This window comes from Scandinavium sp. UTDF21-P1B (assembly GCF_040750395.1).
Classification (GTDB): Bacteria; Pseudomonadota; Gammaproteobacteria; order Enterobacterales; family Enterobacteriaceae; genus Scandinavium.
Genome location: NZ_JBFLVD010000006.1, coordinates 114,294 through 201,031 on the forward strand (window position 1 = coordinate 114,294; position 86,738 = coordinate 201,031).

At 57.2% G+C, this 86,738-nt stretch carries 76 protein-coding genes, 1 tRNA gene and 1 pseudogene (1 of these 78 only partly in view); 55 read left to right on the forward strand and 23 right to left on the reverse strand.

Annotated elements, in window-relative coordinates; translation table 11 throughout:
• The 6 genes from rlmD to queE all read left to right on the forward strand — a co-directional run.
• Window positions 1–849: the 3' portion of a 23S rRNA (uracil(1939)-C(5))-methyltransferase RlmD gene (gene rlmD / locus AB1287_RS03355; RefSeq protein ID WP_435616931.1), read on the forward strand. The gene continues 450 nt to the left of window position 1, outside the view; the window shows 849 of its 1,299 coding nt (coding positions 451–1,299); its start codon lies beyond the left edge, outside the window; the stop codon is at window positions 847–849.
• Between the two features lie 50 nt (window positions 850–899).
• Window positions 900–3,134 (forward strand): GTP diphosphokinase, encoded by a 2,235-nt coding sequence (relA, locus tag AB1287_RS03360; protein ID WP_312629810.1) that lies wholly within the window; start codon window positions 900–902, stop codon window positions 3,132–3,134.
• A 105-nt stretch (window positions 3,135–3,239) separates the two neighbouring features.
• Complete coding sequence (gene mazG, locus AB1287_RS03365) at window positions 3,240–4,031, forward strand: nucleoside triphosphate pyrophosphohydrolase (protein WP_435616932.1); 792 nt, start codon at window positions 3,240–3,242, stop codon at window positions 4,029–4,031.
• Between the two features lie 223 nt (window positions 4,032–4,254).
• Window positions 4,255–5,892, forward strand: a complete 1,638-nt coding sequence (gene pyrG / locus AB1287_RS03370; RefSeq protein ID WP_435616933.1) for a glutamine hydrolyzing CTP synthase — start codon at window positions 4,255–4,257, stop codon at window positions 5,890–5,892.
• A gap of 79 nt (window positions 5,893–5,971) precedes the next feature.
• Window positions 5,972–7,267: a phosphopyruvate hydratase gene (gene eno, locus AB1287_RS03375; protein WP_435616934.1), complete on the forward strand. Its 1,296-nt coding sequence runs from the start codon at window positions 5,972–5,974 to the stop codon at window positions 7,265–7,267.
• Window positions 7,268–7,397: 130 nt separating this feature from the next.
• Window positions 7,398–8,069 (forward strand): 7-carboxy-7-deazaguanine synthase QueE, encoded by a 672-nt coding sequence (gene queE, locus AB1287_RS03380; protein ID WP_435616935.1) that lies wholly within the window; start codon window positions 7,398–7,400, stop codon window positions 8,067–8,069.
• Window positions 8,070–8,174: 105 nt separating this feature from the next.
• On the opposite strand, the gene AB1287_RS03385 is transcribed toward queE, so the two are convergent.
• Complete coding sequence (locus AB1287_RS03385; protein ID WP_435616936.1) at window positions 8,175–9,653, reverse strand: FGGY-family carbohydrate kinase; 1,479 nt, start codon at window positions 9,651–9,653, stop codon at window positions 8,175–8,177.
• A gap of 26 nt (window positions 9,654–9,679) precedes the next feature.
• Window positions 9,680–10,981, reverse strand: a complete 1,302-nt coding sequence (locus tag AB1287_RS03390) for a nitrate/nitrite transporter (protein ID WP_435616937.1) — start codon at window positions 10,979–10,981, stop codon at window positions 9,680–9,682.
• Window positions 10,982–11,313: 332 nt separating this feature from the next.
• On the opposite strand from AB1287_RS03390, the gene AB1287_RS03395 reads away from it, so the two are divergent.
• The 5 genes and pseudogenes from AB1287_RS03395 (at window position 11,314) to AB1287_RS03415 (ending at window position 16,634) form a co-directional block, all read left to right on the forward strand.
• Entirely contained in the window at window positions 11,314–12,099 is a 786-nt protein-coding gene (locus AB1287_RS03395; protein ID WP_159758298.1) for an SDR family oxidoreductase, read from the forward strand.
• 80 nt (window positions 12,100–12,179) lie between these two features.
• The gene (locus tag AB1287_RS03400; RefSeq protein ID WP_435616938.1) at window positions 12,180–13,634 is read left to right on the forward strand and encodes an FAD-binding oxidoreductase; all 1,455 of its coding nucleotides are present in this window, start codon (window positions 12,180–12,182) and stop codon (window positions 13,632–13,634) included.
• A gap of 45 nt (window positions 13,635–13,679) precedes the next feature.
• Window positions 13,680–15,044, forward strand: a pseudogene (locus AB1287_RS03405) (MFS transporter); the annotation flags it as partial.
• Entirely contained in the window at window positions 15,022–15,801 is a 780-nt protein-coding gene (locus tag AB1287_RS03410) for an electron transfer flavoprotein subunit beta/FixA family protein (protein ID WP_435616940.1), read from the forward strand. The pseudogene AB1287_RS03405 and the gene AB1287_RS03410, both read left to right, overlap by 23 nt.
• The gene (locus AB1287_RS03415; protein ID WP_435616941.1) at window positions 15,798–16,634 is read left to right on the forward strand and encodes an electron transfer flavoprotein subunit alpha/FixB family protein; all 837 of its coding nucleotides are present in this window, start codon (window positions 15,798–15,800) and stop codon (window positions 16,632–16,634) included. Before AB1287_RS03410 ends, AB1287_RS03415 begins: the two co-directional genes overlap by 4 nt.
• Here the strand turns inward: AB1287_RS03415 and AB1287_RS03420 are convergent.
• From AB1287_RS03420 to AB1287_RS03445, 6 genes are all read right to left on the reverse strand, one after another.
• The gene (locus AB1287_RS03420; protein ID WP_312628716.1) at window positions 16,618–17,193 is read right to left on the reverse strand and encodes a glycerol-3-phosphate responsive antiterminator; all 576 of its coding nucleotides are present in this window, start codon (window positions 17,191–17,193) and stop codon (window positions 16,618–16,620) included. The genes AB1287_RS03415 and AB1287_RS03420 overlap by 17 nt on opposite strands.
• A gap of 18 nt (window positions 17,194–17,211) precedes the next feature.
• Entirely contained in the window at window positions 17,212–17,484 is a 273-nt protein-coding gene (locus AB1287_RS03425) for a ferredoxin family protein (RefSeq protein WP_435616942.1), read from the reverse strand.
• Window positions 17,475–18,743, reverse strand: a complete 1,269-nt coding sequence (locus AB1287_RS03430) for an FAD-dependent oxidoreductase (protein ID WP_435616943.1) — start codon at window positions 18,741–18,743, stop codon at window positions 17,475–17,477. Before AB1287_RS03430 ends, AB1287_RS03425 begins: the two co-directional genes overlap by 10 nt.
• Before the next feature lie 80 nt (window positions 18,744–18,823).
• On the reverse strand, window positions 18,824–19,186 hold the full coding sequence (gene queD, locus AB1287_RS03435) for a 6-carboxytetrahydropterin synthase QueD (RefSeq protein WP_435616944.1): 363 nt from the start codon (window positions 19,184–19,186) through the stop codon (window positions 18,824–18,826).
• A 153-nt stretch (window positions 19,187–19,339) separates the two neighbouring features.
• Window positions 19,340–20,005, reverse strand: a complete 666-nt coding sequence (locus AB1287_RS03440; RefSeq protein ID WP_435616981.1) for an IS6 family transposase — start codon at window positions 20,003–20,005, stop codon at window positions 19,340–19,342.
• A 388-nt stretch (window positions 20,006–20,393) separates the two neighbouring features.
• Complete coding sequence (locus AB1287_RS03445; protein WP_435616945.1) at window positions 20,394–20,897, reverse strand: hypothetical protein; 504 nt, start codon at window positions 20,895–20,897, stop codon at window positions 20,394–20,396.
• Between the two features lie 707 nt (window positions 20,898–21,604).
• Here AB1287_RS03445 and cysJ point away from each other — a divergent pair.
• From cysJ to cysH, 3 genes are all read left to right on the forward strand, one after another.
• Window positions 21,605–23,410: an NADPH-dependent assimilatory sulfite reductase flavoprotein subunit gene (gene cysJ / locus AB1287_RS03450; protein WP_435616946.1), complete on the forward strand. Its 1,806-nt coding sequence runs from the start codon at window positions 21,605–21,607 to the stop codon at window positions 23,408–23,410.
• The gene (cysI, locus tag AB1287_RS03455; protein WP_435616947.1) at window positions 23,410–25,122 is read left to right on the forward strand and encodes an assimilatory sulfite reductase (NADPH) hemoprotein subunit; all 1,713 of its coding nucleotides are present in this window, start codon (window positions 23,410–23,412) and stop codon (window positions 25,120–25,122) included. Before cysJ ends, cysI begins: the two co-directional genes overlap by 1 nt.
• Window positions 25,123–25,219: 97 nt before the next feature.
• Window positions 25,220–25,954 (forward strand): phosphoadenosine phosphosulfate reductase, encoded by a 735-nt coding sequence (cysH, locus tag AB1287_RS03460; protein WP_312628709.1) that lies wholly within the window; start codon window positions 25,220–25,222, stop codon window positions 25,952–25,954.
• Between the two features lie 98 nt (window positions 25,955–26,052).
• Here the strand turns inward: cysH and AB1287_RS03465 are convergent, their stop codons facing one another.
• Window positions 26,053–27,096 carry an aminopeptidase gene (locus tag AB1287_RS03465; RefSeq protein ID WP_312628708.1) on the reverse strand — a complete coding sequence of 348 codons (1,044 nt, stop codon included), beginning with the start codon at window positions 27,094–27,096 and terminating at the stop codon, window positions 26,053–26,055.
• A 237-nt stretch (window positions 27,097–27,333) separates the two neighbouring features.
• On the opposite strand from AB1287_RS03465, the gene cysG reads away from it, so the two are divergent.
• The 13 genes from cysG (at window position 27,334) to rpoS (ending at window position 38,486) form a co-directional block, all read left to right on the forward strand.
• Entirely contained in the window at window positions 27,334–28,749 is a 1,416-nt protein-coding gene (cysG, locus tag AB1287_RS03470) for a siroheme synthase CysG (protein ID WP_435616948.1), read from the forward strand.
• A 9-nt stretch (window positions 28,750–28,758) separates the two neighbouring features.
• Complete coding sequence (gene cysD, locus AB1287_RS03475; RefSeq protein WP_312628706.1) at window positions 28,759–29,667, forward strand: sulfate adenylyltransferase subunit CysD; 909 nt, start codon at window positions 28,759–28,761, stop codon at window positions 29,665–29,667.
• Window positions 29,668–29,676: 9 nt separating this feature from the next.
• On the forward strand, window positions 29,677–31,107 hold the full coding sequence (gene cysN, locus AB1287_RS03480; RefSeq protein ID WP_312628705.1) for a sulfate adenylyltransferase subunit CysN: 1,431 nt from the start codon (window positions 29,677–29,679) through the stop codon (window positions 31,105–31,107).
• Window positions 31,107–31,712: an adenylyl-sulfate kinase gene (cysC, locus tag AB1287_RS03485; protein WP_312628704.1), complete on the forward strand. Its 606-nt coding sequence runs from the start codon at window positions 31,107–31,109 to the stop codon at window positions 31,710–31,712. The genes cysN and cysC overlap by 1 nt, the downstream gene beginning before the upstream one ends.
• A gap of 42 nt (window positions 31,713–31,754) precedes the next feature.
• The gene (locus AB1287_RS03490; protein WP_312628702.1) at window positions 31,755–32,081 is read left to right on the forward strand and encodes a DUF3561 family protein; all 327 of its coding nucleotides are present in this window, start codon (window positions 31,755–31,757) and stop codon (window positions 32,079–32,081) included.
• Between the two features lie 150 nt (window positions 32,082–32,231).
• Window positions 32,232–32,549 carry a cell division protein FtsB gene (gene ftsB / locus AB1287_RS03495; protein WP_312628700.1) on the forward strand — a complete coding sequence of 106 codons (318 nt, stop codon included), beginning with the start codon at window positions 32,232–32,234 and terminating at the stop codon, window positions 32,547–32,549.
• Between the two features lie 20 nt (window positions 32,550–32,569).
• Window positions 32,570–33,280 carry a 2-C-methyl-D-erythritol 4-phosphate cytidylyltransferase gene (gene ispD / locus AB1287_RS03500; RefSeq protein ID WP_435616949.1) on the forward strand — a complete coding sequence of 237 codons (711 nt, stop codon included), beginning with the start codon at window positions 32,570–32,572 and terminating at the stop codon, window positions 33,278–33,280.
• Window positions 33,280–33,759 (forward strand): 2-C-methyl-D-erythritol 2,4-cyclodiphosphate synthase, encoded by a 480-nt coding sequence (ispF, locus tag AB1287_RS03505; RefSeq protein ID WP_435616950.1) that lies wholly within the window; start codon window positions 33,280–33,282, stop codon window positions 33,757–33,759. The genes ispD and ispF overlap by 1 nt, the downstream gene beginning before the upstream one ends.
• The gene (gene truD / locus AB1287_RS03510; protein ID WP_435616951.1) at window positions 33,756–34,805 is read left to right on the forward strand and encodes a tRNA pseudouridine(13) synthase TruD; all 1,050 of its coding nucleotides are present in this window, start codon (window positions 33,756–33,758) and stop codon (window positions 34,803–34,805) included. The genes ispF and truD overlap by 4 nt, the downstream gene beginning before the upstream one ends.
• Window positions 34,786–35,547, forward strand: coding sequence for a 5'/3'-nucleotidase SurE (gene surE, locus AB1287_RS03515; RefSeq protein WP_435616952.1), 762 nt, complete (start codon window positions 34,786–34,788; stop codon window positions 35,545–35,547). The genes truD and surE overlap by 20 nt, the downstream gene beginning before the upstream one ends.
• Complete coding sequence (locus AB1287_RS03520) at window positions 35,541–36,167, forward strand: protein-L-isoaspartate(D-aspartate) O-methyltransferase (RefSeq protein WP_312628694.1); 627 nt, start codon at window positions 35,541–35,543, stop codon at window positions 36,165–36,167. The genes surE and AB1287_RS03520 overlap by 7 nt, the downstream gene beginning before the upstream one ends.
• Window positions 36,168–36,343: 176 nt before the next feature.
• Entirely contained in the window at window positions 36,344–37,435 is a 1,092-nt protein-coding gene (nlpD, locus tag AB1287_RS03525) for a murein hydrolase activator NlpD (RefSeq protein WP_312628737.1), read from the forward strand.
• A 58-nt stretch (window positions 37,436–37,493) separates the two neighbouring features.
• Window positions 37,494–38,486, forward strand: a complete 993-nt coding sequence (rpoS, locus tag AB1287_RS03530) for an RNA polymerase sigma factor RpoS (RefSeq protein ID WP_435616953.1) — start codon at window positions 37,494–37,496, stop codon at window positions 38,484–38,486.
• 121 nt (window positions 38,487–38,607) lie between these two features.
• On the opposite strand, the gene mutS is transcribed toward rpoS, so the two are convergent.
• Both mutS and AB1287_RS03540 read right to left on the reverse strand, forming a co-directional pair.
• Window positions 38,608–41,169 (reverse strand): DNA mismatch repair protein MutS, encoded by a 2,562-nt coding sequence (gene mutS / locus AB1287_RS03535; protein WP_435616954.1) that lies wholly within the window; start codon window positions 41,167–41,169, stop codon window positions 38,608–38,610.
• 157 nt (window positions 41,170–41,326) lie between these two features.
• Window positions 41,327–41,581: a SymE family type I addiction module toxin gene (locus tag AB1287_RS03540; RefSeq protein ID WP_312628692.1), complete on the reverse strand. Its 255-nt coding sequence runs from the start codon at window positions 41,579–41,581 to the stop codon at window positions 41,327–41,329.
• A gap of 531 nt (window positions 41,582–42,112) precedes the next feature.
• Here AB1287_RS03540 and AB1287_RS03545 point away from each other — a divergent pair.
• Window positions 42,113–42,472 carry a nitrous oxide-stimulated promoter family protein gene (locus tag AB1287_RS03545; protein WP_435616955.1) on the forward strand — a complete coding sequence of 120 codons (360 nt, stop codon included), beginning with the start codon at window positions 42,113–42,115 and terminating at the stop codon, window positions 42,470–42,472.
• 21 nt (window positions 42,473–42,493) lie between these two features.
• On the opposite strand, the gene AB1287_RS03550 is transcribed toward AB1287_RS03545, so the two are convergent.
• Genes AB1287_RS03550 through hypA form a run of 7 tightly spaced genes read right to left on the reverse strand, consistent with a single transcriptional unit; the run spans window position 42,494 to window position 48,674 of the window.
• A complete protein-coding gene (locus AB1287_RS03550) occupies window positions 42,494–42,922 on the reverse strand; it encodes a molybdopterin-binding protein (RefSeq protein WP_435616956.1) in 429 nt (142 codons plus the stop codon).
• 49 nt (window positions 42,923–42,971) lie between these two features.
• Window positions 42,972–45,038, reverse strand: coding sequence for a formate hydrogenlyase transcriptional activator FlhA (gene flhA / locus AB1287_RS03555; protein ID WP_435616957.1), 2,067 nt, complete (start codon window positions 45,036–45,038; stop codon window positions 42,972–42,974).
• Window positions 45,039–45,059: 21 nt separating this feature from the next.
• Window positions 45,060–46,070 carry a hydrogenase expression/formation protein HypE gene (hypE, locus tag AB1287_RS03560; protein ID WP_435616958.1) on the reverse strand — a complete coding sequence of 337 codons (1,011 nt, stop codon included), beginning with the start codon at window positions 46,068–46,070 and terminating at the stop codon, window positions 45,060–45,062.
• Window positions 46,067–47,188: a hydrogenase formation protein HypD gene (hypD, locus tag AB1287_RS03565; RefSeq protein WP_435616959.1), complete on the reverse strand. Its 1,122-nt coding sequence runs from the start codon at window positions 47,186–47,188 to the stop codon at window positions 46,067–46,069. Before hypD ends, hypE begins: the two co-directional genes overlap by 4 nt.
• Complete coding sequence (locus tag AB1287_RS03570) at window positions 47,188–47,460, reverse strand: HypC/HybG/HupF family hydrogenase formation chaperone (protein WP_312628686.1); 273 nt, start codon at window positions 47,458–47,460, stop codon at window positions 47,188–47,190. Before AB1287_RS03570 ends, hypD begins: the two co-directional genes overlap by 1 nt.
• Window positions 47,451–48,320: a hydrogenase nickel incorporation protein HypB gene (hypB, locus tag AB1287_RS03575; RefSeq protein ID WP_435616960.1), complete on the reverse strand. Its 870-nt coding sequence runs from the start codon at window positions 48,318–48,320 to the stop codon at window positions 47,451–47,453. Before hypB ends, AB1287_RS03570 begins: the two co-directional genes overlap by 10 nt.
• 3 nt (window positions 48,321–48,323) lie before the next feature.
• A complete protein-coding gene (gene hypA / locus AB1287_RS03580) occupies window positions 48,324–48,674 on the reverse strand; it encodes a hydrogenase maturation nickel metallochaperone HypA (protein WP_312628683.1) in 351 nt (116 codons plus the stop codon).
• Window positions 48,675–48,983: 309 nt separating this feature from the next.
• Between hypA and AB1287_RS03585 the strand changes: the two genes are divergently transcribed.
• From AB1287_RS03585 to AB1287_RS03630, 10 genes are read left to right on the forward strand one after another with little or no spacing between them, the layout of a single operon-like run.
• The gene (locus AB1287_RS03585; protein ID WP_435616961.1) at window positions 48,984–49,601 is read left to right on the forward strand and encodes a 4Fe-4S dicluster domain-containing protein; all 618 of its coding nucleotides are present in this window, start codon (window positions 48,984–48,986) and stop codon (window positions 49,599–49,601) included.
• Complete coding sequence (hyfB, locus tag AB1287_RS03590; RefSeq protein ID WP_435616962.1) at window positions 49,601–51,616, forward strand: hydrogenase 4 subunit B; 2,016 nt, start codon at window positions 49,601–49,603, stop codon at window positions 51,614–51,616. The genes AB1287_RS03585 and hyfB overlap by 1 nt, the downstream gene beginning before the upstream one ends.
• A 10-nt stretch (window positions 51,617–51,626) precedes the next feature.
• Window positions 51,627–52,577, forward strand: coding sequence for a respiratory chain complex I subunit 1 family protein (locus tag AB1287_RS03595; protein ID WP_435616963.1), 951 nt, complete (start codon window positions 51,627–51,629; stop codon window positions 52,575–52,577).
• Between the two features lie 16 nt (window positions 52,578–52,593).
• On the forward strand, window positions 52,594–54,033 hold the full coding sequence (locus AB1287_RS03600) for a hydrogenase 4 subunit D (RefSeq protein WP_435616982.1): 1,440 nt from the start codon (window positions 52,594–52,596) through the stop codon (window positions 54,031–54,033).
• A gap of 10 nt (window positions 54,034–54,043) precedes the next feature.
• Window positions 54,044–54,694: a hydrogenase 4 membrane subunit gene (gene hyfE / locus AB1287_RS03605; RefSeq protein ID WP_312628678.1), complete on the forward strand. Its 651-nt coding sequence runs from the start codon at window positions 54,044–54,046 to the stop codon at window positions 54,692–54,694.
• A gap of 4 nt (window positions 54,695–54,698) precedes the next feature.
• Complete coding sequence (locus tag AB1287_RS03610; RefSeq protein WP_312628677.1) at window positions 54,699–56,285, forward strand: hydrogenase 4 subunit F; 1,587 nt, start codon at window positions 54,699–54,701, stop codon at window positions 56,283–56,285.
• Window positions 56,282–58,018: an NADH-quinone oxidoreductase subunit C gene (locus AB1287_RS03615; RefSeq protein ID WP_435616964.1), complete on the forward strand. Its 1,737-nt coding sequence runs from the start codon at window positions 56,282–56,284 to the stop codon at window positions 58,016–58,018. The genes AB1287_RS03610 and AB1287_RS03615 overlap by 4 nt, the downstream gene beginning before the upstream one ends.
• 10 nt (window positions 58,019–58,028) lie before the next feature.
• Entirely contained in the window at window positions 58,029–58,589 is a 561-nt protein-coding gene (gene hyfH, locus AB1287_RS03620; RefSeq protein WP_312628674.1) for a hydrogenase 4 subunit H, read from the forward strand.
• Window positions 58,576–59,343 carry an NADH-quinone oxidoreductase subunit B family protein gene (locus tag AB1287_RS03625; RefSeq protein WP_435616965.1) on the forward strand — a complete coding sequence of 256 codons (768 nt, stop codon included), beginning with the start codon at window positions 58,576–58,578 and terminating at the stop codon, window positions 59,341–59,343. The genes hyfH and AB1287_RS03625 overlap by 14 nt, the downstream gene beginning before the upstream one ends.
• Window positions 59,340–59,753 (forward strand): formate hydrogenlyase maturation HycH family protein, encoded by a 414-nt coding sequence (locus AB1287_RS03630; RefSeq protein WP_312628670.1) that lies wholly within the window; start codon window positions 59,340–59,342, stop codon window positions 59,751–59,753. The genes AB1287_RS03625 and AB1287_RS03630 overlap by 4 nt, the downstream gene beginning before the upstream one ends.
• Before the next feature lie 89 nt (window positions 59,754–59,842).
• Here AB1287_RS03630 and AB1287_RS03635 read toward each other — a convergent pair whose 3' ends face one another.
• Complete coding sequence (locus AB1287_RS03635; RefSeq protein ID WP_435616966.1) at window positions 59,843–61,456, reverse strand: sigma 54-interacting transcriptional regulator; 1,614 nt, start codon at window positions 61,454–61,456, stop codon at window positions 59,843–59,845.
• Window positions 61,457–61,706: 250 nt separating this feature from the next.
• Between AB1287_RS03635 and hycI the strand changes: the two genes are divergently transcribed.
• On the forward strand, window positions 61,707–62,162 hold the full coding sequence (gene hycI / locus AB1287_RS03640) for a hydrogenase maturation peptidase HycI (RefSeq protein ID WP_435616967.1): 456 nt from the start codon (window positions 61,707–61,709) through the stop codon (window positions 62,160–62,162).
• Between the two features lie 104 nt (window positions 62,163–62,266).
• On the opposite strand, the gene AB1287_RS03645 is transcribed toward hycI, so the two are convergent.
• Window positions 62,267–63,685, reverse strand: coding sequence for a 6-phospho-beta-glucosidase (locus AB1287_RS03645; protein WP_312628664.1), 1,419 nt, complete (start codon window positions 63,683–63,685; stop codon window positions 62,267–62,269).
• A 3-nt stretch (window positions 63,686–63,688) separates the two neighbouring features.
• Entirely contained in the window at window positions 63,689–65,143 is a 1,455-nt protein-coding gene (gene ascF / locus AB1287_RS03650; RefSeq protein ID WP_435616968.1) for a PTS cellobiose/arbutin/salicin transporter subunit IIBC, read from the reverse strand.
• A gap of 200 nt (window positions 65,144–65,343) precedes the next feature.
• Here ascF and AB1287_RS03655 point away from each other — a divergent pair, with 200 nt between their 5' ends.
• The 5 genes from AB1287_RS03655 to AB1287_RS03675 all read left to right on the forward strand — a co-directional run bounded on the left by AB1287_RS03655 (window position 65,344) and on the right by AB1287_RS03675 (window position 72,463).
• Complete coding sequence (locus AB1287_RS03655; protein WP_312628662.1) at window positions 65,344–66,357, forward strand: LacI family DNA-binding transcriptional regulator; 1,014 nt, start codon at window positions 65,344–65,346, stop codon at window positions 66,355–66,357.
• A gap of 133 nt (window positions 66,358–66,490) precedes the next feature.
• Entirely contained in the window at window positions 66,491–67,036 is a 546-nt protein-coding gene (gene hydN / locus AB1287_RS03660; protein WP_312628661.1) for an electron transport protein HydN, read from the forward strand.
• A 35-nt stretch (window positions 67,037–67,071) separates the two neighbouring features.
• Entirely contained in the window at window positions 67,072–69,222 is a 2,151-nt protein-coding gene (gene fdhF, locus AB1287_RS03665) for a formate dehydrogenase subunit alpha (protein ID WP_435616969.1), read from the forward strand.
• The gene (gene hypF / locus AB1287_RS03670) at window positions 69,222–71,450 is read left to right on the forward strand and encodes a carbamoyltransferase HypF (RefSeq protein ID WP_435616970.1); all 2,229 of its coding nucleotides are present in this window, start codon (window positions 69,222–69,224) and stop codon (window positions 71,448–71,450) included. Before fdhF ends, hypF begins: the two co-directional genes overlap by 1 nt.
• Entirely contained in the window at window positions 71,447–72,463 is a 1,017-nt protein-coding gene (locus AB1287_RS03675) for a HoxN/HupN/NixA family nickel/cobalt transporter (RefSeq protein ID WP_435616971.1), read from the forward strand. Before hypF ends, AB1287_RS03675 begins: the two co-directional genes overlap by 4 nt.
• A 169-nt stretch (window positions 72,464–72,632) precedes the next feature.
• Here the strand turns inward: AB1287_RS03675 and norW are convergent, their stop codons facing one another.
• Entirely contained in the window at window positions 72,633–73,766 is a 1,134-nt protein-coding gene (gene norW / locus AB1287_RS03680; RefSeq protein ID WP_435616972.1) for an NADH:flavorubredoxin reductase NorW, read from the reverse strand.
• A complete protein-coding gene (gene norV, locus AB1287_RS03685) occupies window positions 73,763–75,211 on the reverse strand; it encodes an anaerobic nitric oxide reductase flavorubredoxin (protein WP_435616973.1) in 1,449 nt (482 codons plus the stop codon). Before norV ends, norW begins: the two co-directional genes overlap by 4 nt.
• A 183-nt stretch (window positions 75,212–75,394) precedes the next feature.
• On the opposite strand from norV, the gene norR reads away from it, so the two are divergent.
• The 11 genes from norR to AB1287_RS03740 all read left to right on the forward strand — a co-directional run bounded on the left by norR (window position 75,395) and on the right by AB1287_RS03740 (window position 86,714).
• Complete coding sequence (gene norR, locus AB1287_RS03690) at window positions 75,395–76,915, forward strand: nitric oxide reductase transcriptional regulator NorR (RefSeq protein ID WP_435616974.1); 1,521 nt, start codon at window positions 75,395–75,397, stop codon at window positions 76,913–76,915.
• Between the two features lie 95 nt (window positions 76,916–77,010).
• Window positions 77,011–78,093: a lytic murein transglycosylase B gene (gene mltB / locus AB1287_RS03695; protein WP_435616975.1), complete on the forward strand. Its 1,083-nt coding sequence runs from the start codon at window positions 77,011–77,013 to the stop codon at window positions 78,091–78,093.
• Between the two features lie 230 nt (window positions 78,094–78,323).
• Window positions 78,324–79,001: a metal ABC transporter ATP-binding protein gene (locus AB1287_RS03700; protein ID WP_435616976.1), complete on the forward strand. Its 678-nt coding sequence runs from the start codon at window positions 78,324–78,326 to the stop codon at window positions 78,999–79,001.
• Window positions 78,998–79,858, forward strand: a complete 861-nt coding sequence (locus AB1287_RS03705) for a metal ABC transporter permease (protein ID WP_312628650.1) — start codon at window positions 78,998–79,000, stop codon at window positions 79,856–79,858. Before AB1287_RS03700 ends, AB1287_RS03705 begins: the two co-directional genes overlap by 4 nt.
• 14 nt (window positions 79,859–79,872) lie before the next feature.
• Window positions 79,873–80,751 (forward strand): metal ABC transporter substrate-binding protein, encoded by an 879-nt coding sequence (locus AB1287_RS03710; protein WP_435616977.1) that lies wholly within the window; start codon window positions 79,873–79,875, stop codon window positions 80,749–80,751.
• 137 nt (window positions 80,752–80,888) lie between these two features.
• Entirely contained in the window at window positions 80,889–81,386 is a 498-nt protein-coding gene (gene pncC / locus AB1287_RS03715) for a nicotinamide-nucleotide amidase (protein ID WP_435616983.1), read from the forward strand.
• Window positions 81,387–81,459: 73 nt separating this feature from the next.
• Complete coding sequence (recA, locus tag AB1287_RS03720) at window positions 81,460–82,518, forward strand: recombinase RecA (protein WP_312628648.1); 1,059 nt, start codon at window positions 81,460–81,462, stop codon at window positions 82,516–82,518.
• An 84-nt stretch (window positions 82,519–82,602) separates the two neighbouring features.
• Window positions 82,603–83,103 carry a recombination regulator RecX gene (gene recX / locus AB1287_RS03725; RefSeq protein ID WP_312628647.1) on the forward strand — a complete coding sequence of 167 codons (501 nt, stop codon included), beginning with the start codon at window positions 82,603–82,605 and terminating at the stop codon, window positions 83,101–83,103.
• 133 nt (window positions 83,104–83,236) lie between these two features.
• Entirely contained in the window at window positions 83,237–85,864 is a 2,628-nt protein-coding gene (alaS, locus tag AB1287_RS03730; protein WP_435616978.1) for an alanine--tRNA ligase, read from the forward strand.
• A gap of 238 nt (window positions 85,865–86,102) precedes the next feature.
• Complete coding sequence (csrA, locus tag AB1287_RS03735; RefSeq protein ID WP_000906486.1) at window positions 86,103–86,288, forward strand: carbon storage regulator CsrA; 186 nt, start codon at window positions 86,103–86,105, stop codon at window positions 86,286–86,288.
• A 333-nt stretch (window positions 86,289–86,621) separates the two neighbouring features.
• Window positions 86,622–86,714 (forward strand) — tRNA-Ser (locus AB1287_RS03740).
• The last annotated feature ends 24 nt before the right edge of the window (window positions 86,715–86,738 follow it).

An 86,738-nucleotide genomic window follows, 5' to 3' on the forward strand; every position in this document is an offset into this window, starting at 1 on the left:
GCCGGGTCGAACGATATCGTAGATGTGACGCAGTGCCCCGTTTTGGTGCCCGCTCTTGAGGCATTATTGCCCGCCGTACGCGAATGCCTGAGCGGACTTGCCGGCGGACGCCATCTCGGCCATGTGGAGCTGGTGCAGGCCGACAACGGCCCGCTGATGGTGCTGCGCCATACCGCACCGCTAAGCGCTGCGGATAAAGCAAAACTGGAACAGTTTTCGCATTCACACCAGCTTGCGCTGTGGCTGGCACCACAAAGCGATAGCATTGAACAGGTTAGCGGAGAACAGCCCTGGTACACTTCAGACGGGCTACGCTTAACGTTCAGCCCGCGCGACTTTATTCAGGTAAATGACGGCGTGAACCAGAAAATGGTGACGACCGCGCTGGCCTGGCTGGACGTTCAGCCGGAAGATCGCGTGCTGGATCTGTTCTGCGGAATGGGCAACTTTACGCTGCCGCTGGCGAAACGCGCCGCAAGCGTGGTTGGCGTGGAAGGCGTGCCTGCCCTGGTCGAAAAAGGCCAGCAGAATGCACAGCATAACGCGTTACACAATGTGACGTTCTTTCACGAAAACCTCGAGGAAGATGTCACCCTGCAGGCCTGGGCGAAAAACGGGTTTGACAAAATTTTACTCGATCCTGCGCGGGCGGGCGCACCGGGCGTGATGCAGCATATCGTAAAATTGGCCCCCAGACGGGTGGTCTATGTCTCCTGCAACCCGGCGACGCTGGCGCGAGACAGCGAGGTGCTGCTGGCGGCGGGCTATCAAATTCAGCGTCTGGCAATGCTGGACATGTTCCCGCACACTGGGCACCTGGAGTCGATGGTGCTGTTTGAGCACAAATAATGAATCAAGGCTTGTCGAATCCGACAGGCCCGGCCCTAAAGGAGAGGACAATGGTTGCGGTACGCAGTGCACATCTTAATAAAGCTGGGGAGTTCGATCCGGTTAAATGGATAGCAAGCCTGGGCATTTCCAGCCAGCAGTCGTGTGAACGCTTAGCCGAAACATGGACCTATTGTCGCGAACAAACCCTCAATCACCCTGACGCGGAGCTGCTGCTGTGGCGCGGCGTCGAGATGGTCGAAATCCTCTCTATGCTGAACATGGATATCGATTCCCTGCGGGCTGCGTTGTTGTTCCCGCTCGTGGTCGGCGATGTGGTCAGCGAAGAGACGCTGGAAGCGAGCGCCGGCAAATCCATCGTCACGCTGATTCACGGCGTGCGCGACATGGCTGCTATTCGCCAGCTGAAAGCGACCCACAATGATTCTGTCTCTTCGGAGCAGGTCGATAACGTGCGCCGCATGCTGCTGGCGATGGTCGACGATTTCCGCTGCGTGGTCATCAAGCTTGCCGAGCGCATTGCGCATCTACGTGAAGTGAAGGACGCGCCTGAAGACGAGCGCGTGCTGGCGGCAAAAGAATGTACCAACATCTACGCGCCGCTGGCGAACCGTCTCGGTATCGGTCAGCTGAAGTGGGAGCTCGAGGATTACTGCTTCCGCTACCTGCACCCGGCGGAGTACAAGCGCATCGCCAAACTGCTGCACGAGCGCCGTATCGACCGCGAGCACTACATCGACGAGTTCGTCGGCACGCTGCGCGCCTCCATCAAAGAAGAGGGCGTGAAGGCCGAGGTCTACGGGCGACCGAAACACATCTACAGCATCTGGCGCAAAATGCAGAAGAAGCATTTGCAGTTCGATGAGCTGTTTGACGTGCGTGCGGTACGCATCGTTGCTGAGCGTTTGCAGGACTGCTATGCGGCGCTGGGTATTGTGCATACCCATTTCCGCCATCTGCCGGACGAGTTCGACGATTACGTCGCTAACCCAAAACCGAACGGCTACCAGTCGATTCACACCGTTGTGTTAGGGCCGGGTGGTAAAACGGTCGAAATTCAGATCCGTACCCGTCAGATGCACGAAGAGTCTGAGCTTGGCGTGGCGGCGCACTGGAAATACAAAGAGGGCGCGGCTTCCAGCGGCGCTCGCGGTCACGAAGATCGTATCGCGTGGCTGCGTAAGCTGATTGCCTGGCAGGAAGAGATGGCGGATTCGGGCGAAATGCTCGACGAAGTGCGCAGCCAGGTATTCGACGATCGGGTGTACGTCTTTACCCCGAAAGGCGACGTAGTGGACTTGCCTGCGGGCTCCACGCCGCTCGATTTTGCCTACCATATCCACAGCGATGTCGGTCACCGTTGTATTGGAGCGAAAATCAGCGGGCGTATCGTGCCGTTCACCTACCAGCTGCAGATGGGCGATCAGATTGAAATCATCACCCAGAAGCAGCCGAACCCAAGCCGCGACTGGCTGAATCCGAACCTTGGCTACGTTACCACCAGCCGCGGGCGCTCGAAAATTCACGCCTGGTTCCGCAAACAGGATCGCGATAAAAACATTCTCGCCGGCCGCCAGATCCTTGACGACGAGCTGGAACGCCTCGGCATCAACCTGAAGGAAGCCGAGAAGCACCTGCTGCCGCGCTACAACTTCAATGAACTGGACGAGCTGCTGGCGGCGATTGGCGGCGGCGATATTCGCCTCAATCAGATGGTGAACTTCCTGCAGGGCCAGTTCAACAAGCCGAGCGCGGCGGAGCAGGACGCGGCAGCGCTGAAGCAGCTTCAGCAGAAAACTTACAACCCGCAGCAGAATCGCAAGAAAGACGACGGGCGCGTGGTCGTGGAAGGCGTGGGCAATCTGATGCACCATATTGCGCGCTGCTGCCAGCCCATTCCGGGCGATGAAATCGTCGGATTTATCACCCAGGGGCGCGGGATCTCCGTGCATCGTGCCGACTGCGACCAGCTGGTGGAACTGCAATCCCACGCGCCGGAACGCATTGTGGATGCCGTCTGGGGCGAAAGCTACTCTGCCGGGTATTCGCTGGTGGTCCGCGTACAGGCCAACGATCGCAGCGGCTTGTTGCGTGATATCACCACGATCCTCGCCAACGAGAAGGTTAACGTGCTGGGCGTGGCCAGCCGCAGCGATACGAAGCAGCAGTTGGCCACTATCGACATGACCATCGAAATCTACAACCTGCAGGTGCTGGGCCGCGTGCTTGGCAAGCTGAACCAGGTACCGGACGTGATTGACGCTCGCCGTCTGCACGGCGGATGAGCGCATAATTTTTCGTAGGCCGGATCAGGTGTTGCCGCCATCCGGCATTTTCCCCGGCGGCGCACTGCTTGCCGGGGCTACGTTCTTTTTCATCAGGATATAAAAATGAATCAAATCGACCGCCTGCTCGGCATCATGAAGCGTCTGCGAGACCCGGAAAACGGCTGTCCGTGGGACAAAGAGCAGACTTTCGCCACCATCGCGCCATACACCCTCGAAGAAACCTACGAAGTGCTGGACGCCATCAGCCGTGAAGATTTTGACGACCTGCGTGGCGAGCTTGGCGATCTGCTGTTCCAGGTGGTGTTCTACGCGCAGATGGCGCAGGAGGAAGGGCGCTTTAACTTCGATGATATCTGCGCCGCCATCAGCGACAAGCTCGAACGTCGCCATCCGCATATCTTTGGCGATGCGACCGCGGGCAACAGCGCGGAAGTGCTGGAACGCTGGGAAGCCATTAAAAGTGCTGAACGTGCCGAAAAAGCTCAGCACTCGGCGCTCGACGATATTCCGCACAGCCTGCCTGCGCTGATGCGTTCCCATAAAATCCAGAAGCGCGTCTCTGCCGTGGGCTTCGACTGGACGTCGCTTGGCCCGGTGCTCGACAAAGTCTACGAAGAGATCGACGAAGTGATACACGAGGCCAAACAGGCCGTCATTGACGAAGCAAAGCTCGAAGAGGAGATGGGCGACCTGCTGTTCGCAACGGTCAATCTGTCCCGCCATTTAGGCGTCAAAGCCGAGACGGCGTTACAAAAAGCCAACCTCAAATTCGAGCGTCGTTTCCGGGAAGTAGAACGGATTGTTGCCGCGCGAGGCCTGGAAATGACCGGAATTGACCTCGAAGCGATGGAAAGCGTGTGGCAGGAGGTAAAACGGCAGGAAACTGATCTCTAACACTTTTTTGCGATCAAGCGCGATTTGTGTGATTTTTAAAATGACAAGCGCTTGATTTGCGTCAAAAACATTTACCCAAAAGGGGCTATTTTCTCACTCCTTATCTTGCTTGAGCCTGGGAATGGAGGCGAAGAATGAATGTTTGTAGCGCTCGCCGTGTTCGGGTATACTACTTTCCCGTCCTGGTTATTCCATCATTCCAACCTAACTTCTCAGGTTCAGCATGACAACGAACTATATTTTTGTGACCGGCGGGGTCGTATCCTCTCTGGGTAAAGGCATTGCAGCCGCCTCCCTCGCAGCCATCCTCGAAGCCCGTGGCCTTAACGTGACCATGATGAAACTGGATCCGTACATCAACGTCGATCCGGGCACCATGAGTCCTATCCAGCACGGGGAAGTGTTCGTTACTGAAGACGGCGCTGAAACTGACCTGGACCTGGGTCACTACGAGCGTTTCATTCGCACCAAAATGACTCGCCGCAACAACTTCACCACTGGCCGTATCTACTCTGACGTCCTGCGCAAAGAGCGCCGTGGCGATTACCTGGGCGCAACCGTTCAGGTTATCCCGCACATCACCAATGCCATTAAAGAACGCGTACTTGCGGGCGGTGAAGGTCATGACGTGGTGCTGGTAGAAATCGGCGGTACCGTAGGTGATATCGAATCCCTGCCGTTCCTCGAAGCGATTCGCCAGCTGGCCGTGGATATCGGTCGTGAACATGCGCTGTTCATGCACCTGACTCTGGTGCCTTACCTGGCCGCGGCGGGTGAAGTCAAAACCAAGCCGACTCAGCACTCCGTGAAAGAGCTGCTCTCCATCGGTATTCAGCCAGACATTCTGATCTGCCGCTCCGATCGCGCCGTACCGGCCAACGAGCGTGCAAAAATTGCTTTGTTCTGTAACGTTCCAGAAAAAGCCGTTATTTCGATGAAAGACGTCGATTCCATTTATAAAATCCCGGGCCTGTTGAAATCACAGGGCCTGGACGATTATATTTGTAAACGATTCAGCTTGAACTGTCCGGAAGCCAATCTGTCAGAATGGGAACAGGTTATCTACGAAGAAGCTAACCCGGCAGGTGAAGTCACGATTGGTATGGTCGGCAAGTACATTGAGCTGCCGGATGCCTATAAGTCCGTGATTGAAGCGCTGAAGCACGGTGGTCTGAAGAACCGCGTCTCCGTCAACATCAAGCTTATCGATTCGCAGGATGTTGAAACCCGCGGCGTAGAAATTCTGAAAGATCTGGACGCCATTCTGATCCCTGGCGGCTTCGGCTACCGCGGTGTTGAAGGTAAGATCGCGACCGCACGCTATGCGCGTGAAAACAATATTCCTTACCTCGGCATTTGCCTGGGTATGCAGGTTGCATTGATTGAGTTCGCTCGTCACGTAGCCGGGATGGAAAACGCCAACTCGACGGAATTTGTGCCAGACTGTAAGTACCCGGTTGTGGCCCTTATCACCGAATGGCGTGACGAAGACGGGAATGTCGAAGTGCGTACTGAGAAAAGCGATCTCGGCGGCACCATGCGTCTGGGGGCTCAGGCCTGCCAGCTCAGCGACGACAGCCTGGTTCGCAAGATGTACGGCGAAGAGACTATCACCGAGCGTCACCGTCACCGCTACGAAGTCAACAATATGCTGTTGAAACAGATTGAAGCTGCGGGCCTGCGCGTTGCGGGCCGTTCCGGGGATGATCAGTTGGTCGAGATCATCGAGGTGCCGAATCATCCGTGGTTCGTCGCCTGTCAGTTCCATCCGGAGTTTACTTCTACGCCGCGTGACGGGCATCCGCTGTTTGCAGGCTTCGTGAAAGCCGCCAGCGAATACCAGAAGCGTCAGGCGAAGTAAAAAAGTTAGAACGGCAGCGCCCCTGGTTGGGGCGCTGTTTGTCTGGAGTTTTAGTTTAACTTGTACTGAGGAAAACCTAATGTCCAAAATCGTTAAAGTCATCGGTCGTGAAATCATCGACTCCCGTGGTAACCCGACTGTTGAAGCCGAAGTACACCTGGAAGGTGGTTTCGTCGGTATGGCTGCTGCGCCGTCAGGTGCATCTACCGGTTCCCGCGAAGCGCTGGAGCTGCGTGATGGCGACAAATCCCGCTTCATGGGTAAAGGCGTACTGAAAGCAGTTGGCGCGGTAAACGGCCCAATTGCTCAGGCTATCCTTGGCAAAGATGCCAAAGATCAGGCTGGCATCGACAAGATCATGATCGATCTGGACGGTACTGAAAACAAATCTAACTTCGGCGCTAACGCAATCCTGGCTGTGTCTCTGGCAAACGCCAAAGCGGCTGCAGCTTCTAAAGGTCAGCCGCTGTTCGAACACATCGCTGAGCTGAACGGCACCCCGGGCAAATACTCCATGCCGGTTCCGATGATGAACATCATCAACGGCGGTGAGCACGCAGACAACAACGTTGATATTCAGGAATTCATGATTCAGCCAGTTGGCGCGAAATCCCTGAAAGAAGCGGTACGTATGGGTTCTGAAGTGTTCCATAACCTGGCTAAAGTTCTGAAAGCTAAAGGTATGAACACGGCTGTGGGTGACGAAGGTGGCTACGCGCCAAACCTGGGTTCCAACGCAGAAGCGCTGGCTGTTATCGCTGAAGCGGTTAAAGCAGCAGGCTACGAGCTGGGCAAAGACATCACTCTGGCGATGGACTGTGCAGCGTCTGAATTCTACAAAGACGGTAAATACGTTCTGGCTGGCGAAGGCAACAAAGCGTTCACCTCTGAAGAGTTCACTCACTTCCTGGAAGACCTGACCAAACAGTACCCAATCGTCTCCATCGAAGATGGCCTGGACGAGTCTGACTGGGCTGGTTTCGCATACCAGACCAAAGTACTGGGCGACAAAATCCAGCTGGTGGGTGACGATCTGTTCGTAACCAACACCAAGATCCTGAAAGAAGGCATCGAGAAAGGCATTGTTAACTCTATCCTGATCAAATTCAACCAGATCGGTTCCCTGACCGAAACTCTGGCTGCAATCAAGATGGCGAAAGACGCTGGCTACACCGCTGTCATCTCTCACCGTTCCGGTGAAACCGAAGATGCAACCATCGCTGATCTGGCGGTAGGTACTGCAGCAGGCCAGATCAAAACCGGTTCCATGAGCCGTTCTGACCGTGTTGCTAAGTACAACCAGCTGATCCGTATCGAAGAAGCGCTGGGCGAAAAAGCACCTTACAACGGTCGTAAAGAGATCAAAGGTCAGTAAAACTGACTTTGGTTCTTAATAAAAACCCGCTTCGGCGGGTTTTTTGTTTCCGCCATGAAGCAGCTCCCGCACATGACCTCAACGCTATCTTCTGCGATACTTACCGTTTACACCTTTCACAGAGACGACTATGCAGTACCCGATTAACGAAATGTTCCAGACCCTGCAAGGCGAGGGTTACTTCACCGGCGTGCCTGCCATTTTTATTCGCTTACAGGGATGCCCGGTTGGCTGTGCGTGGTGTGATACCAAACATACCTGGGAGATGCTGGAAGATCGGGAAGTCTCTTTGTTCAGCATTCTGGCGAAAACCAAAGAGAGCGACAAATGGGGCGCGGGTACGCCAGACGATTTGCTGACCGCCATCAGCCGTCAGGGCTGGACGGCGCGCCACGTGGTCATCACCGGCGGTGAGCCGTGTATCCATGATTTAACCCCGCTGACTACCCTGCTCGAACAGAACGGCTACAGCTGCCAGATTGAAACCAGCGGTACTCACGAAGTGCGCTGCTCCCACGCGACATGGGTGACCGTATCGCCGAAGGTGAATATGCGCGGCGGATACGAAGTCTTGTCTCAGGCGCTACATCGCGCGGATGAAATTAAGCACCCGGTTGGCCGCGTGCGTGATATCGAAGCGCTGGATGAACTGCTGGAAACGTTAACTGACGAAAAACAGCGCGTGATTGCCCTGCAGCCGATCAGCCAGAAGGATGACGCGACGCGCCTGTGCATTGAAACCTGCATTGCCCGCAACTGGCGTTTGTCGATGCAGACGCACAAATACCTGAATATTGCCTGACGAAAAAAAGCCCGGCAGCGCATTGCCGGGCCCTGGAAAATCCTGAATCGTAGGCCGGGTAAGCTTGCGCACCCGGCAATTCGCCACCGGGCACTCTGCATAAGCTCACGCGTTCGACCAGCTCTGAATTGCATCCACCTTGCTTAAATCTCCGTGGAACACTTCGTACGATTTTTTCAGAATCGGATCGGTGTGTTTGGTCAGATCTTTAAAGATCCCCTTATTCATTGCCTCATAGCGAGCGGCATGGGTGGCAACGGGGGTAAAGACATCTTTTACCCGAACCATATTATCGACCGCTTTCTGATACGACGGATACAGGCCAAGACCCACTGCCGTATTGATCGCCGCCCCCAGGCTGGCGCAGCCGTTGATCGCATTGCGCCGCGCTGGCATGTTGAAGACGTCGGCAAAAATCTGCATAAACAGGTCGCTGTTGGAGCCACCGCCGGTGATGATCACCTGCTTAGCCTGCTGCTGCATTTCACTCGTCATGCTGTCGTAGTTATTTTTCAGCGTCAGCGCGATGCTCTCAAGGATGGAGCGGTAAATCCACGCGTAGTCCATCGTGGCGTTAAAGCCAATCATGATCCCGCGCTTGTACGGCTCCCACGGGTTGGTCAGCCAGTCGAGAACGGTCATCAGTCCGTCGCATCCTGGCGGGACGTGGCTGGCTTTTTGGTTGAGCAAATCCTCTGGCGAAATGCCTTGCGCTTGCGCATCCTGAATCAGTGATTCGCCCAGCATGTCGCGTAGCCAGCTGACGGTCCACATGCCTTTACGAATGCCGTAGCCTTCGTAGAGTAATGTTTCCGGAATGGAGGACATAATCGGCCAGTAAGCCTGCGGATCTTTTGGTAACGTCTTGCCGTTCATCATCAGGGCAATATAGGTGCCGAGCGAAATGACCGCTGTTTCATCGTCAAGCAAACCCGCACCCAGGGCTTCTACGGCTTTATCGCTGGTGCTGCATACCACCGGCAGCCCTTGCGGGAAGCCCGTTGCTTTAGACGCTTCCGATGTGATGTGACCCAACACCGTGCCCGGCATTTGCACATCAAAAAGCATTGTCCGCGGAATATTAAATTTCTCGAAGACGGCCGGGTCTTCGCTCCAGCTCCAGGTTTTGTAGTCCACCGGCCATTGACCGAAGTAGTTGGCGATATTGTCCTTACGCTCGCCGGTCAGGCGGTGGGAAAGATAGCCGGAGAAAGAGGTGACGTAAGCCACTTCGTCATTTGTGTGTTCATAAGGCCGCGTCACGCGAGAGTCCTGCCAGCTGATGAGCTGCGCGGCGGGCGTGCCGTCCGCTTTTAACAACGCGCGGCAGCAGCGAATGGAGCCTAAACCGATGCCGACGATGTTTTCCGGGCTTCCGCCAAACTGGCGCATCAAATCTTTTCCGGCGGCGCACAATGAGGTCCAGAGATCGTCGTCCGGGTGCTCTACCGTATCCGCATCCGGCGTGTACATGGGCTGCAGTAGCCCTTTACCTTCACAGACTACGTTGCCTTTCAGGTCGTACATCACAACTTTGGTACTCTGACTTCCGCCATCAATTCCAATGATGTATTTCTCAGACATTGTCCTTCTCCTTTAAATTGCCACCGTCACTCGCCAGCGCTTTCTGCAGCCAGTGACGCTACATTTTTCGTTTCCTGGCCAGCGGCGCGGATTTTCCTGAACAACAGGAAAGTAAAGACGATAACCATGCAGACTGCGCCCAGGCCCATCAGCCACATATTGCGGTAGGCTTCCGCTGCGGGCAGCGTGTCCTGCCAGTGGCCAACGATGGGATACACAAATACGTCAGGCAGAAAGCCGATTACCGAGCAAATCCCGACGGTGGTACCCATGATAAAGGTCGGCGTTCTGGCCTCGCCCGGGCAGGCGAAATAAAGCCCGCGTGAGGCGTAACAGGTAAAAGCGAGCAGCAGAATCAGGCCAATACCGATGACAACAGACTGAGGGTTGTTATTGGTCACCAGCAGGGCTACCAGCGTCAGGGCACTGACGATGGAGAGAAGCTGAATTACGCGCGTCGGTGATTTCACCCGGCTGTAGGTCGTAATCAGACCGCCCAGCGGGCCGCAAAAGGCGCGGAAAATTTTGTTAATCACAATCCCCATATAGCTCGCCGCAACCAGCGACATGCCGTACATCTCGGTCAGATAGTTGGTGGAGTAGCTAAGGATGGCGTAGATGGTGTACACGCCAAAGATAATCAGGCTGCAGTACCAGGTGGTGGTGATGCGCAGTACGGAAAGGATATCGCTCAGCTGGAAGCTTTTTTTCTGTACGTTGCTTTCTGCATTGTGCGGTTCCACGCCGTCGGCGACGAAGAACCAGCAGAGGATCCCCAGCAGAATGTAGACCACGCTGTAGATCAAAATCACCGTCTTCAGGCTGTTCGGGTCATCGGCCGCAAAGCGGGAAAAAGCCCACATGGTGAACACCGCCAGCGACATCACGCCCACGCCGCGCAGGCCTTCCATCCAGCCCATGATTTTGCCCTGTTCCGTGCTGTCGCCAAGCATCGAGGCTGCCTTGATGGACACCGACCACAGCATCAAAATAGTGGTAATGGCAAAAGCCACCTGAATGAGCAGCATCACCCAGAGCGGGGGATAGGTAGCCATCAGCAGGCCAAGCAGGCCGGTCACGATCATCGCAGAGGTGATCATTTTACGGTGAGAAAATTTATCGGCAATCACACCGCTGGGGGCATAAAGAATAATTGCGGTTATTCCGAAAGTACTCATTATTAACCCTATTTCGGTATTGCTGAATCCCATAAATTTTGCCATGGGGATTTGGTAAATATACCGTAAATAAGCCAGGTCAAAACTGACGCCGCCGCTAAAGCTTATAATGGCGAGGGTTATCCAACGGCGATATGATGATTTTTGCATATCGTTCTCTCGTGTTATCTGGACGGAAAACAAACAAAAAAAAGAGAAAAGTAAGCCGCCTTTGCAGGTGGATTACTTTTCTCATGGGCTCTAGTAATTGGCATAACAAATAACATGTTCAGGCTGGCTTGAGTGTGAGAATAATCACGCTTCTTATGATTACTGAATTTGAATGAGCGAAACCCAGCTCTGTGAAGCTCATCACATTCGCGACTAAGTGGCTATGCTAAAAATTATGCCCAGTTACCAGAGAATATGAGAAAGGTGACTTCCCTCTAAGCGGGGGAAGTTGCCTTTCTTTTTTTTTGCCTAAAGGATTGTGGAGCCAAATCATGTCTATCGAATCGCTTAATGCATTTTCAATGGATTTCTTCTCCCTGAAGGGAAAAACGGCCATCGTTACCGGTGGCAACAGCGGTCTGGGTCAGGCGTTTGCCATGGCGCTGGCGAAAGCCGGAGCGAATCTGTTTATCCCAAGCTTCATCAAAGACAACGGCGAAACCCGCGAGCTGATTGAGCAGCAGGGCGTACAGGTCGAATTCATGCAGGTCGACATTACCGCTGAAGGTGCGCCACGCAAGATTATCGCTGCCTGCTGTGAACGCTTTGGCACCGTTGATATCCTCGTCAATAACGCCGGGATTTGTAAGCTCAATAAGGTACTGGATTTTGGCCGCGCCGACTGGGATCCGATGATTGACGTCAACCTGACGGCGGCATTTGAACTCAGCCACGAAGCGGCAAAAATCATGATCCCGCAAAAGCACGGGAAAATTATTAATATCTGTTCTCTATTTTCGTATTTGGGTGGGCAATGGTCGCCTGCTTATTCCGCAACCAAACATGCACTCGCTGGTTTCACCAAAGCTTATTGTGATGAATTAGGTCAATACAATATTCAGGTCAACGGGATTGCACCTGGATATTACGCAACCGAAATCACAACGGCCACGCGCAGTAATCCGGAAACTAACCAGCGCGTTCTGGATCATATTCCTGCTAATCGCTGGGGAGATACGCAGGATTTAATGGGAGCGATGGTTTATCTTTCCAGCCGCGCTTCTGATTATGTCAATGGTCATTTATTAGTCGTTGATGGTGGATATTTAGTCCGCTAATTAAGGTTATTCTTAAGCGATATTGCCTGCTGAATAGGGTGGTTCCTGCCATTTTTACTTTAAATCAGAAAGGAAACGTTATGTCTTTATCCCGCGAAGCGATTGTTGAACAGGTAAAAGAAATTGTTGGTCCGGAGCGTGTTGTTACCGATGAAAACATCCTGAAGAAAAACAGCGTTGACCGCTTCAGAAAATTTGCCGATATCCACGGCGTGTTCACGCTGCCGCTGCCGGCCGCAGTAGTCAAACTGGGCTCCACTCAGCAGGTTTCCCAGGTGCTGGCGTTTATGAATCAACATAAGATTAACGGCGTGCCGCGCACCGGGGCATCCGCAACGGAAGGCGGGCTCGAAACGGTGGTTAAAAACTCGCTGGTGCTCGACGGCTCCGGGATGAACAAAATCATCGATATTGATATCGAAAATATGCAGGCCACCGCGCAGTGCGGCGTGCCGCTGGAAATTCTGGAAAATGCCCTGCGCGCCAAAGGCTACACCACGGGCCATTCACCGCAGTCAAAACCGCTGGCGCAGATGGGCGGCCTGGTCGCAACCCGCAGTATCGGCCAGTTCTCCACGCTCTATGGCGCGATTGAAGACATGGTGGTCGGGCTTGAAGCCGTGCTGCCGGATGGCACCATCACCCGCATCAAAAACGTGCCGCGCCGCGCCGCCGGGCCGGACATCCGCCACATCATCATCGGCAACGAAGGGGCGCTGTGCTACATCACGGAAGTGACAGTGAAAATTTTCAAATATACCCCGGAAAACAACCTCTTCTACGGCTATATTCTTGACGATATGAAGGTTGGTTTCGACATCCTGCGAGAAGTGATGGTCGAGGGTTACCGTCCGTCTATCGCTCGCCTGTACGACGCCGAAGACGGCACGCAGCACTTCACCCATTTTGCCGATGGCAAATGCGTGCTCATCTTTATGGCCGAGGGCAATCCACGTATAGCGAAAGCGACTGGCGAAGGGATTGCCGAGATTGTTGCCCGCTATCCGCAGTGCACTCGCGTGGACAGCAAGCTCATCGAAAACTGGTTCAACAACCTGAACTGGGGTCCGGAGAAAGTGGCTGCTGAGCGCGTGCAGATCCTCAAAACCGGCAACATGGGCTTTACCACGGAAGTTTCAGGCGACTGGAGCAGCATTCATCAGATTTACGAGCGCGTGATCCACCGTATCCGCACCGAGTTCCCGCACGCCGACGACATCACCATGCTGGGCGGCCACTCTTCTCACAGCTACATCAACGGCACCAATATGTACTTCGTTTACGACTACAACGTGGTGGACTGCAAACCAGAAGAAGAGATCGACAAGTACCACAACCCACTGAACAAAATCATCTGCGAGGAGACGATCAACCTCGGCGGATCGATGGTTCACCACCACGGTATCGGCAAGCACCGCGTGCACTGGGCCAAAGCGGAGCACGGCACCGCCTGGGCGCTGCTGGAAGGGCTGAAGAAGCAGTTTGACCCGAACGGCATCATGAACACCGGGACTATCTATCCGATTGAAAAATAATCACTATAAAGGCTTCTCCCATGGGGAAGCCGTCTTTTTTCCTGAGGGGGAGCTATGAGCGCGTCACCTGTACGAATGGACGATCTGCCGCTAACCCGCTTTCACTGGCGCATTGCCGGCCTCACCTTTGGTGCGCATCTGACCGACGGCTATGTGCTGGGCGTCATTGGCTATGCCATCATTCCGCTCCAGTCACAAATGAATCTGACGCCGATGCTGGAAGGGCTGATCGGCGGCTCGGCGCTGTTTGGCCTGTTTCTCGGTAGCCTGATCCTCGGCTGGATCTCCGATCACATTGGTCGCCAGCGCATCTTCACCTTCAGCTTTTTGCTGATCGCCCTGGCTTCCTTCTTACAATTTTTTGTCACCTCGCCGGAGCAGCTGATCTTCCTGCGTATGCTGATTGGTTTTGGCCTCGGCGGCGACTACTCGGTAGGGCATACGCTACTGGCGGAGTTTTCGCCTAAGCGCTATCGCGGCATGCTGTTGGGGGCATTCAGCGTGGTCTGGACGCTGGGGTATGTGCTGGCGAGCGTTGCCGGGCATCACTGGATCAACAGCGAACCCGAAGCCTGGCGCTGGCTTCTGGCGTCTGCGTCGCTCCCCGCGCTGGCAATAACGCTGCTGCGCATGGGCACGCCGGAATCACCCCGCTGGCTGATGCGGCAAGGGCGTATTAATGAAGCCCACGCCGTCGTCCGCCGCTTTCTTGGCGCGAACGTACTTCCCGGCGATGAAATTTCCGGCGTGACGACCCGCCACATCAGCACGCTCTTTTCCGCCCGCTACTGGCGGCGAACGGCGTTTAACAGCCTGTTCTTTATCTGTCTGGTGGTGCCGTGGTTCGTCATTTACACCTGGCTGCCAACCATCGCCCAGACCATCGGGCTGGAAGATGCGCTGACCGCCAGCCTGATCCTTAACTGCCTGCTGATCGTCGGCGCGCTGCTCGGCCTGGTGCTGACCTGGTCGCTTTCACGGCGTCAGTTCCTGATCGGCAGTTTTCTGTTTCTGGCGCTGACGCTCACGGCGCTGGCGTTTACTCCGGCCAGCAACAGCACGCTGATCCTGCTGCTGTTTGTTCTGTTCAGCACCGCGATTTCGGCGGCAAGCAATCTGGTCGGCATCCTGCCCGCTGAGAGTTTCCCGACGGATATTCGTTCGCTGGGCGTGGGCTTTGCCACGGCGATGAGCCGTCTGGGGGCGGCTATTGCCACTGGCTGTTTGCCGATGGCGCTGCTCTCCTGGGGAATGTGCAATACCTTGCTGATTCTGGTGGTGGTACTGCTGGTCGGGCTGGTGGTGTCAGTGCTTTGGGCACCGGAAACCCGAAATTTATCGCTGGTGGAGGCAGCCGGGCTTCCACCGAAGCCGCAGGGAAAGGTCGATGAACATACTGTTGGCGTTTAAGGCCGAACCGGATCTGTCGATGCTCGCGGAAAGCGACTGGCAGGCTGCCGCGTGCAGCGGAACCGGCCCCGATCGCAGGCTGATGCGAATACTGATGGGGAACGACGAGCAGGGGGCGGCGGAGCTGATGCTACAGGCGCGTGAGGTCAATCCGGCCCTCGTGCTGAGTGCCGTGACGCTCGGTGATGAACGGGCACTTCCTGCTCTGCGCAACATGGCGGCGCTGGGCTTTGCACGCCAGACGTTATTACTTTCTCGCGAAGATACTCGCTTCTCGCCGGTTTATATTGCCCGGCAGCTGGCGGCGCAGGTCAGAGCACAGAATGCCGGGCTCGTGCTGCTCGGGTGCCAGAGCAGCGAAGGGCAGAACGGGCAGACCGCTTGGCTGCTGGCGGAAATGCTCGGCTGGCCTTGTTTATCTTCGGTTTGCGGGCTTGGCGTCGACGGGGAAGGATTTATCGTTGAATGTGAGGACCTGCGCCAGCGTAGCCGCTGGTGCGTGCAGCAGCCTGCGGTGTTAAGAGTGCAAAACCGCAGCCAGCTGGCGCTGCGGGTGCCGGGCATGCGCGCAAGGCTTGCGGCGGCGAAAGTCGACGTAGAGCAGATCGTCTGTGAACCTTCTGATGCCGCTGAAATAACCTGCCTGTCTCTGGAACGACAGATAACCCGACGTAGTGGCACCATTATTGACGGCCCTGCGCCCCAGGCGGCAAAGCGGCTGTGGGATGACTATCTGGCTGAAAGGATAACGCTGTGAAAATTGCTGTTGTGGCGCTACAGCCTGAAGACGAAGGGCAGCTGGCTGACTTTCTGGCGCAAAATGCGCTGTCGCCGCAGCTGTGCTGGCGAACGCAGAATGCTTCGGTGGAATCGCGGCTGGCGACGCTGGAGGCTGAATGTCTCCCGGTCTCACCCGATCTGATCCTGTTTCCTTCTTCACCTGAAGGGAATGAGCTGGCAACCCGCCTGGCGTGGCGGCTACAGGGCAGTGCGATTTGCCTGGCGCTGGGCGTTAACAGCGAAGCCCGAACGGTGACGAAAGCCGTTTACGGTAATGCACTGACGGCCACGTTGAAGCCTGAGCGTTATCCCCTTTGCTTATCCATAGCGGCAGAGTTTCCGCGTCAGCAGGCTATTTTCCCTGCGAATACATCCGTCAAAGTGCTGGCCCCGATACCTGTTTCCGGAGAGCTGCCGCCGCCGGAGATCCTCAGCAAATCTGAGCATCCCCTGCAGTCGGCTCGTGTTGTGCTGGCAGCCGGGCAGGGGGCGATGGATCGGACCGTTGCCAGTCTGGCGGAAAAGCTTAAAGCGGAGATCGGCTTTACCCGTCAGCGTGTGATGGCGGGTCACTGTGACGAGCAGCGCATGCTTGGGATTTCCGGACAGAGCATTGCGCCGGAGGTTTGCCTGATTGCCGGAGCCTCCGGGGCCTCCGCCTTTATGGCGGGCGTGGCGCAGAGCCAATTTATTGTCGCGATCAATCACGATCCCGACGCGCCGGTTTTTGCTGCGGCGGATGTCGGGATCGTCGGGGAGGCAGAACAAGTGCTGGAGGCGCTGGTGGCCTGCGTCAGTTCAGAGATTTAGCCAGCTTCCAGACGTCGGTATTGGTGGTAGAGAGCGCCAGTACGCCCGCCTCAATCGCATTGCGGGCATCTTCCTCATCGCACACCAGGCCACCGGCAATCAGCGGCTGGCGCACCTTTTCCGTTACCCAGCTCAGCACCTTCGGCATACAGCCGGGCAGGATTTCAATGCAGTCCGCGTTCGATTGCGCCACCTGTTTGTCGATGTTGTGAAATGAAATTGAGTCGACGATAAACAGGCGGTGAATGCAGAAAAAGCCCTCTGCACGCGCGGCTTTCAGCATATTGGGCTTGGTGCTGATAATGCCGTCGGCCTGAGTCACCAGCTTGAGAAACTGAATCACCACTTCCTTATTTGACGCGCCTTCCAGTAAATCAACGTGGATAAAGGCGATTTTCCCGGCCTGCTTAATCTTCTGGACGATCCCGGTGATGGTGCAAATGTTGCCGTAGAGCACGGAAATACACTGGCATTCGGAGGCGATGGCCAGCTGCAGGCTGGCGTTGTCTTTTACCGCGGCGATAACCGGGTTCTGTCTCAGCAGGTGAAGTAGCGACACTCGAAATCCTTAGATGTATTAGCCAAAACGCAGGGTCAACCCGCAGCCAGAGAGGGGATAGCGCCACTCAGCAAGGGCGGCGTCACCGGCCACCAGCCGACAGCAGCCGCACTCCAGGCAACCCTGAAAGTGCACGTCTACCTTGCCAGCCGCGTCGCGCTGAAACAACCCGGCCGGACAAATCTTTTCCAGCAGGGCAATCTGCTCTTCGCTAAGAGATGGTTGGAGCGCAATGTGCGCCTCACCGGCGGGATGGTAGCAGTTGCGCGTAAGGCTTTCGTTTACAGACATCGCAGGCTCCTCAGAAGATCGCGACTCAATCGGGTGAATCCGAAGCGACGCGCGTGGCGGAACAGGATTTGCCACAGCGGCGGGTTAGCGCTGGCATCGACGCGAGTCAGATCCCGCATGACGGCCTGGCTGAATTCCGGCCAGTGGCGATACCAGCTTTCGCTTTGAAGCAGGTCTGGCACATCGCGATAGCGCTGAAGCTGCTGCCAGAGTGCGCTGCGCTGTAGCTCGCTGTCATACAAGGTTTGCAGCGGCTTATCCGGCTGCTGAAAATGCGCCGCCAGCGTTCGGGCTGCGGCCTGCGCGCTAAGGATGGCGGTGTCCATTCCCCTGACCGTGACGCCGGTGTTGATGCAGGTGCGCAGCGTATCGCCAACCAGCAGCCAGCCTTCACCCGCACGCTGCAACGGCACGCTGTTCATGCCGCCTTCAGGCACCAGATGTGCGCCATATTCCAGCGTTTCGGCATCGCGAATCAGCGGGCGTAGAGTCGGGTGATGCTTGAGTTTTGCCAGCAGCGAAGAGGCTGAACCGGGTGCGCAGCGCAGCGAGGCCAGTGGGGCAACAATGCCGAGCGACAGTGACTGCTGGTTGGTATACAGAAACGCACCCGCAGGCTTACTGCCGCAAATCTGTCCGCTGAACAGCCACGCTGCACCTTCGTTGTTTTCGATATGAAATCGCTCCTGAATCCGCGTGTCGTCGAGGGCGAGCGTTTCTTTGATACCGAGCGCCATGGTCTCAGGAGAAGGGCGAGGAGCGAGATTCGCCTGTTCGGCAAGCAGGCTGTTTGCGCCTTCCGCCAGCACAACGACTTTTGCCCGCAGCGTTTCGCCTTCACAGTTAATGCCCGCGATGCGGCCATGCTCCCGCAGCAGCGTTTCAACCGTGACATTGCACAACAGCTGAGCACCTTCCGCTTCCGCCTGCGCTGCAAGCCACGGATCGAAGCGGGCGCGCAATACGCTCCATGAGTCACTCGCCGGATGCTGTGCACAAAGCGTGGTTCCGCCATCTGCGGTCAGTAACGAAAAATGTTCGCGGTTGATAAGGCGCTCGAGCGGCGCGGTCTTCTGGAAATCAGGGAGAATGTCGGCGAGGGCGTAGCCATAAAGCCTGCCGCCGGAGAGGTTTTTACTGCCGGGCTGTTCGCCGCGCTCAATAAGCAGAACCGACAGCCCGGCGCGGGCGCCGAGCAGGGCGCAGGTTGAGCCTGCTATCCCTGCGCCAATAACAATAAGATCAAAATCGTCCGCCACCCTGCGCTCCTTTTCTGAGAACACATTAGCCTAACATGGCGGAATTAAAGGGAATTTGACCGCTGCCGCAAAGGCAGAAATCACTCGCCGCGGTAGACGCAGCCTGCGGTGCAGGTTTCTTTAATGGTGACTGCGCTCAGCAGCGGAACGAGGGGCTTCATCTGGTCCCAAATCCATTTCGCCAGCACTTCGCTGGTTGGGTTTTCAAGCCCGGGGATCTCGTTGAGGTAGTAGTGATCGAGCCTGTCATAAGTCGGTTTGAAGGCGGCTTTCAGCTCGGCGAAATCCATGATCCAGCCCGTGTGCGGATCCACCTCACCGGTGATTTCCAGACGTACCATAAAGGAGTGGCCGTGCAAGCGACCGCACTTGTGACCGGCGGGTACGTGTGGCAAATAGTGTGCCGCTTCAAACATAAAATCTTTAAACAGGGTGGTGGACATCGTGAACTCTCAAAAATGCGGAAAAAACCGGCGAATCTTACCGCAACGCGCCTTTTTTCGCATTAACTAAAACCGGCGTTAAAAGGCTGAGGGTGAAAAGAGGGTTCTGTCGCATTAACGTCAGCAGGCTGACAAAAGACGCGCTGCCTTTTTTCAGGCAGCCAACAGGTAAAACTGTTCTGTCGGGGACAATCCGTCCCCGTCGAGATGACCATACTGTCCCTTGCGTATCATGTGAACCAGCTCAATTCCCGCGAGGATCGTCTGCGCCCGACGGAATAATTTGAATCCCGTCATCAGTTTTATCCTCCGTTTGATGTTACGGTGGTCCTGCTCAATCAGGTTGCTCAGGTACTTACTCTGTCTGATCCTGATGCTTTCATCTGCTGATTTACCGGTGTTGAGTGTGGTCAGTGCTGCCGTATTTGCGCCGCTTTTATCGATGGTCACCACCTCCGGTTCACCATGGTGCCGGATGGCCTTGCGAAAGAAACGCAGGGCGGCTGCCGCATCACGCTTCGCCGTCAGCAGAAAGTCGATGGTCTGACCGTCGGTATCAACAGCGCGGTACAGGTATTTCCACTGCCCTCTGACTCTGATGTAGGTTTCATCCATTCGCCACCGGCGCCCGGCAGCACGCTTATGCCGGCGAAACGCCTTATCCAGCAGGGGCACCAGGCGGATGACCCACCGGTGAAGCGTGGAATGGTCAACCGCCACGCCGCGCTCTGCCATCATCTCTTCCAGATTACGCAGGCTGAGTGAGTACGCCAGGTACCAGCGGACACACTGGGCGATAACATCGGTGGGATAATGCAGGCGTCGGAAAGATTTTCAGATCAGGGACATGGTCAGCCAACATTATAAAAAAACAGCATGTTACCTGACGTCGCCTTAATGCGACAGAACCCAGAAACTCTCATAGTTACACTGCCTCAATAAAATGCATATTATAAAATATTAAATATAATATTTTTTCAAAAAACGCTCTTATTTATGTAATTTTCACCATTACAGTGCGGACATATCAATATGCATGAGCGTTATTCCTTTACGGTGCCGGAATCCGTCAGAAAGGGAGGGGAGCTTTCAATGAAAATTTGTAATCTATTGATTAATAAATTAATAACCATTTAAAATAGCTGTTTAACGGCGTTTACTGTTCCGTTGTTCCCCAAACCCATAATACATGTTGAGCATGAAAAAATTAAAACTTAAATTTTTTAATCCCCTTTTTCACTTTATTAACATTCCTGTCGATTTCAGTAGCTACTCTTTCGCTAGTTCTCTGAATTTCTTTACCAACTTTACTGGCACTTCTATCTATTTCTTCCTTGACGCGATTCTCAAAAGATTTGTGTCCAGAATTGCTTGAATTTAATATGCTTTCAATCTCTTCCCTCAACTTATTGAGCTGATTAGAATTTTCCGTATTGTCCTCGCCCAATGCGATATTGTCATTTATAGAATTTACCAAGTGCAACGAGGTGCTTAGTTGTTTATCACTGATTTTAGAGATGTCATGAATCTTGTTTTTATTTTGATTAAAAAAATCTTTGAAACCTTTGATTTCATAGGTGGTTTTATTTGGATCTATCGAGTTTAATTTCTCTTCCAGAAGATTAAGTTTGGCAGTGATTGCCAGATCTTTTCCCTGTGGGGAATTCTGGATAGAAGTTACGGAATTAGAGTATGATACAGGTGATAACATAAAATATCTCCAGCATAATTTGTCATTTTTTGACATATAACAACCGCATGAGGACTATAATCCCACAAAGACTAATATTGTGCTGCTTCGTGCCGATAACAGCTGGCAGGGGCTGGCGAAAAGTGGTGGACTATATGCCACTCAACTATTTCTCATGAGATTAAATTTACACTATTAAAACATTGCCACACCATCAGTTAATTACCCTATAATCTGTTACTCAACCATCATAAAAAGGTACTATACCTTCAATTAATTAGTTAAAACTGGTGTATCAAGATCGCAGTGATCTTACCTGACAATAGGGTGAAGACTGGCTGTATCTGGAGATAGTGATGCTGGGCACTGTTGCAGAGTTAGCGATGAGTTAACCTTTGCCTTTATTCAAGATGAATTATTCCACCATGATCTTCTCTTTGGTCAGCTTCCACCATCCCAACTTCTGAAAGAGCTTCTTTCCCGCATTTGAGGTTCTGTCGCCTTAATGCGATAGAACCGAAAAGAGAGACTTTCAAAGGAAAAATCGCTATAATTCAATGTGTTAATTAACCTGTTTTGCCGATAAGAACGATAGCTAAAACAGGTTAGTCCATTTGGTTATTTATTATTTCCATCCCTTCTTTAATTGTTATTATCCAGGTCTTTATCCTTACCCTTACTTCTGTTTTTACGCTAAAAACAGCTTTGCTACTGGAACATAACGACGCATGACGACACAGGCCCCACCTTCCGCTTTGCTTCCGCTGAACCCGGAGCAGCTGGCACGCCTGCAGGCGGCCACCACCGATCTTTCACCGACCCAGCTTGCCTGGGTTTCTGGCTATTTTTGGGGCATGCTCAACCAGCAGCCGGGCAGCGTGGTTGCCGCCATGCCTGCTGCTGCCGAAGCACCGGCCATCACCCTGATTGCCGCCTCGCAAACCGGCAACGCGCGGCGCGTAGCTGAGCAGCTGCGCGACGATCTGCTGGCAGCGCAGCTGAACGTCAAACTGGTGAACGCGGGTGACTATAAATTCAAACAAATTGCCCAGGAAAAACTGCTGGTGGTGGTGACCTCCACCCAGGGGGAAGGCGAACCGCCGGAAGAGGCCGTGGCGCTGCACAAATTCCTGTTCTCGAAAAAAGCGCCGAAGCTGAACGGCACGGCGTTTGCCGTGTTTGGCCTCGGTGACACCTCCTACGAATTCTTCTGCCAGTCAGGCAAAGATTTTGACAGCAAGCTGGCCGAGCTTGGCGCAGAACGCCTGCTGGATCGCGTTGATACCGACGTGGAGTTCCAGCCTGCGGCGACCGAGTGGCGGGCGCGTATCGTCGACGTGCTGAAAGCGCGTGCGCCGAAAGAAACTCCTGCGCAAGCCGCACTGAACGCGGCCGGGGCGGTGAACGAGGTGCATTCCAGCCCGTACACCAAAGAAGCCCCGCTGACCGCGACGCTCGCGGTAAACCAGAAAATCACCGGTCGCGATTCAGAAAAAGATGTGCGCCACATCGAAATCGATCTGGCGGACTCCGGGCTGCGTTATCAGCCGGGCGACGCACTTGGCGTGTGGTATCAGAACGCTCCGGCGCTGGTGAAAGAGCTGGTTGAACTGCTGTGGCTGAAAGGTGATGAAACGGTCACCGTGAATGGCCAGGCGCAGCCGCTGAGCGAAGCGCTACAGTGGCATTTCGAACTGACCGTGAACACCGCCAACATCGTGGAGAACTACGCCACGCTAACCCGAAGTGAATCACTGCTGCCTCTGGTGGGCAACAAAGCGCAGCTTCAGCACTACGCCGCAACCACGCCGATTGTTGATATGGTGCGTTTCTCCCCGGCGCAGCTGGATGCCGAAGCGTTGATTGGCCTGCTGCGTCCGCTGACGCCGCGCCTCTATTCCATTGCCTCTTCTCAGGCAGAAGTGGAAACCGAAGTGCACGTGACCGTTGGCGTGGTGCGTTACGACATCGAAGGCCGTGCCCGCGCGGGCGGTGCCTCCAGCTTCCTCGCCGATCGCCTGGAAGAAGATGGCGAAGTGCGCGTCTTCATCGAGCATAACGACAACTTCCGTCTGCCCGCTAACCCGGAAACGCCGGTCATCATGATTGGTCCTGGCACCGGCATCGCGCCGTTCCGTTCCTTTATGCAGCAGCGTGCAGCCGACGGCGCGGAAGGGAAAAACTGGCTGTTCTTCGGTAACCCGCATTTCACCGACGATTTCCTCTATCAGGTGGAGTGGCAGCGCTATGTAAAAGAAGGCGTCCTGACAAAAATCGATCTGGCCTGGTCCAGAGATCAAAAAGAAAAAGTCTACGTACAGGACAAACTGCGCCAGCAGGGCGCGGAGCTGTGGCGCTGGATCAATGACGGTGCCCATATTTATGTCTGTGGCGACGCCAATCGCATGGCGAAGGACGTTGAGCAGGCTTTGCTGGAAGTGATTGCTGAATTCGGCGCGATGGATGCTGAAGCGGCAGACGACTATTTAAGTGAGCTGCGCGTAGAGCGCCGCTATCAGCGAGATGTCTACTAATGAGCGAAAAACACCCGGGCCCTTTAGTGGTCGAAGGCAAACTGTCGGACGCCGAGCGTCTGAAAAAAGAGAGCAATTACCTGCGCGGCACCATTGCTGAGGATCTGCATGACGGCCTGACGGGCGGCTTCAACGGCGATAACTTTCTGCTGATCCGCTTCCACGGCATGTACCAGCAGGACGATCGCGATATCCGCGCCGAACGTGCTGAACAGAAGCTGGAGCCGCGTCATGCGATGATGCTGCGCTGTCGCCTGCCGGGTGGGATCATCACCACCAAGCAGTGGCAGTCGATCGACAAGTTTGCTGAAAACAACACCCTTTACGGCAGCATCCGTCTGACCAACCGCCAGACGTTCCAGTTTCACGGCATCCTGAAGAAGAACGTGAAACCGGCACACCAGATGCTGCATGAAGTGGGGCTGGATGCGCTGGCAACGGCGAATGACGTGAACCGCAACGTGCTTTGTACATCGAACCCGATTGAGTCTGAACTGCATGCCGAAGCCTACGAGTGGGCGAAAAAACTCTCTGAGCATCTGCTGCCACGTACGCGAGCGTACGCGGAGATCTGGCACGATCAGGAAAAGGTTGCCACTACGGACGAAGAACCGATCCTCGGCGAAACCTATCTGCCGCGTAAGTTCAAAACGACGGTAGTGATCCCGCCGCAAAACGACGTGGATCTGCATGCCAACGATATGAACTTCGTGGCGGTCGCAGAGAACGGCAAGCTGATTGGCTTCAACCTGCTGGTAGGCGGCGGGCTGTCTATTGAACACGGCAACAAGAAAACCTACGCCCGCACCGCGAGCGAGTTTGGTTTCCTGCCGCTGGAGCATACGCTGGCCGTGGCCGAAGCGGTTGTTACCACTCAGCGCGACTGGGGCAACCGTACCGACCGTAAAAACGCCAAAACCAAATACACGCTGGAGCGCGTCGGCGTGGACGTGTTTAAAGCTGAGGTTGAGCGGCGTGCGGGCATGAAGTTCGCGCCAATTCGCCCGTATGAATTTACCGGCCGCGGCGATCGCATCGGCTGGGTGAAAGGCATCGACAATAAATGGCATCTGACGCTGTTTATTGAAAACGGTCGTATTCTGGACTATCCGGACCGTCCGCTGAAAACGGGTCTGCTGGAGATTGCGAAGATCCACAAAGGTGATTTCCGCCTGACCGCCAACCAGAACCTGATCGTTGCGGGCGTGCCGGAAAGCCAGAAGGCGAAGATTGAAAAGCTCGCCCAGGATCACGGCCTGATGAACGCCGTGAAGCCGCAGCGCGAAAACTCCATGGCCTGCGTCTCCTTCCCGACCTGTCCGCTGGCGATGGCGGAAGCCGAGCGCTTCCTGCCGTCATTCGTCGACAAAGTGGAAGCGGTGATGGCGCGCCATGGCGTGGGTGAGGAGCATATCGTTCTGCGCGTGACGGGCTGCCCGAACGGCTGTGGCCGTGCGCTGCTGGCTGAGCTGGGGCTGGTGGGCAAAGCGCCAGGGCGCTATAACCTGCACATTGGCGGCAACCGCATGGGCACGCGTATTCCGCGCATGTACCGCGAGAACATTACCGAATCAGAAATTCTCGACTCTGTGGACGAGCTGGTTGCCCGCTGGGCGAAGGAGCGCGACGCCAACGAAGGCTTCGGCGACTTCACCGTGCGCGCGGGGATTGTCCGTCCGGTGCTCGATCCGGCCCGGGATTTCTGGGAATAACGTTTTAACGCCCGGTGGCGCTGCGCTTACCGGGCCTACGTTTTTGTAGGTCGGGCAAACGCAGTGCCGCCCGACAAAACAGGCAAACGAGGTCTCTATGTCCGTACTCGATCTGAACGCCCTTAATGCATTACCCAAAGTCGAACGCGTGCTCGCGCTGGCGGAAACCAACGGTCAGCTGGAAAAGCTGAGCGCTGAAGAGCGTGTCGCCTGGGCGCTGGAAAATCTGCCGGGCGAGTATGTGCTTTCCTCAAGCTTCGGCATTCAGGCGGCAGTGAGTCTGCATCTGGTGAACCAGCTGCGTCCGGACATCCCGGTTATTCTCACCGACACTGGCTATCTCTTTCCGGAGACGTATCAGTTTATTGACGAGCTGACCGACAAGCTGAAGCTCAACCTGAAGATTTATCGCGCTGAGCAAAGCCCGGCGTGGCAGGAAGCACGCTACGGCAAGCTGTGGGAGCAGGGCGTTGAGGGCATTGAGCAATACAATGAGATCAACAAAGTCGAGCCGATGAACCGGGCGTTAAAAGAGTTGAATGCGCAGACCTGGTTTGCGGGCCTGCGTCGTGAACAGTCCGGCAGCCGCGCGAATTTACCTGTGCTCGCGATTCAGCGAGGCGTCTTTAAAATCTTGCCAATCATCGACTGGGATAACCGAACGGTTTACCAGTATCTGCAAAAGCACGGCCTGAAATACCACCCGCTGTGGGATCAGGGCTATCTTTCCGTCGGCGATACCCACACCACCCGTAAATGGGAGCCGGGCATGGCAGAAGAAGAAACACGCTTTTTTGGGCTTAAACGTGAATGCGGGTTGCACGAAGGGTGATGTTTTGCCGGGCGGCGCTCTGTTTGCCCGGCCTACAAAACCCGTAGGCCCGGTAAGGCGTAAGCCGCCACCGGGCAATCAGTGAAGCCGGAAGAGATTTAGCCTTTCTTCGCCTTTGCCAGCTCTTTCACCAAAGGCAGCATGATTTTCACCACGTCGCGCCCGCGGTGCTCGATGCGACCCGGCAGGGCTTTATCGATGTATTGTTGGTTGTCGAGGCGGACGTTATGCCAGCTGGTGCCATCAGGGAAAGCGTGGCTTTTAGCGCGCTGCTGGAAGCCGTCTTTTTTGCCAAGTAACCAGTTGGTCGCTTCAACGGAGAGGACCGGAATGCCTGCCTGATCGAAAACGGCCGCGTCATTGCAGCATCCGGTGCCTTTCGGGAAGCTGGCGTTGAGGCCTGGGTTCATGGCAGCCTGAATACCGTGGCTGCGAGCGATGCTTATCGCCCGGTCACGCGTCAGTTTACGCACGGAGGCCGGCGTGGATTTCCCGCTGTTAAAATAGAGCTTATCGCCTACCACCAGGTTATCGAGATTAATAACCAGCAGGGTGTTTTTCCTTTCCCCGGCGCTCATGCGCGACAGCAGATTGTCGGCACCCAGCTTGCCTTCTTCTTCCCCGCTGGTGGCGACAAAGCGAATGCCGTATTGGGTGGGAATGTCCTTCAGGCGCTCTGCCAGCTCCAGCATCACGCCAACGCCCATCGCATTATCGTCAATGCCCTGCAGCGTCAGGCCGCCAAGGTTGTTTTCCGTGTCGGCATCGCTGTGCGGCGCGTAGGTGTCGAGATGCGCCATCACGATAATTTGCTGACTGGCTTTTCCTTCGTGGGCGGCGATCACCGTACTGCCGGTGATTTTGTGCCAGTTCTGACGTTTATCTTTGCTGGTATAAATAAAGCGGCTGGTAAAGGTGCGGATATCGCTTTCGTAACCCATCTGCGCGAACTGCTGACGCACGTAATCCGCTGAGAGCATCTCTGCCGGGCTACCGGTCATACGGCCGGGAAAATAGGTCGCGATATAGCGGGCCTGCTGGTTGGCAATGTTACCAACGGGAAGCGATGCGGCAAAAACGGGAGCCGTTAAACATGCGCCTAACGCCAGAGGAAAGAGGCGGCGGCACAAGGCGGAAAACATAGTGTGTCCTTACGTCAGGGCAAAATAATAAACCGTTCTAGTATGAAACTGTGACCGATTTAACACAATTTCATTTCTTCTTAAACGGATGAAATAAGCCGCGTTAAGCACTTTTTGGCATTTGCATTTCCGGGGTGTTATTCCTTTGCGGAACTACTCATTCCATTTCGTAATTTCATTTGCTCAGAGCCTCCCCCTATAGTCCCCCTATGCTGAATGTAACTGAGTTGTAGCGCTGTGGACTATTTACCTCTCTTTGCCACTTTGAAAGGCCGCCCTGTTCTGGTGATCGGCGGCGGTGACGTGGCGGCCCGAAAAATCCTCCTGCTGCGGCGGGCCGGGGCAGAGGTGCGTCTGGTGGCGCGACAGCTCTGTGCAGAACTCAGCGAACAGGTTAACGAGCAGGCCATTGTCTGGCTTGCTGAAGAATTCGATGAAACGCAGATTGATCCGGTGTTTCTGGTGATTGCCGCCACCGACGATCGTGAGCTGAACCAGCGCGTCTATGAGGCGGCTAACGCCCGCCAGCGGCTGGTGAACGTTGTCGATAATCAGCCGCTGTGCTCCTTTATCTTCCCGTCGATTGTCGACAGATCGCCTTTACTGGTGGCGATCTCTTCCGGCGGCACCGCGCCCGTGCTGGCGCGCCTGCTGCGCGAAAAAATTGAAGCGTTGTTGCCAACAAGCCTTGGGCGAATGGCGCAGAAGGCGAGCTTCTGGCGACACCATATTCAGACGCGTTTGCAGACGGTTGCGGAACGTCGCCGCTTCTGGGAGCGCGTGTTCACGGGGCGGTTTGCCAGCCTGATGGTGGCCGGGAATGAAGCGGCGGCTCAGCAGGCGCTGGAGGATGAGCTGAATCAGCCTGAACGCAAAATTGGTGAAATCGTATTGGTTGGCGCGGGCCCGGGCGATGCAGGTCTGCTGACGCTGCGCGGCTTGCAGGTGATTCAGCAGGCTGACGTCGTGTTTTACGACCATCTGGTCAGCGAAGGCGTGCGGGAGCTGGTGCGGCGTGATGCGGAGATGATCTGCGTCGGCAAACGTGCAGGCACCCACAGCGTCCCGCAGCATGAGACCAACCGGATGCTGGTGGAAGCGGCGCAGGCAGGAAAAAACGTGGTGCGCCTGAAGGGCGGCGATCCGTTTATTTTTGGCCGCGGCGGAGAAGAGTTACAGGCTGCCGCCGAAGCCGGCATTCCTTTTCAGGTCGTGCCGGGCGTCACGGCAGCAGCAGGGGCCACGGCTTATGCCGGGATCCCGCTGACCCATCGCGATTTCGCCCAGAGCGTGACCTTTGTTACCGGACATTACAAAGCCGACAGCACCCCGTTTGACTGGGCACAGCTGGCACAGAGCCGCCAGACGCTGGCTATCTATATGGGCACCATGAAGGCGGCTGAAATCAGCCAGCAGCTTATTCAGCACGGGCGAGATAGCCTGACGCCGGTGGCGGTGATCAGCCGCGGTACCCGGGCCGATCAGCAGGTGACCGTCGGCACCTTACAACAACTCGAAAGCCTCGCGAAAGATGCCCCAATGCCAGCGCTGCTGGTGGTGGGTGAAGTGGTGCAGCTGCATCATCAACTTGCCTGGTTTCAACACAACCTACAGCAGGAGGGATTCAACTCTTCTGTGGTGAATCTGGTTTAAGGAACGGTTATGGACCAAAAACGACTCACTCACCTGCGGCAGCTGGAGGCGGAAAGCATCCATATCATCCGCGAGGTGGCAGCAGAATTCTCCAACCCGGTGATGATGTACTCCATCGGCAAAGACTCCAGCGTGATGCTGCACCTGGCGCGTAAGGCGTTCTATCCGGGAACCCTGCCGTTCCCGCTGCTGCACGTGGATACGGGCTGGAAATTCCGTGAGATGTACGAGTTCCGCGACCGTACCGCCAAAGCCTATGGCTGTGAGCTGCTGGTGCATAAAAACCCGGAAGGCGTGGCGATGGGCATTAACCCGTTTGTCCACGGCAGCGCCAAGCACACCGATATCATGAAGACCGAAGGTCTGAAGCAGGCGCTGAACAAATATGGCTTTGATGCCGCGTTCGGCGGGGCACGCCGCGACGAAGAGAAGTCCCGCGCCAAAGAGCGAATCTACTCCTTCCGCGATCGCTTCCATCGCTGGGATCCGAAAAATCAGCGTCCTGAGCTGTGGCACAACTACAACGGTCAGATTAACAAAGGCGAAAGCATTCGCGTCTTCCCGCTCTCTAACTGGACCGAGCTGGATATCTGGCAGTATATCTATCTGGAAAATATTGAAATTGTTCCACTGTATCTGGCCGCACCGCGCCCGGTGCTGGAGCGCGACGGGATGCTGATGATGATCGACGACGATCGCATCGATTTACAGCCGGGCGAGGTGATCAAGCAGCGTATGGTGCGTTTCCGTACGCTGGGCTGCTGGCCGCTCACCGGTGCGGTGGAGTCCGAAGCGCAGACGTTACCGGAAATTATTGAAGAGATGCTGGTGTCGACCACCAGTGAACGACAGGGTCGCGTGATTGACCGCGACCAGGCAGGCTCCATGGAGCTGAAGAAACGCCAGGGTTATTTCTAAGGAGCCGCCATGAACACAACGATTGCACAACAGATTGCCGATGAAGGCGGCGTGGAAGCGTATCTGCACGCCCAGCAGCACAAAAGCCTGCTGCGTTTCCTGACCTGCGGCAGCGTGGATGACGGCAAAAGTACGCTGATTGGTCGCCTGCTGCACGATACCCGCCAGATTTATGAAGATCAGCTCTCTTCGCTGCACAATGACAGCAAGCGTCACGGTACTCAGGGCGAAAAGCTCGATCTGGCACTGCTGGTAGATGGGCTCCAGGCCGAGCGCGAGCAGGGCATCACCATTGACGTGGCGTATCGCTACTTCTCTACCGAAAAGCGCAAGTTCATCATCGCGGACACCCCGGGCCACGAACAGTACACCCGCAATATGGCGACCGGTGCGTCCACCTGCGATCTCGCTATCCTGCTGATGGACGCGCGTAAAGGCGTGCTCGATCAAACTCGTCGTCACAGCTTCATTTCCACATTGCTGGGCATTAAGCATCTGGTGGTGGCGGTGAACAAAATGGATCTCGTTGGCTATAGCGAAGAGACGTTCAATGAGATCCGCGAAGCTTATCTGACCTTTGCAGAGCAGCTGCCAGGCGAGCTGGACATTCGTTTCGTACCGCTGTCGGCACTGGAAGGGGATAACGTCGCCAGCCAGAGCGAAAAAATGCCGTGGTACAGCGGCCCGACGCTGCTTGAAGTGCTGGAAACCGTGCAGATTCAGCGCGTGGTGGAAAGCCAGCCGCTGCGCTTCCCGGTGCAGTATGTCAACCGTCCGAATCTCGACTTTCGCGGCTTCTCCGGGACGCTTGCGTCCGGTACGGTCACCGTCGGCCAGCGTGTGAAAGTGCTGCCGTCGGGCGTGGAATCCGCCGTGGCGCGTATCGTCACTTTTGACGGCGATCTGCAACAGGCAGCCGCCGGGGAAGCGATCACCCTGGTGCTGAAGGATGAAATCGACATCAGTCGCGGTGATCTGCTGGTGGACGTCAGCGAAACGCTGCCTGCCGTGCAAAGCGCCAGCGTGGACGTAGTGTGGATGGCTGAACAGCCACTGCAGCCGGGTCAGAGTTATGAAATTAAAATTGCCGGGAAGAAAACCCGCGCGCGCGTAGACGGCATTCAGTATCAGGTGGATATCAATAACCTGACCCAGCGCGAAGTGACCAGCCTGCCGCTGAACGGCATTGGCCTGGTGGATTTGACCTTCGATGAACCGCTGGTGCTGGATAAGTATCAGCAAAACCCGGTGACCGGCGGGCTTATCTTTATCGATCGCCTGAGCAACGTGACGGTCGGTGCCGGGATGGTACGTGAGCCGCAGCAGCAGAGCACAGCGGCAGGCAGCAGTGAATTCAGCGCCTTTGAGCTGGAGCTGAACGCGCTGGTGCGTAAGCACTTCCCGCACTGGGGCGCACGCGATCTGCTGGGAGGCCAGTGATGGCGCAGCATGACGAAAACGTCGTCTGGCACGCCCATCCCGTAACGCCGTCTCAGCGCGAACAGCACCACGGGCATCGCGGAGTTGTGCTGTGGTTTACCGGGCTTTCGGGCTCGGGAAAATCTACGGTCGCCGGGGCGCTGGAAGAGGCGCTGCATGAGCTTGGCGTCAGCACTTATCTGCTGGATGGCGATAATGTGCGTCACGGCCTGTGCAGCGATTTGGGCTTCAGCGATGACGATCGCAAAGAGAACATTCGCCGCGTTGGGGAAGTTGCAAAGCTGATGGTGGAGGCGGGGCTGGTCGTGTTGACCGCCTTTATCTCTCCGCACCGTGCGGAAAGGCAGATGGTACGGGATCGTGTAGGAGAAGGGCGTTTTATCGAAGTGTTCGTCGACACGCCGCTGGCCGTATGCGAAACCCGCGATCCGAAAGGCCTGTATAAGAAAGCCCGCGCCGGTGAACTGCGTAATTTCACCGGCATTGACTCGGTTTATGAAGCCCCGGAAAAGGCAGATATTCACCTCAATGGCGAACAATTGGTAACAAATTTGGTTAACCAATTATTAGACCTGCTGAGACAGGGCGATATTATCAGATCCTGAGACCGGGCCGGTTTTCCGGCCAGTCAGGAAACAGGATTTGATATGCGCAATGCCCAGAACATTACCATCACTCATACAGAACCCATGACAATGGACACCGAAGAGACCACCTGGTCTTTGTCCGGCGCGGTCGTGGGTTTTGTCGCATGGCTATTGGCGCTCGGTATTCCCTTTTTGTTTTATGGCAGCAACACGCTGTTCTTCTTCCTCTACACCTGGCCCTTCTTTCTGGCGCTGCTGCCCGTTTCTGTGGTGATCGGCATCGCTTTGCACTCGCTGATGAACGGCAAACTCCTCTACAGTATTGTGGTGACGCTGATAACGGTCGCGGCTCTCTTTGGCCTGCTGTTCCTGTGGTTACTGGGTTAAGCGCGCCCGGAAGTGCATTCGATTTGATTGGACCTACGACTCCCGAGACAAAATGTGGTACATTTCCCGCGATACGCGGCATCGTCCGCAGGCCTGGGTAGAGCACTCCGGCAAGTTTTGGGATGATGATGCCGTTTTTTTGGGGGCAGGATGGGTAAATTAACGCTGCTGTTGCTGGCACTTCTGGTCTGGCTGCAGTACTCACTGTGGTTCGGCAAGAACGGTCTGCACGACTACAGCCGCGTCAACGACGACGTGGCGGCTCAGCAGGCAACCAACGCCAAACTTAAAGCGCGCAACGATCAGCTTTTTGCCGAAATTGACGACCTCAACGGCGGCCAGGAAGCTATCGAAGAACGCGCTCGCAACGAGCTCAGCATGACTCGTCCGGGCGAAACGTTTTATCGTCTGGTGCCGGATGCGTCCAAACGCAATCAGAGTCAGAGCTCTGGGCGGAATAATCAATAAATTCAAGCCAGGATAACCGCATGGCAGCCACTTTTCCGGGCGTTTGCGCCGTGGTGCCGGCAGCCGGTTTTGGCCGCCGTATGCAAACGGAATGCCCGAAGCAATATCTCTCAATCGGTAACAAAACGATTCTCGAACACGCGGTAGCCGCCTTGCTGGCCCATCCGCGGGTTGAACGCGTCATCATCGCCATCAGCGACGGCGACGCCCGCTTTCAGCAGCTTTCTCTCGCCAGCCACCCGCAAATTACCGTCGTTGAAGGCGGCACCGAGCGTGCCGATTCCGTCCTGGCGGGCCTGCGTGCAGCAGGCGATGCCGAATGGGTGCTGGTACACGATGCAGCGCGTCCATGCCTGCATCAGGACGATCTGGCTAATTTACTCGCCCTGAGCAAAACCAGCCGCGTCGGCGGCATTCTTGCGGCCCCGGTTCGCGATACCATGAAACGTGCCGAACCCGGTAAAGAGGCGATTGCCCATACCGTCGATCGCACCGATCTCTGGCACGCGCTGACGCCGCAGTTTTTCCCTCGCGAACTTCTTTTTGACTGTCTGACCCGGGCGCTTAATGAAGGCGCGACGATCACGGATGAAGCCTCGGCGCTGGAATATTGTGGCTTCCATCCTGAGCTTGTCGCCGGACGCGCTGATAATATTAAAGTGACCCGCCCGGAAGATTTGCGGCTGGCAGAATTTTACCTTACCCGTAGTGGACTTCAGGAGCAGGCATAATGCGAATTGGACACGGTTTTGACGTACACGCTTTTGGTGGCGAAGGCCCGATTATCATTGGCGGCGTACGCGTACCTTATGAAAAAGGCCTGCTGGCTCACTCTGATGGCGACGTCGCGCTGCATGCGCTAACCGACGCCCTTCTCGGCGCGGCGGCATTGGGCGATATCGGCAAACTGTTCCCCGACACCGACCCGGCTTTCAAAGGCGCCGACAGCCGTGAGCTGCTGCGTGAGGCCTGGCGTCGCATTCAGGCCAAAGGCTATACGCTTGGTAACGTCGACGTCACCATCATCGCTCAGGCCCCAAAAATGTTGCCGCACATCCCACAGATGCGCGTGTTTATCGCCGAAGATTTAGGCTGCCATATGGATGACGTGAACGTCAAAGCCACGACGACTGAAAAACTCGGTTTTACCGGACGCGGCGAAGGCATCGCCTGCGAAGCGGTGGCCCTGTTGCACAAGGCTCGCTCATGATTGCGTTCGACGACCTCACTTATCTCCACGGTAAACCGCTGGGTCATGGGCTGCTGAAGGCCAACCCGGAAGACTTTCTGGTGGTTGAAGACTTAGGCTTTTCACCGGATGGCGAAGGCGAACACCTGCTGGTGCGCATTCTGAAAAACGGCTGTAACACCCGCTGTGTCGCCGACGTGCTGGCGAAATTCCTCAAAGTTCACGCCCGTGAAGTGAGCTTTGCCGGGCAGAAGGACAAACATGCCGTCACTGAACAGTGGATCTGCATACGTCTGCCGGGCAAAGAGATGCCTGATTTAAGCAAATTTGAGCTTGAGGGCTGTAAAGTCCTGGAGTACGCCCGCCACAAGCGCAAGCTGCGCCTTGGTGCGCTCAAGGGAAACGCTTTTACCCTCGTGCTGCGTGAAGTCAGCGACCGTGCGGACGTCGAGACACGTCTACAGGCGATTGCCGACAAAGGCGTTCCGAACTATTTTGGCGCTCAGCGTTTCGGCATCGGCGGCAGCAATTTGCAGGGCGCACTGCGCTGGGCACAGAGCGATGCGCCGGTGCGCGATCGTAATAAACGCAGTTTCTGGTTGTCGGCGGCCCGCAGTGCGTTGTTTAATCAGCTGGTCAGCGTGCGTTTAAAAAAACCGGACTTTAATCAAGTTGTTGACGGCGATGCGCTACAATTAGCGGGACGCGGCAGCTGGTTTGTGGCAACGGATGAAGAGCAATCTGAACTTCAGTCCCGCGTTGACAACCGTGACCTGATGATTACCGCCTCGCTGCCGGGCAGCGGCGAGTGGGGCACCCTGCGGGCAGCGCTGGATTTTGAGCAACAAACGCTCGCGGACGAAACGCTGTTGCAGACTTTATTGCTGCGTGAAAAAGTAGAAGCGGCGCGACGCGCTATGCTGCTCTACCCGCAACAGCTGAGCTGGAACTGGTGGGATGACGTCACCGTTGAGGTGCGTTTCTGGCTGCCGGCAGGCAGCTTTGCTACCAGTGTGGTAAGGGAACTTATCAACACAACAGGTGATTATGCGAATATTGCTGAGTAACGATGACGGGATCCACGCGCCGGGGATCCAGACCCTGGCGAAAGCCTTGCGCGAGTTTGCCGAGGTTCAGGTTGTTGCACCCGATCGTAACCGCAGTGGGGCGTCTAATTCGCTGACCCTGGAATCTTCTCTTCGTACTTTTACGTTCGACAATGGTGACATCGCCGTGCAGATGGGCACGCCAACGGACTGCGTGTTTCTCGGCGTCAACGCGCTGATGCGCCCGCGTCCGGATGTGGTTGTTTCCGGTATTAACGCCGGGCCGAACCTTGGCGATGACGTGATTTATTCCGGCACGGTCGCCGCAGCAATGGAAGGCCGTCATCTTGGCTTCCCGGCGCTTGCGGTTTCGCTGAACGGCTACAAACACTATGACACCGCTGCCGCCGTGACCTGTTCTGTCCTGAGGGCGCTGGCTCGTGAACCCCTGCGCACCGGGCGCATTCTCAACATCAACGTGCCGGATCTTCCTCTTTCAGAAATCAAAGGGATCCGCGTCACGCGCTGCGGCAGCCGACATCCGGCGGACAAAGTGATTCCGCAGCAGGATCCGCGCGGCAATACCCTTTACTGGATTGGTCCGCCGGGCGAGAAGTGCGATGCCGGGCCGGACACGGATTTTGCCGCTGTAGATGAAGGCTATGTTTCCGTGACGCCGCTGCACGTCGATTTAACCGCTCACAGCGCCCAGGAGGTTGTCTCCGGCTGGCTGGATCGTGTGGGAGTAGGCGAGGAATGGTGAGTCAACGCGTACAAAGTCTTCTTAATCAGCTGCGAAATCAGGGGATCGCCAATGAGCAGGTGCTCGATGCGATCGCCCGGGTGCCGCGCGAAAAGTTTATTGATGAAGCCTTTGAACACAAAGCGTGGGAGAACGTCGCGCTGCCGATTGGTCAGGGGCAAACCATCTCGCAGCCGTATATGGTGGCGAGAATGACCGAATTGCTGGAGCTGACGCCGGAGTCGCGCGTGCTGGAAATTGGCACGGGCTCGGGTTATCAGACGGCAATTCTGGCGCAGCTGGTTCATCACGTCTGTTCGGTCGAGCGCATTAAAAGCCTGCAATGGCATGCGCGGCGGCGCCTGAAGCAGCTTGATTTACATAATGTTTCAACTCGCCATGGCGATGGCTGGCAAGGATGGCACGCAAGAGCGCCATTTGATGCCATTATTGTCACGGCCGCACCGCAAGAAATTCCGGCGGCGCTGATGTCGCAGCTGGATGAAGGCGGCATTTTGGTCTTACCCGTCGGCGAAGAGCAGCAGTTCCTGAAGCGCGTCCGTCGCCGGGGAGACGAATTTATTATCGATACCGTGGAAGCGGTTCGCTTTGTGCCACTGGTCAAAGGCGAGCTGGCATAATACAGGAGTTTTCCTGTTTCTTTTAGCGCCGCTTATGGCGTAGGGTGAGCGCACTTTTTAGTGTGATTACCGTCACGTTTCACGGTTACTAAGTCACTGGCAGATAACACATTCCTGGGGGATAAATGAGCGCGGGAAGCCCTAAATTCACCGTTAGTCGCGTAGCGGCTTTATCACTGGTTTCACTTTGGCTGGCAGGATGCACATCGTCCAGTAATGCCCCCGCTCCGGTCACGTCGGTAGGTGGAATGTCGTCCGGCAGCGATTCCGGAATGTTAATTACGCCGCCGCCAAAAATGGGCACTCCGGCCCAGTCGGTGCCACAGCCTCAGCCGGTTCAGACGGCACCGGTTCAGCCGCAGATCCAGCCGATGCAACAGCAGCCCGCTGCGACAGAACAGCCGGTGCAGATTGTGAATGGTCATGCGGTCTATAACCGTAAATACGGTGATATTCCAAAAGGCAGCTATACCGGCGGTAGCACCTATACCGTTAAGCGCGGCGACACCCTGTTTTATATTGCATGGGTGACCGGCAACGATTTCCGCGACCTGGCGCAGCGCAACAATGTGCCGGAGCCGTATGCGCTGAACGTGGGGCAGGTGCTGCAGGTCGGCAATGCTTCCGGGCAGCCTATCACCGGGAATAACGCAGTAGCACAGGCCAGCGCAGAAGCCAGCGGCGCTTCGCCTGGATTAGTCTCAAAACCTGCACAAAATTCCTCCGCAGTGGTTGCGTCTAAACCAACAATTACGTATTCTGAGGATTCAGGTGAACAAAGTGCTAACAAAATGTTGCCTAACAATAAGCCTTCGACTACGGTCGTCGCGCCTGTCACGGCACCCGCTGTCAGCACTACCCAACCGACTGCAAGCTCTACGTCTACCAGTTCGCCAATCTCCTCCTGGCGCTGGCCGACCGACGGTAAAATCATCGAAAACTTTAGTGGCGGCGATGGCGGCAATAAAGGGATCGATATTGCAGGCAGTAAGGGACAGGCTATCGTCGCGACCGCAGATGGGCGCGTTGTGTATGCCGGTAACGCACTGCGCGGTTACGGTAATCTTATTATCATCAAACACAACGATGATTACCTGAGCGCCTACGCCCATAACGATACTATGCTGGTCCGGGAACAACAGGAAGTGAAGGCGGGGCAGAAAATCGCTACCATGGGTAGCACCGGAACCAGTTCTACACGCTTGCATTTTGAAATTCGTTACAAGGGGAAATCCGTCAACCCGCTGCAGTATTTGCCGCAGCGATAATTAGGCGAAACAACCGTGAGGTGTGTTTCGTCCAGGGATCACGGGTAGGAGCCACCTTATGAGTCAGAATACGCTGAAAGTTCTTGATTTAAATGAAGACGCGGAATTTGATGAGAACGGAGCAGAGGTTTTCGACGAGAAAGCCTTAGTAGAAGAGGAACCCAGTGATAACGACTTGGCTGAGGAAGAGCTGTTATCACAGGGCGCCACACAGCGTGTGCTGGATGCGACTCAGCTTTACCTTGGGGAGATTGGTTACTCTCCACTGCTAACAGCCGAAGAAGAAGTCTATTTTGCACGACGCGCGCTGCGTGGTGACGTTGCCTCCCGCCGCCGGATGATTGAAAGTAACCTGCGTCTGGTGGTGAAAATTGCCCGTCGTTACAGCAATCGTGGTCTGGCTTTGCTGGATCTGATTGAAGAGGGCAATCTGGGGCTTATTCGCGCGGTCGAAAAATTCGACCCGGAACGCGGATTTCGTTTCTCAACCTATGCAACCTGGTGGATTCGTCAGACCATTGAACGGGCAATCATGAACCAAACCCGTACTATTCGTCTGCCAATTCACATTGTCAAAGAGCTCAATGTTTATCTGCGTACCGCACGTGAGTTATCCCATAAGCTGGATCACGAGCCAAGTGCAGAAGAGATAGCTGAGCAGCTGGACAAACCGGTTGATGACGTCAGTCGTATGCTGCGTCTCAACGAGCGTATTACCTCGGTTGACACACCGCTGGGTGGTGACTCCGAAAAAGCGCTGCTGGACATCCTGGCCGATGAAAAAGACAACGGTCCGGAAGACACCACGCAGGACGATGACATGAAGCAAAGCATCGTCAAATGGCTGTTCGAACTGAACGCCAAACAGCGTGAAGTGCTGGCGCGTCGTTTCGGTTTACTGGGGTATGAAGCCGCAACGCTTGAAGATGTTGGCCGTGAAATTGGTCTGACGCGTGAACGCGTTCGCCAGATTCAGGTTGAAGGTCTGCGTCGCCTGCGTGAGATTTTGCAGGGGCAAGGGCTGAATATCGAAGCGCTTTTCCGTGAATAAATAGCGTGAATAAACCAGTTTCCATCAAAAAGGCCAGTCGAGAGACTGGCCTTTTTCTTTGGCATAGGGCCTATGCTGCTTTAGCAGGCCGGGCAAGCGCAGTGCCGCCCGGCAGCGGAGGTTACACCAGACTCTTCAACCGGTAGAGCCACTCCAGCGCCTGGCGTGGCGTCAGTGAATCCGGGTCAAGATTTTCCAGTGCTTCTACGGCAGGAGACGTTTCTTCCGGTGCGGAAAGCAATGACATCTGCGTGCCGTCAACCTGCGTCGCTCCGGCATTTGGCGACAGGCTTTCCAGCTCGCGAAGTTTCTGACGCGCGCGTTTAATCACCTCTTTCGGCACGCCCGCCAGTGCAGCAACGGCAAGGCCGTAGCTCTTGCTGGCCGCGCCATCCTGCACGCTGTGCATGAAGGCGATAGTGTCGCCGTGCTCCAGCGCATCGAGATGAACGTTCGCCACGCCTTCCATTTTTTCCGGCAGCTGCGTCAGTTCGAAATAGTGGGTTGCGAACAGCGTCAGGGCTTTAATACGGTTTGCGAGGCCTTCGGCGCAGGCCCATGCGAGAGAAAGGCCATCGTACGTTGAGGTTCCGCGGCCGATCTCATCCATCAGCACCAGGCTCTGCTCGGTGGCATTGTGCAGAATATTTGCGGTTTCTGTCATCTCAACCATAAAGGTAGAGCGACCGCTGGCAAGATCGTCCGCTGCGCCGACGCGGGTAAAGATCCTGTCTATCGGGCCGATCTCCACTTTCTGCGCCGGAACGTAGCTGCCGATATAGGCCAGCAGGGCAATCAGCGCGGTCTGGCGCATATAGGTACTTTTACCGCCCATGTTCGGCCCGGTGATGATCAGCATCCGGCGCTGCGGTGACAGATTCAGCGGGTTGGCGATAAACGGCTCATTCAGCACCTGTTCGACGACCGGATGACGGCCTTCGGTGATGCGAATGCCGGGCTTGTCGCTGAACGTTGGGCAGCAGTAGTTCAGCGCTTCTGCACGTTCCGCAAGGTTCACCAGAACATCGAGCTCAGCCAGCGCCGCTGCGCTTTGCTGTAGTTCCGCCAGGTGCGGCAGCAGCAGGTCGAATAGTTCATCATAGAGCTGTTTTTCCAGCGCCAGCGCTTTGCCTTTCGACGTCAGCACTTTGTCTTCGTACTCTTTGAGTTCCGGAATGATATAGCGCTCGGCGTTCTTCAGCGTCTGGCGGCGAACGTAATGAATCGGTGCCATGTGGCTCTGACCACGGCTTATCTGAATGTAGTATCCGTGAACGGCGTTATAGCCTACCTTCAGCGTATCCAGCCCGAGGCGTTCGCGTTCGCGAATCTCCAGCCTGTCGAGGTAGTCCGTTGCGCCATCGGCCAGCGCACGCCACTCATCCAGCTCTTCATGATAACCCGGGGCAATAACGCCACCGTCGCGAACCAGCACCGGCGGCGTTTCGATAATCGAACGTTCTAGCAGTTCGCGAAGCTCGGTGAATTCCCCCATCGCTTCACGTAGTTTTTGCACGGGAGCGCTGTCCACGCTCATCAGCTGTTCGCGCAATTCCGGCAGCTGCTGGAAGGCGTGGCGCATACGGGCTAAATCACGCGGGCGCGCTGTACGCAGGGCGAGGCGTGCAAGAATACGCTCCAGGTCGCCAACCTGGCGCAGAACCGGCTGCAGTTCATCATAGCGATCCTGTAATGCGCCAAGCGTTTGCTGACGCTCGATAAGAACTTTTGTATCGCGCACGGGCATATGCAGCCAGCGTTTCAGCATGCGGCTGCCCATTGGCGTCACGGTGCGATCCAGCACGGCGGCCAGTGTGTTTTCGATGCCGCCCGCCAGATTCTGGGTAATTTCCAGATTCCGGCGCGTTGCCGCATCCATGATGATGCTGTCCTGCTGGCGCTCCATGGTGATGGAACGAATATGCGGCAGGGAAGTGCGCTGGGTGTCTTTCACATACTGTAATAAGCAACCCGCAGCGCACAGGCCACGCGGCGCATTTTCCACGCCAAAACCAACGAGGTCGCGCGTGCCGAACTGCAGGTTTAGCTGCTGGCGTGCGGTATCAATTTCGAATTCCCACAGCGGGCGACGGCGCAGGCCACGTCGGCCTTCAATCAGCGCCGTTTCGGCAAAGTCTTCCGCGTAAAGCAGTTCAGCAGGATTGGTGCGCTGGAGCTCTGCCGCCATGGTTTCCCGGTCTGCGGGCTCGCTCAGGCGAAAGCGACCGGAGCTGATGTCCAGCGTAGCATAGCCGTAGCCTTTACTGTCCTGCCAGATGGCGGCCAGCAGGTTATCCTGGCGCTCCTGCAACAGCGCTTCATCGCTGATGGTGCCAGGCGTGACGATGCGGACGACTTTACGCTCGACGGGGCCTTTGCTGGTGGCCGGGTCGCCAACCTGCTCACAGATGGCGGCCGACTCACCAAGATTGACGAGCTTAGCGAGATAGTTTTCAACGGCATGATGCGGCACGCCCGCCATCGGAATGGGCTCACCTGCGGATGCCCCGCGTTTGGTTAGCGAGATATCGAGCAGCTGCGAAGCGCGTTTGGCGTCGTCGTAAAATAGCTCGTAAAAATCGCCCATGCGGTAAAAGAGCAGGATCTCCGGATGCTGGGCTTTCAGCTTCAGGTACTGCTGCATCATCGGCGTGTGGGCGTCTAAATTGTCGAGTGTGCTCATGGAGTTATGATGTCCATTTCGTTGAAAAACAATAATATTCAGGCATTTTATATGCAAAATCGTTGCGGTCATTGTCGCATGAACGCGCCTGTTCTCGCAGTAAAATCTGCACCTGAAGCGAGCCTGAAATTTCAACAAAAAGTGACGAAATCTGGCCTTAGTCCAGTGTGTGAACCGGCTTTTGCTCAGACTGTAAAATCAGCTGCCCGTGCTTAATGGTTACTGACACGCATGCGCCGGTAGGGAAACCCGCCTCTTTTAGCCAGTTCCCGCTCAACACCAGGCTTGGGTGAAGGCTATAACGGCGTGTACGTCCCGTTTTGGGATCCTGGTGGCGCTTCCTGACATAGCCGACCTTGATCCGGCGTGCGGATTTGGCTTCCTCTTTTATCAGCGTAACGGGTGGATTCATGTCGCTTCACTCCTTTTTTTGTATGGGAAGAATACGTAAGGGGTGGATGTAAAAACAGGTGTTCGTGAAACATATCATCGGAATTGCGTAGCGGCTTCCACGGCAAATGAAATTGATCTGATGTTTCATGCTGAACTGGAAGGTTGCCCGGTATAAGGCCGAAAAGTACGCGTCTGTTTTGCCAACGCCATGGTACGAAACGCGATCATTACGCCGGGAATGAGCGAAAACCATAGGGTCCCCTGCATTCCGGGACGAGTATTCAGCCAGGCCCAGGTAAAAGGTGAGGCCGCCGCCAGAAGCTATGCCGGGATAAGCAATATGCCCGTGCACCCGGCATAAACCCTGAGCCGGGGCATTGCCGAAGTGGTGTGGCTGCTCGCATAACAATTAAACGCTTTGGTGTTGTTTCATCAACGCGTTTTTCTTCATGCATCATGGGTCTCTTTTTAGACAGGCATTGATCCAGAGAATGGAATGGCGGTACCTGAACAGGTATCATCAATGCAACTTATAGACCGGAGAATCCTGATGACCGCAAGCCGTATTGGCCGGGAAAAGCTGACTATCCGCCGGATGATAGCGCTCTACGCCCGGCGCTGTCCGCAGGCGTTGCAGGACGAAGAGCACTATCAGGCGCTGAACGCCTACGCGGATAAGCGGCTGGATAAATGCGTCTTTGGTGAGGAGAAACCCGCCTGCAAGCAGTGCCCGGTGCATTGCTATCAGCCCGCAAAGCGGGAAGAGATGAAGCAGATTATGCGCTGGGCAGGGCCACGAATGCTGTGGCGGCATCCGATCCTGACGATCCTGCATTTGCTCGACGATCGTCGTGCAGTGCCCGAGTTGCCGGAGAAATATCGGGCAAAGAAACGGGGAAACACGCCGTAGCATACACGGCGTGTCTGGCGCTTAAGCGCGAGTGGCGAGCAGAATGGCCGAAGCTTTGATCAGGGCAATGACCCGGCTGCCGGCCGCGAGCTTCATCTCATGCTGGCTCTCGTTGGTGATCACGGCGACAAGCTCAAACCTGGCATCCGTTTTGATATGTACAGTTGCGTTTACCGCGCCTTCCGTCACCTGCGAAACGCTGCCGGCAAACTGATTGCGCGCAGAGAATTTCAGGCCGCAGTCTTCGCTGGCAAGGGTTACCCACGGCGCTTTGATCAGCGCCACGGCTTCCTTACCTGCAACAAGACCGAGCGCCTGCTGACTGCTGTGGGTGACAATTGCCACAAGCTTTGCTCCGCCCGCGAGGGTCAATTCAACTTCGTCGTTCACTGCGCCCGATGCGACGGCGCTGACTTTCCCGTTAAGCTGATTGCGTGCTGATACTGACATATTGCCTCCTTTCTTTGAGTGTGCAGGTTTTATAGCTCGTCACGGTGATTTACACCAGTGCGTCTTTCTCAATGCCGAGACGTTTCATCCGGGAAAGCAGCGTCGTACGCTTGAGCCCAAGACGCTGCGCAGCCCCTTTTGGTCCCGCGACCACGCCGTTCGTTTCTTTCAGAATACGAATAATTTGCTGTGCCTCGTCTTCGCCCTCAAGCTTTGGTTCTGCCGTCGGGCCGGGCGCGGTGAAGGGCATTTCGGGCTGAGAAAGTTGCAAAACGCTGCCCGGCGTCAGCAGAACGGCGCGCTCAATCACGTTTTCCAGCTCACGCACGTTACCCGGCCACGGCATCTCACTCAGCGTTTGCAGGGTACGCGCCGGGATGCTGTCAATCTGGCGACCCAGCCGACGGGCGATTTTGGTGGTGAACGCCTTCGCCAGCAGCGGGATATCGTCAGGGCGTTCGCGAAGCGGCGGAAGCTGTATGGGGAAGACGTTCAGGCGGTAATAGAGATCGCTGCGAAACAGCCGCTCTTCGACCATCTGGCGGAGATCGCGGTTGGTGGCCGCAATCAGGCGTACGTCTGTGCGAATCAGCTTATTACTGCCAAGGCGCTCAAACTCCTGTTCCTGCAACACGCGCAGCAGCTTGGGCTGCAGCTCGAGCGGCATATCGCCGACTTCATCCAGAAACAGCGAGCTTTTATCCGCCAGTTCAAAACGCCCGGTGCGCGGGGCGCTTGCGCCGGTGAACGCGCCTTTCGAGTGGCCAAACAGATCGCTTTCAATCAGCCCGGCGGGCATCGCGGCGCAGTTCATCTTGATCATTCGCTGCTCGCGGCGGCGGCTGAGATTATGGATTGCCCTCGCAATCAGCTCTTTACCGGTGCCGGTTTCGCCGAGGATCAGCACGGTGCTGTCGCTTTGCGCCACCATCTCTACCTGGCGCAGCACGTCACGCATTGCGTCGCTGCGGCCGATGATTTCGCCAAACTCATTATCCAGCGTGTTGAGCTGCTCGGTGAGCACCTTGTTTTCATCCGTCAGCCGCTCTTTCAGGCGCTGGATCTCCTGGTAGGCCAGCGCGTTATCAATCGCAATCGCCACCCGCTCGGCAATCTGGCGCAGCAGCCGGAGATTGCTCGCCGTAAAGACCTGCTCGTCGCGTTGGGCGAGCTTAAGGACGCCGAGCGTCGTGTCGCCAGAAAGCAGCGGCAGCAGGCAAATGCTTTGCAGCTCGTTGCCCCACAGCGAAAAAAGCTGGCGGTCGCCCTGCGCCAGCTGCATGTCGGCCAGCGTCAGCAGCATCATCTGCTGATGCTTAAAGACCTGTTCGCTGAGCGAGCCGCTCTTTGCCACTTCGCTGACGTCATGCAGCGGCGCATCGCCGTCGAGGTAATGGCTGGTATAAACGTCAAGTTTGCCCGGCTGTGGGCTTTGCAGCACCACGCTTATCGCATCAATGTGGAAGTAGTGATGCAGCGACTTCGCCACCTCGCTGACCAGCTCGTCGATATCGAGGCGCGACAGTACGGCGTTGGTGACGTCCACCAGGATGCGGAAGTTGTCCCGCTCAAGCTGCAGCTGCTGGCGGTCACTGCCCGAGCTCAGGCGACTCTGAAACTGCTCCGTGACGATAGCGACCAGCTGCGTCAGCGTTTGCAGCCTTTGCAGTTCAGCATCGCTCCAGGCGGTCGGGCGGGTGCGTATGACCTCACACCCGCCGACAATTCTGCCTTCCTGAGCCAGCGGCAGCAGGGCGTAGCGGCCAAACGCACAATAGCGTTCGCAGCCCGCGAGCTCCGGCCAGGCTTTGCCAAATTCGTGAAAGTCGCATTGCAGAGTGTCCGGCCGGGTAAGCAGGCGCTGCATGGGCCCCTGCGCCAGAAGGCTTTCCTCCTGAACGAGGCGGTCATTATCGTAGGGGGCGCTGGCGTGATAGCTGACGCGCTGATAGCCCGGCTGCCACAGCAGCACGGCCACGCGCTCGCCAAGACCGGCCTGGCGGACGAGACGAGTCAGCGTTTCGCACACGCCGTTTAAATCGTTTTGCTGTAACAAGGCGCGGGTGATGTCGAGCAGCCCCTGCTGGCTGAGATCGTTCATTGCGGTGGTAGGCATAATGCTTGTCCTGTAGTGGCCTTAGCAGATCCGCGGCAGCGGTTCGGCGTGCGGTAAATCCAGCGTCCGGCGTACGCCATACGGCCCGGTCAAATGCACGCCTCTGCGTTCGGCGATCTCACCGATAATTGCGGCATCGCGGCCCAGCGGATGAGCCCGAAGCGTCGCCAGCGTCCGTTCAGCGGCTTCAGCGGCGACCCCGATAACCAGCTTGCCTTCGTTAGCGAAATTCAGCGCATCGAGGCCCAGCAGTTCGCACACGCCGCGTACCGCGCTTTTGACTGGCAGGTGTGCTTCATGCAGCATCACTCCGTAGCCGCTGGCAGCGGCAAATTCGTGGGCGACGGCATTCACGCCCCCGCGTGTCGCATCGCGAAGGGCCTTCACGCCCGGAATATGGCGCAGCGTCTGAATCAACGGCGTGAGCACCGCGCAATCGCTTTGCAGATCGCCGTCCAGCCCAAGCTGCTCGCGCAAATTCAGGATAGCTGCACCGTGATCGCCGAGCGTACCGCTGACCAGCAGCACGTCGCCCGGCTGCAGCTGCTGTGCGCCCCAGCGAATATCCACGGGAATCGCGCCGAGGCCTGCGGTATTGATAAAGAGCTTGTCCGCGGCACCGCGCGGCACGACTTTAGTGTCACCGGTGACGATGGCGATGTCGGCGGCCCTCGCGGTCTGCGCCATGCTGTTGACGACCTTCTCCAGTAGCGCCATCTCCAGTCCTTCTTCAAGGATAAAACCGCAGGAAAGATAGCGTGGGATCGCGCCGCTGACGGCGACATCGTTGGCCGTGCCGCACACCGCGAGCTTGCCGATATCCCCGCCGGGGAAGAACAGCGGGTCGATGACGTAGCTGTCGGTTGAGAAGGCCAGGCGATCGCCGCTGGCGGTAAGCGTGGCAAGATCGATACGCGCCTGATCCTCCTGCTCCTCCAGCCACGGGTTACGGAATGCCTGCATAAACAGGGAGCCTATCAGCTGCTGCATCGCCTGGCCGCCGCTGCCGTGGGCAAGTTGCACCGTTTTCATTGTTCACCTTCCTGACTTCGATACTGATACCACGCCGCGCATGCGCCTTCTGAGGAGACCATCAGCGCGCCGAAAGCGCTTTGCGGGGTACAGGTTGTGCCAAACAGCGGGCACTGATGGGGTTTGCAGCGCCCGGTGAGCACCTCGCCGCAGCGGGCACGGGGATCGTCGCTGACTTCGCGCCGCTGCGGCTGGAAATGGGCTTCGGCGTCGAAGCGCTGATAGCCTGCGCTTAGCCTGACGCCGGATTCGGCAATCACGCCCAGCCCACGCCACTCGCTGTCGCCGTTGACGGTAAACACGTCGGCGATGGCCGCCTGCGCCAGCGCGTTCCCGGCATCCGGCACCACGCGACGGTACTGGTTGTCGACGTGGCTCTCTCCGGCAATTTTCTGCTCCACCAGCATGCTCACGCCCTGCAACAGGTCCAGCGGCTCAAAACCGGCCACCACCAGCGGGCGGTGAAAATCTCGGGCGATAAAATCGTAGCTCGCCGTACCAATCACCATGCTCACGTGGCCTGGTGCAAGAAATGCATCGATGCTGTTGTCGGGCTGTTCAAGCAGGCTCTTAAGCGTCGGGATAAGCGTGATGTGCTGACAGAAAAAGAAAAAGTTGGTCAGGTTTTGTGCCTTCGCCTGCTGCAGCGTGATGGCGGTGGCGGGCATCGTGGTTTCAAATCCGAGACCAAAGAACACCACTTTGCGCTGCGGGTTTTCTGCCGCCAGACGCAGGGCGTCCATCGGCGAATAAATCATGCGGATATCCGCGCCGCGCGCTTTGGCCTGCATCAGCGAGCCGTTCTTGCCCGGTACGCGCATGGCATCGCCGAAGGTGCAGAAAATCACCTCCGGGCGGCTGGCAATATCAATGCAGGTATCAATGCGGCCCATCGGCAGCACGCAGACCGGGCAGCCCGGGCCGTGAATAAACTCAATGTTCTCCGGCAGGAGCTGGTCGAGGCCAAAGCGGAAAATCGCATGCGTATGCCCGCCGCACACTTCCATAATCCGCAGCGGGCGCCCTTTGCTGTAAGGCAGCTGCGGTGCTCTGCTTTTCAGGTGGGCAATCAGCTGCATCACTTTCTCCGGCTCGCGGTATTCATCAACAAAGCGCATCAGCGTTCCTCGCCCCACATCAGCGCGCCGACGTCCGGCTCTACGTCAAACATGTTCTGCAATGCCGCCAGCGTGTCGCGGGCTTCGGCTTCATCAATCACGCTCATGGCGAAACCGACGTGCACCAGCACCCACTGGCCCATGCGCGATTCACCTTGTTCATTCACCGCGCCGACCAGCGTCAGATCAACGTCACGCTGAATGCCGCAGACGTCCACTTTCGCCTGGTTGCCGTCAATGGCGCAGATTTGCCCCGGTACGCCTATGCACATCGTTGCGCCTCCAGCCAGGCCAGCCACTCTTCCATGCCTTCGCCGCTGGTCGCGGAAATCAGGATCGTTTCAATGTCCGGGTTCACATGACGGGCGTAAGCGAGGCATTTGTCGACGTCAAAATTCAGATACGGCAGCAGATCGACCTTGTTCAGCAGCATCAGGGACGCGGCGGCAAACATCTGTGGATATTTCAGCGGCTTGTCTTCCCCTTCGGTGACGGACAGCACCGCAACTTTGTGTCGCTCGCCGAGATCGAAGCTCGCCGGGCACACCAGGTTGCCGACGTTTTCGATAAACAAAATACCGTTATCTTCGAGCGGCAGGCGCGGCGCGGCGTCGGCAATCATCTGTGCATCAAGGTGACAGCCTTTACCGGTGTTGACCTGAATCGCAGGCGTACCGGTGGCGCGAATACGGGCCGCGTCGTTGACCGTCTGCTGATCGCCTTCGATGACGGCGCACGGCACCCGATCTTTCAGGCGCTGTAGCGTTTCGGTGAGCAGGGTGGTTTTGCCGGAGCCGGGGCTCGACACCAGGTTCAGCACCAGCTGCTCGCGGGTGGCGAAACGCGCGCGGTTGCGTGCCGCAAGCTGGTTGTTTTTCGCCAGCACGTCGATTTCCACCTCCAGCATTTTGCGCTGGCTCATCCCCGGCGCATGGGTGCCCGCTTCGCCGTGGCCGTAATGCAGATCGCCCTGAGCGGACTGCTGCGGGCTAAAGTCGGATTTTATGCCGGTGATGGCCATGACCGGGCGTGATGCGGGCGCAAAGGGCGCTCCGCGAAAAGCTGAATGCGGATTGTGCTCATCGCCTTCGATATAGCGATTGCCATCCGCACAACCACAGGTTGTACACATACCTTATTCCTCAATGACTTCGATGCGCTGAATCTGGAAACCGTCATCAGCGATGATGCGTAACCGGTTACTGCCGCACTGCGGGCAGAGACGGACGTGCTGTGAGAGGATCTGCACATATTGCTGGCATTCCGGACACCAGCATTCGGCTTTCTGCTCTTCAATATGCAATGTGCATCCTTCCGCCACCGTGCCGCGGCACACCAGCTCGAAGCAGAAACTCACGGCGGAGGGTTCCACGCAGGAAAATGCTCCCACCTTTAGCCAGACCGCCGTTACGCGCGTGGCGTCATTGGCGACCGCCTGCTGTTCAACAATTTCCAGCGCCCGCTGACAAAGGGTGATTTCGTGCATAACGTCTCTCGTTGGTTTCACTCCGCCCTTCCAAGCAAGAAGCAGGCCATTTTTTATTTTATTGATTTTTATGGTTATTAAGCATTTCGTCACCTGTGAAGTGACATTACTGACGACGCATCGCCACTTATGTCGGCCTGACGAAATGCCGCTGACTACCGCCGTCGTCACAATCGTCATCACGCTGACGATGACAGCGGCACTGTTGCGGTGGATTTTCTTAATCTATTGAATTTATTTGAAATTATGAGATGGCACGCAATTTGCTATGTGAGCCGGATAATTTTTTTCAGCTCACGAGGAATCACCATGAACCGCTTTGTCATTGCGGATCCTCAATGGTGCATCGGATGCAACACCTGCCTGGCAGCCTGCTCCGATGTCCATAAAGCCCAGGGGCTCCAGCAGCACCCCAGGCTCACGATGGCACGTACCGGCGACCACACCGCCCCGGTGCTGTGTCGCCACTGCGAAGACGCACCGTGCAAACGGGTGTGTCCGGTCAACGCTATCGCCCTTGAAGGCGACAGCGTGCAGATCAACGAAAGCCTGTGCATCGGCTGCAAGCTGTGCGGACTGGTGTGTCCGTTCGGGGCGATAACCCCTGCGGGCAGCACGCCGCTGGATGTGCCGAAGCAGTACGAGCACTACGTGCCGGCTTCAATGCTCAGCGACGTGCCCGTCAGCGCCGACAGCATGAACCCGTTCCTGAGCTGGAACGCGGGCGTGCGCGCCGTGGCGGTGAAGTGCGACCTGTGCAACTTCCTGCCGGAAGGCCCGGCCTGCGTGCGCTCCTGTCCGACCAAAGCGCTGCACCTGGTTGAACCGAAAGCCGTGGAGGCGCAGATGAAACAGCGGCGGGCGCAAACGGCACTTTCAATGCCGGAAACGCTGCCGGGGCGCAACCTGAGCGGGGAGCAAAACTGATGGATTCACTGCAATTACTGACGTGGTCGCTGGCGCTGTACGTCGTCAGCGGCGTGATTTCACTGCTGCTGCCAAAAAACGAAACGCTGGCGATTCGCGTGGCCGGAATCGGCGCAATGCTCGGCGGCCTGCTGGGGTTGTGCAGCGCCGTGCCGCCGTTGTTCAGCGGAGAGGTGCAAACCTGGGTGGCCGCGGGGCCGTTCGATTTCGCCGCCTTCAGCGTGCGCATGGACAGCCTCGCTGCGTTTATGGTGACGGTGATTTCGCTGCTGGTCACGCTCTGCGCGCTCTATTCGCTCTCCTATATGCGGGAGTATCTCGGCAAGGGCGCGGCGTCGATGGGCTTCTTTATGAACCTGTTTATCGCCTCGATGGTCGGGCTGGTCGTCATGGACAACGGCTTCTGGTTCATCATCCTGTTCGAGATGATGTCGCTGGCCTCGTGGTTCCTGGTGATCGCCGACCAGAGCGAAGAGTCGATCAAGGCCGGGCTGCTCTACTTCTTTATCGCCCATGCCGGGTCGGTGCTGATCATGGTGGCGTTCTTCCTGATGTGGCGCGAAAGCGGCAGTCTGGAATTTGCATCCTTCCGTCAGCTGCATCTTTCGCCGCTGATGGCCTCCATCGTGTTTGTGCTTGCCTTCCTGGGCTTTGGTGCCAAAGCAGGGATGCTGCCTTTACACAGCTGGCTGCCGCGTGCGCACCCGGCGGCACCTTCTCACGCATCGGCGCTGATGTCCGGCGTGATGGTGAAAATCGGTATCTTCGGGATCATCAAAGTGGGTGTCGACCTGCTCGGTGCCACCGAAAGCTGGTGGGGGATTATGGTGCTGGCATTCGGCGCGGTGTCTTCGGTGCTCGGCGTGCTTTACGCTCTGGCTGAACACGATATCAAACGCCTGCTGGCCTGGCACACCGTGGAGAACATCGGCATCATTCTGATGGGCGTTGGCGTAGGGATGGTCGGTATCGCCACGCACCATCCGCTGCTGGCGACCGTGGGTCTGCTCGGGGCGCTGTTCCATCTGCTCAACCATGCTTTGTTCAAAGGTTTGCTGTTCCTCGGTGCGGGCGCGGTCATTTTCCGCGTACACACCCGTGACATGGAAAAAATGGGCGGCCTTGCGAAGCTGATGCCGCTCACCGGTACTGCCTTCCTGATTGGCTGTATGTCGATTTCCGCGCTGCCGCCGCTGAACGGCTTCGTCAGCGAGTGGTTTACCTACCAGTCCCTGTTCACCATGAGCCACGACGGCGATTTCGCCATGCGTCTCGCCGGGCCGGTTGCCATCGTGATGCTCGCCATCACCGGCGCGCTGGCGGCGATGTGCTTCGTTAAAGTCTACGGCATCAGCTTCTGCGGAGGGGCTCGCAGCGAAAAAGCGGAGCACGCACGCGAAGTGCCGTGGCAGATGACGGCGGCGATGATCGTCATGGCGCTGCTGTGCGTGGCGCTGGGCGTTGGCGCATCCGTTGCTGCACCCGTGTTGGCAAAAGTGGCGAGTTCTCTCGTGCACGCGCCAGAGCTTATCGTGGCGAACAACTCGCTGCTTCAGCCGGGCAACAGCGCTCAGGCCATGCTTTCTCCTGCCATTTCCTTTTTGCTACTGCTTGGCCTGCCGTTGCTGCCGCTGGCGGTGTGGTGGGTGCTGCGTGGCGATCGCGGGGCGTTTCGCCGCAAGGGGTCACCGTGGGCGTGCGGCTACGGCTGGGAGCAGGAGATGTCTGCTTCCGCAGGCAGCTTCACTCAGCCTTTGCGCGTGATGTTTGGCCCGCTGTACCGGATGCGCAAGCAGCTCGACCCTTCTGAAGCGCTCGGGCGCAGCCTGAGCAAAGTCACTGACGGTGCTGCTGCGGTCGAGCCGTTCTGGGATGAACGCATTATCTGGCCGCTGGTGCGCCTTGTTCAGCGCGCCGGTTCGGGCATCCAGCGGATGCAGAGCGGGGACTTCCGCCTTTACTGCCTGTATGTGGTGGTGGCGCTGGTTGTCCTGTTACTGACCGTGGCCCTGTGAGGAGAGTGAGATGGTAATCCAACAAACGCCAGAGTGGGGCATGGGGCTGTTCGCCGTGATTCAGGCCGCCATTTTGCTGGCGCTGACGCCGCTGTTAACCGGCATTTCCCGTCAGATCCGCGCACGTATGCATTCGCGTCGCGGGCCGGGCATCATGCAGGACTATCGCGACCTGGTGAAGCTGTTGAAGCGTCAGCCGGTCGGCCCCGATCGCTCCGGCGCCATGTTCCGCATCATGCCGTGGGTGCTGCTCAGCAGCATGCTGCTGGTGGCAATGGCGCTGCCGGTGTTCACGCAAACTTCGCCGTTCGGCGGCGCAGGGGATCTGATCACCCTGCTGTACCTGTTCGCGCTGTTCCGCTTCTTCTTTGCTCTCTCCGGACTCGACAGCAGTTCGACCTTTGCGGGCATCGGTGCCAGCCGTGAGCTGACGCTGGGTATCCTGGTGGAGCCGATTCTGATCCTCGGCCTGCTGGTTGTGGCGCTGATTGTCGGTTCAACCAACATTGGCACCATCAGCGCGGCCCTTTCTGAGGGCTGGAGCTCGCCGTTGGCCATCTTTATGGCGTTCCTCGCCTGCGGTTTCGCTTCATTTATCGAGATGGGCAAGATTCCCTTCGACGTCGCCGAAGCCGAGCAGGAACTTCAGGAAGGGCCGCTGACGGAATACTCCGGCTCCGACTTCGCGCTGGTGAAGTGGGGGATTGGCCTGAAGCAGGTTGTGGTGGCGGAGATGTTCCTTGCGGTGTTCATTCCGTTTGGCAAAGCCGCAAGCCTGAGTCCGTCGGCGCTGCTGCTGGCGCTGGCGATCGCCCTCATCAAGCTGCTGGTGGTATTTGTGCTGGCGTCGCTGGTGGAGAACTCGCTGGCGCGCGGCCGCTTCCTGCTGACGCATCACGTCACGTGGCTTGGGTTCGGCGTCGCGGCGCTGGCTTTCGTCTTCTATTTCACCGGTCTGTAAGGAGCGCCGAGAAATGATGGAAAAAATCGCGCTGACGACCCTGCTGGTGCCGTTTATTGGCGCGCTGCTGACGGCCTGTTCGCCGAAACCCGTGGCGAAGAATATCTGTAGCCTGTTTGCGCTGTTTGCCACGCTCGGCACCGCCGTGCTTGGCTGGCAGTTTCTGGCGGGGGGAAAAGCGGATGCGACTTACACGCTGGTCAGCTATCACGGCGTGGCGCTGTTCGGCTTCACCGTTGACCGACTCAGTACGCTGATTGCCTTTGCTGTGGTGTTCCTCGGCCTGCTGGTGAGCCTCTATTCCACCGGGTACTTAACCCGTGGCAACCGCGAACACCCGCACGATGGTGACAACCGCTACTACGCGTTCCTGCTGATCTTCATCGGGGCGATGGCGGGGCTGGTGCTTTCCTCAACGCTGCTCGGGCAGCTGCTGTTCTTCGAAATCACCGGGGGCTGTTCCTGGGCGCTGATTGGCTATTACCAGACGCCGAAGTCTCAGCGCTCGGCGATGAAAGCGCTGCTGATTACCCACGTCGCATCGCTTGGCCTGTACCTCGCGGCGGCGACGCTGTTCCTCAACACCGGCACCTTTGCGCTGAGCGCATTAAGTCAGCTGCAAGGTTCGGCGAGCTACATCGTTTACGGCGGCATTCTGTTTGCGGCCTGGGGGAAATCAGCCCAGCTGCCGATGCAGGCCTGGCTGCCGGATGCAATGGAAGCGCCAACCCCAGTCAGCGCTTACTTACATGCCGCTTCAATGGTGAAAGTGGGCGTTTACATCTTTGCCCGCGCCATTCTGGAAGGCGGCAACGTACCGCACGCCATCGGCTGGGTGGGCATCGTGATGGCGACGATCACCATGATCTACGGCTTCATGATGTACCTGCCGCAGAAGGACATGAAGCGCCTGCTGGCGTGGTCGACCATCACCCAGCTGGCGTGGATGTTCCTGGCCCTCTCCATGGCGGCGCTTGGCTCTAAGCAGGCGCTCAATGGCGGCATTGCCTACATCTTCAACCACGCGTTTGCCAAAAGCCTGTTCTTCCTCGTGGCGGGGGCTTTCAGCTACAGCTGCGGGACGCGTCTGCTGCCGAAGCTGCGCGGCGTGATGAGCAAATCACCGCTGCTGGGCATCGGCTTCTGCGTGGCGGCACTGGCGATTGCCGGCGTGCCGCCGTTCAACGGCTTCTTCAGTAAATTCCCCGTCTTTGCCGCAGGGTTCACGCTTTCCAGCGCGCACTGGGAGCTGATCCCGGTGATGGTGCTGGCGCTGGTGGAATCAGTGGCGAGCTTCGCGTGGCTGATTTACTGGTTCGGGCGCGTGGTGCCGGGCGAACCGAGTCCGGAAGTGGCAGAGATGTCGCCGCTGCCGCTGGCAATGCGCGCGGTGCTTATCGTGCTGGTGGTGATGTCGCTGTGTTCCAGCGTGATTGCCGCGATGTGGCTTAATTAAGGAGACGACGATGACCGGAACCTTACTCGTCAATAATCTCGCCGGGCTGATGATGGTGACGTCACTGCTGGTGATTGGCGCGAAACGTCCGCGCAGCGCCTGCTGGTTTTACGCCCTGCAGTCGCTGGTGCTGGTGCTGATTTTCTTCACCCTTTCCCAAACGCTTGAGTCTGAACAGCTGCTGATGTGGTCCTTCAGCGCCCTGCTGACCAAGGTCATTCTGGTGCCGATTGTCATGGGCTTCGCGCTGCGCAAGCTTGCCGATCCGCAGGCCGACAAACCGTTGATTAGCCCGGCGCTGCTGATGCTCGCCGCGGCGGTGATTGTGGTGCTTTGCTGGCTGGTTGTGCGCCCGGTGCAGCTTCCCCTGTTGCTTGATCTGAAACCCGCGCTGGCGGTGGCACTTGGCCACTTCCTGCTGGGGCTGCTGTGCATCGTCACCCAGCGCAACATCATTCGTCAGGTGTTTGGCTATTGCCTGATGGAAAACGGTTCGCATCTGGTGCTGGCGCTGCTGGCTCACAGGGCGCCGGAGCTGGTGGAGATTGGTATCGCCACCGACGCGATTTTCGCGGTGATTGTCATGGTGCTGCTGGTGAGAAAAATCTGGCGCACGCTCGGCACGCTGGACGTGAACCAACTGACGGCGTTGAAGGGATAACACAATGAGTCATTCTGCTATTTTCACATTTCTTCTGCTGACGCCGCTTGTATTCGCGCTGCTGGCCTTTGCCTGCCAGCGCCTCGGCACGGCGTCTCGTTCGGCGGTCACGCTGCTGCATGGCGTGGGCATCCTGGTGCTGCTGGCGATAACCCTTTACGCCGTGAGCGTGGTCTACCAACAGGGTGAGATGTTCTCCACGAATCTGTGGCTGCACCTCGACAGCCTGAGCGCGCTGTTCCTGGCGCTGCTTGGGATAATCGGGTTTCTCACCGGACTTTACTCGATGGGCTATATGCGCCACGAGGTCGACGAAGGAGAGATTTCCGTCGCCACGCTGTGCAACTACTACGGCTTCTTCCACCTGTTCCTCTTCACCATGATGCTGGTGGTGACCAGCAACAACCTGATCGTGATGTGGGCGGCGATTGAAGCGACTACGCTCAGCTCGGCGTTTCTGGTGGGGATTTACGGCCAGCGCTCGTCGCTGGAAGCGGCGTGGAAGTACATCATCATCTGTACCGTTGGCGTGGCATTCGGCCTGTTTGGCACCATTCTGGTGTACGCCAACGCCGCGAGCTTTATGCCTGACCCGCACAACGCCATTTTCTGGAGTGAAGTGCTGAAGCATGCGGCACAGCTCGATCCCACGCTGATGCATCTGGCGTTCGTGTTTGTGCTGATTGGCTTCGGCACCAAAACCGGGCTGTTCCCGATGCATGCCTGGCTGCCGGACGCGCACAGTGAAGCGCCAAGCCCGACAAGTGCGCTGTTGTCCGCCGTACTGCTGAACTGCGCGCTGCTGGTGATTATCCGTTTCCACATCATCATCACTCAGACCCTCGGCTCCGCCTTCCCGAATACGCTGCTGGTGATTTTCGGCCTGCTCTCCGTGGCGGTGGCGGCGTTCTTCATTCTGGTTCAGCAGGACGTTAAGCGCCTGCTGGCTTACTCCAGCGTGGAAAACATGGGGCTTATCGCCGTGGCGCTTGGCATCGGCGGGCCGCTGGGCGTGCTGGCAGCGCTGCTGCATACGCTGAACCACAGCCTCGCGAAAACGCTGCTGTTCTGCGGTTCGGGCAACGTGCTGCTTAAGTACGGCACGCGCGATCTTGGCGTGGTGCGCGGCATGCTGAAGCTGATGCCGTTCAGCGCGGTACTGTTGGCCGCGGGTGCGCTGGCGCTCGGCGGGATGCCGCCGTTCAACGTCTTCCTCAGCGAATTTATGGTGGTGACCGCAGGACTGGCTGCCGGGCATATCTGGCTGACCATCGGCCTGCTGTTGCTGCTGACCGTGGTGCTCGGCGGCCTGGTGCGCATGATCGCCTGCCTGCTGTTCGGCGCTGCGCCTGAAGCAACAAGCCGCGGTGAGCTGGGCTGGCTGACCACCGCGCCGATGGCGATTTTACTGGTGCTGATGCTGGTTATGGGCACCCACATTCCGCAGCCGGTGAGCCGCCTGCTGGAAAATGCCGCGTCGATTGTGATGCAGCAATCCCCGCATGAATTTCAGTGGCCGTGGGCGGGTAAAACCGCTTCAGCCACGACCCCCCGTCTTTGCACCCGCGAGTGCGCTGGAGAAATGAAGTGAGCTATCAACAATATATGAACGGCCTCGCGCAGGGCGATGTACTGGGCAATGGCTATCTGGCCGCCGTCCGGGAGAAGTTTCCGGGTGCGGTGCTGGACGAAGAGCGCCAGACTCACGATCAGGTGACGATTACGGTCAAAATCAACCAGCTGCCTGAGATTGTTGAGTTTCTCTACTACGGCTGCGGCGGCTGGCTGCCGGTGCTGTTCGGCAACGACGAGCGCACGCTCAACGGCCATTTCGCCGTTTATTACGCGCTGTCGATGGAAGAGGGCGAGAAGTGCTGGGTGGTGGTGAAGGGGCTGGTCGATGGCTCGCTGGAGTTTCCGTCCGTCACGCCGCGCGTGCCCGCCGCCGTGTGGGGCGAGCGTGAAGTTCGCGATATGTATGGCCTGAAGCCCGTTGGCCTGCCTGACGAACGCCGTCTGGTGCTGCCGGACGACTGGCCGGACGAGATGTATCCGCTGCGTAAAGACGCGATGGACTACCGCCAGCGCCCGGCGCCGACCACCGAAACGGAAACCTATCCGTTCATCAACGACGGCGACAGCAAGGCGCGCGTGGTGCCAATTGGCCCGATGCACATCACCTCTGACGAACCGGGCCACTTCCGCCTGTTCGTCGATGGCGAAACCATTGTCGACGCCGATTACCGCCTGTTCTACGTCCACCGTGGGATGGAAAAGCTCGCGGAAACCCGCATGGGCTACAACGAAGTGACGTTCCTCTCCGACCGCGTTTGCGGCATTTGCGGCTTTGCGCACAGCGTGGCCTACACCACGTCGGTGGAAAACGCGCTGGGCATCGTGGTGCCGCAGCGTGCGCACACCATCCGCTCAATTTTGCTGGAGGTGGAGCGCCTGCACAGCCATCTGCTGAATATCGGCCTCTCCAGCCACTTTGTTGGTTTCGATACCGGCTTTATGCAGTTTTTCCGCGTTCGTGAAAAATCAATGATGATGGCGGAGCTGCTCACCGGTTCGCGTAAAACCTACGGCCTGAACCTGATTGGCGGCATTCGTCGCGACATCCTCAAAGAGCAGCGCGTCAAAACCATTCAGCTGGTGCGTGAGATGCGCGCCGAGGTGACTGAGCTGGTCGACATGCTGCTCTCCACGCCGAACATCGGCCAGCGCACCCAGGGCGTCGGCATTCTCGACCGCCAGGTTGCGCGTGACTACAGCCCGGTTGGCCCACTGATCCGCGGCAGCGGATTCAGGCGCGATATGCGTTTTGACCACCCGTATTCGGATTACGGCAACCTGCCGAAAACCCTGTTTGCCTATGACGGCGGCGATGTCTTCTCCCGTGTGATGGTGCGCGTGAAGGAAACCTTCGATTCGCTGGCGATGATTGAGTACGCGCTGGACACCATGGGCAACGGCCCGCTGCTGACCGAAGGCTTCACCTATCAGCCGCACAAATTTGCGCTTGGCTACGTGGAAGCGCCGCGCGGTGAGGACGTGCACTGGAGCATGCTCGGCGACAACCAGAAGCTGTTCCGCTGGCGCTGCCGCGCGGCGACGTACGCTAACTGGCCGGTGCTGCGCTATATGCTGCGCGGCAATACCGTGTCGGATGCGCCGCTGATTATCGGCAGCCTTGATCCGTGCTACTCCTGCACCGACCGCGTGACGCTGGTGGACGTGCGCAAACGCAAATCGACCACCGTGCCGTACAAAGAGATTGAACGTTATAGCATTGAGCGCAAGCACTCGCCGCTGCTCAAGTAAGGATTAAACGATGCTGAAACTGTTTAAAACCATCCTGAAAGCGGGCGAACCGACGGTCAAATATCCGTTTGCGCCGCTGGAGATCAGCCCCGATTTTCGCGGCAGGCCTGAACTGGATCCGCAGCAGTGTATCGCCTGCGCGGCCTGCACTTCTGCATGCCCGGCGAACGCCCTGACGATGGAAACCCATCCGGAAAGCAACGAGCGCACCTGGCAGCTGTTTATCGGCCGCTGCATTTTCTGTGGCCGCTGCGAAGAGGTTTGCCCGACGAAGGCGATTCGCCTGACCAACGACTTTGAGCTGGCGGTGACCAATAAAGCCGATCTGTACGTCAAAGCGGTATTTCGTTTGCAGCACTGTGAAGTCTGCAAGCAGCCGTACACGCCGGAAAAATCGGCGCAGTATGCGGTGGAGCTGCTGCGCCAGTCCGGCGTCAGCGATGAAGCGCTGGCGGGCATGACGTCGCAGTTCACCACCTGCCCGGCGTGCAAGCGTCAGCAGACGGTGGGCCAGCACGACCAGCGTATGTTCAGCGTATCCGCAGCGGAGGTCTCTCATGAGCGAGTTTAATCATCACGTCAGCCAGCCGATTGCGCTTGCGGACGACGCGGCGCGCATGAAGCAGACGCTGCTGAAGGACATCAAGCGCTCGGCCTACGTCTACCGCGTGGACTGTGGCGGCTGTAACGGCTGCGAGATTGAAATTTTCTCTGCCATTACGCCAGTGTTCGACGCCGAACGCTTCGGGATCAAGGTTGTTGCCTCCCCGCGCCATGCCGATATTTTGCTGTTCACCGGGGCGGTGACCCGTGCGATGCGCGTACCCGCGCTGCGTGCGTATGAATCCGCGCCGGATCCGAAAATCTGTATCTCCTACGGTGCCTGCGGCGTGGGCGGCGGGATCTTCCACGATCTCTACTGCGTCTGGGGCGGCAGTGACGCCATCGTGCCCGTCGACGTGTGGATCCCCGGCTGCCCCCCAACGCCTGCGGCCACCATTCACGGGTTTGCCGTAGCGCTCGGCCTGTTGGATCAGAAGCTGAAAGGCATCGAGCACGTACAGGGTGAAAACGAAAAGCCCGCCATCATTCTGCCGGACGTGCCGCTGACGCTGCGGGTTGCCGTTGAGCGCGAAGCACGGCGGATGGCGGGCTATCGCCAGGGTGGCGACATCAGCATGAACCTGCTGAAGCTGATTCAGCATAAGCAGCCGCAGCAGGCGGCCCATGAGGTGGACGTCTGGCTGCGCAAAGAGAACGATCCGCGCCTGACCGAGATCGTTCATGCGCTGATGGCGGTTATCGCCGGTGAGGTGATGGCATGAGTGAAAAAGGAAAAGTGACGTTCTGGTCGCTGCGGCAGAAGTTCGTCGACAGCGATGACGACATGCCCGCCGAAAGCCAGCAGGTGATGTACTACTCGCTGGCGATTGGCCATCACGTCGGGATGATCGACTGCCTGAAAACGGAGCTGGAATGCGGGCTTGAAGGCTATACCGAATGGCTGAAGCTGCTACCTGAAGGGGACGCGCGGCGTAAGCTGCGCGGCCTGCTGACGTTTGGGGAGATCACCATTGATTCCACCCACACGTCGCTGCTGGCGAATGCGCTTTCTGAACTGAGCAAAACGGGAGCGGAACCCTTTAAAGGCTGGAGCTTGCGGCTGATTGAGCTGCTGGGTGAGATTGAACGCGAACCGGCGATTTATCTTATCGTAAAAAGGCAGGTTGCCTGATGGCGCTGATTGCCAGGTGGCGGCTGATGCCTTACCTGGCCTACAAATCAGGCCTGCGCGATTTGTAGGCCGGGCGCTTACGCGGAGCCTTAAAGATCCCGCGTATTGATTCCCAGACGCTGCATCCTTGAGAGCAGCGTCGTTCTTTTCAGACCGAGCTTCTGCGCTGCACCTTTTGGCCCCGCCACAATACCGTTTGTTTCCCGCAGGGCCTGAATAATCCTTTCCCGTTCACCTTCGTCTGTTTCTGGCGTTTGCGGATTAAACAGCGGCGGCAGCTTGATGGTTACAGGCTGAACGCGTGGCGCCTGCGCCGGGGCTGAAGGGATTTTCAGATCGCCCAACTGGAGATTCAGGGTGTTGCCCTGGGTCAGGATCACTGCGCGTTCAATGACGTTTTGCAGTTCGCGCACGTTACCCGGCCAGGGATACTGGCACAGCGCCTGGAGCGAAGCTGCGGGAATAGTATCGATGGTTTTGTTCATGCGCGCCGCCAGCTTTTGCGTGAACCAGGTGGCGAGCAGCGGGATATCTTCCGGACGCTCGCGCAGCGGTGGGATCACGATCGGAAAGACGTTCAGGCGGTAGAACAGATCGCTGCGAAACTCGCGTTCCTGCACCATCTGATGCAGATCGCGATTGGTGGCGGCGATCATCCGGACGTTCACCGGGATCACTTTGCTGCCGCCGAGGCGCTCTACTTCACGCTCCTGCAACACGCGCAAAAGTTTGGGCTGTAGCTCCAGCGGCATATCACCGATTTCATCAAGGAACAGCGTGCCACCGTCGGCCATTTCAAACCGTCCGATATGGCTGCTGGTTGCGCCGGTGAAGGCGCCTTTCTCATGCCCGAACAGATCGCTTTCCAGCAGGCTTGCGGGAATAGCGGCACAGTTCATTTTGACCAGCGGGCTTTGGCTGCGCTGGCTGAGTTTGTGAATAGCGCGGGCGATAAGCTCTTTGCCGGTACCCGTCTCGCCGAGCAGCAGCACGGTGCTGTCGCTCGTGGCGACCATCTCGACCTGGCGCAGCAGGTTTTTCATCGCCGTGCTCTGGAAAATAATATCGTTCAGGCTTTCAACGTTTTGCAGCTGTTCCGTGAGCCAGATATTTTCCTGCTTCAGTGAATCTTTTAAACGCGTAATTTCATTCCAGGCGTTGGCATTATCCACCGCAATACTGATCCGTGAGGCTATTTGCCCGAGCAGGGAACAGACCGCTGGCGTAAAAGCGCTGGCGTCCGTATGGGCGAGAATAAATATGCCGGGTGCATGGGCGTTAAATGCCAGCGGCAACAGCAGGGCCGCCTGCATGCCGGCGTAATATAAATCTTTTAATAACGGATCGTTGAGGTTTTCATTGAGCGCAACGGCCTGCGGCTGATTGTTATCCAGCACGTTTTTAAGAATGCTTTGTGCAAGCGGATAAGTTCTTTGCTGGCAAACGCACTGATTTTCTCCCTGCCAGCCGCAGGCGGTGACCGGAAAGGCCTCAGAAGATACGCCGTCAAAAAAGGCGAGCGAGACGCTCGGGATCGCGAAATAGCGGTGAATATCCGCGGCGATGGCGCTCACCATCCCTTCACGATCGAGGTGGGCCAGCACGGAGTTGGTGATATCGACCAGAATACGGTATTCATCGCGCTCTTCTTTTAAGTGATGAAAGAATTCCAGCAGCTCAGGTTCGACACCGGAATTGATCATGGCAATCAAGTGATTATTCCATTCGGTATTTGTAATGGGAATGGTTCTTATTTTCTTGCCACTCAGCTTCTTTACATCATTCATCGCTTCAGCCTGTTTATTGAAAATTGCTGATGTTCACAATGAATCAGCAATGCTATTTGAGATCAGTATTTGCGGGCTGCGTGCAATATAAGATACCCCTTTGGGATCATTCGTTGATATTGATGGGTAGTTTGCTCATTCAGGCTCATTTTATCGGGAGAAAAGCGTGTCTAACGTATTACTTTGTGTCGGCAACAGCATGATGGGCGACGATGGGGCCGGGCCGCTGCTGGCGGAAATGTGCGCCAGCGGGCCAAAAGGTGACTGGATTGTGCTGGACGGCGGCAGCGCGCCGGAGAGGGAAGTGGCGGCGATCCGTGCAATGCGTCCGAACCGTTTGCTGATTGTTGATGCCACCGACATGGGGCTGGAGCCGGGCGACACCCGCATCGTCGACCCGGAAGATATTGCCGAAATGTTCCTGATGACCACCCACAATATGCCGCTCAACTATCTGATTGAGCAGCTGGCAGAAGACGTGGGAGAGGTGATTTTCCTTGGCATTCAGCCAGACATTGTCGGCTTTTATTATCCGATGACGGAGAAGATCAAAGCCGCGGTAGATGTCGTTTATCAGCGGCTTGAGGGCTGGACCGGCAACGGCGGGTTTGAGCAGCTGTAACGTTTGCCGGGCGGCGCTGCGCTTGCACCGGCCTACAATTTGACAGGGACGACCTGCAGGCCCGGTAAGCGTCAGCGGGCAAGCAGCGCAGCCCGGCAATGACATCACGCCAAATCTTCCCCGTTGCTCGCAATCACCTTCTTATACCACCAGAACGATTTCTTACGCGTGCGCGCCAGCGTGCCGTGGCCTGCATCGTCACGATCGACGTACACAAAACCGTAGCGTTTGCTCATCTCGCCCGTCGAGGCGGCGACTAAATCAATGCAGCCCCAGGTGGTGTAGCCGATGACCGGAATGCCGTCGTCAATGGCGTCACCCATCGCCTGAATGTGCTCGCGCAGGTAGCTGATGCGGTAGTCGTCGTTGATTTCGCCGTTGGCTTCCACCACGTCTTTTGCGCCGAGGCCGTTTTCAACCAGGAAGAGCGGTTTCTGATAGCGGTCATACATCATGTTCATGGTGATGCGCAGGCCCAGCGGATCAATGCCCCAGCCCCATTCGCTGGCTTTGATGTACGGGTTTTTCAGCGACTTAACGATGTTTGCCGCATTGGTGTTGTTGGCGTTCATGTCTGCCGACGCGCAGCGCGAGGCGTAATAGCTGAATGAGACAAAATCGACGGTGTTCTTCAGGATCTCATCATCGCCGGGCTGTTTTTCAATGGTTACGCCTTTTTCGCGGAACACGCGTGCTGAATAGGACGGATAAGCGCCGCGCGCCTGCACGTCGATAAAGAACAGGTTTTCGCGGTCTTTCTCCAGCGCCATCCACACGTCTTCCGGCTTGCAGGAATACGGATAGAAGTTGCCCCCCGCCAGCATACAGCCGACCTGGTTTTTTGGGTTCACCTCATGGGCGATTTTCGTCGCCAGGGCGCTGGCAATCAGTTCGTGGTGTGCGGCCTGGTATTTCACCTGCTCCTGGTTTTCGCCTGCTTCAAACACCAGCCCGGCCCCCGAATAGGGGCTGTGCAGCATGATGTTGATTTCGTTGAAGGTCAGCCAGTACTTCACCAGACCGTCGAAGGCTTCGAAGCAGGTGCGGGCGTAGCGGGTGAAGAACTCCACCATTTTGCGGCTGCGCCAGGAGCCATATTCCTGTACCAGATGCATCGGCACGTCGAAGTGACAAAGCGTCACCAGCGGTTCGATGTTGTGCTTTTTGCATTCCGTGAACAGGTCACGATAGAAGGCGATACCTTCCTCGTTTGGCGTCAGCTCGTCGCCGTTCGGATAGAGGCGCGCCCAGGCAATGGAGGTACGGAACACCGTGAAGCCCATTTCTGCCATCAGTGCGATGTCTTCTTTATAGCGATGATAGAAATCGATCGCCTGATGGCTCGGGTAGTATTCATCCTCGCGCAGGGTGAAGCGCTTCTCCAGCCCAAGCTTCACCGGCATGCGGTTTGCGCCGTGGGGAATCGTGTCGACGGTGGTTAAGCCCTTTCCGCCTTCCAGATATGCGCCTTCTGACTGGTTCGCGGCCAGCGCGCCGCCCCATAAAAATCCTTTTGGAAACATGCCTTACCTCGCTTGTATTGATTGTTCTGTGGCGGAAATACCCTGTGCCTTTCGCGCCTGCACGGCCTGCTCTTCCACCGGAATATCTTCAAAGCCCAGCAGCAGCGTCAGCACGAAGGAGAGCACCACGGCGAGCGCCATCACGCCAAACACCCAGACGATGGTCATCGGGTTGGCCGGGTCAAAGAACTGCACGCTGGTAAACAATCCCGGCGCCGCCATCGAATGGCTGGCAAGCCCCGCAATACCGGCCACTGCGCCGCAAATAAAGCCGCTGATCAGGCTGGCAATCAGCGGGCGCTTCAGGCGGATCGCCACGCCGTACAGCGCCGGTTCAGAAATTCCCGCCAGAATGGCGGAAGCCGCGGCGGCCAGCGCCGTCTGACGAAGCTCCGGGTTTTTCGTTTTCCAGGCGACCGCCAGCGACGAACCGCCGAGTGACAAATTGGCGCCAATTTCAGACGGCATCACCATGCCCTCTTTGCCAGTGGTGGCAATGGTCTGAATGATGGTTGGGGTGAACACGCGGTGCATCCCGGTCATCACCAGCAGCGGCCATAACGCGCCCATGATGGCGACCGACAGCCAGCCAAGATAGTCATGAACGGTATAAACCAGCGCGGAAATCGCGGTGCCGATCCAGATGCCGATTGGGCCAATTAACAGAATAGCCAGCGGAGCGGCAATCAGCACAATCAGCATGGGTTTGAGGAAGTTTTTGGTGACCGCTGGGGTGATTTTGTCGACCCAGCGTTCGATATACGACAGGCACCAGGTCATCACCAGCGCCGGGATCACCGTGTAGGTATATTTCACCGCCGTAACGGGAATAAAGGCGAAGTCGACGTGCTCGCCCTGGGCGGCTTTCGCCATCAGATCAATAAACCCCGGGTGCACCAGCACGCCCGCAATGGCAATCGCCAGCGACATATTGGTTTTGAATTTCACCGCCGCGGAGGCGGCCACCATCAGCGGCAGGAAGAAGAACGCGCCGTCACCGATGACGGTGAGAATGGTCAGCGTCGGGGTGCCTTTCGCCAGCACGCCGGACATCTCCAGCACCATCGCCAGCAGCTTAACCATTGAGCCGCCGATGATTGCCGGGATCAGCGGGGACATGGTGCCGATCAGCGCATCCAGAATGCCCGCGCCAATGCGCCGGAGCGTTAACTTTTGCGGACCTTGTTCCACGGCGGGCTGCAGGCTGCCCGGCAGCAGGGGGAGCACTTCTTTGTAGGCCTGCGATACCGTGTTACCGATAATCACCTGGCACTGGTTATCGCTGCGCACCACGCCGAGCACGCCGTTGAGGGTTTTAAGCCTGGCGGTATCGGCAAGCGTGGGGTCGTTAAGCACAAAGCGCAGGCGAGTCATGCAGTGGGTCGCGGCGGTGATGTTGGTCGCGCCGCCCAGGGCGGCTACCACATCCCGGGCTAACGCAGCATAGTTTTTCGACATCGGGTCAATCCATCTTATTGTGATTAAAATTTGTATAGGAAACCGGTTCCACAAAATCATGAAGAGATCTGATGAGCGAAACAAGACAGAAAAAAACTCTATTTTGTTTTCGTGAGATTGATCACTGACGATCGCCGGGGCTGAAAATCCGCGGATCCTGAAGTACACTGCCCACACTTTTTTCAGACGGATGAGCGAACATGGCAACGATGCTGGAAGTGGCGAAGCGCGCTGGCGTGTCGAAAGCCACCGTATCCCGCGTGCTGTCGGGCAATGGCTATGTCGGCCAGGAAACGAAGGATCGCGTCTTCAGGGCGATCGAAGAGAGCGGCTATCGGCCGAATCTGCTGGCGCGCAACCTGGCAACCAAAAAAAGCCAGACGCTTGGCCTGGTGGTGACCAACACGCTGTACCACGGCGTCTACTTCAGCGAGCTGCTGTTCCATGCCGCGCGTCTGACGGAGGACCAGGGGCGTCAACTGATCCTCGCCGACGGCAAGCATAGCGCGGAAGAGGAGCGGGCGGCGATCCAGTACCTGCTCGATCTGCGCTGCGATGCGATCATCATCTATCCGCGTTTTCTTACACCGGATGAAATGGATGAGATCATTCTTGGGCATGACAGGCCGATCATGGTGCTCAACCGTCGCCTGCGAAAACATGCCAGCCACTGCGTCTGGTCCGATCAAAAAGCCTCCAGCGAAATGGCGGTGGAACAGCTGATTGCGCAAGGGCATCGCGATATTGCGTTTATTACCGGCTCGCTCGATTCCCCCACCGGGATTGAGCGCCTGGCAGGCTACAGGGCGGCGCTGGAGAGAAACGGCATAGCGGTACGCGAGGAGTGGATTGCGGAAGGAAAATGGACGCCCGCTACGGGCGCTGCGGGTGCGGCAACGCTGTTATCCCGGGGCATTTCCTTCAGCGCGCTGGTGGCCAGCAATGACGATATGGCTATTGGTGCGATAAAGCAGCTGGTCAGCGCGGGCATCAGCGTGCCGCAGCAGGTGTCGGTGATCGGCTTCGATGATATCGCGCTTGCGCCTTATACCGTGCCTTCCCTCTCCAGCGTGAAAATTCCCGTCACCGCGATGATTGAAGAAACCATTAATCGCCTGATTTTTATGCTCGACGGCGGTGAGTTTAAGCCGGAGCATGCCTTCCCCGGCGAGCTGATCCTTCGCGACTCCGTCACCGCCGGGCCCTTCGCCTGACGTCCGTCATCTGTCGTCGTCATTAATGACGATGACAGCAAGGCATTGATATAACCAACTGATAAATAGCCATTTAAATAATGGCGCGGAAAATGCATACCTTCGGCCCTGTTGCCCAATGCCGGAGGAGTGCATGAACCGTTTCATCATCGCGGAAGCGAGCAAATGTATTGGCTGTCGTACCTGTGAAGTGGCCTGCGCCGTGGCGCATCAGCCCGAACAGGACTGTGCGGCGCTGACGCCCCAAACTTTTTTACCCCGCATCCACGTCGTCAAAGGCGTGAATATTTCTACCGCCACCGCCTGTCGCCAGTGTGAGGATGCCCCCTGCGCCAGCGTCTGCCCCAACGGAGCAATTGCCCGTGAAAACGGCTTTGTGCATGTGATGCAGGAGCGCTGCATTGGCTGCAAAACCTGCGTGGTGGCCTGCCCTTATGGCGCAATGGAGGTGGTGGTTCGTCCTGTTGTACGCACCAGCGGTTTTGGAATGCAGGTGAAAATGGAAAAGGCCGAAGCAAACAAGTGTGACCTTTGCCACACCCGCACCGATGGGCCAGCCTGCGTGGCGTCCTGTCCTACCGCCGCGCTGGTCTGTATTGACCGGGAAGCGCTTGAGCAACTGAATGTTGAAAAACGCCGCCGGGCTGCGCTCGACAGCGCATTTTCCGTGTCGTTTTAATCTTAACCCTTTCACTTTTAACAGGTCTGTTACTGATGAAAAAAATCACGAGTGTTTGTCCTTACTGCGGCGCAGGCTGCAAGCTGAAGCTGGTTGTTGATAACAATAAAATCCTGCGCGCGGAAGCCGCTGATGGCGTCACCAATCAGAATGAGCTGTGCCTGAAAGGCTACTACGGCTGGGATTTTCTCAACGATACCCGCCTGCTGACGCCCCGCCTGACCCAGCCGATGATCCGCTACGAAAAAGGGGGGAAACTGACCCCGGTCAGTTGGGAAGAGGCAATTCGCTATACGGCCAAAAAACTGAGTGAGATTAAAGCGAAGCACGGACCGCGCGCGATCATGACCACAGGGTCTTCGCGTGGCACGGGTAATGAAACAAACTACGTGATGCAAAAATTTGCCCGCGGCGTGCTGCATACCAACAACGTTGACTGCTGCGCCCGCGTTTGCCATGGGCCGTCCGTCGCCGGGTTGCAGGAAACCCTCGGCAACGGGGCAATGAGTAACTCCATCGGTGAGATTGAAGACTCGGCCTGCCTGCTGATCTTTGGCTACAACTGTGCCGATTCGCACCCGATCGTGGCCCGGCGGGTGATCAAAGCCAAAGAGAAAGGCGCAAAAATCATCGTCTGCGATCCGCGCAAAATCGAAACGGCGCGCATCGCCGATCGTCATTTGCAGATGAACAACGGCTGCAATATGGCGCTGGTGAACGCCTTTGCCTATGTTCTGCTGGAAGAAGAGCTGTACGACAAAGCCTGGGTGGCGCGGCATACCACCGGGCTTGAAGCTTATCGTGAAGTGGTGAAGGGCTACGCACCGGAAGCTGTGGAGGAACTCACCGGCGTGCCTGCCCGGCAGGTGCGTGAGGCCATGCGCATTTATGCTGCTGCGCCCACCGCTACCATCATGTGGGGAATGGGCGTCACCCAGTTTGGTCAGGCGGTGGACGTGGTGAAAGGGCTGGCTGGCCTGGCTTTGCTGACCGGCAACCTGGGGCGCAAAAACGTCGGCGTAGGCCCGGTTCGTGGGCAGAACAACGTACAGGGTGCCTGCGATATGGGCGTGCTGCCTAACCAGTTCCCGGGCTATCAGGACGTCACCGACGCGCAGGTGAGGGCCAAATTTGCCAAAGCCTGGGGCATCGACAGCGCGCTGATGGATGACAAAATCGGCGTGCGCATCACCGAAGTGCCGCATCTGGCGCTGGAAGGCAAGGTGAAAGCCTATTACATCATGGGCGAAGATCCATTGCAGACCGAAGCCGATCTTGGGCTGGTGCGCAAAGGGTTTGAGGCGCTGGATTTTGTCGTCGTGCAGGACATCTTCATGACCAAAACCGCCGAGCAGGCCGACGTTCTTCTGCCCGCAACCTCCTGGGGCGAACACGGCGGCGTCTTTACCTGCGCCGATCGTGGATTCCAGCGCTTTGAGAAGGCGATAGACCCCACTTACAACGTTAAGCGCGACTGGGAAATCATCAGCCTGATTGCCCGGGAGATGGGCTACCCGATGCACTACACCAGCAATCAGCAAATCTGGGATGAAATGCGCGAGCTGTGCCCGCTGTTCTACGGTGTGACGTACGAAAAAATGGGCGATATGGGGCACGTGCAGTGGCCATGCCCGACGCTCGATCATCCCGGCACGCCTTACCTGTATCAGGACAGCCAGTTCGACACGCCGGACGGAAAAGGCCATCTGTTTGCTGCGCAATGGCGTGCGCCTGCCGAAACGCCGGATGCGGATTTCCCGCTGGTGCTCTGCACCGTGCGCGAGGTCGGACATTACTCCTGCCGCTCGATGACCGGCAACTGCGCGGCATTGCAGTCGCTCGCCGATGAACCCGGTTTTGTGCAGATGAACCCGGAAGATGCGCAGCGGCTTGGCGTGAAGGATCGCGAACTGGTGTGGGTGGAGTCCCGCCGCGGCAAGGTGATCAGCCGGGCGAACGTCAGCAGCCGCACCAACGCCGGCAGCGTCTATATGACCTATCAGTGGTGGATTGGCGCCTGCAATGAACTCACTCAGGATAACCTCGATCCCATCTCCAAAACGCCGGAAACCAAGTACTGCGCGGTGCGCGTAAGCCAGATTGCTGACCAGCGCTGGGCGGAGAACTGGGCGCTGACGACCTACCAGGAGATGAAAACCCGGCTGCGGGAGGCCGCAAACGTCTGATGAAAGAGAACGGCATCGCCATTCGCGTACGTGGCAAAGTTCAGGGAGTGGGTTTCCGCCCTTTCGTCTGGCAAATGGCGCAGCGGCTGCAACGGTCAGGCAACGTCAGCAATGATGCTGAAGGGGTGCTGGTGCACCTCGCGGGTGCAGATGACGGTTTTGGTGCAGAACTGCTGGCGCATTGCCCCACGCTGGCGCGAATCGATGCCGTGGAAGTCAGCCCGTATCAATGGGCTGATTTACCGAAGGATTTCACTATTCATAACAGCGGAGCCGGGCGCATGAGCACGCAGATTACGCCCGATGCCGCGACCTGTCCGGCCTGTCGCGCAGAGCTGAACGACCCGGGCAACCGTCGCTATCGTTATCCGTTTATCAACTGCACCCACTGCGGTCCGCGCTTTACGATAATTCGTGCCATGCCTTATGACCGTCCTTTCACCGTGATGGCGGCGTTTCCCTTGTGTCCCGTCTGTGAACAGGAATACCGGGATCCGCGCGACCGCCGTTTTCACGCGCAGCCTGTAGCCTGCGAGGAGTGCGGCCCACAGCTGAGCTGGCAGTCGGGCACGCAAACAGCCTCGGGTGAGGATGCCCTGACGGCAGCGATCGGCCTGCTGGCCTCGGGCGGTATTGTGGCGATGAAAGGACTCGGTGGATTCCACCTTGCCTGCGATGCGGGCAATACGGCCGCCGTTGTGCGACTGCGCGAACGCAAGCGTCGACCGGCGAAGCCGCTGGCGGTGATGGTCACGCAGGCAAATACGCTGCCGGATCGGGCACAAAAATTGCTTAACACTCCGGCGTCTCCGATTGTGCTGGTGGCGAAAAATACCGTAGGTGGATTGTGCGATGGCATTGCGCCAGGGCTGGATGAAGTTGGCGTGATGCTGCCCTCTAATCCCATTCAGCATTTGCTGATGCAGGCGCTGAATCGCCCGCTGGTGATGACCTCCGGCAACCTTAACGGTAAGCCTCCGGCGATAACCAATGCCCAGGCGCTGGCGGATCTGGCAACTATCGCCGACGGTTTTTTGCTTCACAACCGGGATATTGTCCAGCGCATGGATGATTCGGTGGTGCGACAAAGCGGCGAAATGCTGCGGCGGGCCAGGGGCTTTGTGCCTGATGCGTTGCCGCTGCCGCCCGGTTTTGCCGATGTCCCCCCCATGCTCTGCTGCGGTGCGGATTTAAAGAACACCTTCTGCCTAGTGCGTGGACAGGAAGCGGTGCTGAGCCAGCACCTTGGCGATCTGTCCGGGGAGGGCGTTGAAGAGCAGTGGCGCAACGCGCTTGCGCTGATGCAGTCGATTTATGCGTTTACGCCTGAGCGCGTGGTGGTGGATGCGCACTCTGGCTACCGCTCCGTGCAGTGGGGCAAAGCGCTGGCTATCCCCTGTGAGGAAGTGTTGCATCACCATGCCCATGCGGCGGCCTGCATGGCGGAACACGGCTGGCCGCTTGAGGCCGGTGACGTGATTGCGTTAACGCTCGACGGCATCGGCATGGGAGAAAACGGCGAACTGTGGGGCGGAGAATGCCTGCGGGTGAACTATCGCGAGTGCGAGCACCTCGGCGGCCTGCCGGCGGTGGCGCTGCCCGGCGGAGATTTAGCCGCCCGCCAGCCATGGCGCAACTGGCTGGCGCAGTCTCTGGCGTTTGTGCCGGGCTGGGCTTTGCTTCCCGCATTTGAGGGAAAACCGGTGCAGGCGTTGGCTCGTGCGGTTGATCGAGGAATTAACTCACCGCGGGCGTCATCCTGCGGACGCTTGTTTGATGCCGTGGCGAGCGCGCTGGATTGTGCGCCGGAGATGCTGAGTTACGAAGGGCAGGCCGCTTGCCTGCTGGAAGCGCTGGCGAGGACAAGCGACAGCACGCAGCATCCGCTGACGCTGCCCTTTGAAAATAACACGCTGAATTTGCGTATTTTCTGGCAGCAGTGGCTGAGCTGGTCCGCCGCTGATGCCGAAAAAGCCTGGGCATTTCACGACGCGCTGGCCCGTGGGCTGGCGCAGATGATGAGCTTTCACGCGGAACGCTTCGGTATCACCACGCTGGTTTTCGGTGGTGGCGTGCTGCATAACCGGCTGCTGCGCGAGCGGCTGGCGTTTTATCTGTCTGGTTTTACACTTTTATTTCCACAGCGTTTGCCGGCAGGCGACGGTGGAATTTCATACGGGCAGGCAGTCGTTGCCGCCGCCCGCCTCGAGGAGAAGAGAGAAGGATGAAGCTGATTACGCTTTTACGTCAGCAGCCACGCGCTGCGCTGCTGGTTTTCGGATTAATCGTTGCCAATCTGGTGGCGTGGGCCTGGGCCTGGGACGTGTTCGGTCACAGCGGAGCCCTGATGGCCGCAAGCCTGCTGGCCTGGGGCTACGGCCTGCGTCATGCGGTGGATGCTGACCACATCGCGGCCATTGACTGCGTGACGCGTAAAATGATGCAGCAGGGCAAACGCCCGTTTGGCGTCGGAGCGTGGTTCTCGCTCGGGCATTCATCCATTGTGGTGCTGGCGTCGGCGGCGATTGCCGCGACGGCGACCGCCTTCCAGCAGCAGATGGGCTGGTTCCATGAAACGGGCAGCCTGATTGGCACTGCGGTGTCCGCGCTGTTCCTGCTGGCGATGGCTTTCGTCAACCTGGTCATTCTGCGTGGCGTCTGGCGCAGCTTCCGCGCGTTCCGTCAGGGGAAACCCTTCAACAGCGATCCGGTGGCCAGCGGCGGCATGATGGGCTGGCTGTTTGGTAAGACTTTCCGCCTGGTCGGTAAAAGCTGGCACATGTATCTGGTGGGTTTCCTGTTCGGCCTCGGCTTTGACACGGCTACGGAGGTTGGCGTGTTGGGGATCACGGCGGCGGGTGCCTCAAGCGGGATGTCTATCTGGAGCATCATGATCTTCCCGGCGCTGTTTGCAAGCGGCATGGCGCTGGTGGATACGCTGGATAACGTGCTGATGGTTGGGGCATACGGCTGGGCGTTCAACAAGCCGCAGCGCAAGCTCTACTACAACATGACCATTACCGGCACCTCGGTGGTGGTGGCACTGTTCATCGGCGGGCTTGAGGCGCTGGGTTTGTTGATGGATAAGTTTGGCTTCAGCGGCGGAGTGTGGAACGTGGTGGAAGCGCTGAACGACAATCTCGGCAACGCCGGGTTTATCGTCATCGGGCTGTTTATCGCCTGCTGGATCATTTCACTGGCGGTATACCGCTGGCGGGGCTACGACGCGATTAGCGTGTAAGATTTTTGGCCGTGTGATGTAGCCCGGTGGCAAGGTGAACAGCAAAAATCCTCGTTTTAGAGGATTTTTTAATGTTTGCACCCCTCGCCCTGTGGGAGAGGGGCAGGGGGAGAGGGCATCAGACCGCATGATTTGAATGCCGGGTAAGCGTAGCGCCACCCGGCATCTTTCAGGCAGAGAGCTGCTTCAGTAACCCAAATGCCAGCTTCATGTTTTCCTCACTGACCACGAATGCCCGCAGCCTGTCATCGCTGTCCACGCCCTGAGCAATCATGCCTTCGACGGTGGTTTCGATGCGCCAGCGCAAATCTGCTCCACGGGTGTTCCCTGCCAGATGCAGCGGCAGATCCGGTGTTTTCACCTTCACCAGCATGGGCGGGAGCTTCAGGTTTCCGCTCTCCCCGAGCAGATTTTTTGCCAGCGTTAATGCGCTCAGCAGAATCGGCTGCAGGAATGGCAAAACGCTGCCGTGGATCTCCGCGCAGTCGCCAAGGGCGTAAATGGCGGAATCGCTGGTCTGCAGCGTGCCGTCTACAACGATGCCGCGATTAACTGCGACGCCTGCTCTTTGGGCAAGGGCGATCTCCGGGCGCAGTCCGGCTGCGGCGATAACGGCATCCACCTCAATAGTTCGGTTTCTGTCGAGCTGCACGCGGATCCCGCTCTGCGTTTTTTCCAGCCCCTGAAGCTGGCTTTTGAGCAGCAGATGCACGCCCATCTCCGTCAGCCGGTGCTGAAGACGACTGCTGACTTCCGGTGGCATCAGCGCGGAGAGAATGCTTGCGGAGTTGTCCACCACGCTGACCGTTTTCCCGGCACGATTGCAGTCCATTGCCAGCTCGCTGCCAATCAGCCCTGCACCCACGATAAGCACCCGTTTTGCGTCATGCAGCTCCGCCTGGGCTGCGCCATACTCCTGCTGGCTGTTGAGCGTGACCATCAGCTCCTTGCCGGGAACCGGCGGAACAAAAGGCTGAGCGCCCGTCGCCAGCACCAGTTTGTCGTAACAGATGCTGTGCCCGTCGCAGTAAACCTGCTTACTTTTCGCGTCGATGTCCGTTACCCGCGTGTGCGGGAAAAGACGCAAATTATACTGCTCCGCGAAGTCACCCGCCGTTTGCAGCGTCAGGTCCGCAGCCTGCTGGCCGCGGCTTATCACATGGCTGAGATCCGGTTTGTTGTACTCATCCATGCTGTCGGCGGCAATCAGCGTCAGCGGCACCTGTACGTTCTGTTTGCGGATGTTTTTTACCAGCTGGCGGGCGGCGAAGCCCGAGCCAACGATAACGATGCCGTGGTTCATTTTGCCTCCGTGGCCAGTACGTCAAAGACCTCTTTACCGAGCGAGCATTCCGGGCACAGGAAGCTGTCCGGCACGTCGCTCCATGGGGTGCCAGGGGCGACGTCCTGGTTCGGTTCGCCTTTGGCCGGATCGTAAACCCACTGGCAGACGCTGCACTGCATTGATGGGCCAAGGTCAGCGGCCGCAGCGGCAGCGCAGGCGCAGTCCTGCTGTTCCTGTGTCGCTGTGGCTTCAGCGACCGGCAGCGGCGCAAGAGCCCATTGACGAGCGATTTCACGCCCATGTTCACGGCACACTTCCAGCGCGTCGAGATCCGGACGCCATTTGGCTTTCAGGCTCAGGGACATCTCAAAGCCGGCATCCTGCAGGCGGGTGGAAAGCCTGTCCACCGCACCGCCGCTCCAGCCGTGGGAGCCGAAGGCGCTGGCGCGCTTGTTGCGAAAACGCAGGCCGGTCATCTCTTCAACCAGCCCCGCAATTTTCGGCATCATCACGTTGTTCATGGTTGAGGTGCCCGCCAGCACGCCCTTGGAGCGGAAGACGTTGGTCAGCACGTCGTTTTTATCGCTTTTGGAGACGTTAAAGATCTTCACCGCCACGCGCGGGTCAACTTCGTTAATGCCCTGGGCAATGGCGTCGGCCATCATGCGGGTGTTGTTGGACATGGTGTCGTAGAAAATCGTGATGCGGTCTTCCTGATAATCCGCCGCCCATTTCAGGTACAGCTCGACGATTTGCGTCGGGTTATCGCGCCAGACCACGCCGTGGGAGGTCGCAATCATATCGACCGGTAAGTTGAAGCCAAGGATCTCGGTAATTTTCGGCGTGACCAGGCGGCTGAACGGGGTCAGGATGTTGGCGTAGTAGCGCTGGCACTGTTCGAAGAGTTCAGTCTGATCCACTTCGTCGTTGAACAGGCGTTCGTCGCAGTAGTGCTGGCCGAAGGCGTCGTTGCTGAACAGCACCGCGTCGCCGGTCATGTAGGTCATCATGCTGTCCGGCCAGTGCAGCATCGGGGTTTCGACGAAGATAAGCTGTTTGCCGTGACCGATATCAATCGTATCGCCCGTTTTCACCACGTTGAAATTCCATTCCGGGTGGTGGTGATGGCCGTTGATGGAGTCAATGGCGTTGGCGGTGCAGTAAATTGGCGTGTCCGGAATGCAGGACATCAGCTCGGTCAGCGCACCGGCGTGGTCTTCTTCGGCGTGGTTGATGATGATGCAGTCGATGTCGGCAAGATCGATCTCCGTACGCAGGTTCTGCACGAATTCACGGCTGAACTTGTGATCGACGGTATCGATCAGCACGTTTTTCTCTTCACGAATCAGGTAGCTGTTGTAGCTGCTGCCGCGCAGGGTTTTGTATTCGGTGCCATGAAAATCACGCACTTCCCAGTCGCGCTGTCCAACCCAGTGAATATTGTTTTTAACGTGAATAGCCATAGTGTCCTCAATCAGTCTTTTGGTTCAAAAAAGTGATTGAGCTATTACAAATTGCGTGCCAGTTTTTATCTTATTGATAATATTGATTTTATAAAATTAAGCGTTGTTGTTGTTTGTCGTTATGACTATCATCATGAAAGTCAAAAAGACAATGGTCATAGTCATAATGACACTGAGGCAGGCATGAGTTTTTCCACTGAAGCGCTGGCGAATATCGCCATCGAGCTGCAAAGCGATATCGGTCATCCGGATCGCTTTTCCCGTCTGATCACCACATTGCGACAGCTTTTAGGCTGCGATGCTTCGGCGCTGCTGCGCTATGAGGCGCATCAGTTTATTCCGCTGGCGATAGACGGGCTGGCGCAGGACGTGCTCGGGCGGCGTTTTTCGCTGGCAGGGCATCCGCGCCTGGAGGCCATCGCCCGCGCCGGGGATATTGTTCGTTTCCCGGCAGACAGCACGCTGCCCGATCCCTATGACGGCCTGATCCCCGGCCAGGAGAGCCTCAAGGTTCACGCCTGCCTTGGGCTGCCGCTGTTCGCCGGGCAGAACCTGATTGGCGCGCTGACGCTGGACGGCATGGACGCGCACCAGTTCGACAGCTACAGCGACGAAGAGCTGCGGCTGATTGCCGCGCTGGTGTCCGGGGCGCTGAATAACGCGCTGCTGATTGCGAGGCTCGAAAGCCAGAACGTCATGGTGAGCCAGGCGGGCGTTGAGCCGGTTTCCGGCGTTCAGGAGATGATTGGCCTGTCGGCACCGATGCTGCAGCTGAAAAAAGAGATTGAAATTGTGGCAGCGTCGGATCTCAACGTGCTGATTGGTGGCGAAACCGGCACCGGCAAAGAGCTGGTGGCGAAGGCTATTCATCAGCAGTCGCCGCGAGCCGTCAATCCGCTGGTTTACCTTAACTGCGCGGCACTGCCGGAAAGCGTGGCGGAAAGCGAGCTCTTCGGGCACGTGAAGGGCGCTTTTACCGGGGCCATCAGCCACCGCAGCGGCAAATTTGAAATTGCGGATAACGGCACGCTGTTCCTCGACGAGATCGGCGAGCTCTCTCTGGCGTTGCAGGCCAAGCTGCTGCGCGTGCTGCAGTACGGCGACATTCAGCGAGTAGGGGATGACCGTAGCCTGCGGGTAAACGTACGCGTGCTGGCGGCAACCAATCGGGATCTGCGTGAAGAGGTGCTCGCCGGGCGTTTCCGGGCGGACTTGTTCCATCGCCTGAGCGTGTTTCCTGTTGCCGTGCCGCCGTTGCGCGAGCGCGGGGACGACGTCATTTTGCTGGCGGGTTATTTCTGCGAACAGTGCCGGGCGCGGATGGGGCTTGGCAGCGTTGTGCTCAGTTCGGCCGCACGGGCGAAGCTGGCGGCCTGGCACTGGCCGGGCAACGTCCGCGAGCTGGAACATGCCATTCATCGTGCAGTCGTACTGGCGCGTGCGACGAGCAGCGGCGATGAAGTGACGCTGACTCCGCAGCATTTCGCCTTCGAGGGAGAGCCTGCGCCTGTGGTTCAGGCCAGCGAGGCCCTCGCAACGACGGTGAACCTGCGGGAAGCAACCGAAGCATTTCAACGCGAAGCGATTACTCAGGCGCTTGAAAGCCAGCAAAACAACTGGGCTGCAACCGCCCGTGCGCTCTCTCTGGACGTGGCGAATTTGCACCGGCTGGCTAAGAGGCTGGGCCTTAAAAAGTCACTTTAAACGAAATATTTGCCTCCGCCGCCCGCTGGCGCTTTCTTATCGTCGGCGGGATGTTTACCATGCTGATTCTTGCCGAATAGCTAAATGGATGTCACATGTTGAAGCGTCGTTATCTGACAATACTCCCGCTCTGCGTGCTGGTTGCCGCCTGTAGCAGCAAACCGAAAACCGCGGAAGCGCCGACCCCCTCCGCCCCGTCTTCCGGCGGTTTTCTGCTGGAGCCACAGCATAACGTCACCATGTTGGGCGGCGATTTTGCTAACAACGCGGCGGCAGAGCAGTTTGTCGATGCGATGGTCAGCAAGCACGGTTTCAACCGTCAGCAGCTGCATGAAATTCTTTCCCAGGCGAAGCGTCTCGATTACGTGCTGAACCTGATGGACCGACAGGCGCCCACCGCGCAGGTGCCAACCGGGCCAAACGGCGCATGGCTGCGCTATAGAAAGCAGTTTATTACGCCGGATAACGTGCAGAACGGCGTGGCGTTCTGGAATCAGTATCAGGATGCGCTCAACCGTGCCTGGCAGGTATACGGCGTGCCACCGGAGATTATCGTCGGCATTATTGGCGTAGAAACCCGCTGGGGCCGCGTGATGGGCAAAACCCGAATCCTTGATGCGCTGGCGACGCTCTCCTTCAACTACCCACGCCGGGCGAAGTATTTCTCCGGCGAGCTGGAAACCTTCCTGCTGATGGCCCGTAACGAACAGGACGATCCGCTGGATCTGAAAGGCTCCTTTGCGGGCGCGATGGGCTACGGTCAGTTTATGCCGTCGTCCTATAAGCAGTTCGCCGTGGACTTCAACGGCGACGGGCACATCAACCTGTGGGACCCGGAAGATGCGATTGGCAGCGTCGCCAACTACTTCAAACAGCACGGCTGGGTGAAGGGCGATCGGGTGGCGGTCATGGCTTCTGGCCAGGCGCCGGGCCTGGAGAACGGCTTCAAAACAAATTACAGCGTGTCGCAGCTAGCTGCCGTCGGGTTGTCTCCTCTGGAACCGCTTGGCGATCATCAGCAGGCCAGCCTGCTGCGGCTGGATATCGGTACCGGTTATCAGTACTGGTACGGCCTGCCGAACTTCTACACCATCACTCGCTATAACCACAGCACGCATTACGCGATGGCCGTCTGGCAGCTCGGCCAGGCCGTGGCGCTGGCGCGCACTCAGCAGTAATCCTCTTTCCCCTCCGTCCGGAGGGGAATCTGAAACATTTCGATACAGCCTCAGCCTGCGTCACCGATTTACATCTCTCTCTGATTTCAATATTGTTATGTTATAACATTTTTGAGGTTTGAGATGATCCCCTTTTCCCTGTTTAACGCTTCCAGCCTGCTGCGGCTGGGCGTAGCGATTCTTCTGCTGGCGTTTCTTTGGTTGGCTATTGGCTGGGCGGTGGCGCTGCCATGATTGAACTTGATCATCTCGTAGCGGGTTACGAGCGGCGGGCAATCACGCCTGCGCTGTGCGGCGTTTTAGCCAAAGGATCGCTGACGGCGATTGTCGGCGTGAACGGCTGCGGTAAATCGACGCTGCTGAAAACGCTGGCGGGTTTTATTCCTCCCGTCAGCGGGCAACTGCGATGGCGCGAGGGCAGGCCGGTCATCGGCTGGCTGGCTCAGCGTCACATGCTGGAGTCGCAGTTTCCGCTTAACGTTTACGATGTGGTGAGCCAGGGCGCATGGCCGCGCGTGTCGCTGTTGCGTGGGCTGAATGTGCAGGCGCGCAGAAACATCGCTATCGCTCTGGAACGCGTTGGCCTGGAAACGCTCGGCTCATCTCCCATTGAAGCGCTGTCCGGCGGCCAGTTTCAGCGAATGCTGTTTGCCCGGGTGCTGGTGCAGCAGGCGCCGCTGGTGATGCTGGATGAGCCCTTCACCGGCATTGATGAAGCCACCAGCCAGATGCTGATGGAGCTGATTCTGGACATGCATCGCGGCGGGCAAACCGTGCTGGCGGTGCTGCACGATAACCAGCGGGTCGCCTGCCATTTCCCGGAGACGCTCTGGCTGGAATCGGAACATGCACGCTGGGGTGAAACACCTCCTGTTCTTGCTGCCTTTGACGCTGCGAGGCGCGCATGATCTGGCACCTTTTCTTCCAGCCTTTCATTGAATTTGGCTTTATGCGGCGGGCTCTGGTGGTCTGTCTGGCACTGTCGGTGAGCACAACTTTGCTCGGCGTGTTTCTGCTGCTGCGGCGGATGAGCCTGATGGGAGATGCGCTCTCGCACGCTATTTTGCCCGGCGTGGCGGTGGGCTATTTGCTGAACGGGATGTCGCTGCTGGCGATGACCGTTGGCGGCTTTATCGCCGGGATTGCGGTGGCGCTGATTGCCGGCTGGGTCAGCCGACGCACGCCGCTGAAGGAAGATGCCAGCTTCGCCGGGTTCTACCTGGGCTCTCTGGCGCTGGGCGTGACGCTGGTTTCGCTGCGCGGGTCGAGCGTCGATCTGCTGCATCTTTTGTTCGGCTCAATTCTGGCGGTGGACAACAACGCGGCGCTGTTCGTGGCGGGCGTTGCCAGCCTGACGCTGATCGTTCTGGCGCTGCTTTACCGTGGGCTGGTGAGTGAGGCGTTCGACAGCGCCTGGCTGGAGGTTAACTCCCGCCGCCTGCCTTCGCTGCTGCATGGCCTTTTTCTGGCGCTGCTGGTGATTAACCTGGTGGCCGGTTTTCAGGTGCTGGGCACGCTGATGGCGGTGGGCGTGATGATGCTGCCCGCGATTGCCGCCCGCTGCTGGGCGAGGACGCTTCCGGGAATTTTGCTCTTTGCGGCGGTGAGCGGCGCGTTTTGCGCCTGGCTCGGCCTGAGTCTTTCCTGGTCAGCCAATTTGCCCGCCGGGCCGTCAATCGTGCTGACCGCCAGCATTCTGTTTTTCATTTCGGTGTTTTTTGGCACGCGCAGCCGGCTGGCCTTCAGCCTGCGGGCGCTTTTTTAACGCAAGGGGAAACGATGAAAAGAACGGGTTTGATTCTGGCACTGACGCTTGGTGTACTGTCGCAGGGCGTAATGGCGAAAACGCTGAACGTAGTAAGCAGCTTTTCGGTGCTTGGGGATATGGTGCAGCAGGTTGGTGGGGAACATGTGCATGTGGACACGCTGGTGGGGCCGGACGGCGATCCGCATACCTTCGAACCGTCACCGCAGGACAGCGTTTTGCTGAGTAAAGCTGACGTGGTAGTGGTGAACGGCCTTGGGCTGGAAGGCTGGCTGGACAGGCTGATCAAAGCCTCGGGCTTTAAAGGCGAGCTGGTCGTCGCGTCGAAAGGCGTGAAGACGCACACCCTTGATGAAGACGGTAAAACCGTGACCGATCCGCACGCGTGGAACAGCGCTGCCAATGGCGCGTTATATGCGAAAAATATTCTTGCCGGGCTGGTGAAAGCCGATCCGCAGGACGAAGCGGCGCTGAATGCCAGCGGACAGAAATACATCGCCGAGCTTATGCAAATCGACGCCTGGGCAAAAGCTCGCTTCACGGCTATCCCGCAGGCGAAACGCAAAGTGCTGACCAGCCATGATGCGTTCGGCTATTTCGGCCGCGCCTATGGCGTCACGTTCCTTGCGCCGCAGGGGCTTTCGTCGGAAAGCGAGGCCAGCGCGGCGCAGGTGGGCGCGCTGATTCAGCAAATTAAAGCAGACGGCGTGCATACCTGGTTCATGGAAAATCAGCTCGACCCGCGCCTTGTGAAGCAGATTGCGACGGCAACGGGAGCACAGCCGGGGGGCGAACTTTACCCTGAGGCGCTGTCGAAACCCGGAGGCGTGGCGGACAGCTATGTCAAAATGCTGCGGCACAACGTAGAGTCCCTCGCCAATAGCATGAAGTAATTCTGAGTCTCGCCCCGATTTATCGGGGCGCTGTACGTTTTTTCTGAAGCGCCCTCGTAAAATGTCCACGCCGTCTCCCTCCTGAAGCAGAAAATGGTATCTTGTTCAGCATCTTTTTCAGGCTGCGAGAAATGATGATGATCGACAGTGAATTGATGGCACTCAGCGAACAGGTTGGGCTGGCGCTAAAGGCGCAGGGCGCGACCGTCACTACGGCGGAGTCCTGCACCGGCGGCTGGATAGCCAAGGTATTGACGGACATTTCCGGCAGTTCCGCCTGGTTTGAACGCGGGTTTGTGACCTACAGCAACGAAGCCAAATCACAGATGATTGGCGTGGGTGAAGACACGCTGCTAAACCACGGTGCGGTCAGCGAACCTGTCGTGGTAGAAATGGCGATTGGTGCACTTCGCGCGGCGCGTGCCACCTATGCGCTTTCCGTCAGCGGTATCGCCGGGCCGGATGGCGGCAGCGAAGAGAAGCCGGTGGGAACCGTCTGGTTTGGCCTCGCCAGCGCAAACGGGCAGGGCTTTACCCGCAGAGAATGCTTCAAAGGTGACCGCGAAGCCGTGCGTCGACAGGCCACCGCCTATGCCCTGCAGCTGCTGTGGCAACAATTTCTACAAAACACTTGATACTGTATGACCATACAGTATAATTGCGTCAACAAAACAGAATTTACGCGGTAACACCCGGACAGGAGTAATAATGGCTATCGACGAAAACAAACAGAAAGCGTTGGCGGCAGCACTGGGCCAGATCGAAAAGCAATTCGGTAAAGGCTCCATCATGCGCCTGGGTGAAGACCGTTCCATGGATGTGGAAACCATCTCCACCGGTTCGCTTTCTCTGGATATCGCTCTGGGGGCTGGCGGCCTGCCGATGGGTCGTATCGTTGAAATTTACGGGCCGGAATCCTCCGGTAAAACCACGCTGACCCTGCAGGTTGTGGCAGCGGCGCAGCGCGAAGGGAAAACCTGTGCGTTCATCGACGCCGAGCACGCGCTGGACCCGGTTTATGCTCGTAAGCTGGGCGTGGATATCGACAACCTGCTCTGCTCTCAGCCGGATACCGGTGAGCAGGCGCTGGAAATCTGTGATGCGCTGGCGCGCTCCGGTGCGGTAGACGTCATCATCGTTGACTCCGTAGCGGCGCTGACGCCAAAAGCGGAAATCGAAGGCGAAATCGGTGACTCTCACATGGGCCTCGCGGCACGTATGATGAGCCAGGCGATGCGTAAGCTCGCAGGTAACCTGAAGCAGTCCAATACCCTGCTGATCTTCATCAACCAGATCCGTATGAAAATTGGCGTGATGTTCGGTAACCCGGAAACCACCACCGGCGGTAACGCGCTGAAGTTCTACGCCTCCGTACGTCTCGACATCCGTCGTATCGGCGCGGTGAAAGAGGGCGACAACGTAGTGGGTAGCGAAACCCGCGTGAAGGTGGTGAAAAACAAAATTGCTGCACCGTTCAAGCAGGCTGAATTCCAGATCCTCTACGGTGAAGGCATCAACTTCTACGGTGAGCTGGTTGACCTCGGCGTGAAAGAGAAACTGATCGAGAAAGCCGGTGCCTGGTACAGCTACAACGGTGACAAAATTGGTCAGGGTAAAGCGAATGCTATCTCCTGGCTGAAAGAAAACCCGGCTGCGGCGAAAGAGATTGAGAAGAAAGTTCGCGAACTGCTGCTGAACAATCAGGACGACAAACCTGCCTTCGCCGTTGACGACAACAGCGTTGAAGAAACCAACGAAGATTTTTAATCTTCGCTGAGGTAAAAAGGGCTGCTTATGCGGCCCTTTTGCTTTTTTGGCCGTTGACTTTGATACAGAGGGAAAAGGCTTGCCATGACTGAAAATTCACCCCGTCGTTCGGCCTATGCCCGCCTTCTGGATCGGGCGATTCGCATACTGGCGATGCGCGATCACAGTGAAAAAGAGCTGCGTCGTAAGCTGGTTGCGCCCGTCTTAACCAAAAACGGCCCGGAACCGATAGATGCGCCTGAGGAAGAGGTTGAAAAGGTAGTTGCCTGGTGTCTGGAAAGTCACTATCTGGACGATGCGCGCTTCACTCGTCAGTTTATCGCCAGCCGCAGCCGCAAGGGCTATGGCCCGGCACGCATCCGCCAGGAGCTAAATCAAAAAGGCATTGATCGCAGCGATATCGAACAGGCGATGTACGACTGTGAAATCGACTGGATGACGCTGGCCCGCGACCAGGCCGAAAGAAAATTCGGAGAGCCGCTCCCCACGGTTTTTGCCGAAAAGGTGAAAGTACAGAGATTTCTGATCAATCGCGGCTATCTGATGGAAGATATCCAGCAAATCTGGCGAAATATTAACGACTGAGTCACTCGGTATTTTACTTCCGTTGCAGGAAAACTTATCTTATTCCCACTTTTTTCCGTAAGGGTTGCCTGACTGTGTAAAAACTGTTCAGCTGCCGCCTGTAACAATCCGTTAGCGTGATTCCAGGATAATTATGAGCAAGAGCACCGCTGAGATCCGTCAGGCGTTTCTCGACTTTTTCCATAGCAAGGGACATCAGGTAGTTGCCAGCAGCTCCCTGGTGCCAAACAACGACCCGACTCTGCTGTTTACCAACGCCGGGATGAACCAGTTCAAGGATGTGTTCCTTGGTCTCGACAAGCGTAATTACTCCCGCGCGACCACCTCGCAGCGCTGCGTGCGTGCGGGTGGTAAACACAACGATCTGGAAAACGTCGGTTATACCGCGCGTCACCATACTTTCTTCGAAATGCTGGGCAACTTTAGCTTCGGCGACTACTTCAAGCACGATGCTATCCAGTACGCCTGGGAGTTGCTGACCGGTGAGAACTGGTTTGCGCTGCCAAAAGAGCGTCTGTGGGTCACCGTGTACGAAACCGATGATGAAGCCTTTGAGATCTGGGCCAACGAAGTGGGCGTTCCGCGTGAGCGCATCATTCGCATCGGCGATAACAAAGGTGCGCCGTACGCGTCAGATAACTTCTGGCAGATGGGCGATACCGGTCCTTGCGGTCCGTGCACCGAAATCTTCTTTGACCATGGCGACCACATTTGGGGCGGCCCTCCTGGTAGCCCGGAAGAAGACGGCGATCGCTACATCGAGATCTGGAACATCGTTTTCATGCAGTTCAACCGCCAGGCCGATGGCACGATGGAACCGCTGCCGAAACCGTCAGTAGACACCGGCATGGGCCTCGAGCGTATCGCGGCGGTGCTGCAACATGTGAATTCCAACTATGACATCGATCTTTTCCGCACCCTGATTCAGGCCGTGGCGAAAGAGACCGGTGCAACCGATCTCAGCAATAAATCCCTGCGCGTTATCGCCGACCACATTCGCTCCTGCGCGTTCCTGATTGCGGATGGCGTGATCCCGTCGAACGAAAACCGTGGCTACGTGCTGCGTCGTATCATTCGTCGCGCAATCCGCCATGGCAACATGCTCGGCGCGAAAGAGAGCTTCTTCTGGAAACTGGTTGGCCCATTGATTGACGTCATGGGGTCCGCAGGTGAAGAGCTGAAACGCCAGCAGGCGCAGGTTGAGCAGGTTCTGAAAACCGAAGAAGAGCAGTTTGCCCGCACGCTTGAGCGTGGTCTGGCGCTGCTGGACGACGAACTGGCGAAACTGAAAGGCGATACGCTGGACGGCGAAACCGCTTTCCGTCTGTACGACACCTACGGCTTCCCGGTTGACCTGACGGCCGACGTTTGCCGCGAGCGCAACATCAAGGTCGATGAAGCCGGCTTTGAAGCTGCGATGGAAGAGCAGCGCCGTCGCGCGCGTGAATCCAGCGGCTTTGGTGCCGACTACAACGCTATGATCCGCGTGGACAGCGCATCTGAATTTAAAGGCTATGACCATCTGGAACTGAACGGCAAAGTGACCGCGCTGTTTGTGGACGGCAAAGCTGTCGACAGCATTGCCGCAGGCCAGAACGCCGTGGTTGTGCTGGATCAGACTCCGTTCTACGCAGAGTCCGGCGGTCAGGTAGGCGATAAAGGCGAACTGAAAGGCGCAGGTTTTACCTTCTCCGTTAACGACACGCAGAAATACGGCCAGGCAATTGGTCATCTGGGGACGCTGAACAGCGGTTCTCTGAAAGTGGGCGATGCGGTTCAGGCGGATGTCGATCAGGCTCGTCGCGCTCGTATTCTGTTGAACCACTCCGCGACGCACCTGATGCACGCGGCGCTGCGTCAGGTGCTCGGCACCCACGTTGCGCAGAAAGGCTCTCTGGTAAATGACAAAGCGCTGCGCTTTGACTTTTCACACTTTGAGGCCATGAAGCCGGAAGAGATCCGCGCAGTGGAAGATCTGGTCAACGCCCAGATTCGCCGCAACCTGCCGATTGAAACGCATGTCATGGAACTGGAAGACGCGAAAGCGAAAGGTGCGATGGCGCTGTTCGGTGAAAAATATGACGAACGTGTCCGCGTGCTGAGCATGGGGGACTTCTCCACCGAACTGTGTGGTGGTACGCATGCTTCCCGCACTGGCGATATCGGCCTGTTCCGTATCACTTCTGAATCCGGTACCGCCGCTGGCGTACGCCGTATTGAAGCAGTGACCGGTGAAGGTGCAATCGCAAGCCTGCACAACCAGAGCGACGTGTTAAGCGACGTGGCGCAGCTGCTCAAAGGCGACAGCCACAACGTGACGGAGAAAGTACGTTCTGTCCTGGAGCGTACCCGTCAGCTGGAAAAAGAGCTGCAGCAGCTGAAAGAGCAGGCTGCCGCGCAGGAGAGCGCAAACCTCTCCAGCAAAGCGGAAGAGATCAATGGCGTTAAGCTGCTGGTAAGCGAACTTGCTGGCGTTGAGCCGAAGATGCTCCGTACTATGGTCGACGATCTGAAAAACCAGCTGGGCTCCACGATTGTGGTTCTGGCGACGGTCGCAGACGATAAGGTTTCTCTGATTGCGGGGGTCTCTAAGGATGTGACCGATCGCGTGAAAGCAGGGGAGCTGATTGGTATGGTCGCCCAGCAGGTGGGTGGTAAAGGGGGCGGTCGTCCTGATATGGCGCAAGCCGGTGGTACGGATGCAGCGGCTCTCCCGGCCGCACTGGCCAGCGTGAAAGGCTGGGTCAGCGCAAAACTGTAACAACATAAACGAAATAGGCGCCAAAACCCCCGGGTTGAGGCGCCTTGCAATAGCTAGACTGACAACGATAAAGTCAGGTTGAAATTGTGTAAATCGGCTAAACTTACGTTTAACAGAATGTAATGCCGTGACTGCTTATACGTTTACGTATTTGTCATCGCTTACTTTTTGGCGTTATATGATGGATAATGCCGGGATACAAGAGACCCGACTCTTTTAATCTTTCAAGGAGCAAAGAATGCTGATTCTGACTCGTCGAGTTGGTGAGACCCTCATGATTGGCGATGAGGTCACCGTGACAGTTTTAGGGGTGAAGGGCAACCAGGTACGCATCGGCGTAAACGCCCCTAAAGAGGTTTCTGTCCATCGTGAAGAGATCTACCAGCGTATCCAGGCTGAAAAATCCCAGCAGTCCAGTTACTAATATTTCCGCGTCTCACTTCCCGGTGAGACGCAACATTCCGGTTTCACCTCTTTTCCTCTCTCCTGTTCCCCATTTGTTTTCTTTGTCCTGAATTCATCATGCTTTCAATCCGCCTGGCGTTTCTGCAAGCGGCTTAGTACAGGTTTTTCCGTGGTGCTTTGTGTTGATTAATCGCTCTTTTTGCCGTTTTTGCAGGCTAATTGGACGTGAAGTGTGCAAACGATAAAAGGTCTGGAAAAATTGTTTGACTTATAAGTCCCAGAAAGTAATATGTGCGCCACGCAGCGACGAGAAGCTCTTACGAGTAACTCGAAGCACTCGAAAGAGGCGTGTGGTGAGGTGGCCGAGAGGCTGAAGGCGCTCCCCTGCTAAGGGAGTATGCGGTCAAAAGCTGCATCCGGGGTTCGAATCCCCGCCTCACCGCCATTTTGCATCCGTAGCTCAGCTGGA

What these genes read in the sequence shown, in the direction of transcription:
- relA (WP_312629810.1), top strand. Translation starts at nt 900, where the DNA reads ATGGTTGCGGTACGCAGTGCACATCTTAATAAAGCTGGGGAGTTCGAT.
- mazG (WP_435616932.1), top strand. Translation starts at nt 3,240, where the DNA reads ATGAATCAAATCGACCGCCTGCTCGGCATCATGAAGCGTCTGCGAGAC.
- pyrG (WP_435616933.1), top strand. Translation starts at nt 4,255, where the DNA reads ATGACAACGAACTATATTTTTGTGACCGGCGGGGTCGTATCCTCTCTG.
- eno (WP_435616934.1), top strand. Translation starts at nt 5,972, where the DNA reads ATGTCCAAAATCGTTAAAGTCATCGGTCGTGAAATCATCGACTCCCGT.
- queE (WP_435616935.1), top strand. Translation starts at nt 7,398, where the DNA reads ATGCAGTACCCGATTAACGAAATGTTCCAGACCCTGCAAGGCGAGGGT.
- AB1287_RS03385 (WP_435616936.1), bottom strand. Translation starts at nt 9,653, where the DNA reads ATGTCTGAGAAATACATCATTGGAATTGATGGCGGAAGTCAGAGTACC.
- AB1287_RS03390 (WP_435616937.1), bottom strand. Translation starts at nt 10,981, where the DNA reads ATGCAAAAATCATCATATCGCCGTTGGATAACCCTCGCCATTATAAGC.
- AB1287_RS03395 (WP_159758298.1), top strand. Translation starts at nt 11,314, where the DNA reads ATGTCTATCGAATCGCTTAATGCATTTTCAATGGATTTCTTCTCCCTG.
- AB1287_RS03400 (WP_435616938.1), top strand. Translation starts at nt 12,180, where the DNA reads ATGTCTTTATCCCGCGAAGCGATTGTTGAACAGGTAAAAGAAATTGTT.
- AB1287_RS03410 (WP_435616940.1), top strand. Translation starts at nt 15,022, where the DNA reads ATGAACATACTGTTGGCGTTTAAGGCCGAACCGGATCTGTCGATGCTC.
- AB1287_RS03425 (WP_435616942.1), bottom strand. Translation starts at nt 17,484, where the DNA reads ATGTCTGTAAACGAAAGCCTTACGCGCAACTGCTACCATCCCGCCGGT.
- queD (WP_435616944.1), bottom strand. Translation starts at nt 19,186, where the DNA reads ATGTCCACCACCCTGTTTAAAGATTTTATGTTTGAAGCGGCACACTAT.
- AB1287_RS03445 (WP_435616945.1), bottom strand. Translation starts at nt 20,897, where the DNA reads ATGTTATCACCTGTATCATACTCTAATTCCGTAACTTCTATCCAGAAT.
- cysJ (WP_435616946.1), top strand. Translation starts at nt 21,605, where the DNA reads ATGACGACACAGGCCCCACCTTCCGCTTTGCTTCCGCTGAACCCGGAG.
- cysI (WP_435616947.1), top strand. Translation starts at nt 23,410, where the DNA reads ATGAGCGAAAAACACCCGGGCCCTTTAGTGGTCGAAGGCAAACTGTCG.
- cysH (WP_312628709.1), top strand. Translation starts at nt 25,220, where the DNA reads ATGTCCGTACTCGATCTGAACGCCCTTAATGCATTACCCAAAGTCGAA.
- AB1287_RS03465 (WP_312628708.1), bottom strand. Translation starts at nt 27,096, where the DNA reads ATGTTTTCCGCCTTGTGCCGCCGCCTCTTTCCTCTGGCGTTAGGCGCA.
- cysD (WP_312628706.1), top strand. Translation starts at nt 28,759, where the DNA reads ATGGACCAAAAACGACTCACTCACCTGCGGCAGCTGGAGGCGGAAAGC.
- cysN (WP_312628705.1), top strand. Translation starts at nt 29,677, where the DNA reads ATGAACACAACGATTGCACAACAGATTGCCGATGAAGGCGGCGTGGAA.
- cysC (WP_312628704.1), top strand. Translation starts at nt 31,107, where the DNA reads ATGGCGCAGCATGACGAAAACGTCGTCTGGCACGCCCATCCCGTAACG.
- AB1287_RS03490 (WP_312628702.1), top strand. Translation starts at nt 31,755, where the DNA reads ATGCGCAATGCCCAGAACATTACCATCACTCATACAGAACCCATGACA.
- ftsB (WP_312628700.1), top strand. Translation starts at nt 32,232, where the DNA reads ATGGGTAAATTAACGCTGCTGTTGCTGGCACTTCTGGTCTGGCTGCAG.
- ispD (WP_435616949.1), top strand. Translation starts at nt 32,570, where the DNA reads ATGGCAGCCACTTTTCCGGGCGTTTGCGCCGTGGTGCCGGCAGCCGGT.
- ispF (WP_435616950.1), top strand. Translation starts at nt 33,280, where the DNA reads ATGCGAATTGGACACGGTTTTGACGTACACGCTTTTGGTGGCGAAGGC.
- truD (WP_435616951.1), top strand. Translation starts at nt 33,756, where the DNA reads ATGATTGCGTTCGACGACCTCACTTATCTCCACGGTAAACCGCTGGGT.
- surE (WP_435616952.1), top strand. Translation starts at nt 34,786, where the DNA reads ATGCGAATATTGCTGAGTAACGATGACGGGATCCACGCGCCGGGGATC.
- AB1287_RS03520 (WP_312628694.1), top strand. Translation starts at nt 35,541, where the DNA reads ATGGTGAGTCAACGCGTACAAAGTCTTCTTAATCAGCTGCGAAATCAG.
- rpoS (WP_435616953.1), top strand. Translation starts at nt 37,494, where the DNA reads ATGAGTCAGAATACGCTGAAAGTTCTTGATTTAAATGAAGACGCGGAA.
- mutS (WP_435616954.1), bottom strand. Translation starts at nt 41,169, where the DNA reads ATGAGCACACTCGACAATTTAGACGCCCACACGCCGATGATGCAGCAG.
- AB1287_RS03540 (WP_312628692.1), bottom strand. Translation starts at nt 41,581, where the DNA reads ATGAATCCACCCGTTACGCTGATAAAAGAGGAAGCCAAATCCGCACGC.
- AB1287_RS03545 (WP_435616955.1), top strand. Translation starts at nt 42,113, where the DNA reads ATGACCGCAAGCCGTATTGGCCGGGAAAAGCTGACTATCCGCCGGATG.
- AB1287_RS03550 (WP_435616956.1), bottom strand. Translation starts at nt 42,922, where the DNA reads ATGTCAGTATCAGCACGCAATCAGCTTAACGGGAAAGTCAGCGCCGTC.
- flhA (WP_435616957.1), bottom strand. Translation starts at nt 45,038, where the DNA reads ATGCCTACCACCGCAATGAACGATCTCAGCCAGCAGGGGCTGCTCGAC.
- hypE (WP_435616958.1), bottom strand. Translation starts at nt 46,070, where the DNA reads ATGAAAACGGTGCAACTTGCCCACGGCAGCGGCGGCCAGGCGATGCAG.
- hypD (WP_435616959.1), bottom strand. Translation starts at nt 47,188, where the DNA reads ATGCGCTTTGTTGATGAATACCGCGAGCCGGAGAAAGTGATGCAGCTG.
- AB1287_RS03570 (WP_312628686.1), bottom strand. Translation starts at nt 47,460, where the DNA reads ATGTGCATAGGCGTACCGGGGCAAATCTGCGCCATTGACGGCAACCAG.
- hypB (WP_435616960.1), bottom strand. Translation starts at nt 48,320, where the DNA reads ATGTGTACAACCTGTGGTTGTGCGGATGGCAATCGCTATATCGAAGGC.
- hypA (WP_312628683.1), bottom strand. Translation starts at nt 48,674, where the DNA reads ATGCACGAAATCACCCTTTGTCAGCGGGCGCTGGAAATTGTTGAACAG.
- AB1287_RS03585 (WP_435616961.1), top strand. Translation starts at nt 48,984, where the DNA reads ATGAACCGCTTTGTCATTGCGGATCCTCAATGGTGCATCGGATGCAAC.
- hyfB (WP_435616962.1), top strand. Translation starts at nt 49,601, where the DNA reads ATGGATTCACTGCAATTACTGACGTGGTCGCTGGCGCTGTACGTCGTC.
- AB1287_RS03595 (WP_435616963.1), top strand. Translation starts at nt 51,627, where the DNA reads ATGGTAATCCAACAAACGCCAGAGTGGGGCATGGGGCTGTTCGCCGTG.
- AB1287_RS03600 (WP_435616982.1), top strand. Translation starts at nt 52,594, where the DNA reads ATGGAAAAAATCGCGCTGACGACCCTGCTGGTGCCGTTTATTGGCGCG.
- hyfE (WP_312628678.1), top strand. Translation starts at nt 54,044, where the DNA reads ATGACCGGAACCTTACTCGTCAATAATCTCGCCGGGCTGATGATGGTG.
- AB1287_RS03610 (WP_312628677.1), top strand. Translation starts at nt 54,699, where the DNA reads ATGAGTCATTCTGCTATTTTCACATTTCTTCTGCTGACGCCGCTTGTA.
- hyfH (WP_312628674.1), top strand. Translation starts at nt 58,029, where the DNA reads ATGCTGAAACTGTTTAAAACCATCCTGAAAGCGGGCGAACCGACGGTC.
- AB1287_RS03625 (WP_435616965.1), top strand. Translation starts at nt 58,576, where the DNA reads ATGAGCGAGTTTAATCATCACGTCAGCCAGCCGATTGCGCTTGCGGAC.
- AB1287_RS03630 (WP_312628670.1), top strand. Translation starts at nt 59,340, where the DNA reads ATGAGTGAAAAAGGAAAAGTGACGTTCTGGTCGCTGCGGCAGAAGTTC.
- AB1287_RS03635 (WP_435616966.1), bottom strand. Translation starts at nt 61,456, where the DNA reads ATGATCAATTCCGGTGTCGAACCTGAGCTGCTGGAATTCTTTCATCAC.
- AB1287_RS03645 (WP_312628664.1), bottom strand. Translation starts at nt 63,685, where the DNA reads ATGTTTCCAAAAGGATTTTTATGGGGCGGCGCGCTGGCCGCGAACCAG.
- ascF (WP_435616968.1), bottom strand. Translation starts at nt 65,143, where the DNA reads ATGTCGAAAAACTATGCTGCGTTAGCCCGGGATGTGGTAGCCGCCCTG.
- AB1287_RS03655 (WP_312628662.1), top strand. Translation starts at nt 65,344, where the DNA reads ATGGCAACGATGCTGGAAGTGGCGAAGCGCGCTGGCGTGTCGAAAGCC.
- hydN (WP_312628661.1), top strand. Translation starts at nt 66,491, where the DNA reads ATGAACCGTTTCATCATCGCGGAAGCGAGCAAATGTATTGGCTGTCGT.
- fdhF (WP_435616969.1), top strand. Translation starts at nt 67,072, where the DNA reads ATGAAAAAAATCACGAGTGTTTGTCCTTACTGCGGCGCAGGCTGCAAG.
- hypF (WP_435616970.1), top strand. Translation starts at nt 69,222, where the DNA reads ATGAAAGAGAACGGCATCGCCATTCGCGTACGTGGCAAAGTTCAGGGA.
- AB1287_RS03675 (WP_435616971.1), top strand. Translation starts at nt 71,447, where the DNA reads ATGAAGCTGATTACGCTTTTACGTCAGCAGCCACGCGCTGCGCTGCTG.
- norW (WP_435616972.1), bottom strand. Translation starts at nt 73,766, where the DNA reads ATGAACCACGGCATCGTTATCGTTGGCTCGGGCTTCGCCGCCCGCCAG.
- norV (WP_435616973.1), bottom strand. Translation starts at nt 75,211, where the DNA reads ATGGCTATTCACGTTAAAAACAATATTCACTGGGTTGGACAGCGCGAC.
- norR (WP_435616974.1), top strand. Translation starts at nt 75,395, where the DNA reads ATGAGTTTTTCCACTGAAGCGCTGGCGAATATCGCCATCGAGCTGCAA.
- mltB (WP_435616975.1), top strand. Translation starts at nt 77,011, where the DNA reads ATGTTGAAGCGTCGTTATCTGACAATACTCCCGCTCTGCGTGCTGGTT.
- AB1287_RS03700 (WP_435616976.1), top strand. Translation starts at nt 78,324, where the DNA reads ATGATTGAACTTGATCATCTCGTAGCGGGTTACGAGCGGCGGGCAATC.
- AB1287_RS03705 (WP_312628650.1), top strand. Translation starts at nt 78,998, where the DNA reads ATGATCTGGCACCTTTTCTTCCAGCCTTTCATTGAATTTGGCTTTATG.
- AB1287_RS03710 (WP_435616977.1), top strand. Translation starts at nt 79,873, where the DNA reads ATGAAAAGAACGGGTTTGATTCTGGCACTGACGCTTGGTGTACTGTCG.
- pncC (WP_435616983.1), top strand. Translation starts at nt 80,889, where the DNA reads ATGATCGACAGTGAATTGATGGCACTCAGCGAACAGGTTGGGCTGGCG.
- recA (WP_312628648.1), top strand. Translation starts at nt 81,460, where the DNA reads ATGGCTATCGACGAAAACAAACAGAAAGCGTTGGCGGCAGCACTGGGC.
- recX (WP_312628647.1), top strand. Translation starts at nt 82,603, where the DNA reads ATGACTGAAAATTCACCCCGTCGTTCGGCCTATGCCCGCCTTCTGGAT.
- alaS (WP_435616978.1), top strand. Translation starts at nt 83,237, where the DNA reads ATGAGCAAGAGCACCGCTGAGATCCGTCAGGCGTTTCTCGACTTTTTC.
- csrA (WP_000906486.1), top strand. Translation starts at nt 86,103, where the DNA reads ATGCTGATTCTGACTCGTCGAGTTGGTGAGACCCTCATGATTGGCGAT.